The sequence below is a fragment of the Sphingobium sp. B11D3A genome, assembly GCF_025961695.1.
Classification (GTDB): domain Bacteria; phylum Pseudomonadota; class Alphaproteobacteria; order Sphingomonadales; family Sphingomonadaceae; genus Sphingobium.
Map to the genome: position 1 here is coordinate 3213940 of NZ_JAOQOE010000001.1, position 115343 is coordinate 3329282.

A 115343-nucleotide genomic window follows, 5' to 3' on the forward strand; every position below is an offset into this window, starting at 1 on the left:
CGGCGCCGATCCGGACCTGGAGGACGGGCATTTCGCCGTGCCCTTCGACCCCGAAATCCTCAAATTTGTGCTGGCTGAACTGGTGAAGGAAGCCGGCGTGCGTGTGCTGCCGCAGACCTGGGTTACCGATGCGATCGTCGAGGATGGCGCTGTGCGCGGCGTGGTCATCGAGAACAAGGCCGGGCGGCAGGCCGTGCTGGCCGACGTGGTGATTGACGCGACCGGCGATGCCGATGTCGCGGCCAGGGCCGGAGCGCCGATGCAAGAGTATAATCACCCGCAGCCGATGGTCATGCTCTTCCAGATCGGCGGGGTGGATTATCGCCACAGTCAGGATCGCAAGGGTCGCACCGAAATGGTGAAGGCAGCCAAGGCTGCAGGCGTTCTGCTGGACGACGTCTATCTCGACAACTTCTCCAACTTCGGCATCGCGCCTTCCACACGGGCTGGGCAGATGGGATATATCTACGGCGTCCGTGTGCTGCATCGCGACCCTTATGATGCCGACGAGCTGACCGATGCGGAGGTCCGGGCCCGGCAGGGCGTGCGCGCGTTCATGCCGTTCCTGCGCACTGTGCCGGGATTCGAGGAGGCCTATCTCATCAAGGCAGCGCCGATGATCGGGGTGCGCGATTCCCGGCGTATCTTGGGCGATTACACGCTCACGCGCGACGACATATTGGAAGGCCTCTTCCACGCGGACGACATCTTCAAGCGCTACCACCGTCTGCCGGACACGCTCGGCTTCGTGCGCCACCCCTCGGACGGCAGCGAAACGACGGCAGCCTTCCGCGAGCGACTGGCCAACGCCAAGATGGTCACATCGGTGTTCGGCGTGCCCTTCGGTTGCCTGATGCCGCAGGGCATCGAGAATCTTCTGGTTGCCGGCAAGACCGTATCGATGAGCTATGAGGCCCATTCGCGCTGCCGGCAGATTCCCGATTGCATGGCCTTCGGTCAGGCGGCGGGCACGGCGGCGGCGCTGGCTTGCCGGGACGGGGTGACGCTGCGCGAGGTCGTCATCGACGAATTGCAGGGGCTGCTGATCGCGCAGGGCCAGAACCTGGCCGATGGCGCGATCGACATCAGCAAGGCCAAGATCCACAATATGGTGCGGGATTAAGCGGATGAGCACGACGATCATGGAACGCACAGCGGGTGCGACGCGCGGCGAGATCATGCTGCCGGGCCGTCGAACCCCGGTCTATCGGGCGGTCGACGTGCTTGTGTGCGGCGGCGGATTGTCCGGCGTGGCGGCGGCTATGGCGGCGGCGAGGGGCGGAGCGCGCACGCTCCTCGTGGAGCGCAACGTCGTACTGGGCGGCAATGGCCCCTTGTCCTTCGATATCGCGCTTACGCCCGCAGAACAGGGCATCGCGGCCGAGTTGGTCAGTCGGCTGGAGCGAAACGGCGATGCCGGGCCGGACCTTCTCGGCGATGGTCTGGTTCATGATGCCGAGGCGCTCAAATATGCGCTGCTCGATCTCGCGCAGGAGGCGGGGGTGCAACTGCTGCTCTCCAGCTGGGCGGCCGACCCAATCGTGGAGAACGGCGTCGTGCGTGGCGCGATGGTCGAGAACAAGTCCGGCCGCTTTGCCGTGCCGGCCGCCATGGTCATCGACGCCACCGGCGATGGCGAACTGGCGATGCGGGCGGGCACCGCCATGCGCGGGCTGGACGAGCCCGCCAGTATCGCCATGAATTACCGGATTGGCGGCGTCGCGTTCGATGCGGTGCTGGCCGGCCAAGCGACATGGCCTGCCCGCCTCGCCGACGCGAAGGCCTCTGGCGTGCTATCGCCCGATCAGCCGGATCGACTGGTGCTCTATGGGGTGACGCCAGCGGGGCGGGATAGGGGCGTCGCCTATGTGCGCGGGCCTTCCATGCGGGTCGATGGGGCGGCCAGCGTCGCGCAATTGGGCGCGCAGGAGGCGCGAGCGCGGACGTTGATCCGTGAGATTCTGCCCTTCCTGCGGACCCTGCCTGGACTGGAAGCGAGCTTCCTGATCGACGTTGCAGGCGCCATGCAGTCCGCGCGCCTTCGCCATGTCGTGGGCGCGCATGTGCTGGGCGCTGAGGATGCGCCACTGAAGAGCGATAGTGCGCTCATCGACGCGGCACTGCGCCCCCGCGAGTTGAGCGGGCTGTTCGTCACCGGGCGGGCTGTCTCTGCCGATCCGCGCGCCTGGGCCGCGCTGGGCACGGGCGGATCGTTACAGCTCGGCGAGCGAGCAGGCGCGCTTGCGCTCGCGCATCTGGCAGCGCGGTCTGCTGCCTGATCGCGGCAGAACTCGGCAATGGCGTCAGCGCTGAAGATTTCGTAGAAGACGCTCCCCCGGCAGCGCGGGGTTTGGGGCGGAGCGTCTTCTTTTTCATGGATTCATCGACCAACACCGATCGCGGGTCTGGCGCCCGCATGATTGCGCTGCTCAAACTGATCGGCGAAAGCGACGGGGATTGCGCGCTCAAGGATCTTGCCGCGGGCACGGGAATGCCGGCCAGCAGCGTGCATCGGCTGTTGCAGATGCTGATCCGCGGCGGGTTGGTAGAGCGGGGCGACGGCACATCCTATCGGGCCGGGCGTGAACTGTTCAGGCTGTCCGCCAACATCTTGAGCCGCAGCCATTATGTCGCGGCGGTGCGCCCCTTCCTCCGCACTCTGTGGGCGGGTTGGCAGGAGACGGCGGTGTTCTGCACCTACGATGCCCCCCATCACCGCGCCATCGTCTCAGAGCGAATCCTCACGCCGCACACGCTGCGTCATGTGCTGGAGCCCTATACTGATCTTTCGCTGACCTGGGGCTCGCTGGGCCGTGCCATTCTCGCCCATCTGGAGGCGGAGGATCTGGCGGCGGCGCTGGCGCAGAGCCCGGTGGGGCCTTTGACCGGCGCCCCGACGCCGCCGCCCGAAGTGCTGGTGGAGGAACTGGCCGCCATTCGTGAGCGGGGCTGCGCAATCTTCTACAGTCAGGAAGCCGATGTCGCGGGCATCGCGGCGGCTGTCTTCCGCAGCGGGAATGCGGTGATTGGGTCGATCGGCCTCACGATGCCGGCCAAGCGCTTCGGCACGATGGACCGCGAGCGCATGGCGAGCGACGTCATGGCGGCAGCGCGCACGCTCAGCGCTACCTTCGGCCACGCCTCCGCCGAGGCCTGACGCCCGCCCTGGCGGGCCAGGGCGGGTCGTCAGGGTTAGGCGGGATCAGGCTGGCGGGAGGTGGAAGACCTGCGCGGCATTGCGATGGCAGACCGCCTCGCGTTCTTCTCCGTCAAGCGGGGCGTGGTTGATGAAGGTGACGGAGGGCTCCATCTCCTCATAGGGATAGTCGATCGCCCAAAGCACGCGGTCTACACCCAGTACGTCGATCGCGTAGCGCAAGGCCGGGCCATGCTCCACGCCGCTGGTAGTGATGTACACGTTGCGCTTCATGACTTCGGAGGGCTTGAGCTTGCTGCCATAGGCATCGCGCCGGCGCTCGAACCAATGGTCTGTGCGCCACAGGTGGAACGGGATGTTTTCACCCATATGGCCAATCACGATCTTGAGGTTGGGCAGCTTGTCGAACACACCGCTGAGGATCAGCCGCATGGCATGGGTGCCGGTTTCGGCAGCATAGCCCCAGATCGCCGATTGCAGGCGATGATCGCGGAACGGCTCAGCCATGCCGTCTGACGGGCAGCGGGGATGGATGTAGATTGGCCGGTCGAGCGCGGCGGCGGCCTCCAGGATCGGCATGAACTTGGGGTCGTCCAGATACTCGTTATTGGTGTGCGAGTTCACAATGAAGCCGCTGAAACCGAGCTTATTGACGGCGCGCTCCATTTCCTTGGCAGCCCGGCCCGGGTCTTGCGGCGCGAAGGACGCAAGGCCGGCGAAGCGCTTCGGGTGGGCGCGGACCACTTCGGCTAGGCGATCATTGGCAAGCTCGGCCATAGCGACGGCCTGATCGGCGCGGAACATCTGCACACCCGGCGAGGTGAGCGAGAGAATCTGCATGTCGACACCTAGGCGGTCCATTTCCGCGAGCCGCTCCGTCACGTCGCGCAGGCGGCGAGTGAGGCGGTCCGGTCCGCGAGAACCAAGCGTGTTAATCAGCTGCGCGTCCAGATTGGGCCATGTTCCGGTGGCAAGGGCGGCCAGCGCGTCCTGATGCTCGGCAATCGTCCAGGCTTCCTCGACGGCGATTCGTCGCGCGGGTGCCGCGGCCGGGGGCGGTCGCATCGTGCGCGCGGTTGCGGTGCCGGTCATTGCGCTCATGGCACCGCCAGCGGCGAGTCCGCCTGCCAAAAGCTGCCTTCGATCGAACTCTGCCATTCATCCCTCCTCATTTTTCTTAGACGGAAGCTACGGCGGCGCGGCGACAAGTCAAGGCTATAATTCCAATATACGGAACAAGATTTCTGCAATATGGAATAAATTTGACATGCGCGCCGAGCGTCGCCATGGTCCCGCCCGATAACAGCCCGACGCACGGGCGTTCTGACATTGGAGGAGAGCGATGATGAAGAAGGCAGATCTTTTGTTGCAGGCCGCGAGCGCCTTGACGCTGGGCGCCGCAACCCTGGCGACACCCGCCATGGCGCAGGATGCCCCCGCTCCCCAACAAAGCGCTGCACAGCAGGCCGATGCCGATGACATCGTGGTGACCGCGCAGTTCCGCTCGCAGCGTCTGCAGGATGCGCCGCTGGCCATCACCGCCGTCTCCGGCGACATGCTGGAAGCGCGCAGCCAGACGAGCATCGCTCAGGTCGCCGCACAGGCGCCCAACGTCAATCTCGCCGAAGCGCCGGCCACCTACGGCCCATCGATCCAGGCGTTCATTCGCGGCGTCGGCCAGTCGGATTCGACGTTCGCACTGGAGCCGGGCGTCGGCCTCTATGTCGATGACGTCTATTACTCGACGCTGCAGGGCTCGATGCTCGATCTGCTGGACCTCGACCGGGTGGAAATTCTGCGCGGGCCGCAGGGTACGCTTGCGGGGCAGAACTCGATCGGCGGCGCGATCAAGCTCTATTCCAAGAAGCCGGATGGCTCGGGCGGCGGCTATGTCCAGGCAACCTACGGTAGCTTCAACCGCACCGAGGTGCGCGGCGGCCTGAACCTGACGGTCGTGCCCGATCAGCTTTTCCTGCGCGTCTCCGGCGCTGGCGTGAAGAAGGACGGCTACGTCACGCGCTACGATTACCGCTGCACCCACCCGACTTCGCCGGTGCGGACCTTCGCGATTTCCGACAATTGCAAGCTCGGCACCGAGGGCGGCAAATCCTATGTCGCCGGCCGCGGTACGTTGCGCTGGACGCCCAATGACGCGGTCGACATTTCGATCATCGGCGACATCACCCGCGACGACAGCGAGTCTGCGCCCTCCACCCTCCTCTATGTCGGCACGCTGACGGGGCCGGGGTCGAGCGCGACCGCACCTTATGTCATCGACGGCGTCCGCTATGGTACGGCCACCGGCTCGCCCTTCATCAGCTATTCGCCCTATGGCAATTTCGCGCAGGATACGTTCACGACCAGCCCGTTCGTGAGCTATGAGAATTATCTCAACTATGCCCCGCGCGATGGCACGGCGCCTTATGCAGCGCCAGCCCGTAACTCGCTCGATACCTGGGGCCTCTCCGGCAACATCACCATTGATGTCGGCGATCTGAGCATCACCTCGATCACGGCCTATCGCAGCTACAATTCGGTGTTCACATCGGCCGAGTCCTCGCCGATCAACATCGCGCTGACGGCCAATGACGTGAACCACAATCAGTTCAGCCAGGAACTGCGCGCCAGCGGTGCGATCGGTACGCTGCTGAACTATACGGTGGGCGGTTATTATTTCGAGGGCACCAGCGACGGCGGCTCGCGTGTCCAGCTTCCCACGCTGGAATTCCGCCAGAACGACCATGTCGAATCCCAGACCATCGCGGCCTTCGCCAATGCCGAACTGCATCTGACGGAGAAGCTGACGCTGATCGGCGGCCTGCGCTATACGGACATTACCAAGAGCTTCCAATATGCGCGCAAGGGCAATCCGGGGAACATCTACGGCGGCAATGCGCCGCCGTCGCTCGCCCCGCTCGATGGGCTGGTGCGGACGTTCAAGGGCGATCGTCTCGATTATCGCGGTGTCATCCAGTATCGCTGGACGCCCGACTTCATGACCTATGCGCAGATCGCGACGGGCTTCAAGAGTGGCGGCGCCAACCCGCGGCCGTTCTTCCCGGCGCAGGCGCTGACGCATGATCCCGAGACGCTGACCGCCTATGAAGTCGGTTTCAAGAGCGACCTGTTCGACCGGCTGCTGCGCCTGAACGTCTCCGGCTTCCTCAACAAGTATAACGATATTCTGGTCAGCGTTTCGACCTGTCCGACGGTGCCGGCCGCGCCCTGCGCATTGCCGCTCAACGCCGGCAAGGCGGATGTGAAGGGCTTCGAGGTCGAGGCGACGCTGCGCCCGGTTCGCGGCCTGCTGATCGATGCCTCGCTCGGCTATCTGGACTTCGACTACAAGTCGATTTCCGCCATCGGCCAGAGCGCCGGCATCACGCTCGATATGGACGCGCCTTTCGTGCAGGAATGGCGCTGGAGCGTCGGCGGCCAGTACAAGATCGAGCTAGGCGACGCCGGGTCATTGACCCCGCGCATCGACGTGAACTCGCAGAGCCCCTATTTCTCGACGGCGATCAACCGCGCGCCGTTTAACCAGGTGGAAGGGCGCACGATCGTCAATGCGCGCCTCACGTATCGCGATGTCGCCGAGGATTGGCAGCTGTCGCTGGAAGTCACCAACCTGACCGATCGGCTCTACTATGACGGCCTGTTCGACAATCGCGGATCGACCCAGTCCATCCAGGGGCGCCCGGCGCGTCCGCGGGAATGGGCTGTCACCATCAAGCGCAATTTCTGATAGATGATGGCCCCGGCCGGTCTTGCGCCGGGGTCTTGGAAGAGGAGCTTCGAGATGAACATCCAAGTGTCTCACAAGGGGCAGGCCGCCGATCAGGCGACCGGCACGATCGTGGCGGGTTTGCCCATGCCCGAGTTCAAGCGGATCACCGTCGAGCCGATCTCCGGCGCGTGCGGCTGCGAGATCAGCGGTGTGGACCTGCGGGAGCCACTGGATGACGAGACGCTCGCAGAAGTGATGAAGGCGTTCGAGCATTTTCTGGTCATCGTGTTCCGCGACCAGAATCTGACGCCCGAGCAGCACAAGGCGTTCACGCGCTACTTCGGTCCGATCACCGAGCTGCCGCAGGCGCCAACCTACGGCGAGCATCAGGACATGCAGGAAGTGCGCCGCGAAGCGCATGAGCCGGAGAACGTCGTTCCTTCCTTCGAGCACTTCCACACGGACAGCCCGTTTCTGCTGCAGCCGCCGCTCTGCGTGGTTATGCGCGCGCTGGAAGTGCCCAAATTCGGTGGCGATACCGCCTTCTCGAACGGCTACCTCGTCTATGAGCATCTCTCCGATGCCATGAAGGAACTGCTCGACGGGCTCGAGGTCGTTTACTCAGGCAAGGAAATCTGGGCGCGCAACGAGAAGCTGCCGCCGGAAAAGCGCCTGCGTCTGCGTGAATCGCACGGGTTCAGCGAAGACGAGCTGGAGAATATCCACCCGGCGGTGCGCGTTCACCCGGTCACCGGCCGTAAGGCCCTGTTCGCGACGACCGCTTATTTCAAGCGCTTCGTCGGCTGGACCGAGGCCGAGAGCCAGGCCCTGCTCGGCTATCTCCAGAGCCTTGCCCAGCACCTGCATTATCATTGCCGCGTGAAATGGAAGAAGGACACATTGATTGTCTGGGACAATCGTTTCTTGCTTCATCGTGGCGTCCATGATTTCAAGTACGAACGTCGGCATCTCATCCGCACGACGGTCATGGGCGAGAGGCCGATCGGCCCGAAAGGCCCCAGGAAGGATTGAAATTACCCCATGAAAGTCAGTGCTGCCATCGCCAACATCCTCAAGCGTGAGGGTGTAGACGTCATTTTCGGTTATCCGCGCAACGCCGTGCTGGAGGATGCCGCCGCAATCGGCATCCGCCCGGTCATCGTCCGCCAGGAGCGGACGGGCGTCCACATGGCCGATGCGCTGTCCCGCCTGACGCGGGGCAAGCGCATGGGCGTGTTCGCCATGCAACATGGGCCGGGGACCGAAAATGCCTATGGCGGGGTGGCACAGGCTTACTCCGAATCCGTGCCCGTGCTGGTGCTGCCGCAGGGCTATGCCCGCCGCATCGCCTTCGTGCCGGACAATTTCAATGCCAGCGTCTCGATGCGGGATGTGACCAAGCATGCCGAGCCGATCACGGTTGCGGCAGAAACGCAGAACATCATGCGCCGTGCCTTCACGCAGCTGCGCAATGGCCGTCTGCGCCCGGTACTGGTCGAGATGCCCTGGGACGTGTTGGGCGAAGAAATTGACGCGCCCGAGAGCTATCAGCCGGTTGTCACCACCCGCTATGCGCCCGAGCCAGACGCGGTGAAGCGCGCGGCCGAGGCGCTGGTCGCCGCCAAGCGTCCGGTCATCTACGCCGGGCAGGGCGTTCACTGGGCCGAGGCCTATGAAGAACTGAAGGCGCTGGCCGAACTGCTGGCTATCCCGGTTTCCACCAGCCTTGAGGGCAAGAGCGCGTTCGACGAGACGCACCCGCTGGCGCTCGGTTCGGGCGGTGCGGCTATTTCGGGCCAATTACGGCATTTCCTCGATGAGGCGGACCTCATCTTCGGCATCGGCTGCAGCTTCAGCGAGACGGCGTTCGGCGTGAAGATGCCGCAGGGCAAGCGGGTGATCCATTCGACGCTCGATCCGGCTGATTTCAACAAGAACGTGCCCTGCGAGATGGCGCTGGCCGGCGACGCCAAGCTGACGCTGGGGATGCTGCTCGAGGCGTGCCGCGCGCTGGTGTCAGCGCCACGCGACGCCGGGGCGGTCGCCGCGGAAATCGCCAAGGTCGAGAAGGAGTGGTTGGCGAACTGGCTGCCGCTGCTCGAGAGCGACGATGCGCCGATCAGCCCCTACCGCGTGCTCTGGGATCTCCAGAAGACCGTGGACGTTGCCAACACCATCATCACCCATGATGCCGGCAGCCCGCGCGATCAGCTGACGCCCTACTGGAAGTCGATCACGCCGCTCAGCTATATCGGCTGGGGCAAGTCCACGCAGCTTGGCTATGGTCTTGGCCTCGCCATGGGCGCCAAGCTCGCCTGCCCGGACAAGCTGTGCATCAATGTGTGGGGTGATGCCGCCATCGGCTTTACCGGCATGGACTTCGAGACGGCGGTGCGCGAGCGCCTGCCCATCCTGTCAATCCTGCTCAACAATGAGGCCATGGCCATCGAGCTGCCGGTGATGCCGGTGGCAACCGAGCGCTATCGCGCCACGGATATCTCCGGCCATTACGCCGATTTCGCCAAGGCGCTTGGCGGCCATGGCGAGCGCGTCACGCGCCCGGAAGAGATTGTCCCGGCCATTCACCGCGCGCTGGCCGCGATCGAGGCGGGGCAACCTGCGCTGATCGAATTCATAACCGCGAAGGAAACGCGCGCGTCCCGGCTGTAAAACCGGGCGACGATAAAACTGGGCGACGATAAACTGGGAGAGATGCGATGGCCGAAACGACGGCGCCCCCGACCGGGCCTGGCTCTGGCCCTGAGGGGGGCGTGAAGGATTGGAACTTCAGCGCCGTCTACGGCCTCGGATTCCTCACACTGGTTTCGGCCTTCAACTATCTCGACCGCTCCCTGCTGGGGCTGGCACTGCCCTCCATCAAGTCGGAGATGCACGTCTCGGACACCGCCCTCGGGCTGGTGTCCGGCCTGGCCTTCCTCCTGTTCTACTCCATCCTCGGCGTGCCCATCGCCTGGGCGGCGGATCGCTACAACCGGCGCAATATCATTGCTGTCGGCTTCGCCTTCTGGAGCCTGATGACGATGGTGACCGGCTGGGTGGCCAACATCTGGCAGCTCGCCATCGCACGCTTCCTCATGGGTGCGGGCGAGGCGTGCGGCATTGCCCCGTCCAATTCGATCATCTCCGACCTGTTCCGGGCAGAGCGCCGCCCGCTGGCCTTCTCGATCTTCGGCACGGCGGTCTCGATCTCGTCCATCCTCTTCTTCCCCATCGTCGGCTGGGTGGGCCATGAACATGGCTGGCGCGCGATGTTCGTCGTGGCTGGCATGCCGGGCGTATTCCTGGCGTTGCTGTTCTTCCTCACCGTCAAGGAGCCCGAGCGCGGGGCGTCCGAAGCCAAGCGCATCGAGCGTGCAGCGCGGGAAAGCTTCAAGGCGAGCATGGGCTTTCTCGCCAAGCAGCGTGCCTATGTCTTTTTGGTCATCGGCGCCACGCTGATGGGGCTGAATGTCTTTGCCGCAAGCGTGTGGACGCCGACATTCCTGACGCGCGTCCATGGGCTGACATTGGTGGAAGTGGCTGCGACCATCGGTCCGATCCGGGGTGTGTTCGGGGTGGCCGGCGTGGTTCTGGGCGGTCTGCTGATCGACCGGTTGAGCCGCAAGGCCAGCCACTGGCGCATGACCTTGCCGGCGATCACCTGTCTGCTTGCCGCGCCTGCTGAGCTGATCTTCCTGCTCGCCGAGGATACGGCGGTTTGGCTCGCGGCTTATGCGGCCTCGGCTTTCCTCCTGCTGATCCATCAGGGCCCGGTGTTCGCGGCGGTCATGAGCGTGGCGAAGCTGAGGATGCGCGCTGTCGCAACGTCCATCCTGCTGTTCAGCGCTGCGCTGATCGGGCAGGCGCTCGGCCCGCTGGTCGTGGGCTATCTGAATGACGTGCTGCATCCCACGCTGGGTGATGTGGCCGTGCGTTATTCGATGCTGGTCATCGTCGTGACCGCGCTGTTGGCGGGGGTGATGTTCCTGCTCGCTGGGCGGTCGCTGGAGGCAGACGCGAAGCGGGCCTTGGCGGACGCGTAAGAGGGAAGAAGGGCAGACGCTCGCCCCTCGCTAGATTAGACTGCAAATCCAACGGACGGGAGTTGGTGGCCGGGGTCAGACCCAGGCTCCCAACTCCCGCGTCGTTTCTGATCACAGACCAGTCGCCACTCGGCCCAGCTGCGGACCAAGCGCGCGTAAGGACTGTCGATTCAGCGCACGCAAGGGAAGTCGCGGTCACCCACGTTGCAGAACCCAAAAGTTATAAATCGCAACGCTGATCGCAAATCATGTGTTGCAAATCACTCGCAATATCCTAATTGGTGCGACCGACTCGCAATAGCGATCGATGACACCAACTGGGGAACGCCGCATGAGTAAATCCGCCAATCTCACTTCCTTTCTCGCGCTTGGCTGCGTCAGCGCCGTCGCGTTTGCAGCGCCGGCTGTCGCGCAGGATGGCGAGCAGGGGCGCCGTCTGGGCGGGATGACCGTGACCGACACGGCCATCGATGAGTCCGAGATCAAGGTCGAGCGGGCAGAGTCGCCCAAATATACGCGCCCGCTGCTGGATACGCCGCAGACTGTGACGGTAATCGGCGCCAAGACGCTGCAGCAGCAGAACCTGCTCACGCTGCGCGAAGTGCTGAGCACCGTGCCCGGCATCACCTTTGGCGCCGGCGAGGGCGGCTTCGGCTATGGCGACCGCATCAACCTGCGCGGCTATTCTGCCAACAATGATATCTCGGTCGATGGCGTGCGCAGCGGCGCAATCATGAACCGCAACGAGACCTATAATATCGAGCAGGTCGAGGTCGCCAATGGCGCGAACTCGGTGTTCAACGGCGCGGGCTCGGTTGGCGGGTCGATCAATCTGGTGACCAAGAAGCCGCTGGCGGACGATAAGATGTCGGTTCAGGCCGGCGTCGGCACGGACAATTATTATCGCGGCACCGTCGATCTCAACAAGCGCGTGAGCGACATGATCGCGGTGCGACTGAACGCGGTCTACCACAAGAACGACGTGCCCGGCCGGGACGTGGAGTTCTACGAGCGCTGGGGCGTGGCGCCGGCTGTCACCATCGGTATCGATGGCCCGACCAGCCTGACGCTGCAATATGAGCATCTCGACGACAAGGGCATGCCGCAATACGGCCTGCGCTATTATGCGGCTCAGGGCGGCTATCTGCCCGACTTCAACCAAAGCGCTTATTACGGCTTTGCCAATGTCGACACGCAACAGTCTGTGACGGACTCGGTGCAGGCGATTTTCTCGCACGAACTGAGCGACACGGTGAAGGTGCGTAATCTCACTCGCTATGAGAATGTCAGCCAGTACACCATTACCAGCCAGCCCACGGGCACCTTCTGTCTCGCGAACGGTCTGCAGCCGGATGGCAGCGCCTGCACCGTCGCGATCGGCAGCAGCACGCTGGTCGTCCCGGCAGGCTATTATCTGCCGACTGGGGGCCGCGGCACGGCGCGCCACATCCGCAACGAAACCGCCTATAACCAGCTCGACCTGAGCGCTGAGTTCGCGACGGGCGGCATCGAGCACACGCTCGTTCTCGGCGGATCGCTGCTGTGGGAGCGTTATACGCTGAACAATGGCAGCATCCTGCGCGCTGCCGACGGCAGCAATCCCTATGCCGCCCCGAATTATTATCCGCTCACCAACATTGCCAACCCCGGCGCCATTATCACGGGACCGGTCGCACCAGCAGGAACGCTGGCGCGCGTCTACGGTAGCAACATCTACACCGGCCCCCAGAACTACATTCAGACCGGCTACAACGTCGGCGAGCAGACGAGCTATGCGGTCTATCTGTTCGATACGATGAAGCTTTCGGACATGTTCGAGATCAACGGCGGCGTGCGCTATGAGCGGTTCGAGGGATCGACCCAGACGCGCAACGTGACCACCGGCGTGGTGACCGGCCCGTTCGAGGCGAAGGACAATCTCTTCTCCTGGCGTGTCGGCGCGGTGTTCAAGCCGCTGCCAAACGTCAGCGCCTATGCGGCGGTCGGCAATTCGCGCACACCGTCCAAGGGTTCGGTTGATGGCAGCTGCGCGATCGACACCTGCAATGTCGAACCGGAATCGGCGAAGAATTACGAGATTGGCGTGAAGGCCGATCTGTTCGACGCCAAGCTGCAACTCGCAGCGGCGGTGTTCCGCAACGAGCGTGACAAGTATCGCGTTGCTTCCGGCGAGCCCGGGATCGATCAGGTGCTCGACGGCCGATCGCGGGTGAACGGCATTTCGCTGAGCGCCTCAGGCAACATCACGGAATCCTGGTCGATTTTCGCCAACTACATGTATCTGGACAGCAAGCTGATCCAGGGCGTGTCGGATTTCTGCCTGGCTAATCCGGGCAAGAATAATTGCACCAACACCACGGCCAATCCCGATCCAACGGCGGGCACGTTGCTTTCGGCGACACCCAAGCATTCCGGTAGCCTGTTCACCACCTACAAGTTCCCGTTTGGGCTCGAACTGGGTTATGGCCTGACCTATCAGGGCCGCCACTCGATGAACCCGACCGCGACGCCGGTTTATTATGTGCCGGCTTACACACTGCACCGGATCATGGTGGCCTATCCGGTGACCGAGCGCCTGCTGGCGCAGGTGAATGTGCAGAACGTGGCGGACGAGGACTATGTCACCACCGTGCGGACCAATGTGAACAACAGCTGGGCGCAGCCGGGGGTGGGGCGGTCCGCGGTATTCAGCCTGACCTACAGCTACTGAGTGTGGGGGGGCAGGGGCGAACCGACCCAAAGCGGTTCGCCCCTGATCCACATCAATGATCCGGCGCACGTCCGGTAATATTGATTCGCATTATTGACGGAATGGGCCTGTTCGTCGATAGCGGCAGGCGAAAAGGGGTGTCCGACGTGAACGTTCCACACTCGGCAAGTCAGGGGCGCTACGGGCAGGGCCGGCGGTTCAATCCGCTGGTCGTGTTGCTCGTCATCCTGATCCATGCCGGGTTGTTCGCGCTTGTCACCCGCCTCGGCCCCAGTTTCAAGGTGGGTGAGGCGCCCAAGGTCTTCACGGTCAATCTGATCTCTTCGCCGCCGCCTCCGCCGCCCGTCGCTGCGCCGCCACCGCCGCCCCGTGCGCCCGAGGTGGTGGTGCCGCGGCCACAGATCGACATTCCCCGGATTGATCCGCCGATGGTGGCCGCAAGGCCGGATATTCCGGTCGTCCCGGTCATGGCGCCGGGGCCGCCGACGCCGCCCCGTCCGGCCGCCGCACCGGTCTCAGTGCCCTCGGTCACCGACGGCGGCGACCTGGGCACGCAAATGGTGGCCGGCAAGGCGCCGCGTTACCCCATTGAGAGCCGCCGCAAGCGGGAGCAGGGCGTGGTCCTGCTGGCCTTGACCGTGGGCCTCGATGGCTGCGTGGAAGATATCAGGATCGCGCGCAGCAGCGGTTTCACTCGGCTCGACAAGGCCGCGCTCGATGCCGTCAAGCGCTGGCGCTGGCGGCCCACCTTGCGTGATGGCCAGCCGGTTTTCGTGAAAGGCGTGGTGGAAATCCCCTTCGTCATTCAACCCCAAGACAACGCATAAGGCGCTTCATGCTGATCCCCATTCCAGAGGTGCTCGACGGGCCGACGCTCGCCAAGGTGCGTGATCTCATCGATTCCGCCGCTTGGGTGGATGGCAACGTCACCTCGGGCCATCAGTCGGCACTCGCCAAGAACAACCTTCAGTTGCCAGAGGAAGCGCCGCAGGCCCAACAGGCCGGCGAGATCATCCGCGACGCACTGGGCCGCAATCCTTTGTTCATTGCCGCAGCGCTGCCGCTCAAGATCTTTCCGCCCCTGTTCAACAGCTATGCGGGTGGCCAGTCCTTTGGCGTGCATGTCGATAATGCCGTGCGGATCCAGGCCGGCACCGGCTTTCGCGTCCGCTCGGACCTGTCCATGACCATCTTCCTCGAGCCGCCCGAGGCTTATGATGGCGGGGAATTGACGGTCGAGACGCAATTCGGCGTGCAGCAGGTCAAGCTGCCGGCCGGCCATGCCGTGCTTTACCCCTCATCCTCCCTGCATCGGGTGGAGCCGGTGACGCGCGGCCGCCGGGTGGCGAGCTTCTTCTGGCTGCAATCGATGATCCGCGACGACGGTGAGCGGCAGATCCTGTTCGATCTCGACAGCAGCATCCAGCAACTGGCCGCCACGCTGGGGCAGGGCCATGCCGAAGTGATCCGCATGACTGGGGTCTATCATAATCTGCTGCGCCGCTGGGCGGACGCCTAGAGCCAGCGACCGCCCTCAGGCTCGCTCAGCCTTTCGGCGTCAGCTTGAGCATCCGGCCCTTGGGGCTGTCCTCGAGCAGCCAAAGCGCGCCGTCCGGCCCGACCCTCACATTGCGCAGCCTCATTCCCATGCGCCAATGATCGGCCTTGGTCGCCGTTTCGCCATCGAGCGAAATCCGCACCAGCGCCTGACCGGACAGGCCGGTGATGAACAGCGAGTTCTTCCAGCCCGCGAACAGGTCGGCATTGTAGTAAGCCAACGAGGACGGCGCGAGCGAGGGGTTCCAGTAGAGCTTGGGCTTCTCGAACCCGTCATCGGCGCTGTGGTCCGGGATGGGGCGCTTGTCATAATGGTCGCCATAGGAGCGGGTTGGCCAGCCATAATTCCCGCCGGCCTTGACGAGGTTCAGCTCGTCGCCGCCCAGCGGGCCCATTTCGACCTGCCATAAACGATCATTCGCATCGAAGGCGAGGCCGGTCAGATTGCGCTGGCCATAGGTCCAGATGGCGGGATGGAAGCCCTTGGCCGCCAGCGGATTGCCGGCGGCGGGTGTCCCGTCGAGATTGAGATGCAGCACCTTGCCGAGGGTGGACTTGGGGTCCTGCGCCGGGTCGAACTTGGCGCGCTCGCCATTGGTGAAGAACAGGCTGCGCTGGTCCGGCGCGATGGCGATGCGGCCGGAATAATGGGCACCGCTCGCCATATTGGGCGTGGCGCGGAAGATGACCTTGAGGTCCTTGAGCGCGCCGCCGGCTTCATCGAGCGTGGCGGTCGCCAGCGCGGTGCCGGTTTCCTTGCCTTCGCCAGGCTCGGAAAAGCTGAAATAGATCTGGCGACTGGCGGCGAAGTCCGGCGCGAGCACCACGTCCATCAACGCGGCCTGCCCTTCGCTGACGACGGTCGGCGTGCCCAGCAGCACCTTTTTGTCACCCGTGCGCGGATCGAAGAGGATCATCGCGCCACGCTTCTGGGTCACGAGCTGCTTGCCGTCCGGCAAGAAGGCCATCGACCAGGGATAATCGAAGGTTGCGACCTCGGTGATCGTGAAAGGCAATTGGGAAAGATCGACCTTGGCCGGGGCGGGGGCGGTAGGCGGTATCGCAGGGGTGGTCTGGGCGAGCGCGGGCGATGCGACGCCCAGGGCCAAAGCCGCCCCCAGGGTGATGCGGTGCGGACGGAATGACATAGGCGCTCTTCTCCAGTCGGTCTTTTGTTGAGCCGGGCCATAAGCGGTGGGCCGGCCCGGAGCAATGACCGAGGCCGCGCGCGCCTTGACCGAGCGCGAAGCGGCGCGCGGCTGGATCAGGCTGCGGGCGTCAGCTTGAGGAGGCGGCCATTTTCTCCATCCTCCAGCAGCCAGATCGCGCCGTCCGGCCCGGAGCGCACGGCACGGATGCGTGTGCCCATGTCCCAGTGATCGGCCTTGGTCGCGGTTTCGCCATCGAGCGCGATGCGGTCGAGCGACTTACCGGAGAGGCCGGTGATGAACAGCGAGTTCTTCCACTGCGGGAAGAGGTCGGCATTGTAATAATCCAGCCCGCCGGGCGAAATGGCCGGCACCCAAAAGACCTTCGGCGCTTCATAGCCGTCGCCCGGCTGATGGTCCGGGATGGCCTTACCGTCATAATGATTGCCCATGGAGGCATTGGGCCAGCCATAGTTGAGGCCGGGCTTGATGAGGTTGATCTCATCGCCATGGCGCGGCCCCATTTCCATTTCCCACAGGCGCCCATCGGCATCGAAGACAATGCCGAGCAGATTGCGGTGGCCATAGGACCAAACGGCCGGGTGGAAGCCCTTCGCCGCGAGCGGATTGCCGGCTGCCGGGCTGCCATCAAGGTTGAGGCGCAGGACCTTGCCGAGCGTCGCGCCCGGCTCCTGCGCCGGCGTCATCAACTGGCGGTCGCCAGCGGTGAAGAAGAGACGGGTCTTGTCCGGCGAGAAGGCGATTCGGCCGGAATAATGGCCACCCTTGTCGGAGCGATCGTCGCCCCGGAAGATCACCCGCACGTCGCTCAGTGTCGCTGCTGTCGGGTCCAGCTTTGCGGTCGCCAGAGCGACGCGGCTTTTCTTGCCCTCGGCGGCTTCCGAAAAGCTGAAATAGATCGTCTTGCTGGTCGCATAATCTGGCGCGAGCCGCACATCCATGAGCGCCCCCTGATCGTCGCTCTTCACGCTGGGCGTGCCGCTCACCGTCTGCTTGCGGCCGCTTTGCGGGTCGATCAGGATCAGCGCGCCTTCCTTCTGCGTGACCAGCATGTGCCCGTCCGGCAGGAATTCCATGGCCCATGGGGAAGCGAACTGCGCGACTTCCGTGGTCTGGAATGGTGCGCCGCTTGCCGCCTTGACCTCATCGGGCGCGGACGCGCTGCCGCAGGCGACAATGGCGAGGCTGACGGCACAGGTCAGGCCGAGCTTGCGGACATTCATGGGCGGATCTCCGGCGAAGGGTGGGATATCCGACCATAGCGACAAGAGCGGCTTGGCGGTAGACCGTTCCATAACAAGAGCTTGGGGCGCGCCGCTGGCCAAGACGGCGCGTAGAGGCAGGACCGCCAGCGCGGAGATGCTGACAAAAAAGGGGAGCCGAAGCTCCCCTTCCTCACATCGACTTTTCCTGAGCGATCAGGCGAAGCTGATGGTTGCGTTGGTCTTGCGACGACGCATGGCGTAGCCGGTGACGGCCAGACCGCAGATCATCATGCCCCAGGTGGCCGGCTCAGGAACCGGTGCGGACGTCTGCGTGACGGCGTAGGTCAGGCCATTGACCTTGAAGCTGTCGTTGCTGCCGGAGTTGGAGAAGGCTGCAGCCACATAGAACAGGTTGCCCGACAGATTGTTCGGGTTGATGTCACGGTTCTGGTCCTGACCATTGCCGTTCGACAGGATCGTGGGGCCGAACAGCGAATTGAAGGTCGAATAGTTCGCGATCGTGAACGTGCTGTTGAAGGCCACATTGGTGCTGCCGACGGCATAATTGATGTCCGTGTCGCCGAAGCTCACGAGGCCGATCTTGTCGATGGTGACGATCTTGTCGAACTGGAAGACCAGAATGTCGACATAGCCATTATTGTCCACAGTGTGCGAGTCATCGCCACCCTGGCCCCACCAGTTGGGGAAGCTGTTCATGACGCCGAGACCAGGCGAATAGGCGCCCACCGCACCGGCGGCCAGGGTCGTACCGTTGAGGCTGTAAGCCGTAACTTCCAGCTTGGTGCCGTCCGAGCCCGTGTAGGTGCGCACGTTACCGATGGAGCCATCGCTATTGTTGCCGCCGCTGAGCACGAAAGTAGAGGCCGAGGCGGAAGCCGGCAGCATCGCCGTCGCGGCAATGGTGGCAGCCGACAGCAGTACGGCTTTCCTGAAAGACTTGTGAAACATGATCTATAACTCCCACAGATATTAACTTTCAGGTTTTGCCCCGGAAATGCGTGTGCCCACGACGGGAGGCCGGTAATCCGGCTCCATCTGGCGCTTTGCATCTGTCAAAGGTCACCCCACCTGAGGTCTTGGAGATATCTTTTCCGTTTCAGTCCTGTCAAAGATGTTGATGATCGGTTAACCATCAATTGTGACCCGAAATTGAACAGTTCCACCTGAATGGAGCGGGCTGGTGGGGCCGTGCGGCCAACCTAAATCGTTCGATTTGCTGGATTCTGTTGTTTACAGTCGCGAAGACCCTTTTTCTTCTAAAGACGTCGGGCGCGGATTTTTTCTGCCGAAGGCCAGAACAGGCACGGTTTTCGATAGCGTAGAGACTGATGAGGGAAAGCGTCTCATCTGAGTGCTGAGCAGATCCATGCAGCTTGCCTTCAACTGCGACTCCGCCTATATGGCCCTTGCTTTCCTGACATCGTTGCGAAGTTGGGGTCGGCGCCGAGAGGGGCCGGCGGCGAAACCCTGTCGCGTGTCCATGTCCGGACGAGGCGCAGGCATAGGGAGTGCGAATGAGCGATATTGCGCGGATCGAGACGGTTGTGGCGTCGGAGGCGAAGGCTCTGGGGCTCGATCTCGTGCGCGTGCTGCTCTTCGGCCAGGGCGATGACCGGACGCTGCAGATCATGGCTGAACGGCCCGATACGCGCCAGCTCAACATCGATGATTGCGCCAGCCTCTCGCGCCGCATCTCGGACAAGTTCGATGCGCTGGAAGAAGCGGGCGATGTGCTCATCGAGGACGCCTATCGTCTGGAGGTCAGCTCGCCGGGTATCGACCGGCCGCTCACCCGCCTCAAGGACTACAGCGACTGGGCCGGGCATGAGGCACGCGTTCATTTCGTGACGCCCATGGAGGATGGCCGCAAGCAGGTGCGCGGCATTCTTGCGGGCATCGAGGGCGAGCAGGTGCTGGTCGATGATCCCAAGGCCGGCCGCATCGTCGTGGACTTTGCCAATATCGACAGCGCCAAGCTGATGCTGACCGATGCGCTGATTTCTGCTACTGTCCCGCTCTCCACCGAGGGCGCGGACGAAATCGTCACCCAGGAACAGGAAGACTGACTCTCATGGCCAACGCCATTTCCGCCAACAAGGCCGAGCTGATTGCCATTGCCAATTCGGTGGCAAGCGAGAAGATGATCGACAAGGCCATCGTCATCGAGGCGATGGAAGACGCGATCCAGCGGTCCGCGCGGGCGCGCTACGGCGCCGAGAACGACATTCGCGCCAAGCTCGATCCCGAGACTGGCGACCTGCGCCTGTGGCGCGTCGTCGAAGTGGTCGAGGCGGTTGAGGACTATTTCAAGCAGGTCGACCTCAAGGCCGCGCAGAAGCTCCAGAAGGACGCCGTGATCGGCGACTTCATCGTCGATCCGCTGCCGCCCGTCGACCTCGGTCGCATCGACGCACAGAGCGCCAAGCAGGTGATCTTCCAGAAGGTGCGCGATGCCGAGCGTGAGCGCCAGTTCGAGGAATTCAAGGATCGCGTCGGTGAGATCATCACCGGCGTCGTCAAGTCGGTCGAGTTCGGCCATGTGGTCGTGAACCTTGGCCGTGCCGAGGGTGTGATCCGCCGCGACCAGCAGATCCCGCGCGAAGTCGTGCGCGTCGGCGATCGCGTCCGTGCGCTGATCCTCAATGTGCGCCGCGAGAACCGTGGCCCGCAGATTTTCCTTTCCCGTGCGCACCCCGACTTCATGAAGAAGCTGTTCGCGCAGGAAGTGCCGGAAATCTACGATGGCATCATCACCATCATGGCCGCCGCCCGCGATCCGGGTTCGCGCGCCAAGATCGGCGTGATCAGTCGCGATAGCAGCATCGATCCGGTCGGCGCCTGCGTCGGCATGAAGGGCAGCCGCGTGCAGGCCGTCGTGCAGGAAATGCAGGGCGAGAAGATCGACATCATTCCCTGGAGCGAGGACACGGCAACCTTCGTCGTCAACGCCCTCCAGCCCGCTCAGGTCGCCCGCGTGGTGATCGATGAGGAGGAAGAGCGCATCGAGGTCGTCGTGCCTGACGATCAGCTCAGCCTCGCCATCGGTCGTCGCGGTCAGAACGTCCGGCTTGCCAGCCAACTCACCGGCAAGGCCATCGACATCATGACCGAGGCGGACGCGAGCGAGAAGCGTCAGCGCGAGTTCGTGCAGCGCTCCGAGATGTTCCAGAACGAGCTGGATGTGGACGAGACGCTCTCGCAGCTGCTGGTGGCCGAAGGCTTCACCGAGCTGGAGGAAGTCGCTTATGTCGGCATCGACGAGCTGGCTTCCATCGAGGGCTTCGACGACGAGCTGGCGCAGGAGCTGCAGAGCCGCGCGCAGGAAGCGCTGGACCGCCGCGAGGCCGCTGCGCGCGAAGAGCGCCGTGGGCTTGGCGTTGACGATGCGTTGGCCGAGATGCCCCACCTCACCGAGGCCATGCTGGTCACGCTGGGCAAGGCCGGCATCAAGACGCTGGACGATCTCGCCGATCTCGCCACCGACGAGCTGGTGGCCAAGAAGCGCAACGACCCGCGTCGCCGCCGCGAAGTCTCCGAGGACAAGGGCGGCATTCTCGCCGAATATGGCCTGAGCGAAGAGCAGGGCAACGAGATCATCATGGCGGCCCGCGCGCACTGGTTCGAAGACGAGCCCGCTGCAGAGGGCGCCGCTGAGGATGAAGTGGAAGGCAACGCCTGATGCCCTATGTGAAGATCGAGGTGATTGAAGGCGTGACGCGCGAACAGAAGGCGGCTCTGGTCGCCGATGTTACGCGTTCGCTGGTCGATCGTCTCGGCAAGCGGCCCGAGCAGGTGTTCGTCGTCATCGATGAGGTGTCGGCGGACAACTGGGGCGCTGCGGGCATCCTCGTTTCCGAGCGGGAAGCCGCGCAAAGGGAGGTCGCCGATGCTGCGAATTCCTCCCAATGAGGGGCTGAGGCTTCCAATCATCGCTGCGCGCCCGGCTGCTCCTGCGGAAGCGGGGGGCTGGGCTACGCTAAACGAGAAAATGCTCATCCATCCCGTTCGTGTCGAGCGAAGTCGAGACACGCGAGCGCAGTCCTATCGTGGCTCGACTTCGCTCGACACGAACGGAAGTTTGGAGGCGATGGTCTTAGACGTGCAACTCACAGGAGGTGCCCATGTCTGAGCGTCGCTGCATTCTCTCCAGCACCCACGCCGATCCCGCGGCGCTGATCCGCCTGGCCATTTCGCCCGATGGCGATGTGTTACCGGATGTCCGCGCGCGGGCGCCGGGGCGCGGCGCCTGGCTGGGTGTCGATCGCGCGACGCTGGAGGAGGCCATGGGCAAGGGCCGGCTGCGCGGCGCATTGGCGCGGGCGTTTAAGGGTGAGCCGCTTACCGTGCCGGACGATTTGGCCGAGCGGATCGCGGTTGCGTTGCGCGATGATTTCATGGCGCGGCTGGGGCTGGAGGCCAAGGCTTCCAATCTCGCCACCGGTTTCGACAAGATCGATGTCGCGGCCCGGCGCGGACAGGTCCGTATGCTGCTCCACGCGGCGGATGCCGGCGATGACGGGGTGCGCAAGCTGGATCAGGCGTGGCGGGTTGGCGAGGAACGGGAAGGCGAGGAATTTGCCGGCACACGCTTGCCGGTGGACCGCGACGCCCTATCTATGGCATTGGGCAGGAACAATGTCGTCCATATCGCGGTGACAAACGCTGCTGCGGCAGGCCGCCTCTCCGGTCTGCTCGGTCGCTGGCAAAACTATCTGGGATGCGCTAACGCGGCGCCGAGCTCCGGTTCGGCAGTCGTCAGGCATATGGACGATGATCCCGCGCCTCTGGCGTGAGGACGAACGACTCGGGTCACCTCTGCGGGGGTGCGCCGGATGGAAGATGAAGGGTTAGATTGCGTCGATGAGTGACAATAGGGAAGACAAGCCGACTTTGGGCCGTAAACCGCTTGGTCTCAAGCGGACGGTCGAGGCCGGCCAGGTGCAGCAGAGCTTCAGCCACGGCCGGAAGAATACGGTCGTCGTTGAGGTGAAGCGCCGTCGCGTCATCGGCAAACCCGGTGAGGCAGAGACGGCGCGCGCCGTGCCCGAGCAGGCTGCGCCCGTCGCGCCGCCGGCACCGCCGCCGCCCGCCGCCCGTCCCGCGCCGACACCGGCGCCGGCGCCGGCACCGCGCGCCTCCTCGACGGATAGCCTGATGAGCCGGCAGGAACTGCAGGCCAAGCTGCTGCGCGAGGCCGAGGAAGCCCGCATGGCCGCGCTGGAAGATGCGCGCCGCCGTGAAGAGGCCGCTCGCCTGGCCGCGACCGAGGAAGAGAAGCGCCGCGCTGAGGACAATCGCCGCGCAGAGGAAGAAGCCGAGCGCCAGCGCCAGGAAGCCGAAGCGAAAGCTACCCAGGCGCCGGCGCAAGAGGCTGCTCCGGCGGCACCTGCGGCTGCAGAAGCCGCGGCACCTGCCGAAGAGGCTCCCAAGGCTGCGACTGGCGCGACGCCCGAGCGTCCCGCGCCCCGTCGTTTCACGCCTGTGGCCGCGCCGGTCATCAAGCGTCCGGAACCGGCAAAGGTCGAGCGCAAGAAGGGTGGCGACGATCGTCGTCAGGCTGGCAAGCTCACCGTCAACCGTGCGCTCGCCGATGATGACAGCGCCCGCGCGCGCAGCCTCGCCGCGCTGCGCCGTGCCCGCGAGAAGGAGCGTCGTTCGCACTTCTCCGGCTCGTCACAGCCGCGCGAGAAGCAGTCCCGCGATGTCATCGTGCCGGAGGCGATCACCGTTCAGGAACTCGCCAACCGCATGGCCGAGAAGGGCGCGGACCTGGTCAAGTCGCTCTTCAAGCTGGGCATGGCGGTCACCGTCAACCAGACGATCGACCAGGATACGGCTGAGCTGCTGGTCGAGGAATTCGGCCACCGCATCCAGCGCGTCTCCGATTCCGATATCGAGATCGATACCGCGAGCGATGTCGATGCAGCGGAATCGCTGGTCACCCGTCCCCCGGTCGTCACGATCATGGGCCATGTCGATCACGGCAAGACCTCGCTGCTCGATGCCCTGCGCGGCACCGATGTGGTGGCGGGCGAGGCCGGGGGCATCACCCAGCATATCGGCGCCTATCAGGTGAAGACCAAGGGCGGTGAGATCATCACCTTCCTCGATACGCCGGGCCACGAAGCGTTCACCGAGATGCGCGCACGCGGTGCCAACGTCACCGACATCGTGATCCTGGTGGTCGCGGCGGACGACGGGCTGATGCCGCAGACCATCGAGGCGATCAACCACACCAAGGCCGCCGGCGTGCCGATGATCGTAGCGATCAACAAGGTCGACAAGCCGGACGCCAATCCGCAGCGGGTGCGCGAGCGTCTGCTCGAGCATGAAGTCATCGTCGAGGATATGGGCGGCGACACGCAGGACGTGGAAGTCTCCGCGCTCAAGCGCACCGGCCTCGATGACCTGATCGACAAGATCCTGCTGCAGGCCGAACTGCTCGAGCTGAAGGCCAATCCCGAGCGCGCCGCTGAAGGCACGGTCGTGGAAGCGCAGCTCGACAAGGGCCGTGGTCCGGTCGCGACGATCCTCGTGGGTCGTGGCACGCTCAAGGTCGGCGATATCTTCGTCGTCGGCGAGCATTCGGGCAAGGTCCGCGCCATGGTCAACGACAAGGGCCAGCAGGTGAAGGAGGCAGGGCCTTCGGTTCCAGTCGAGGTGCTTGGCCTCGCCGGCGTGCCGATGGCGGGCGACCAGCTCAGCGTGGTCGAGAGCGAGGCGCGGGCCCGCGAGGTCGCGGCCTATCGTCAGGAGCTGGCGACGCGCAAGCGCACCACGGCGGCCCCGACGAGCTTCGAGCATATGTTCTCGGCGCTCAACACGCAGGTCATCGAATATCCGGTCGTCATCAAGGGCGACGTGCAGGGCACGGTGGAAGCGATCATCGGATCGCTCACCCGCGCCTCCACGGATGAGATCAAGGTGCGTGTGCTCCACTCCGGTGTCGGCGCGATCACCGAGAGCGATGTGACGCTGGCCGCCGCCAGCCGTGCGCCGCTGATCGGCTTCAACGTGCGTCCCAATGCCAAGGCGCGTCAGCTTGCCGAGCGCGACAAGGTCTCGCTGCGTTATTATGACGTGATTTACGACCTCATCGAGGAAGTGAAGCGCGAAATGGCCGGCCAGCTTGCGCCGGAACGTATCGAAACGGTCATCGGTGCCGCGCAGGTCCTGCAGGTCTTCCCGGCCGGCAAGAAGGACAAGGCGGCCGGTCTGCTGGTGCAGGATGGTGTCATTCGCAAGGGCGTCAACGCACGCCTCACGCGCGACAACGTCATCGTCTCCGCCACCACCATCGCCTCGCTGCGGCGCTTCAAGGACGACGTGTCCGAAGTGCGGGCCGGCATGGAGTGCGGTGCGGTGCTCGAGAACACCAACGACATCAAGGTCGGCGATACGCTCGAGCTCTTCGAAGTCGAGGAACGCGCACGGACGCTCTGACGTCCGGCGCGCCGCGAAGGAGGTAAGTCATGAGCGGTTCGGGGGAACCTTCCGTTCGGTTGCTGCGGGTGGGGGAGCAGGTGCGCCATGTGCTGGCGGACGTGCTCCAGCGTGGCGACGTGCATGACGATGTGCTCGCCAGTCACGTCGTGACGGTGACGGAAGTGCGCATGTCGCCCGATCTGCGCCATGCGACAGTTTTCGTGAAGCCGTTGCTGGGGCGGGATGAAGAGGTGGTGCTCAAGGCACTGCGCACCAACACCGCCTATCTGCAGCGCGAGGTCGCCAAGCGCGTGAAGATGAAGTTCGCCGCCAAGCTCAAATTCCTCAGCGATGAGAGCTTCGAGGAAGGCAGCCACATCGATGCGATCCTGCGCTCACCCAAGGTCGCGCAGGACATCGTCGACGAAGAGGAGTGAGAGCCCGGCGTGATGATCCGTTGATCGTTCGCGCGCCGGGCTGATCCGGTTGATATTGTCGAGCGCCGCTTGCACGGGCATCATGCGTCCGTCCGGGGGCATTGCCATGACCATTACGATTACTGCGTTTGAGAGTTCGCCGGATCGCGGCCGTGGCCTAGCGCGCGACATGCCGGTCCGCTGGGCGCTGGAGGAAGTGGGGCAGCCCTACGCTGTGAGCCTCGTCTCCTTCGCGGCGATGAAGCAGCCGCCGCACCGCATGCGCCAGCCGTTCGGGCAAATCCCGACTTATGAGGAGGATGGGCTGGTTCTGTTCGAATCCGGCGCCATCGTCTTCCACATTGCCGAGCGGCATGTCGGTCTGTTGCCGACCGATATGGACGGACGGGCGCGCGCGATTGCGTGGATGTTTGCCGCGCTCAGCACGGTGGAGCCGCCGATCCTCGAGCGCGAGACGGCCGGGCATGTCGATCGCGACAAGGATTGGTATGACGCGCGCCTGCCGATGCTGGAAGGCTGTATCCGGGCGCGGCTGGATGACCTCTCCGCGCGGCTCGGCGAGGCCGCGTGGCTGGACGGTGCATTCAGCGCGGGCGATCTGATGATGATAACGGTGCTGCGGCGGCTCGGCAGCTCGGATCTGCTGAAGGGCTATCCGGCTCTCTCAGCCTATGTCGCACGCGGCGAGGCGCGGCCCGCCTTCCAGCGTGCCTTCGCGTCGCAGCGGGCGGTGTTCGAGAGGCAATCCACGGCTCGCTGAGCCGGGCGACGCCGTCACTTGGTGGCGTATTGCCCCGGCTCTGCCTTGAACGTGTCACGCGCGAAGGCGCGGGCTTGCGTGGCCGTCGTGAAGGTCTCGTCCTGCAGCGTGGAGGTAACCAGCGGATAGCCCTGCGAATTATAGCGCGTCTCGCGCACCGTCAGGCGGAAATTGCCGCCATCGTCCTTGGTGATGAGGAAGGGTTTGATCGTCTCGCGGCTCATTATCGGCTCCCGGCGGAAAGAGGGGGTGCGTGAAGTCTGCGCGGAGCGGAACCGCGCAGGCCCACATCTTATCGGTTCTTGCGCGCGAGGTAGCGCGCGTCGCGGGCGGCCTTGCGTTCGGCTTCGGTAAGTTCGGGCTTTTTCTTTGCCTCTTTGGCTGCCTTTGCAGCGGCGGCTTCCTCAGCCTTGGCCTGCTTGGCGGCCTTGCGCTCTTGCGCGGCCAGCCGGGCGAGGCGATGCTTTTCTTGCTGGGCGGCTTCCTGTGCCTGTGCGGCAGCGGCGCGGGCAGCAGCGACTTCCGGATCGACGGGCGCGCGCGTGCGCAATTTTGCCATCACCTCGTTGCGGGCATCGGCTGCGGCAGCAATGCGTGATTGAAAGTCCGGCTCTTTGTATTTTTTCATGCGTAGAATTCAGCTCCGTTTCGCCACTTCGGGCGAGGAGGCCGGGCGACGATGCCGCCCGGCCCTGTATCTTCAAACTGCCCGGTCGTCGGGCAGCCCTTTTCTTCAGACAGCCTGAAGGTTCACGGCCGAAGCCTTGCCGCGCTTGTCATTTTCCAGCTCGTAGGAAATGCGCTGATCCTTCTGCAGGGTGTGCATGCCGGCGCGCTCGACGGCCGAGATGTGCACGAAGGCGTCATTGCCGCCGTCTTCCGGCGCGATGAAACCATAGCCCTTGTCGGCATTGAAAAACTTGACTGTTCCGATGGTCATATTGGGTATCCTTGTTCCCAAATGGTAATCGGGCACGCGCGATGCATTCGCGCGTCCCGGCTTCGTGAGGCTAGATGGGGACAAAGGGGGACGCTGAAGCGGTCCGATATCCGTCAAAGGCGACGTTAAGCCCGCATGGTGTAGCACGATGGCGTTGGAATAGAAAGCGAAAGGGCCGGTCATGGCCGGGCGGGGCCTGCGCGGTGTCTCCCCGCTTGTCGAAAAGGCGCCGCGCAGGCAAAGCTGCGGCATGGCCAAACTCTATTTCTACTACGCCTCGATGAATGCGGGGAAGTCCACCAATCTGCTGCAGGCGGACTTCAATTATCGCGAGCGGGGCATGGCGACGATGCTCTGGACGGCGCGGGGGACGGCGCGGGAGGGTGATAATGAAGCAGTGGACAGCATAGGCAGTCGGATCGGCCTCCGGGCTGCCGCCAACAGCTTCGATGTGACGACCGATCTGCACGGGCGCATCCAGGCGGCGCATCTTGAAGGGCCGGTTGCCTGCGTGCTGGTGGACGAGGCGCAGTTCCTCTCGCCAGAGCAGGTCTGGCAGCTCGCCCGCGTGGCCGACGAGCTCGGCATTCCCGTCCTGTGCTACGGGCTGCGCACCGATTTTCAGGGCAAGCTCTTCCCTGGCTCGGCGGCGCTGCTCGGCATCGCCGATACGTTGGTCGAGCTCAAGGCGGTCTGCCATTGCGGACGCAAGGCAACGATGAACCTGCGGGTAGACGAGAGGGGCGAGGCGGTGCGGGAAGGCGCGCAGACGGAGATCGGCGGCAATGATCGTTATGTCGCGCTGTGCCGACGGCATTTCAGCGATGCGATGCGGCGATTCTAGAGTTGCGATGAAGCGATATCATGCAGCGCCGAACGGTTCATCGCCGCTTCACGCGCGTCATGCTATCGTAACGTGATGATCCGGACTCACATCATTATCGGAAGGATGCACGCCATGACCCATTTCAGAAAAGCGATGCTGGCAAGCGCGCTGCTGCTGGCTGGCGCGCCCGTCATTGCCCAGCCGGCCGCGCAGGGCGCCGCCGGCAAGGAAGCGTCGATCCCCTTTGTCGACCAGCGCGGCATTCGCGATTGGCAGGCAGTGAGCGACGATCAAATCTATGTGCAGGCCAGTGGCGGGCAATGGTATCTGGCGACGCTGATGACCGGCGCGCCGGACCTGCCCTTTGCCCAATCCATCGGCTTCGAGACCAAGGGCCTCGATCGGCTCGACCGGTTCGGCGCGATTGTCGTGGCTGGCACGCGCTACCCGCTCAAATCGCTTGTCGAGAGCGGGCCGCCGCCGAAGAAGAAGTAAGCCCGCTCGCCCGTGGCGGGCGGGATGCGGGAGCGGAGAGGGGCTGCCCCTCCGCTCCGCGCGAATGTTCAGGTTGCGTTTCAGGCGGCCGTCTGGTGGATGTATACCGCGCGCTCGTGGCTGAAGGCCTTGAAGCCGAAATAGCCATGATAGCTGCCCATGCCGCTGCCATTGACGCCGCCGAAGGGCAGGCGGTTCTCCAGATAATGCGAGAAGACGCCGTTCACGGTCACACCGCCTGACGAGGTGCGGTTGAGGATCTTCTGCACATTGGCTTCGTCATTGCTGTAGACATACAGAGCGAGCGGCTTGTCGCGCTCCTCAATGTAGCTGATCGCCTGATCGAGATTGTCATAGGTCATCACGGGCAGAATGGGCGCGAAAATCTCTTCCTGCAGGATTTTCATCTGCGGATTGACGTCGGTCAGCAGGGTCGGGTGGATGGTGCGGTCTTCCGCCTCCAGCACGCCGCCTGCGGCAACGGTGGCGCCCTGCGCCACGGCATCGTCGAAGAGGCCCTTCACGCGATTGAAGTTGGCCTGATTGACGACTTGGGCGATGCCTTCCTTCTTGATCTGGCCGTTCTCATAGAGATTCTTCTCGACATTCGCCTTGAAGCCCTCGACCAGCTTTGCCTTCTGGTCTTCCTTCACGAACACATAGTCCGGGCAGATGCAGGCTTGGCCGCCATTGAACTGCTTGGCGCCGGCGAGATCGGCCGCGATCTTCTCGACGTCCGCGCCCTCATCGATGATGACTGGCGACTTGCCGCCCAGCTCCAGCGTGACGCTGGCGAGATGCTTGGCGGCGGCGGTCATCACGATCTTGCCGACCCGCGTGCTGCCGGTGAAGAAGATGTGATTGAACGGCAGGTCGAGCAGTGCGGTGGCGACGCTGACATCGCCCTCGAACACGGCAACCTCATTCTCCTCGAAGACCGACTTCACGATCTTGGCGGCGACCTTCTCGGTGGCGGGGCACAGGTCGGTGAGCTTGAGGATGCAGCAATTGCCGGCCGCGACGGCAGCGGCAAGCGGGCCGAAGACGAGGCCGAGCGGAAAGTTCCATGGCCCGAGGATCAGGCAGACGCCGCGCGCTTCATAGATGATCTGGGCGCGGTCGGTCTCCACCTTGGAGGGCGTGACTTCGGTCGGCTTCATCCAGTCATCGAGATTGTCGAGAATGAGCTGGATGTTGCCGAGGATGTTCAGCACTTCCGTCACGCGGATTTCCGGATCGGGCTTGCGGGTATCTTCCAGCACCGCCGCGACGATATCGTCGGCGTGGGACGCGACCGCGTCCTTAAGCTTGGTCAGCTTCAGGCGACGCTCGGCAGCGGTGGTGGCTTTGACATTCCACTGGTTCGCCTTTTGCAGGGCAAAAACGCGGGCAATGTCATCGGAGATCTGGGAAGCAGTCTGCTGGGTGCCGGTCATGGATCACTCGCCTATATTGGATTGTGGAAGGAATGGCGCCTTGTAGAGGCTTCACGCGCTGCAAGACAAGGCGCTGGTGGCGTCCGCAAGATTTTTTGACAGAGTCATTTCCGGTCGATCACGGCCTGCCCGCGGCACCGGCAGGACGCTGCTCGTATGAGATTCGGATGCGCACCCATTGGCCGACCAGTACCTTGCCACCGACACGGGGCGGGCGCACGCGGAACTGCCATGCGGCGGCCAGAATCGCGCGGTTGATGTCCGATCCATTGGGATATTCTGCCACCGGCACGCAATCGGCCACCCGATAATCGGCAACCGTGCGGCAGGCAATCATGCCCCAGCCCTGGCTGCGCGCGGTCGAGAGATAGCCACGCAATTCCTCGGGATAGGGCTCGCGATACCAGCTGGCGGCGTAGAGCGGTTCGCCATTGGGGCCAGTGCCGTCGACCAGCGGTGTATCGGCTGGTTGTCCGGTGTTCGGTGGTCCCATGGGCGTTGCTGGGCGGGCGGGGGCCGGCGGAGCGGGGGCGGCCGGGCGGATCGCGCGAAGATCGACAGCCGCCATCTGGTCCGGCTTCATCTCGATGAAGGCGGGCTTGCGCGGCGCCGGCGGTGTGACGATCGGCTTTGGCTCGGGCTGCTTGGGCGGCTGCGGTGGGTCGGGGACCGGTTCGGGTTGTTGTTCTGGTTCGGGCTGGGCCTCTTCGGGAACGGGCTCGGGTTCAGCCTGCTCCGGCTCGGTCTGTTCAGGTTCGGGCGCAGGGTCGGGCGGGATCGCGACGTCGAATGTCAGGACATTTTTGTCGGGCGCTTCGCGGGCTTCGAAAGGGGAGGGAGCAAAGGCGATAAGCGCCAGCACGATCAGCCCCTCCACCGCTAATGCGAGGAGAAACGCCGTCGCGCGCTCGCCAAATCGGGTCCGGGCCCGTCCGGTCAGACGCTGGAAGCCGGAGCGGATGCTGTAAATCAACGGACCTCAACTGCATTGGCACCGGACTGGGCGTGGCGGGCGGGGGCGCAACCCACCCTTGCGCCTATAAGCATGCCTATGGCTACAATATGAACAGATCAAGGCACGCGCGGCGGCCCTTGCGGCCAGCGGGGCCTGACAGGCGCTATATGCCTCGCTATGGGCAGCCGATGAACGATCCCGACACTATGCCTGACACCGGGCCCAAGCCGCTGCATGGCTGGCTGATCCTCGACAAGCCGCTGGGCCTTGGCTCCACCCAGGCGGTGAGCGCCGTCAAGCGCGCGCTGCGCGAGGCTGGCCTGCCCAAGGCGAAGGTCGGCCATGGCGGCACGCTCGATCCGCTGGCGACAGGCGTGCTGCCCGTGGCGGTGGGGGAGGCGACCAAGCTGGCCGGGCGAATGCTGGACAGCGACAAGATCTACGACTTCACGATTTGCTTCGGCGCGCAGACCGACACGCTCGATCTGGAGGGCGCGGTAATCGCGACCTCCGACGTGCGGCCCACCCTCGCGCAGGTAGAAGCGGTGCTGGCCCAGTTTACCGGCCCGATCGAGCAGGCTCCGCCCGTCTACAGCGCGATCAAGGTGGACGGCCAGCGCGCTTATGATCGCGCGCGGGCGGGCGAAGAGGTGCAGATGAAACTGCGGGCGGTGATTGTTCACGCTCTCTCGGTCAACGCCGCCCCCTCCGTTCGTGTCGAGCGAAGTCGAGACACCGCTGCGTCGCTCGCGGGCATCTCGACTTCGCTCGATGCGAGCGGACGAGGAGAAATGGCGGACGAGGGCGAAACCCTTGAAGCCGTCACCCTCACTGCCCATGTTTCGAAAGGCACCTATATCCGCAGCCTGGCGCGGGACATCGCGCTGGCGCTCGGCACGGTCGGGCATGTGACGATGCTGCGCCGGGTAAAGGCCGGTCCGTTCACCCTGGATCGGGCTATTTCACTGGACATTCTGAGCGATGCTGGTAAAGGGCGCGCCATTGCGCAGCATATGCTGCCATTGACGGCAGGGCTGGACGACATCCCGGCTCTCCCCGTCACCTCGCAGCAGGCGATGGCCTTGAGACAAGGCCGGACACTGCCCGGGGACCCTCGCAAGCAAGGGCTCATGCTAGCAGCCGAGGGCGATACGCCTGTGGCGCTGGTGGAGGCTTTGGGCCCGGAAATCCGGGTCGTGCGGGGCTTCAATCTCTGATTTTGGAAAGGAATGACGATGTCGATTACGGCTGAACGCAAGGCGGAACTGATCAAGGACAATGCCCAGCAAGAGGGCGATACCGGTTCGCCGGAAGTGCAGGTTGCGATCCTCACGGAGCGCATTTCCAACCTCACCGAGCACTTCAAGGGCCACCACAAGGATAATCACAGCCGCCGCGGCCTGCTGATGATGGTCAACAAGCGTCGTTCGCTGCTCGACTATCTCAAGAAGAAGGATGCGGGGCGCTATACCGCTCTCATCGCGAAGCTCGGCCTTCGCAAGTGACCCAATCGTTCGGCCCGCTTCGGCGGGCCGTTTACGTATTGCGTCACCCCCGCGCATGCGGGGATCCAGCACGAGACAGGCGCGGGAGCGCCGTCCAAGGCTGAGATGACAGAACTGGACTCCTGCTTTGGCGGGAGTGACGAGGAGGGGATGGCACTTCGGCCAACCTCTTTGTGGGACGCAAGACTAGTCCCGAACCGCCGCGGGCCGGCTTAGCCCGCACTGCAGCCCCGCCGCGCAATAGGGCCGGTGGGTGGAAGGAAAACCAATGTTTGATGTGAAGACAGTAGAAATCGAGCTGGGCGGAAAGACCCTCAAGCTCGAAACGGGCCGTATTGCCCGTCAGGCCGACGGCGCGGTGCTCGCGACCTATGGCGAAACGGTTGTGCTGTGCGCTGTCACCGCCGCCAAGTCGGTGAAGGAAGGGCAGGACTTCTTCCCGCTCACCGTTCACTATCAGGAGAAATTCTCGGCTGCCGGGCGTATTCCGGGCGGCTTCTTCAAGCGCGAGCGCGGCGCGACGGAAAAGGAGACACTGGTCTCCCGCCTGATCGACCGCCCAGTGCGTCCGCTGTTCCCGGAAGGGTTCTACAACGAGATCAACGTGATCGCGCAGGTTCTCTCCTTCGATGGCGAGACCGAGCCCGATATTGTGGCGATGATCGCGGCTTCCGCTGCGCTCACCATTTCCGGCGTGCCTTTCATGGGCCCGATCGGCGCCGCGCGCGTCGGCTACAAGGATGGCGAGTATCAGCTCAACCCGAGCCTCGATGAGGTGAAGACCGGCGAGCTCGACCTCGTTGTCGCAGCCACCGACACCGCCGTGATGATGGTGGAATCGGAAGCCAAGGAGCTTTCCGAAGACGTCATGCTCGGTGCCGTCATGTTTGCTCACGATGCTTCGCGCAAGGTCGTCGACGCGATCATTCAGCTGGCCGAGAAGGCCGCCAAGGCTCCTTGGGAAATCGACCTCTCCGACAATACGGCGGACATGAAGGCCAAGCTCAAGAAGCTGATCGGCAAGGACATTGCCGCCGCCTACAAGCTGACCGACAAGTCGGCGCGCTCGGGTGCCTTGAACGAAGCCCGCGCCAAGGCGAAGGAAGCGTTCGCGGCTGAGGGCGCGCAGACCCAGATGGTCGCCAACAAGCTCATGAAGAAGCTGGAAGCGGAAATCGTGCGCGGCGCCATCCTCAAGGACGGGCAGCGTATCGACGGTCGCACGACCACGCAGATCCGCCCGATCGAAGCGATGGTGGGCTTCCTGCCCCGCACGCACGGCTCGGCGCTGTTCACGCGCGGCGAGACGCAGGCCATCTGCACGACCACGCTCGGCACCAAGGATTCCGAGCAGATGATCGACGGTCTGACCGGTCTCTCCTACGAGAACTTCATGCTGCACTATAACTTCCCGCCCTATTCGGTCGGTGAAGTGGGCCGCTTCGGCGCGCCCGGTCGTCGTGAAGTCGGCCACGGCAAGCTCGCCTGGCGCGCGCTGCACCCGGTGCTGCCGAGCAAGGATGAATTCCCCTACACGATCCGCGTGCTCTCGGACATCACCGAGTCCAACGGTTCCTCCTCGATGGCGACCGTCTGCGGCGGTTCGCTCTCGATGATGGATGCCGGCGTGCCCCTGAAGCGTCCGGTCTCCGGCATCGCCATGGGCCTCATCCTGGAAGGCAAGGACTTTGCGGTCCTCAGCGACATTCTGGGTGACGAGGATCACCTTGGCGACATGGACTTCAAGGTCGCCGGTACCTCCGAAGGCATCACCACGATGCAGATGGACATCAAGGTCGCCGGTATCACGCAGGAGATCTTCGAGGTCGCGCTGCGTCAGGCCAAGGACGGTCGCGCCCACATTCTGGGCGAGATGAGCAAGGCGCTGGGCGAAGTCCGCACCGAACTCTCGGCTCATGCCCCGCGCATCGAGACGCTGCAGATCGACAAGAGCAAGATCCGTGAAGTCATCGGCACGGGCGGCAAGGTCATTCGCGAGATCGTCGCGGAGACGGGCGCCAAGGTCGACATCGACGACGAAGGCCTGATCAAGATCAGCTCGTCCGACGTGAACCAGATCGAGGCGGCCAAGGCCTGGATCCTCGGCATCGTCGAGGAAGCGGAAGTCGGCAAGGTCTATAACGGCAAGGTCGTCAATCTGGTCGACTTCGGCGCGTTCGTGAACTTCATGGGCGGCAAGGACGGCCTCGTCCACGTCTCGGAAATCCGCAACGAGCGGGTCGAGAAGGTGGCGGACGTCCTCAAGGAAGGCCAGGAAGTCAAGGTCAAGGTCCTCGAGATCGATCCGCGTGGCAAGGTGCGCCTCTCCATGCGCGTTGTCGATCAGGAAACCGGCGAGGAGCTGGAGGACACCCGTCCTGCCCGCGAACCGCGCGGTGACCGTGGCGACCGGGGTGATCGCGGCGACCGTGGTCCGCGTCGTGACGGCGGCGGCCGTGGCGACCGTGGTCCCCGCCGGGATCGCGGTGGTGACCGTGGCGGCGAGCGTGGTGAACGCGGCCCCCGCCGCGAGCGCAGCGATGATGACGGCCCGGCGCCCGAGTTCGCGCCTGCCTTCCTGAAGCGCGACGACGACTGATCGCCTTCAAAGCGAGATTGAGAGAAGCCCCGCAGCGATGCGGGGCTTTTTTCATGCCCACGGTCCGAGCGGGCGTTGCAGCTCTGCAAAGACTCCGAGCCGTTCGAGACAAGCGGGCGCCGTCGGCCTGCGCACAGTGGCTTTTTGCGCACCGGTGCAGCGGATCGAACAGGGCGGTTAGTGGACAATTTCGTAGACTATGCGCTGCAGCGGGCCGCGCAGGGGCGGGGCCTGCTGGGGACTTGGGTCAAGCTGCCGTCGCTGGAGACGCTGGAGCTGATCGGCCATGCCGGCTTCGATGTCGTAGTGATCGACATGGAGCACGCCCCGCACACTCTCGAGCGTGCCTACACGCTGATCGCAACTGCGCAGACGATGGGCATGGCGGCGCTGGTTCGGCTGCCCGATCATAGCGGATCGCCGATCCAGCCCCTGCTGGACGCTGGCGCGGACGGCCTGCTGGTGCCGCGCATTACCAATCCTGCCGATGCCCATGCGGTGTGCCGCAAGATGGTGTTCAGCCCGGCCGGGGAGCGGGGCCTCGGCCTCACCTCGCGTGCCGGTCGCTGGGGTCTGGCGCCGATTCCGGAGTATGTCGCGCGGGGCGACGGGCAGTGCCTGCGCATGATCCAGCTTGAGGACTGGGCCAGTCTGGAGCGGACTGCGGAATTTGCGGCGGTCGAGCATGTGGGCGGCATTTTCATCGGCCATGGCGACCTGTTTCTCTCCAGCGGCAAATCGGCCGCGCATCCCGATGTTGAGGCGCTCACCGCCGCCATGCTCGCCGCGACCAAGCAGGCGGGCCTGCTGTCTGGCGTGGCCGTCGGCACCGCGCAGGAAGCCGCGCCGTATCTGGCGATGGGCTTCTCGCTGGTGATGGTGAGCAATGATGCGATGATGTTCGCGCACGCCGCGGCGCAGACGGTGCAGGCGGTGCGGGGAGGGCTGGATTGAGGCGAGCGAGGCGCAGCCCAGCCTGCGCTATTTGTCCTCGACGGAAGCCAGTTTTTCCTCGCGCGGCATCAACGCGCATTTGAATTGCGGCCCGCCAGCGTGGGCGCCTAGCGTGAATGAATAGGGCCGGGCCAACAGGTTGCGGTGTTGAGGAGGGATGACGGTGCGCACAATCAGGAACAGTCTCGCAATGGCGGCCATGCTCGCGGCCGGCGCGCTCCTTCCCGCGAGTGCCACAGCCAGGGATGAGGGGAAGCCGGGGCCGATTGCCGTGTACGGCAATATCCAAACTTTCGAGATCGCACCCGTGCTCCTGGCGGCCAAGACTTTCTATCCCGATGCTGCCACGGTGAAGATGGGCGGCATTCCCAATCTGGTTGGAGAGCCGATCATTGCCGGCTTCGGCGAGGAAGGCGTGGCGGATGTCGCCACGCATGCCGAAACGCAGGCGCTGCGCTACTCGGTCAAGCATCCCAATCTGCGCATCATCCTGCAGGTGACCGAGGGGCATTATCGCATCGTTGCGCGGAAATCGGCGGGGATCGCGAGCGTCGCGGACCTCAAGGGCAAGCGCGTCGCGTCGATCCCGCAGACGTCCTCGGGCTATTTCTTTCACAAAATGCTGGCCCAGGCTGGCCTGTCCTATGACGATATCGAGGTCGTCCGTACGCCGGGCCCGCTCAGCGAGATGACCAAGGCGCTCGCCGAACGGCGCGTCGATGCCGTGATCATCTGGGAGCCGGAGAGCGAGAACAGCGCGCGCGCCTTGGGTAACGACCTGATCGAGTTCAGCGGCGATGGCGTTTATGCCGAGCAGTTCAACCTCAACAGCACGGCGGAAAATCTCGCCGATCCGGTCAAGCGCAAGCAGATCGTCCGCTTCGTCCGTGCCGTGATCGATGCGGCGGCGGCGCTCCGCAAGGACCCTGCAGCGGCGCAGGCCCTCGTGGTGGAGCGGGGCGGCCATTCGGTGGAGGAAGTGCAGACGGCGTGGAAGCACCACGCCTTCAACGCTGATTATCCTGCCGACCTGCTCGATATCATGACTGAGGAAGAACAGTGGCTGGCAGAGCGTGACAAGCGGCCGGCAAGGTCGCGCGCGCAGCTTGCGACGCTGATCGACCGCAGCGTGTACGAAGAGGCGCTGGCGCTGGAGCCGACGACGTGAGCGAGCCGGGGCGCATGATCCTCTCACGACGCGCGATCCTGCTCGGGAGTGCGGCGACGCTGCTAGCGGGCTGCGCAACGTCACGGATGGCGTCTGCGGGGGCGGGCAGTGACGCTGCGGACCTGACTGCGCGCCTCGCGGATGTCCGCGCGATCCGCGAGATCAAACGCCTCCAGCATGTCTGGGCGCATTATGCGCAAGCCGGCCAGTGGGCCGACATGGCGCGTCTGTTCGCCGCTGACGGCCTATGGACCGACGGCACGCAATCCGTGACAGGCCGCACACCCATCGAGGCGCATCTGCGCAGCACGATGGGCGGCGACAGTCGTGGACTGCCGGCAGGGCATCTCAATCTGCGCCTGTTCCTCAGCCCGGTCATCACCCTCGCGCCCGACGGCCAGTCCGCGCGCGGACGCTGGCATGAGGTGGCGATGACGGGCGTGAACGGCCAGTCGGCTGGCTGGGCCGGCGGCATTCACGTGATCGATTATGTCCGGGTCTCCGGCGATGCCGGCGGCATGGGTGGCTGGGCGATTGCGCGGATGCACTATCACCCGCAATTTGCCGGCCCTTATGACAAGGGCTGGACGCATGTTGCGCCCAGCGTGCCGATGGTGCCGTTCCACTATACGCCAGATCAGGCCGGTAATCCGTGGGGCGCCAAGCGTCCCGCACCGAGCCCGCTGCCGGTCCGCGAGATCGCAGGGCAGGCCGATCTGCTGGTCTCGCAGGGGCTGGTGCAGAATCTTCAGGCCGCGTTCGGCTTCTATCTCGATCGCAAGATGGACGACGACATTGTCGATCTGTTCACCGAAGATGCGCTGGTCGACATTGCCGGCACCGGGCAGTTTGTGGGCCATGCCGGCGTCCGCCGTGCGCTCGCGCTGTTCGGCGAGGCCGGTCTGAAGACCGGCGAATTGAACGACCGTCCCCAGCTCATGCCGGTCGTGACGATGGATGCGGGCGGACGTAGCGCCACGGTGCGCAATATCGAGATCGGGATGACCGGTCAGCATGGCGGTGAGACCTACTGGTCTGCGACGATCCAGGATTTCACCTGCGCGCGCGGAGAAGGTGGCCGCTGGCGTATCACGGCGCTGCGCCGCGTGCCGGTGATGCGCGCGGCTTATGCAAAAGGCTGGCAGGCGCCGCTTGCGGCCGGTTTGCCCGGCGTGGCTGCGGCGCGACCGGACCGGCCCTCGCAACTGGCCGAACCGTCCTATCCCGGCCATCGACCAGCACCGGCGCGCTTCGCCGATGCGCTCGCGCCCGCGCCATCCTTTGCCGGCACCGGAGATGCAGCAACACTGCTCGCCCGCGCGGCCGCCTTCGATGGCGCGGAAAACATCGCCGATGCCTATGGCTATTATATCGACGAGTTCCGCTGGGACGACACGGCCGATCTCTTCGCCACCGACGGCTGGAAAGAGCTCTCCTATATCGGCACCTATGTCGGGCGGGAGCGTGTGCGGGGGTCGCTGTTCGGGCGCTATGGCAATGCCGGGCGCTCGGCGGCGTTCATGGCCATCCACCAGAAGACGCAGCCCTATGTGACCGTTTCGGAAGACGGGATGCGCGCCAATATCCGCCTGCGCCTGTTCCAGTTCAACAGCGCCGCCAAGGGGCAGGGGTCGTGGATTTCGGGCATCTACGAGAATCAGGCGGTGCTCGAAAACGGCGTCTGGCGCATTCACGGCATGGATCTCGATTATGTCTGGCTCGCCGATTACGCCGGCGGTTGGGCCGCGATCGTGCCGGGCGCCAGCGAGCGCTATCGCCCCAAGCCCGAGGATGTTGCCAAGAACCCGCCGGATGGCCCGCTGCGCGGCGTCACCTTCGCGCCTTATCCCGCCATCGCCCCGATGGGCTTCCATTTCGCCAATCCGGTGAGCGGCCGCGCTCCCGAGACCTTCCTGCACTGGTCGGACGGCCGCCGCGCCGCCGCCACGGAGTAATTCATGTACGAATCCGACGATCCCCGTTCCCGCCTCTCGACTGCCGCAGCCGGGGGAGCCGCGCCTGCCAGCGCCTTCGGGGCCTCCACTTACGCCCGCTTCTATGAAGAGGCCCCACAGGAGACGGCGCCCGGCCTCAAGACTTGGCTCACGCGTGGGCAGAATTTCGTCGTCGCTTACTCGCAGGCGGAAGAAGGCGTGGTGTTCGACCGATCCGGCCAAGTCGACGAATATGTCCTGCTGCTGCCGGATGCGCAGAGCGCGGTGACCATCGAGATCGACGGCGTGCCGCACGAGATCGCTGGCAACAGCATCAACTTCGTGCCGCCGGGCGATAGCCGCATCACGGTCCGCTCGGCTGGCCAGATCGTCCGGCTGTTTTCGCTGGAGGCGCAAGATCTGCTTGCGCGGGTCGTCAATCCGCAGGCCTATGCTGGGCCGCATCCGCAGATTCCGCCGTTCCAGCCGTGGCCTGATCCGGTCGATGGGTTCAAGCTGCGCAGTTACAGCCTGGATGTGCCGGACGAGCCGGGGCGTTTCGGCAAGATCTGGCGATGCACCACCTTCATGGTCAACGTCTTCCCGCCGCAGGGGCCGCGCGATGTGACCAAGCTCTCGCCGCATCATCACGATGATTTCGAGCAGTGCTCCCTGGCGCTGGAGGGCGACTATATGCACCATCTGCGCTGGCCATGGACGGCCAACCAGCATGACTGGCGCGACGACGAGCATGAGCGCTGCGGCGCGCCGTCGGTGTGCGTCATTCCGCCCCGCGTCATCCACACCTCCGCGCCGTCCGCGCCCGGTCGTAACGTGCTGGTCGATATCTTCTCGCCCCCGCGTGCCGATTTCTCGGACATGCCCGGCTGGGTGCTGAACGCGGATGAGTATCCGCGCGCGCAATGATGCAGTCGAGGAGGGGGACGAGATGACATCCTTGACCGATGACGCGGTGCGCAATCCTATCATCGATTGCCATGCCCACATCTTTTCGGCGGACATGCCCGTCACCAGCGGCGCGTGGATCACGCCGGACTATGCCTTTACGGCGGATGACCTGCTCGCGCGGATGGATGCGCATGGCATCCATTTCGCGGTGATCTCCGCGCTCAGCATTTCGGGCAGCTACAATGACTATCTGATTTCCGAACTGCGCCGGCATAAAAGGCTGCGCGGTACCGCGATCGTTCCCCCGGGCACGGATTTCTACGTGCTGGAGCGGATGCGCGACGATGGCATCATCGGCATCCGGCTGCAGCTCGCCCGCGCCGAATATCATGCCGATTATCGCAGCGACGAATATCGGCTGCTGTTTCGCCGCGCCCGCGATCTTGGCTGGCATGTCCATGTCGCCATCGAGGGACAGAACCTGCCGCCGGTGCTCGATGCGCTGGTGGAAAGCGGGGTCGACATCGTGATCGACCATTTCGGCCATCCCGATCCGCAGGCGCCGCTCGATTGCGTCGGCTTCCGCGCGATGCTCGATGCGGTCGACAAGGGACATACCTGGGTCAAGCTCTCGGGCGGCTTCCGCCTGCCGGGGCCGGAAGCCTGGCGCGACGATCCCGATGGCGACCTCGAAAGCCTCGCCCAGCATGTCGCGGAACATCTGGTGGCGCGCGTCGGCACCGATCGCCTGCTGTGGGGCAGTGACGCGCCCTTCGTCGGCTACGAACGCCGCATCGGCTACGAGCAGGTGCTGGCCAGCTACCGCCGCTGGGTGCCCGATCCCGCTCAGCGCGCCCAGATTTGCCGGACTGCACTCAAGCTCTATTTTTCCTGATTGGAGACCATGATGCCCAACACCCAGCTTTCCCGTCGCGGTTTCATCGGTGCGAGCGGCGGCGCCATCGTCGGCGCGGCCATGGTGCCCACCGCCCTTCAGGCAGCCGAAGTGCCGGTGCTCCATGCCGATGGCATCCATGATGATACCGATGCGCTGGAGGCGCTGTTCGCCGGTCGGCAGGTGCGGGTCGCGCAGAAGGACGTCGTGGCGCGCTACGAAAACGGCACGGTTCGGCTGATCAACGGCCGTTACCTCATGAGCCGGCCCGTGCGCGCGCATGGCGATGCCGCGGTCTATACCGGTCACTGCACCTTCCGCATCGGCGAGGGACCGGCGCTGCCTTATCCGGAACTGCAGCAGTTCGCGTGATGAACGCGGGTTCGTAAACGGCATATGCCGGGCAAGGCGTCGTTCAGTGCCGCATTCGGCAAGATTGGATGATGGAGCCCCTCTAGTGCTCCCCCCGAGGCCAGACATGGCTGCACCAATTCGGGAGGGGATGAGATGAAGAGGACTTTCGGTAAGGTTTCAGCGTCCGCGCTGGCGCTGTGTATAGCGCAGACCGGCCATGCGCAGGTCACTGAGGCGGACGGCGTTTCCGAGCGTGGAACCGGGATCGCGGACATCGTCGTTACGGCGACCCGTCGCGCGACCAACCTGCAGGATACGCCGATTGCGATCTCGGCGCTGCCGGCAGACGCGCTGATGGAGCAGGGGCTGACCAACGTCGCCGAAATGTCGCGCGTCGTTCCCAACGTCTCCTTCGAGAAGTCGCAGGCGGCATTCGGCCCCGGCATGAGCGCCTTCATCCGTGGCATCGGCTCGAGCGAGACCAATTTGTCGGGTGAAGCGGGCGTCGCCTTCTATATCGACGATGTCTATTATCCGCTTGTCTTCGGCTCCATGTTCGATCTGCTTGATCTGGAGCGGGTCGAGGTGCTGCGGGGCCCGCAAGGCACGCTGTTCGGCCGCAACTCGCTGGCCGGCGCCGTCAACCTCACTACCCGCCGCCCGGTGCTGGGCGAAGCTTCGGGCTATGGCGAGTTCACAGTCGGCAGCTATGACCGCCGCGAGATGCGCGTCGGTATCAACCTGCCGCTCGGATCGACCATGTCGCTCTCTGTCTCCGGTCTGGTCAAGAAGATGACTGGCTACCAGCGGCAGCTCGATTTCCGCTGCGAAATGATCCGCCGGGGCACGCCTCAGCTGGCCGGTCTGTTCCCGACTGCGGATGCCGGCCTGCTCAACAATTCCGACATCAATCCGCCCAAGGATTGCACCATCGGCCATCTGGGTGGTGAGGATGTGCAGGCCATCCGTGGCCAGATCTACTGGGAGCCCACGCCGCGCCTCAAAATCACCGCCGCGCTGGATTATCTCCAGGACAATTCGGAGGCGGCCATGGATAGCGTCGTCGCCATTAACCCGGCCGTCGCAGCCGGCCGCTCCGCGGTCTCGACGCTGTTCAACCGCTGGACGGCACCGGGCGGCCCGACCTTTGCTTATGATAGCCGCTTCATCACCGGCGACCCTTACACGACCTTCGCGACCTTTGCCGATCCGATCGCGGCTGGCACAGCCATTCCCGGCAACACATTCTACAATGGCTCGCCCTTCCGCGGCGGTATCACGCACCCCAGCAACGTTCCGCAGACGAACTGGGGCGGCAATGCGCGGATTGAATATGAGATCAGCGACAGCATCGATGTCGTCGGCATCGTCGGCTATCGCCGCTATGATGGCGTGTTCGGGTTCGATGTCGATGGTTCGCCCGTCGCCATGGAAAACAATCGCAATGATGTGTTCCAGGATGACTGGACCGGCGAAATCCGCCTGATCGGCAAGACCGGCTGGGCCGATTGGGTCGTCGGCGCCTTCTATTATTGGGCGGATGGCGAACAGCGCTTCTCCGGCACGTCGCCGTTCAACAACACGCAGCGTTACCTGTGGAGCCGTTACACGCCGGAGAGCAAGGCGGTCTTCGCCAACGCCACGCTGCGGCCCTTCGGCGATCGCTTTGGCCTGACGCTTGGCGGGCGCTTCTCCAAGGACAAGAAGGGCGTTGATTATCGCAGCGTGCTGGATGGCACGACGGCCGCCTCGACGCAGTTCACCATCTCGCCCACCGGCCAGACCGTCTTCAACTTCGACATCAAGGACGAGCGGTTCGACTGGAAGGTCGGTGCTGACTACAAGCTGAGCGAGCGCACGATGATCTATGCGTCCGTCTCCACCGGCGCGCGGCTGCCGGGCTTCAATGCCCGTCCGCTCCAGCCGAGCCAGGTTGCGCAATATCCGGGCGATGAAACCCAGTCCTACGAACTGGGCGTCAAGACCGATCTGTTCGACCGGATGCTGCGGATCAACGCTGCGGCCTTCTACACGGACTATAAGACCCGTCCGACGAGCGTCTCGGGTCAGGAATATCAGTTGGGTGCCAATGGGCAGCCAGCCCCAGGGGGTTTCCTCGAAATTCCCAATCCAGTGAATCCCGCGTTCACGACCTGCCGTCCGCTGACGGCGGCTGAGATCACCGCCGGGACGCCGGGCTTTGCTTGCATCGGCCGCACCTTCTACCAGAACACGCCGGGCAAGGTGAAAGGCTTCGAGCTGGAGCTGGATTTCCGTCCGGTCGAGGGCTTGGCGGTCGGCGGCTCAATCGGCTACCACAAATTCTCGTCGGCCGATCTTGATGCCCGCCCGGCCGGCCAGAACCGGCGCCCGGTGGCGATCCCCGAGCTCAAGGCCAATGCCGGCATCCAGTATGAGTTCGATGCGCCGGCTCTGCAGGGCACGGTCACGCCACGTGTCGACTGGTTCTACACCGGCAGCCAGGTCTACAGCCCGGACCGTGTAGAGTATAATCAGGACGGCTATTCGCTCGTCAACGCCCGCCTGACTTACGCGAACAAGGAGTATGATTTCTCCATCGCAGCGGGCGTCACCAACGTCTTCAAGCAGTTCTACTGGCGCAATTACTTCATCTACCAGGCTATCGGCTATCCGCAGATCAACGGCCAGCCGGGCGCCCCGCGTGAGTGGTATCTCACCCTGAACAAGCGGTTCTGATCGGAAGGCGGGCGCTGGCCCGTCACCGACCATCAAGCATAGGCGAGAGGAACAAGGTATATGCAGATCATCGACGGTCAGATCCACGAACCCCATATCGGCGGCGGTATGCGCGCCGCCAAGCCCGAAGGCGAGACGATCACGCCGCAGCTTGAAGAGTTCATCAATGTCGAACTGGCGCGCGAGGCGATCGATTGCGTCGGCGTCGACAAGGCGATTATCTATGCGGGCCGGGCCTTTAACGAAGCGGCGGTGCGCTACTATCCGGACCGGTTCGGGGCGGTCGAAGTGTTCGACCATGCGGCGCCGGACCTCGAGCAGCAGATGTCGGCTTTCAAGAAGAAGCCGGGGATGCTCGCCACGCGCGTGCTGTTCACCAATTACGGGCAGGTCTGGCGCAAGCCGGGCGCGCAGATCGCGGTCAGTCCGCTGGTCAGGCAGGGCGCGTTCGACCGCTATTTCGCTTATGGCGCCAAGTATAAGATCCCGATGTTCGTCGGTGCCCATGAGTTCGGTCACGAGGCCGCGATCTATGCCGAGCGGCACCCGGACATGACGATCATCATCGATCACTACGGGGTCACCCAGTCGATGATCGCGCCGCCCAAGGACCGCTGGGCGAACCTTCCCAAGCTGCTCGACATGGCGCGCTATCCCAATGTCTATGTGAAGCTGTGCGGGATGCCGATCATCTCCAAGGAGGCCTATCCCTATCACGACATCTGGCCATACGTTCACAAGATCCTGCACGCCTTCGGCCCGGAACGGTGCCTGTGGGCGAGCGACATGACCCGGCAGCGCTGGGGCACGGAAACGCCGCCGGGTCCCAATGGCTTCCCGCTCCGCAAGGACTGGAAGCCCTATGCGGACGCGCTCTACAGCCTGCTCCACACCAATGAGATTTCGCAGAGTGACAAGGAGTGGATTTTGGGCGGCACGATTAAGCGCGCGCTCAACTGGGCGTAAGAGCACCGCAGCACACCGATGACATCGGAGCCGGGCGATGCCGTCGTCCGGCTCTGTTTGTGCCGAATTCGGCATAAGCTGGATCACTTGGAGATAAGAAGCGGCCCGTTGCGCAATGCGATGGTCCGCATGAGATCGCGCCCGGCAAAGGTCGTGCGCGCAAAATATACATAATGGGGAGGCCGTACGAATGACTTTGAAAGTGAAAGGACGCGGGGGCGCGTCGCATCTGCTGCGGGCGGCACTGCCGGCGGCGGCGTTGCTGTCAATGCCGGTTCAGGCGCAGGACAGCAGCGGGGCGGAGAGCGCGAGCGAGCAATCCATCGTCGTCACGGGCACGCGGATCCGCAACAACGCCTTTAACGAGCCGACGCCCGCCACGGTGTTCGGCATCGAGCAGACTGAGAAGCTGGGCATCGTGAATGCCGGCGATATCGTCGAGCTGATCCCGCAGAACACGGCCTTCCAGTCAGACGCGACGGCTGGCATCACCGCGGGCGCGAATGTCGGCGCCTCTTATGCGAACCTGCGCGGCCTTAATCCGGATTCCGGCACGCGCACGCTCACGCTGGTCAATTCCCGCCGCTTCGTTCCGACATCGGACGGCGGTGCGGTTGACCTCAACCTCATTCCCACCGCGATGATCAAGCGCGTGGAGACGGTGACGGGCGGCGCATCGGCGGCTTATGGGTCGGATGCCATTGCCGGTGTTGTCAACCTCATCCTCGATACCGAGCTCGAGGGGCTGCGCGGGCAGGTCGATTATGGCCAGACCTTCCGGGGTGATGGGAAAGGCCATCATGGCTCGCTCGTCTATGGCACGCGCGTCGGCAGCCGCGGCCATATCGTCATCGGCGGCGAATATGAGAAGAGGGACGGCATCGGCGATTGCTCGCTCTCACGCGACTGGTGTGCGGAAAGCTACGACGTCTTCGTGAATGCCAATAATGTGCTGGCCAACGGCTCGCTCTCGGGCTTCGATCGTCCGGGCACGCCGGGCTATGGTCTACCCAACTTCATCATCGGCCCCAATTCCAAGCAGGCGTTCAACGATGCGCGCGGCGTGGTTCGCAACCGAGCGCCTGCCGCGCCGGCGGCGCGCAACATCCGCTTCAATGACGACGGCACCGGCATTGTGCAGTTCGATCCCGGCACGTACGTCCAATCGTCGCAGACCGGCCCGCGGCAGGGCGGCGACGGCGAATCTACCTATGCGGATTCCGACATCCAGACGCCGGTCGAGCGCTTCGTCGGCTATCTCTCCGGCAAATACGACCTGTCGGACACGGTCGAGGCCTATACCGAAGTCACCTACGCGCATCGCTCCGCCTCCAACAGCGGCGTGACAGCCGGCCCACGCTCGACCTATTTCGTGCAGCCGGACAATGCCTTCCTGCCAGCTTCGCTCAAGACGCTGCTAGCGGGCACCCAGTTCAGCCTAGGCAAGGATGTTGATGCGCAGATCCCGGCGCTCAACTCGGTCACCGCAGATGTCTGGCGCGCGGTGTTGGGCGTCACCGGCGAGATCGGTGGCGATTGGAACTGGGACGTCTATTATCAATATGGCCGCAACAAGCGGCATCAGTCGGCCCGCTATTCGCGCGTGAACACCGAGTTCCAATACGGGCTGGACGCCGTGGTCAATCCGGCGACCAACCAGATCGTCTGCCGGGAACTGCTCAAGGCCAATCCCAATCCGCGCGCGCAGGGCTGCGTACCGATGAACCTGTTTGGTCTCGATAATCTCAGCCAGGCGGCCATCGACTACGCCTACCGCCCGGTGGTGGAGGACTTCCTCTATACCCAGCATGTCGCTGCCGCCTCGATCAGCGGCTCGCTGTTCGACGGCTTTGGCGCCGGGCCGGTCGGCGCTGCCACGGGTGTGGAGTACCGCAAGGAAAAGGGCGATGTGACCCATGGCGATATTCCGAATTACACTGACTATGCCTTCACCTTTGGCCTGGATTATGGCGGCACCATCGAGGTGCTCGAAACCTTCGGGGAAGTGAGCGTGCCGCTGTTGGCGAACCGGCCGTTCTTCGAGACGCTGGAGCTCAACGGCGCCGTCCGCTGGACGCGCAACAAGGCGTCGGATGCGTTCACCAGCGAGGAGAAGACGACCGAGGCGGTGAGCTACAAGCTCAGCGGCATCTGGGAAATCGGCGGCGGTGTACGCCTGCGCGGCTCGCGCTCGCGCGATATCCGCGCTGGCGGCTTCCGCGAGCTTTTCCAGCGTCAGGTGGCGACCGAGGAAGGCTCCTCGCAGGGCATCGTCGACAACCCGAATATCCCGGGCGTTGGCAATGACGATCCGACCCCGATCCTCAATGGCGGCAGCTTCGCGCTGACGCCGGAAAAGGCCGATACGACGACGGCGGGCATCGTGTTCCGCCCAAGCTTCATCCCGGGCCTGCGCATGTCGGTCGACTGGTATCAGATCGCCATCGAGGATGCCGTCAGCCGGCTCGGCGGCCAGCAGATCGTCGATTTCTGCGATCAGTTCGACATCTTCTGTGACCGGATCACCTTCGTCTCGCCGACCAACATCTCGTACATCGATGCCCGCCAGGTGAACCTCGGCAGCATGACTGTGCGCGGCCTCGATTTCGAGTTCGACTATACGCTGCGCCTGTCCGACCTTTCGGCCGATTGGGGCGGGGCGCTCAACCTGCGCGTGCTGGCCAACCACCAATATGACTTCAAGGTGCAGGCCGATCCGACCACGCCGGTGATCGATTATGCCGGGCAGACCGGGCCGGTCAGCAGCGGCGGCAACTTCAACCCCGCGCCCTCGTGGATCGTCAACGCGTTCCTGAGCTATGACAGCGGGCCGTTCAACGCCACGGTGAGCATGCGCCGGATCAGCTCGGGCATCTACAATGTCGAGCGGGTTGGGCCGGAAGATGAAGGCTACGACCCAAGGCTGCGCAACAGCATCAACACCAACCGCGTGAAGGGAGCGAGCTATTTCGGCCTCGCCATGTCCTATGCGATCCCGGTCGGAAATGGTGGGAACAGCATCGAGGTGTTCGGTGCGATCGACAATATCTTCGACAAGAAGCCGCCGATTGCGCCGGGTGGTGGTGGCCTGGGTGGCTCCAACTATCCAACCAACCCGGTCTATTTCGACACCTTCGGTGCGCGGTTCCGGACCGGCGTACGGGTCAAATTCTGATCTGACGCCAGCGCTGCAGATGCCAGCCGGGCTTCCGAAAGGAGGCCCGGCTTTCTGTTGCAGAAATGCCCGCCCGGCCATTCAGGCCGGGCGGGCACCCAAAAGCGATGGACGTTGAAGGGAGGCCGAAGCTCTGGCTCAGAAGCCGACGGCGTCGCCGCCCTTGAGGCCGAGCAACGCGCGGGCTTCGGCAGGCGTCGCAATCTCGCGGCCCAGGGCTTCGATCACGAGGCGGATACGCTCCACCTGCTGCGCGTTGGAGGTGGCGAGTTCGCCCTTGCCGATGAACAGGCTGTCTTCCAGCCCGACGCGGACATTGCCCCCGAGCAGCGCGCTCTGGGTGCAGAAGCCGAGCTGATGGCGGCCCGCCGCGAAGGCCGAGAACACATAATCCTCGCCAAACAGACTATCGGCCATGGTCACCATATGGGCGAGATTGCGCGGATCGGCGCCGATGCCGCCCAAGATGCCGAACACGCCCTGGATGAGGAATGGCGGATCGATCAGCCCCCGGTCCGCGAAATGCGCGAGCGTGTACAGATGGCCGATATCGTAACACTCAAACTCGAAGCGCGTGCCGAATTCCCGACCGACTTCCAGCATGATGCGCTCGATATAGGCATTGTCATTGTACATGATCCGCCCGCGCGCGCCTTCGACATAGGGCTGCTCCCAGCCGTGCTGCCACTGCGTGACCCGCTTGGCCGCGCCGGAGAAATCGAAGATCAGCGGTCCCATGTTGAGAGAGCACAGCTCGGGCCGGGCCTGCTTGGCGCCTTCCAGCCGGTCATCAAGCGACATGGTGGCGCTGCCGCCAGTGGAGATGTTGACCACCGCGTCCGTCGCCTGCCGGATGCGCGGCAGAAAGGCCATGAAATCGGCCGCGCGGGGGCTTGGGCTACCGTCCGCCGGATTACGGGCATGCAGGTGCAAGATCGCCGCGCCGGCCTGCGCTGCGCCAATGGCGGCCTCCGCAATCTCGTCCGCGCTCACCGGCAGATGCGGCGACATGGAGGGCGTGTGGATCGAGCCGGTCGGCGCGCATGTGATGATGACCTTGGCGTGTTTGCGCATAAGCGGGTCTAAAGTCCTGCGTGACAGAGATATTTGAGGTTTTGATATTCGGCGAGGCCGTGGTGCGAGCCCTCGCGCCCGAGGCCCGACTGCTTGACGCCGCCAAAGGGCGCATAAGGCGTCGAGATGAGGCCGGTGTTGATGCCGACGATGCCGCTCTCCAGATCCCGGCCCACGCGGGCAATCGTCGCCGGATCGCTGGAGCAGAGATAGGCGGCGAGGCCAAATGGCGTATCGTTCGCCAGCCGCACGCCGTCCTCCACGCTGGCAAAGCCGATGACGCCGGCCAGCGGCCCGAAGGTCTCTTCGCGGGTCAGCAGCGCATCCGATGCAACGTCGCCAATCAGCGTCGGCACCGCGATGCGCCCGCCCGGCGATGCGCCCCCGGCAATCAGACGTCCGCCATGGCGCAGCGCATCCTCGCGATGCTCGTCGATCTTGGCAATGGCGCGATCGTCGATCATCGGGCCGACATCGATGCCGTCTTCAAAGCCGTCGCCGGCCTTCATCGTCGCGACCTTGCTACCAAACGCGTCGAGAAAGCGGTCGCGGATGCCATTCTGCACATAGATGCGGTTCGCCGCGACGCAGCTCTGGCCGCCATTACGGAACTTGGCGACCATCGCCGTTTCGACTGCGGTGTCGAGGTCGGCATCATCGAAGATCAGCAGCGGCGCATTGCCGCCCAGTTCGAGGCCGAGCCGCTTGATCGTCGGGGCGCAGGCTTCCGCCAGCATCGCGCCCACCGGGGTCGAGCCGGTGAAGGAGAGTTTGCGGACGATCGGCGATCCGGTCATCACCGGGCCAATTGTCTTGGAATTGCCGGTGACCACGCTGAACACGCCCGCTGGCACGCCTGCTTCTTCACCCAGCTTGGCAAAGGCCAGTGCCGTGAGCGGCGTCAGCTCGGCCGGCTTGGCGACGATGGTGCAGCCGGCCGCCAGCGCCGGCCCGACCTTGCGCGTGAGCATGGCGAGCGGGAAGTTCCATGGCGTGATCGCCACGCACACGCCGATCGGCTCGCGCTCGACCATCAGGCGGCGGCCGGTCACCGGGGCGGGGATGATCTCGCCCACCGAGCGGGCCGCCTCATCGGCGTAGAATTCGAGGAAGCCGGCGCCATAGTCGACCTCGGCGCGCGATTCCTTGAGCGCCTTGCCGTTCTCCAACGTGATGAGCCGGGCGAAGTCCTCCTTGTGCTGGATGACCAGCTCATACCAGCGCCGCAGGATCGCGCCGCGCTCCTTGGCGGGCCGCCGCGCCCATAGCGGGAAGGCGCGGTTCGCGGCGTCGATGGCCTCAGACACTTGCGCTTCGCTGACGCGCGGCACCTGTCCCACGGTCTCGAGCGTATAGGGATCGTCGACAGCGATGGGGTCGCCACTGCCATCCACCCATTTGCCGGCCACATAGGCCTTGGAAAGCAGAAGATCCTTCTCGTCGAGTTCGCCGCGCTGTCTGCTCATGGGCCTGCTCACTTTGCTTCTTGATCGTCCAGGTTCGGATTTGTGATCGGGGTATCACTTTCGAACAAATGCTCGAACCGGCGATAGGTGCACAGCCAGCGCCCGCCGGCGCCGCGAACATAACGGTCGGTCGCCAGCGAGATCGTCACCGGCGGATGGGTGGGGAGGGGACGCACGCCATCGGCGGCATAGAGGAACAGGTAATTGGTCGCTTCCGCGCTGTCCGGACCGGTGAACCAGGCGCGGAAGTTGGTGAAGGCATGGACTGCGAGCCGCTCGCCACGTTCGGCCCGCCAATCGTAAAATTGCTGGATTTTCGCGCGGCCGTTATAGGAGGCGAACTGGCCGTGGAAGACGGCATCCTCGGTATAATAATCCGAGGCCTTGCGCCCCTTGTTGGTATCGATCTCGTGCCAATATTCGGTCAGCTGCAGCGACAATATCTGGTTCAGATCAAGCACTTCCCTGGCAACCATTGCGTCTTCCGTCCTCCATGTCTCGCCTGTCGGCGTGGAGACCGGGCTGACATAGAGGTTGCGCCGCCGCTTGCCCGGGCGGGCAGGATGACTTGCTCAGGAAGGCGCCGGTCGGCTGGTCAGTTCGAGCCGGCCCGCCGGTAATCGCGCGGCGCCATGCCGAAATGCTCGTGGAAGGTGCGGGTGAAATGCGCCGCGCTGTTGAATCCCCAGGCAAAGGCGATCTCGGTCAGCGTATGGCCGGCCCAGGCGGGATTGCGCAGTTGCTTGCCGCATTCTTCCAGCCGCCGCCGGACAATGTAGCTGGACGCCTTCTCCCCGCGCGAGGCGAAGAGCGTGCGCAGGTAGCGCGGCGAGATACGCAGCCCCTCGGCGACACGCGCGGGCGTCAGTTCCGGGTCACGCAGATTGTCCTCGATATAGCGAATGACTTCGCTCTGTCGGCCCAGCATCACCGCCGAGCCTTCCGGCTGCTCGTCAAAGCCCATCGCATAGGCCGTGGAGAGCATTTCCAGCACGTGGCGAGCAAAGCGGCCATCATGATCGGAATGGAAGCCGCTCTGCACCTGCGTGTTGAGGTTCTCCAGCATGGCGGACATGACCGCCGTCAGCCCCACCTCATGATCGAGCTTGAGGCCGCAGAAGCGCTCGGGCGTCGGCAGGTGCTTCTTGATGAGGCCGGCATCAACGCGCAGCATGATAATCATCGAATTGTCGCCGAGCGTGAAGCTGTGCGGTGCCGCGCTGTCGCACAGCACGAAATCGCCCTGATCGAGCTGGGCCTGATGCCCGCAATGGTCGAGCACGCTGTTGCCGCGCGCCTGCATCAGGAAAGAATAAAGACGCGGCGCGCCGGGGCGGATATGGTTGCGCGTCCGCTCGATATGGCTGCGATTGGCCGCGATGCTGGCGAGCTGGATCGGCCCGAAATGGCTGAGGCTGAGCCGCGCGGCAAACTCATGCCGGTCCGCGGGCGTGAAGTTCACGCGATTGAGCTGCTGTGAATAGAGCTTTGTCCATGCCGCCGCGCGCGTCGATATGGGGAAGGCTTCAGTGCTGTAGGATTCCATGCTTATCCTCTCCGCGTGCCCTCTGTCCTTCTATCGAGGCGTCCCGGCCGCTTTCCTTCAGGGTCAACCATTTCAAGGCGCTTTGCAAGTTTCCCATAGTCACACGCCGCCGGAGACGGCGAGGTTCGCGCCATTCACAAAAGAGGCCTCGGACGAGAGCAGATAGCGGACCGCCTGCGCGATCTCATCCGCCTGTGCAGCGCGCTGCATCGGCACGCGGGCAGCGCCGGCGGCCAGCCGCTCGGCGCTCAGCATGTCCGTGGCGACCGGGCCGGGGGAGACGCAGTTGACGCGAATGCCATCACCGCCGACTTCCCGCGCCAGTCCGGTCATCAGGCTATCGAGGCCGCCTTTGGATGCGGCATACCAGACATATTCCCCGGCCGAGCCATAAGCGGTCGCCCGCGACGAAATGAAGACGATACCGCCGCCCGCGCCGCCACGCGAGAGGGCCATGCGCCGCACGGCTTCACGCGCCGCCAGCATCGCGCCGGTGAGATTGACCGCCATCACGCGCTTGAGGGTTTCCGCCGAGACCTCCGCCAGGGGAGAGGCCTGGCCGGTGATCCCGGCGGAATAGACGAGCGCGCCGATCGGCCCCAGCGCCTGCGCTTCGTCGAACAGGGCGATCAGATCGGCCTCGCGCGCGCTGTCCGCCTGCACCGCGTGAGCCTGACCGCCGGCAGTGGCGACGCTCGCTGCGACGGCCTGCGCCGCCGCTGCGTCACGCGCATAGCTGAACACGACATGGTAGCCGGACGCCGCGAGCAGCTGGACGATGGCGGCGCCGATGCCGCGGCTGCCGCCGATGACGACCGCGATGGGCTGCTGGCTCATGGAGCGGTTGCCTTTGCCTCAATGGGTTGGGGGGCTTCGTCCCGACCGAAGTCATCCAGTGACTGCAGCGCGCGGCCGGCGGTCTCGGGCAGCATCAGCGTTGCGATGAGGGCGCACAGGATGCCCCCCATGCCGACGATGGCCATCGCCGCGCCCAGCGGGATGATGGCGGCCACCAAGGGTACGGTCATGATGAACAGAGCGCTCGCGGCACGGCCGAAATTATAAGCAAAGGCCTGTCCGGTGCCGCGCAGTTCGGTCGGGAACAGTTCGGTGAAATAGGGGCCGAAGCTTGCATAGATGCCGAACTGGAAGAAGCCGTAGACGATGCCGAACGGCACGAGGAACCAGACATTCCCGCCCCATGGCCCGAACAGATAGATGGCGGCGGAGATCACGAAGCCGAGGCCGAACAGCCGGAAGGCATTGCGGCGCCCGACAAAGTCGCTGATCGCGGCGTTGAACAGAAAACCGAAGAAGCCGCCGACGCTGTTGAACATCACGCACAGCCCGGCCATCGCGATGCCGATGCCGCGCTCATTGGCAAGGAACACCGTCAGGTAGCTGCTCACCGCATAGCCCGCGCCCTGCGCGCCGACGGCCAGCAGCGATGCCAAGATGGTGATGCGGACGACCTTGGGCCGGAAGATGCTGGTGAGGCTGGTGCGCTGTCCGGTCTCCTGCGCACGCTGCTGAGCCTGCTTGAACAGATCAGAATCGTCGGACCCACGCCGGATGAAGAAGATCAAGGCGGCCGGAATGATGCCGACGAAGAAGGCGAGGCGCCAGCCGATCTCGGGATCGAAGGCGGAGGCGAATGGCCCGGCGATCAACGCGGCCAGACCGGAGCCGACTGCCGCGCCGCTGTGCAGCGTGCCCAGCGCCTTGCCGCGATGCTTGGGTGAGACGATTTCGCCGAGCAGCACCGCGCCCACCGCCCATTCCGCCCCGAAGCCGATGCCCTGCAACACGCGCAGCACGAGCAGTTGCTCGAAATTCTGGGCAAAGCCGGAGGCGAAGGAGAAGAAGGAGAACCACAGGATAGTGAGCTGCAGGATGCGGGCGCGGCCATAGCGGTCGCACAACCAGCCGCCGATCCAGCCGCCGATCGCCGCCGCGAAATAATTGGCGCTGGCGATGGTCCCGGCCTCGGTCAGCGAGATGCCAAGGCCGACGATGAGCAGCGGGATGAGATACTGATAGACCAGCCCATCCGCGCTATCCATCGCCCAGCCGGCGCTGCACGTCCAGAACACGCGGCGGGTTTTGCGGTCCGCGCCGCGATACCAGGAGAAGAGGTCGGCTTTCATGGGGTGTCGGTCCTATAGCGCAGCTTCGTAGATGGTGCGCGCATCGGATTCGGTGACCTCGCGCGGATTTCTGATGAGCAGCCGTTGCACGGTCATGGCGGCGGCAGCCATCTTGGGCACCGCGTTGGCGCCGATGCCGAAGGCGGACAAGTGCCGCTCGATGCCGATGGCAGCGGAAAGGCGCTCGATCTGCGCGATGCCGGCCAGCGCATCCGCCTCGTCATCGCCGGTCCGCGCCACGCCAAGGGCGGCAGCGACCTGAGCGTAGCGAGCGGGGGCCGCAGGCAGGGTGAAGCGCAGCACATGCGGCAGCAGCAGCGAGTTGGCGACGCCGTGGGGGATGTGGAATTCGCCGCCGAGCGGATAGGCCAAGGCGTGGACTGCCGCGGTGTTCACTGGGCCAAGGCACATGCCGCCCAGATGCGCCGCGCGCAGCATGGCATCGCGCGCCTCCAGGTCTGTGCCGTCCGTGCAGGCGCGTTCGAGATGGCCGGCGATCAGGCGGATGCCTTCGAGCGCCCAGGCGTCGACGACGGGATGGGCAAAGCGGTTGGCATAGGCCTCGATGCAATGCGTAAGCGCATCCAGCCCGGTCGCGGCGGTGACGGCGCGGGGCATTGAGACGGTGAGTTCGGCATCCAGATAGGCGAAATCCGGCACCAGATGATCGCTGACCACGCCCTTCTTCAGTTCCGCCGCCACGTCTTCCAGAATGGCGATGGGGGTGACTTCGCTACCGGTGCCGGCGGTGGTCGGGATGCAGGCGAGCGGAATGGCGCGGCCTTGGAGGAGGCCTGTGCCGATGACGTCATCGATGCCCTGCGCGCCATCCATCAGCGCGGCGACCAGCTTGGCGACATCCATCGCACTGCCGCCGCCCAGTCCGATGATGAAGCCGGCTTGGCTCTCGCGCGCCGTCGCCATGGCGGCCTCAAAATCGGCGAAGGTCGGCTCGCCGGCAATGGCGTCGAAAATCGTGGCGGCGCAGCCGGCTTTGGCCAGTTCGGAGGCGAGTGCTTCGCTGAGCGCACGCAGGGGGCTGCCGGAGACGATCAGCGCGCTTTCGGCGCCGGACGCGACGACATCGGCGGCACAGGCCGGCAGAAGACCGGCACCGATGCGCACCGTGCGGACATTGCGCAGGCTCAAAAGCTGTTCAGATTGCAAGGCTCACCTCTCCATCCCATCCCGTCTCTCTCTCGGTAGCGCGCGGCGTGCTGTCTTGATCTAGGCGGCAATATGCTTTGCCGCGCTCGTATCGGCACTTGGTGGCGGAGCCAAAGGGCGAAAGGGGCAGGGCTCCGCGCGAGCCGCGGGCTGACGAAGCGCGCCCGGCAGCGGTGCTAACCTCGCCGCGCCTTTTCGACTCCGAAATGGAGGCAATTGATGGAATGCCGGGGGCGGACTGGGTTAGCGTCTCCCGCTTGATCGACAGGAAGGAACCCATGCCACGCTCCGGCACCTTGCAGGGCATAAGACCGGTGCCGCACCGCGCCATTGCAAGCCGCCCAATGACGTGTCCCCGTTGACCGTGGAGGGGTGGGGTGACGGAGCCAGATCGATCCGGCCAAGCGCGCCGTCATCGTGCGGCCCGGCTGATTCAAGAAGCTGCAGACCGCATCGAGGCCGCGCGCCATCTGCTTGAGATTGAGCAGGAGGTTGCGGAAGGGGCCGGTGCGAGGCCCTTTGCCGACGGAGCGTTGCCGGTTGGGCTGCTCAGTCACGCGAACGAGCCGATGGCAGTTGCCCATCTGAATGCGGCCCTGGCACTGCGGGGCCATATCTGTGCGCGCCTGCTCCTGCGCCTGATTGCCGAGCCTGACCGGCTGATCCCGCTCGATGAACTTGCGTTGCTCCTGGATCGCGGTGCGATGTCGCGTGCGGCGATCAAGGTTCACATCTCAACGCTGCGGGCTGCGCTCAACGAAAAAGGCCTCGCCGGATCGGCGATCGAGACAGGCCGCCGTAGCTATGCCTTTCGCGCGGCAATGCTGCCGGCGCTGTCCAACATCCTCGAAGCGTGCCGTTTTGGTGCTGATTCCGGCAGGAACGAATCAAAACGGGACAGATGAGGTGGGACCCCATCGCATCGCTCCATCGGTCCGTCCTTTAGCGGTTGACTTCCCGTGATCACGGCGCACAAAGTGAAGCTCGCATAACATAATGTTACCTTAGAAAGCCAAAAAGGCTTCTAAAATTGCAGGGTCGCACCAGATGACAATCGACTTCAAGACATGACGGACCGCCGCTGACTGCCACGCGTTTGAGAATGATGTTGAGGCAGGGATAGGCGAGGAGACACGGGTTCAGTGTGAACCCCGCGAATATCCCAGGGACGGATCGTGATGTTCGATACAGCCAATAAGCCGCGCCCACCGGGCGTGGACGACGATGCGCGCGCTTGTCTGCCGGATGACCCGGTGATCGAGCGGGCGCGGCGTTTGCAGGCCCTCATGGGCCAGCGCAGTGCCCTCTTTCCAGAGCCGGTGATGGCCGATGACGCCATGGCGGCCATGCTGACGCTGTTCCTTGCCCAGAGCGAGGGGCGGACGGTCTCCCGGGCATCGTTGAACGGCGCGCAGGATCTGCGCAGCGATCCGCAAGACGAGGTGGTTGCAGCGCTAATCAAGGCAGGTCTGGTCCGCGCCGGGTCGGCGGGAGAGGGCGGGCCTGCTGTCGGCGAAGGCGATGCGATCACCCTGACCCCGATGGGATCGGCGCGAATGCGCAATTATCTCGGCGACCATCGCGGTATTGGACAATGAGTGGTCAACCCGACCACCTCACGGGTCTTATTCCCGCCGCTCGGCCCGGTCTTCCCGGTCAGTGAGCGCGGCTGGTGACGATAGGCTCCTCACTGTCTGGTGGTTACGGGACATGCGCCGGCAGAGACGGTGGTCTATCCGCCGCCTCTTCTCACAGCGGCGGCGCATCTTTCGCGCGCGGGGTGTTTCCCGCGCGGCGAGGGTAGTCCGATGCCGAATCGAAAGTTTTTTGACGTGCCCAATATCGTGCAACGCGACGCCGCAGCCCGGTCGGACGCGCCGGCTGATCCTCGCTCCGCGGAAGCTTCGAGCGTTCTGCGGGCCAAGGCCGGCCGCATGCACATGCTCGGCCGTCTGCGCAGCAAGCATTTCTACACGCCCGTCATGGCCGATCGCGCCATGGACGTGATGCTCTCTCTTTTCGTCGGTGAACTGCAGTCCAGTCCGGTGAGCGACACGGCCCTGGCCGTGGGCAACATGCTCAGCCCGGCTGAGGCCGCTGCAGTGATCGATAAACTGGTCCAAGCGGGGCTGGCCGTCGTTGCGGGTGAAGAACCCGAGCGGCGGACGGTCGGGCTAACGCCCCTCGGGTCCGCGAGGATGCGGAGTTATGTCAGCGACCACCCGGACGTCTGACAGCTTCGCAGGTCGACGACCGGCCTGAACCGTGTGCCGCCATCCCCCACGCTGGCGTGCGCATTCCCCGGTTCGGGTCGGGCGTCGACCGTTTTCTGCTCCGCAAGGTGCAGGCCGCGTCGCCGCTTCCCACCTCCCACACAGAGAGCGGCGGCGCGGTTTGCGGGCAGTGCGCTCGCATGGGAAAAGAGGGGCAGGCGCCCATTCAGCCGCTCTCGTTCAGCGCCGGTTCAACGGGCCGGTCCTTGTTTCGCGCGCCATGCATCATCTGTCTTCTGCCCGTGGCGCAAAGCGCTCATCATTCGCTTGGCGCGGTCCGGTTGCTCGGTTAAGAGGCTGCGCATGACCGTTACACCGCTGCGTCGTGGCCGGCTGATTGCCGCCAGCCTGATCTCACTCGCCTTGCTGGCCGGCTGCGCGCGCAGTTCGAACCGCGTTGATACGCGCTATGTCGCGCGCGACGTCAGCACGCTGTATCTGGCGGGCCAGCAGCGGCTCGACAATGGTCGCTTTGCCGAGGCTGCCGTGCTGTTCGATGAGGTTGAGCGCCAGCATCCTTATTCGCCCTGGGCCCGCCGCGCGCAGCTGATGAGCTCGTTCAGCTATTATGCCGCGCGCAATTATCGCCAGTCGATCCAGTCGGCCCAGCGCTTCCTTTCGATCCATCCGGGCAACCGCGACGCGGCCTATGCCTATTATCTGATCGCCTTATGCTATTATGAGCAGATTAGCGATGTGACGCGCGACCAGAAGCTGACGCTTCAGGCCCGCGATGCGCTGAACGAGCTGGTCCGCCGCTACCCCGATTCGCGCTACGCGTCGGACGCCCGGCTCAAGCTCGATCTGGTGAACGACCATCTCGCCGGCAAGGAAATGGAAGTCGGCCGCTTCTACCAGCGCCGCCGCGAGTGGATCGCCGCCGCGATGCGCTTCCGGCAGGTCGTCGACAATTACCAGCAAACCAGCCACACGGCAGAGGCGCTGCACCGTCTGGTCGAGAGCTATCTGGCGCTCGGCATGCCGGAAGAAGCCAAGCGCGCCGCTGCGGTGCTGCAGACCAACTATCCCGATTCGGACTGGTATCAGCGCTCCTACCGCCTGATGACGCAGCACGCTCCGAGCGCCTGATATCTTTCCGGCGCGTTGCGCTGGCGAAGGCGGGTGACAGCATGAGGGCAATGGATTAGCTCTGCACCGCATATGCTGACCGGCCTCTCGATCCGTAACATCGTGCTCATCGAGGCGCTCGATCTCGTGTTCGAGCGAGGGCTGACCGTGCTCACCGGCGAAACCGGCGCGGGCAAGTCGATCCTGCTCGATGCGCTGGGCTTGGCGCTGGGGATGCGGGCCGATAGCGGCCTCGTGCGCGCCGGTGCCGATCAGGCCAGCGTGACCGCGACATTCGATCCGCCGGCGCCCGGTTCGGCCCTGGCCATCCTGCTGGCCGAAAGCGACGTTGCTCAGGAACCGGGCGAGCCGCTGCTGATCCGCCGCACGCTCAAGGCCGATGGCGGCAGCCGCGCCTTCATCAACGATCAGCCCTGCTCGGCGGCGCTGCTGCGCGATGTCGGCGGCTATCTTGTCGAGATTCACGGCCAGCATGACGAGCGCGGCCTCATCAACCCGCGCGGGCATATGGACCTGCTCGATGCCTTTGGCGGACTGGATGCCGTAGCGGTACGCACCGCACACGGCGTCTGGCAGGCTGCGCAGGCGCGGCTCACCGAGGCCCGCGAGACGCTGGAGAGCGCCGCTCGTGAACGCGATTATCTCGCCCATGCTGTGGCCGAACTGACAGCCTTCGCGCCCGAACCGGGTGAAGAGGAGACGCTCGCCACCGAACGCGCTGACATGCAGAAGGGCGCGCGCCTCACCGAAGACATGGCCGCGCTCGACGATTTGCTCGGCGGATCGGACGGCGCCCTCGCCAAGCTTCGACAGGCAGCGCGACGGCTGGACCGGATCGGCGAGGAGCATGAGTTGCTGACGCAGGCGCTCGCCGCCTTCGATCGCGCCGTGATCGAGGCCAGCGAAGCGGAGGAGCATCTCGCGCGGGCTGGCGAGGCGCTGTCCGTCGATCCCGCACGGCTGGACGCGATCGAGACCCGCCTGTTCGATCTGCGGGCCTTGGCGCGCAAGCATCAGGTCGCGGCCGACGATTTGGCCGATCTGGCGGCGCGGATGAGCGATCAGCTCGCGCGGATCGATGCGGGCGAGGCGGGGTTGGCCGATCTTGAACGGGATGTCGCGGCCGCGCGGCAGGCATATGAAGCCGCGGCGCAGGCGCTCAGCGATGGCCGCCGGGAGGCCGCTGCCCGACTGGACGCGGCGGTCGCCGGCGAACTGGCCCCGCTCAAGCTGGATGCCGCGCGCTTCCGCACCGATGTCGAGCCGCTGCCGGAAGGGCAGTGGCGCGCGTCCGGCAAGGATCGGGTCGAGTTCATGATTTCCACCAACCCCGGTGCGCCCTTCGCCCCGCTCACCAAGATCGCCTCGGGCGGCGAATTGTCGCGCTTCATCCTGTCCCTCAAGGTCGCGCTCGCCGCGCAGGGCAGTGCCGGCACGATGATCTTCGACGAGATCGACCGGGGCGTCGGCGGTGCCGTGGCCGGCGCCATCGGCGAGCGGCTGGCACGGCTCTCCGGTGGCGGGCAGGTGATCGTCGTTACTCACTCCCCGCAGGTGGCCGCACGCGGCGCAGCGCATCTGCTCATCGCCAAATCCTCGCAAGGCACCATCACCCGCACCGGCGTCCATCCGCTCGACGATGCCGAACGCCGCGAGGAAATCGCCCGCATGCTCTCCGGCGCCGAGATCACCAACGAAGCGCGCGCACAGGCCGAGCGGCTGCTGGAGGGGGTGTGATGGGCTTTCAGAAATTAAACAGGGTGGTGCTGTTTGATCTGGGGCTCATGTTCTTCGGCAGCGTGATGTTTCTCGTGTCGCTGCTCGGAATGCTGGCTTTGCTACTCCTCATGCATATCGGTATTGTAGAGGCAGAAGGCCTGCACTGGTTGCCAGGCGCCGTTCTGATCGGCATGCTAAGCATAAGCATTTGGAACTTGAAGGCTTCTATTAGTCTTATCAATCAGCCGCTGCTTGGAACTGCCCAATGGATCGTTGCTCGTTCGATTCTCGCCTGCTCGCCGTTACTAGTTCTACTTCTTAAATGACCGACCCCCACACACTCACCGAAGCTGAGGCCGCGAACCGCCTCATGCGGCTCGCGAAGGAGATCGCGCGGCATAACGGGCTCTATCACGCCAATGACGCGCCCGAGATCAGCGATGCCGCTTTCGACGCGCTGGTGCGCGAGAATAACGCGTTGGAGGCGGCCTTCCCGCAGCTGATCCGGGCGGACAGCCCCAATCGGCAGGTGGGCGCTTCGGTGGCGACGTCTGCGCTCGCCAAAGTGCGCCACGAGAAGCGCATGATGAGCCTCGACAATGCCTTTGCGGACGAGGATGTGGCGGAATTCGTTGCGCGCGTGCGGCGGTATCTGGCGCTCGGTGAGGACGAGCCGGTCTTGATGACGGCGGAGGACAAGATCGACGGCCTGTCGCTCTCCATCCGCTATGAGGACCGCAAGCTCGTCCGTGCGGCGACGCGCGGCGATGGCGAGGTGGGCGAGGATGTCACGCCCAATGTTGCGCATATCGGCGATATCCCTCAGACCCTGCCCGCTGAGGCACCGGCCATCCTCGAGGTGCGCGGCGAGGTCTATATGGAAAAGTCCGCCTTCACCGCGCTCAATGCGCGGCTGATGGACGAGGCGCGCGCGACGGCCGAGGCGCGGGGCGAGGCATTCGACCCCGAGGGCGTGCGGCAGTTCGCCAATCCGCGCAATGCCGCTGCCGGATCGCTGCGCCAGAAGGATGCCAGCGTCACCGCCAGCCGCCCGCTGCGGTTTCTCGCGCATGGCTGGGGCGTGGTGAGCGATGACGGCCTGCCGGCGGATACGCAATATGGCGTGATGAAAGCGCTGGAAGGCTGTGGCATTCCGGTGTCCCGGCATCTGGTGCTGTGCGATGGCAGCGCGGCGATGCTGGCGCATTATCGCGCCATCCAGCAACAGCGCGCGGACCTGAATTACGATATTGACGGCGTGGTCTACAAGGTGGATCGGCTGGATTGGCAGGCGCGGCTCGGCTTCGTTGCCAAGGCGCCGCGCTGGGCGATTGCGCATAAATTCCCCGCCGAACAGGCCGAGACAACGCTGGAAGCCATCGACATTCAGGTCGGCCGCACCGGTAAGCTGACGCCGGTGGGGCGGCTCAAGCCGGTGACGGTCGGCGGGGTGGTGGTCCAGAACGTCACGCTGCACAATCGCGACGAGATCGCGCGGCTGGGCGTGCGGCCCGGCGACCGGATTCTCGTCCAGCGCGCTGGCGATGTGATCCCGCAGGTCGTCGACAATCTGACCCGTGACGCGGAGCGGGCGCCGTACATCTTCCCCGATCATTGCCCGGAATGCGGCAGCGAGGCGGTGGCGGAGGAAGGCGAGGTCGATGTGCGCTGCACGGCGGGCCTCATCTGCCCGGCCCAACGCATCGAGCGGCTCAACCACTTCGTCAGTCGCGGTGCGATGGATATCGATGGCTTGGGCGACAAGACCATTCGCGAGTTCTTCGCGCTCGGCTGGCTGGAGCATGGCCCGGCGGACATCTTCCGGCTCAGGCAGCATCGCGCCGATCTGCTGGGCCGCGAGGGCTGGAAGGAGAAGTCGGTCGACAATCTCCTCAAGGCCATCGAGGACCGGCGCGCGCCCGATGCCGCGCGGCTTCTGTTCGGCCTCGGCATTCGCCATGTCGGCGCGGTAACAGCGCGCGATCTGATGAAGGCATTCGCGACCTTGCCGGCACTGCAAGCGTGGTCGATGCTTGCCAATGCCGACCGGCTTCCGTTCGCATCGAGCGAAGTCGAGATGCTGATGCGCGAACGGGTCTCGACGTCGCTCGACCCGAACGGGGACGTTGTCCAACAGGCCAAGGCCACGCTCACCGCGATCGAAGGCATCGGCGGCGCCGTTGTTGAGGCGCTGGGCGACTTCTTCCATGAGGAACATAATGTCGCGGCGTGGGACGACCTGCTCTCGCAGGTTTCGCCGCCTCCTTATGTGGTGGATGTGAAGGCCAGCGCCGTCTCGGGCAAGACCATCGTCTTCACCGGCAAGCTGGAGACGATGAGCCGCGATGAAGCCAAGGCGCAGGCCGAGGCGCTGGGCGCCCGATCGGCCGGATCGGTCAGCGCGTCGACCGATCTGGTGGTGGCCGGGCCGGGCGCCGGCTCCAAGCTCAAGAAAGCCGCCGACCTCGGGATCGAGGTGATCGACGAGGCCGCCTGGGCCGAGATCGTGCGGAGCGCCGGCTAGGGCGCCTCCGCGTCAGGCCAGCGCCGTGCGGTACATGGCGAGCAACGCCGCCCAGGCCTTTTCCGCCGCGTCATGGTTATAGGCCTGGCTGCCGGGCACGCACCAGCCATGGTCGGCGGGGTAGACCTCGACCGTGGCGGTCTTGCCCGCCGCATCGAACGCCTTGCGCAGGATCGTCTTGGATTCCGGCTCCTTGGCATCGTCATTCTGCGCCACCGCGACGAGATAGGCGGCATCGGTCTTGGGGATGAGCAGATGCGGACTGCTCGGCTGGTCGGTGGTGAGGCCTCCGCCATGGAAGCTGCCGACCGCGCCGATCCGTGCCGAAGCCACAGCGGCGGTGCGGAAGGAGAGCGGCCCGCCCATGCAATAGCCCTGCACGCCCGCCTTGCGGCCCTTGTCGACCTGCGGCTGCGCGTCGAGGAAGCCGAGATAGGCCGCCGCGTCATGATCGACCGCGGCATCGCTCATCGCGGCGCGATAGCCGAACAGGATCTTGCGCGACTCAGGGTTGCTGAAGTCGAACGTCCCGTCGATCACCGGCGCGACGGCATTGCGGTAGAAGGGGTTGGGCACGAGCACGACATAACCCTCGGCCGCCAGGCGCCGTCCCATCTCGCGGAACACCGGGCGCAGGCCCATGATGTCCGGCCACATCAGCACGGCGGGCCAGGGGCCTGTGCCGGCGGGGTGGAAGAGGGCGGCATCGGCAGAACCGTCGGGCGTTTTGATGGTCACATTCTTCTCAGTGACGTTGGCGACGGCCTGCGCGGTCGCCGCCCCGGCCAGACCGACGGCCGCACCGGTGGCCATGAACATGCGCCGGGTGACGCTCCAATCCTCGACCAGGCCCTGATGGATGTCATTGTCGCACATGCCGAATCTCTCCCTCGCAGCGTCAGGCGGGGATGGTCGGTCGGCGCGGGCGCCCTGTCAATGCGCAGCCGGTGTTACCAGCTGCCGAAGCCGGGCGCGGCGCCATGATCGCCCGTGCGCCAGCGCGTCGGGCGGCGCCAGCCGAAGCGATGGCGCTTGCGCAGCACGAGCGTGGGCCAATCGCCATGATCGAACCGCCAGATCAGCACCATGCCCTGCGCGCGATAGGCCGCCTGCACGCGGCCGGCCTGGCTGCCCAGCAGGCCTGCCAGCATCAGCGTGCCGCCCTCGGCGACCTGTGCTGAGAGGCTTGGCGCCAACTCGATCAACGGCCCGGCGAGAATATTGGCGATGAGCAGATCATAAGGCGCAAGGCCTTGAATGAGCGGATGCTCGACCCCCGGCGCGGCGACCAACCGCAGCGCCCCCGCGCCGGCCCCGAGCGGAACGCCGTTCAAATCGGCATTTTCGGCCGAAACGTCCACCGCGACTGGGTCGATGTCCGAGGCCAGCACATGAGCGCGGGGCCACAAGCGGTTGGCGGCGAATGCAAGCAGGCCGGTGCCGGTGCCGATGTCCGCAATATTGCCATAGCGCATACCCCGCGCCTTGAGGTCGGCCAGCGCCAGCAGGCAGCCGCGTGTCGTCTCATGCTGGCCGGTGCCGAAGGCGCGGCTGGCGGGGATGAGAAAATCGATGCGGTCGGCGCGCGGGTTCTCCGCACTGTCGTGGCGGACATGGAACGGCCCGGCGGTCATCGGCTCCAGCCCGGCCTGGCTCTGCGTCACCCAGTCGGTGTCCGGCAATTGCGCGAGCGTGTAGGGGGTGGCCGCACCCTCGGGCATCAGCGCCGCAATGGCATCGATGGTGGCACGCGTCGGCTTGGTTTCGAAGATGATGTCGAGCTGCCAGGCATCGGGCTGGCTTTCGTCCGGCTCGCTGGCCAGAATCGCGGGCGGCGAGGGCCAGTCGATGAACAGCGGCTCGGCCTCAAGCTCGAACCGCTCGGCGACCGCGCGCGTGCAGGAAAAGGTCATCTGCCAGGGCGTCGCGGGCGCGGCGCTGGACGTGGAGGAACGCTGTGTCATGCCCTCTCTCTAGCCGATTTGGAGGGCAAAGGGAGAGAGAATGGACCGGGTCGCCCCGACCGAAGCGGATTTGTCAGACGGCGCGGCGGATTGGTGGATAAGCGGGCTGCGGCTCTGCCTGGGCGTCGGTCGCCGGTGCCATGGAGACCACGAAATTGGCCGAGCGCGTGCGCAGGGCGCCGAGCAGGTTGCGGACTTCGGTGAAGCCGCTTTCCAGCTCGTCGATCTCGGATGCGACGATCTCCGTATCCTGCCGGATCGCCGAAATGTTCGATGACATGGAGTCGGCGGCAAGGGCCGTTTCGTCCACAGCGGCGGTAATCATGGTCACGGTCTGCGATTGCGCGTCCATCGCGGTGCGGATGCGCATGCCCATGGTCTGCACGTTCAGCACGGTCTCGCGGATGCGCTCGTTGGTTTCGACCGTATGCCGCGTTGCGTTCTGGATGGCGGCGATCTTCTGCGCGATGTCGTCGGTGGCGTGGGCGGTCTGGCTTGCGAGCGACTTCACTTCCTGCGCGACGACGGCAAAGCCGCGTCCCGCATCGCCGGCGCGCGCGGCCTCGATGGTCGCGTTGAGGGCAAGGAGATTGGTCTGCCCGGCAATATCACGGATCAGGCCAAGGATCGATTCGATGGACTGGGCGTGATCGCTCAGCGCCGTCGAGACGTTCACGGCCTCGCCGGCCTGCTCGGAGGCCAGGGCGGCGACTTCCGCCGCCTGGTCAACTTCGGTGCGGGCTTCCTCGATGGCGCGGATCAGGCCGGAGCTGGTGTGCGCGGCCTCGCGCATGGCGATGGCCGATTGTTCGGCGGCGGCAGCGACTTCGGAGGCCTTGTCGAGCATCCCGCGCGTGGCGTTCGAGGATTCGCGGGCCTGTTCGCGCAGGCGCTCGCCCAGTTGCGCGGCCAGATCGATCTGCGTGTTCAGCAATTCGGAGAATTTGTCGCGCTGGCGCTGGCGCTCGATCCGGTCCTGCTCGCGGATCGTGTCGGCGTAAAAGGCGCAGCACACTTCCGCTTGCACCAGCGAGATGAACCGCATGGCGGCCAACAGTTCCGAGCGCTCGTCGCGATCGGCCACGAGCTCCGTCAGGATATCACGGACCTTGTCGACCACGCGGTTGATGATGACGATCTGGGTACGGATGGAGACATCGCGCGCCAGCATCTTCATCACGCCGGTGCGCGCCATCTCCGTCCATTCTTCCCCGGCGAAATCGCTGAGCAATGTCCGATGGAAGGTTCTTGCGCCCTGCCGCGTGGCTTCCAGCTCAGCCGGGCCGACCGCCGCAAGGTCGATGCATGGGAGGTACACCGCCATGGCGGTGTCGCCCAGTTCGTCGATGCGGTCTCCGAGATAAGCCAGGATTTGACGCGCCCGCCCCGGCAATGTCGCTTGGGGGTCGAACTCCTGCAGCCGTTCAGCCATTGAAATCGTGTCGCTTTTTCCTGCGATCATGGCCTCGGTGCCCCTTTTGTCCTGCCATTTGCCGGGTCGTATGGGGTGGCGTGATATCGGCCTTTCGTTAATCGAGGGCTAACATCCTCTGTTTTCCATGTTCACCGGAACCTCAGTCTGCACATTGGTGACATGGCGCCAGCGAGCGTTTGCAGTGCAGCAGCTTTGCGCTAAAGGGGCGCATTCTTTCACGAACAGGACTGCTCGATCATGGCGCAATCCGGGCGAAGGCCGCTTTCCCCGCACCTCACCATCTGGAAGTGGGGCCCGCATATGCTTCTTTCCATCCTCCACCGCGTGACGGGGGATGGCATGGCGATTCTGGGCGGCCTCGGCCTGACCTGGTGGCTGTATGCAGCGGCGAGCGGACCGGCGGCCTATGCGAACTTCCAATATTATGTCTGGCAAGCGGATGCGGGCGATCTGGCTGGCCTGATCGCCAATGTGATCGCGCGCATCGTGCTGATCAGCCTGACTTGGGCGTTCTTCCAGCACATGCTCTCGGGCCTGCGCCATCTGGTGATGGACATGGGTGCGGGCTTTGAGCTGACGGCGAACAAGCGGTGGTCGAAGGTCATTCTCGCCGCCTCGGCGCTGGCGACTGTGGCCTTCTGGGCGTGGATCTTCGTGGGGAGGGCATTCTGATGGGCAGCGGAACCAGACTGGGCCGCGTGCGTGGCCTCGGCTCGGCACGGAGCGGCACGCATCACTGGATCGCCCAGCGCTTCACGGCAATCGGCAATCTGCTGCTGGTGAGCTGGCTGCTGGCCAGCCTGGCGCTGCTGCCGGCGCATGACCATGCGGCCATCACCGGCTGGCTGACCCAGCCCATCGTCGCGGTGCCGATGATGCTGATGATTGTCAGCGTTTTCTATCACATCCGCCTCGGTCTTCAGGTGCTCATCGAGGATTATGTGCATGATGAGGGGCTGAAGTTCGCCACGCTCATCCTGCTGCACTTCTTCGTCATCGGCTGTGCCGCGGTCAGCCTGTTCTCTGTCGCGAAAATCGCCTTGGCCGGAGGGGCGCTCTAATCATGACGCAAGCCTACAAGATCATCGATCACACCTATGATGCGGTCGTCGTCGGCGCCGGCGGCTCGGGCCTGCGCGCCACCATGGGCATTGCCGAGAGCGGCCTCAAGACCGCCTGCATCACCAAGGTGTTCCCGACGCGCAGCCACACTGTCGCAGCGCAAGGCGGCATCGCGGCGAGCCTGGGCAATATGGGGCCGGATCACTGGACCTGGCACATGTACGATACCGTCAAGGGCTCGGACTGGCTCGGCGATCAGGACGCGATCGAATATATGGTGCGCGAGGCGCCGGCGGCGGTTTACGAGCTGGAACATGCCGGCGTGCCGTTCAGCCGCACGCAGGAAGGCAAGATCTATCAGCGCCCGTTCGGCGGCATGATGCAGAATATGGGCGAAGGCCCGCCGGCCCAGCGCACCTGCGCGGCGGCGGATCGTACCGGCCATGCCATGCTGCACGCGCTGTACCAGCAGAGCCTGAAGTACGACGCGGACTTCTTCATCGAATATTTCGCACTCGACCTCATCATGGAAGACACGCCGGACGGCCCCGTCTGCCGTGGTGTCATCGCGCTCTGCATGGACGATGGCACGATCCATCGCTTCCGCGCCCATTGCGTGGTGCTCGCCACCGGCGGCTACGGCCGCGCCTATTTCTCGGCGACCAGCGCCCACACCTGCACGGGGGACGGCGGCGCCATGGTGCTGCGCGCCGGCCTGCCCCTGCAGGATCTGGAGTTCGTCCAGTTCCACCCGACCGGCATTTACGGCGCGGGCGTGCTCATCACCGAGGGCGCGCGCGGCGAGGGCGGCTACCTCACCAACTCGGAAGGCGAGCGCTTCATGGAGCGCTATGCCCCCTCCGCCAAGGATCTCGCGAGCCGTGACGTCGTGTCGCGCTCGATGGCGATGGAAATCCGCGAGGGCCGCGGCGTCGGCGCCAACAAGGATCACATCCACCTGCACCTCGATCATATCGATCCCAAGGTGCTGGCCGAGCGCCTGCCGGGCATTACCGAGAGCGGCAAGATTTTCGCAGGCGTGGACCTGACCCGTCAGCCGCTCCCTGTGGTGCCGACCGTCCACTATAATATGGGCGGCATCCCGACCAATTATCATGGCGAGGTCGTCACCCGGAAGGGCGACAATCCCGATCATGTCGTGCCCGGCCTGTTCGCGGTGGGCGAGGCGGCTTGCGTCTCGGTGCACGGCGCCAATCGCCTGGGCTCAAACAGCCTGATCGACCTCGTGGTGTTCGGCCGGGCGACCGGCAAGCGCATTGCCGAGATCGTGAAGCCCGATACGCCGCACAAGCCGCTGCCCAAGAGCGGTGACGAGCTGGCGCTGGGTCGCCTCGATCATTTCCGCAATGCCAAGGGCGGCACGCCCACGGCGCAGATCCGCCTCGACATGCAGCGCACGATGCAGGCTCACGCCGCCGTGTTCCGCACCGAGGAGCTGATGGCGGAAGGTGTCGAAAAGCTCGGCAAGATCTACGAGGGGATGACGGACATCGGGGTCACCGATCGCTCGCTCATCTGGAACAGCGATCTCGTCGAGACGCTGGAGCTGGACAACCTCATTTCGCAAGCCAGCGTCACCATCCACGGCGCGATTGCGCGCAAGGAAAGCCGTGGCGCCCATGCGCGCGAGGATTATGCCGATCGCGACGATGCCAACTGGATGAAGCACACCCTCGGCTGGTTCGACGGCTGGGGTGGCAAGGGCGGCAGCGTGAAGCTCGATAGCCGTCCGGTGCACGACTATACGCTGACCGACGACATCGACTATATCGCGCCGAAGAAGCGCGTTTACTGATCGGGCTCCATCGCGATGGGGCGCCAACAGAGCGTCCCGCGCGATGTGGCTTCGGCAGGCGTTTTCAGCTTGGTCGTTGGGGATCGTCAGTCGTCTGACGATAGCCGGGCTGGCCAGAGCAGGGGCGGCCAGCGCCCCTACCTGGCTGTCATAGCCCTGGCGCTCAGGTCGCTGCGGAAGCGAGTGCCTGTTTGATGCGCAACTTCTCTTTCTTGAGGGTGGCGAGCCGGTAACTGTCCGGCGCAGGACGGGTAATCTCGTCCTTGATCCGGGCCTCCAGCCCGGCATGCTTGGCGTGCAGTGCGGAAACGTGGCTTGTGTCCATCATGTCCTCCTTGGCCATTGCTTCAATGGAGGTTCAGTAAATCACCAATCGCACCCGCTGTCTCTGGCAATTGCGCGAAGCTGCGATAAATCGAGACCCGTCATGCGGTGTCACGTTATTTCGTTAAACATTCTTTCTGTGGGCAGACAGAAGCTTGCGGGCGCACGAAAGAAAAGTCGCTAACCACCTTCTTTTGTTGCGCAGTTGCGCATTGCCGCGCCAAGGGTGCCCTGCCATGTAGGCGTGCCGTTCAGAACTGGGGGCGAATCGGTGTTATCGATCGAGGAAATCGAGCAGCGGCTGGAAGCCTTGCGTGTCGAGCATCGCGATCTCGACTGCGCGATTGCGGCTTTGGGTCAGCTTTCCTTGCCCGACCAGCTTCAGCTCGCCCGCCTCAAGAAGCGCAAGCTTCGCCTGCGCGACGAGATCACCATGCTGGAAAACAGCCTGATTCCCGACATTATCGCCTAACCGCCCACGGGTATAAGCGGCCGCCGGATCGACGGGAACACCCATCCAGATGGTATATTGAAGGTTAATCGACCTGACGTTCCGCCCGGCTTGTGGCAGCACAGGCTCATGAACGACTCGATGCCCCCGCACGTGCTTGACCGTCAGCTTGTCGACGCCCTGTATGTCGATGCCATGGTGCTGGCTGATGAGGCGCGCTCCTATTTCGATGATCGCGCCGAGGAGCATCGTCAGGCGCTGGGTCACATCGGCTGGGTCGATTTCTCCTGCGAATCGATCAAGGTGACGACGCGGCTGATGCACGTCATCGCGTGGCTGCTCACGCAGCGCGCGATCTTCAATGGCGAGATGCGCGAATCTGTGCGGGAGGAGGAGCGCTATCGGCTTGGCCCGGCCGCCCTCACGCCGCTCGATGTCTCGTGCCAGTTCAACGAAGAGATGCGCGCGCTCATCGCCAGCTCCGAGGAGCTCTATGCGCGAGTGGCCCGCCTCGAGCGCCAGTTCCTGGCCCGCAGGTCCCGCTTGTCGGCGATGCCGATCAATCCGGCGCATGTTCTGCTGACGCGGCTTGAACGGGCCTTCTGAGCCGTCCGGCCGGACAGCCCGCCGCAAAACGGTGCGTCACGCGCGAATGCTGCTTGCAGTCCTGCGACAAGCTCATAGACAGGCCTGATGCTGCGGCGATCGCGTTTGGGCAGGTGTTCCCGTGCAGGTGGGACTTTCATGGCGATCCTGCTGGCGGCGCAGGGCGCGCTGACGTGCGACCGCGCGCTGGCGCAAACGTCGCCCGGTCAAGCCACCCCAGCGCCCGACGCCGCGCAGGACGCGCTCGATCTCGATGACATGCCCGACATCGGCCTCGACTGGCCTGACCTCGACCAGCCGGGGGAAACTCTGGCAGTGGAGGGCAGTGACGCCGGAGGAGAGGCCGAGCCCGCGCTGGCTGCCGGGCAGGGAACGGCAACGCCCGCACCGCAAGCGCCCGCCGGCACTGAGCCTGACCCCCTAGGCGGCACGGCGGGCGAAGCGGCAGCCCTTGCTGCGCTCGATCCCACGCAGCCGCTGCGTTATCAGCTCAATCTTGAAGGGCTGGGCGATGCCGCCGACACCATGTTCTACAGTCGGTTCGATGCGCTCTCTGCGCTGCGGGCGGGGGAAGGCGACCGTGCGAGCATCGCGCAGATCCGGCGTCGGGCGCAGACCGATGAGGAACTGCTCGAAGATCTGCTGCGCACCCGGGGCTATTATGAGGGCCGGAGCCGTGCGCGCTTTGGCGTCAGTGGAGCAAGCGACCCCTATGTCCGCGTCGCGCTGCGCGCCGTCCCCGGCCAGCGCTTCGCCCTGAACGCGGTGGAGGTGTTCGGGCTGGACGGGACGATGGCGGACGGCAAGCCGTTGCGCTCGCTCTTTCCTGTGAAGGTAGGAGACCCTGCCGACACCGATACCATATTGGCCGCGACAAGCGCGCTGCGTGTCAGCCTTGAGGAAGGTGGTTATCCGTTTGCGCAGGTGCGCGAACCGGTGCTCACTGTCGACCATCAGCAGCGTCAGGCCCTGCTCAGCCTCAACGCCGATACCGGTGACTTTCTTCGCTTCGGCTCGATCCGTGTAAACGACGGCGCGCCGTTCGATGCGCGGCACGTGGCCGTCATCAGCCGCTTTTCTCCGGGCGACCCGTTCAAGCAAAGTGAACTCACCGATCTCAACCGGGCCATCGTCGCGACCGGGCTGGTCTCCCAGCTTACCATCACGCCCGAAGCGCGGCCTGACCGCGAGGCGGTGGACATCGTCGTGAACATGACACGCGCGCCGCCACGGACAATCGCCGGGGAAATCGGCTATGGCACGGGCGAAGGCGCGCGCGTGGAAGTGCGCTGGCAGCACCGCAATCTGGTCCCGCCGGAAGGGGCGGTGACGCTACGCGGCGTGATCGGTACGCAGGAACAGAGCGCGTCCGCGATCTTCCGGCGCAACAATCTGTGGCAGCGCGATCAGGCTCTCAATGGCGAGCTCAGCATCGCCAATGTCGATCAGCCGGCTTATGACGCGCTGACCGCCGGCATCGCCGCGAGCCTGGAAAAGCACACCAACCTGATTTTCCAGAAGGAATGGACCTGGTCCGCCGGCCTTGAGCTGCGTGTCAGCGACGAGCGGCGCCTATATGAGGGGTCGCCCGATCCGGTGCGGCGCCGCTATCTCATTCTCGCCCTGCCCACCAGCCTGACTCATGATGGCAGCGACGATCTGCTCGATCCGCGCAAGGGCTTCCGCCTCGGCGGGCGCCTGTCTCCCGAACTGTCCCTGCAGGATGGCGCCTTCGGCTATGTCCGCGCGCAGATTGATGGCAGCACCTATATTCCGGTCGGCGAGCGACTGACCATCGCCGGGCGCGCGCGTCTGGGCACCATCGTCGGCGCGTCGGCCGACCGCATTGCGCCGACGCGGCGCTTTTATGCCGGCGGCGGCGCCTCGGTGCGTGGCTATGCCTATCAGGCCATCGGCCCGCGCGACCTCAATAACGATCCGGTGGGCGGGCGCAGCCTCGGCGAAATCTCGCTGGAAGCGCGCTATCGTTTCGGCAGTCTCAACCAGTTCGGCATCGTGCCGTTCATAGATGCCGGCACGATCTCGCCCGATCCCCTACCGACCATCCGCGAGATGCGCGTCGGCGCGGGCCTCGGCTTTCGCTATTACAGCAACTTCGGGCCGATCCGGATCGATGTCGGCACCCCGCTCAATCCGCAACCGGGTGACTCGCGCATCGGCGTCTATGTGTCGCTGGGACAGGCCTTCTGATGGCCGCGCAAGACGAGCCCCTGCCGGAGGGTGCGTCGGAGCAGGCGCCGCCGCCGCCCCGCCGCAAGCGCTCGCTGCTGCGCTCGGGGTTCAGCCTCTCGGTCATTTTGCTCATCGTGGCGCTGGTGGTGGCGCTCTGGGGTGGGGTGCGCTGGCTGGATAGCGAAGGCGGCCATCGCTTCATCATCCGCAAGATCGCGCAGTGGGAGGCGACCTCCGGCCTGCGCATCACCGTGGGCGCCATTGAGGGGCGCGTCTTCAACGACATGGTGCTGCGCGATGTGCGCTTTTTCGATACGCAAGGGCAGTTCGCCAGGGTCGATCGCGCCGATGTGAGCTGGTATCCGCTCGGCTGGCTCTCCAACCGGCTCGATCTTGATCGGCTGCATATCCATTCGGCCGACCTTTCCCGCCGGCCCGCGCTCAAGCCCTCGACCTCGCCCAAGCAGCCGCTGCTGCCGGGGTTCGACATTCGGCTGGCGGACCTGCGGGTGGACAGGCTGGGCATCGGCCCGGCGGTGTTGGGCGAGGCGCACGTGGTCCGCGCAATTGGCAATGCCGACGTGCGCTCCGGTCGCGCGGTCATCGACCTGCTGGCCACCGCGCCGCGCACGGGCGATGTGCTGCGTGTGGCGCTGGACAGCCGGCCCGATGATGGCCGGTTCGATCTTGACGCGATTGTGGTCGGGCCACAGGGCGGCGTGATCGCGGGCACGCTGGATGCGCAGCAACCGGTGTCGCTTCGCGTCCATGGCGATGGCGACTGGCGCCGTTGGAAGGGCCGGCTGACGGCGCTGACCGCCAACCGCCTCACCGCGAACGTCGCACTGACCGCAGTGGAGGGCCGCTATCAGGCGAAGGGGCCGCTGGCGTTGCTTGGCCCACTCGAACCGCTGACCGTGCTGGGAAGCCAGCAGGCGCAGATCGAGACGGACGTGCGGTTCGACAACCGGCTGCTCTCCGGCACCGCCTCACTTGCGATGCCGGCCGCAAAGCTGGCCGCCAATGGCGGCGTGGATTTCGGCCGCAATCGATTTGATGAGCTGCGCGTTTCGGCGGTGGTCGCACGGCCCGGCCAATTGGCGAAGGGCGTCGCGGGCCAGTCCGTCAATCTGCGCGCCCGGCTGTCCGGTGCATTCGATGCCATGGAGGTGGGGTATCTGCTGACCTCTGCCGAGCTGCGGCAGGGCGGGTTGGCGCTTCGCAATATCCGTCTGGAAGGCGAGGGCCGGCTGAACGGCCCGCGCGGACGCTTCCCCATCCGGCTGACGGCGCAGGCACTGACTGTCGGCCAGCGCGCTGTGGACGAGCGGCTGCGCAATCTCGTCGTTCAGAGCGTGCTACTGAAGAATGGCGATGATCTGCGCATGGATCGCTCGGACGTGCGGGCGAGCGGTTTTCGCGGGCAGATCGAGGGGCAAGGCAATCTCGGCTCTGGGAGCTACCTCGCGAGTTTTCGCGGCGGTCTGAATGGACTGGAGATTGCCGGCCTGGGTCGGCTCGATCTCGATGCCGTGCTGCGGCTGGCCCGACCGCCGCAAGGGCAGAGCAGCTTTTCCGGCACCGTCCGCGCGACGATGCGGCGGCTCGACAATGGCTTCCTGCGTGGCCTTGGGGACGGGTTGCCGGTCATCACCAGCCAAGTCGGGCTGGCGCCGGGCGGCGGCATCGCGTTGCGCGATCTGCGGCTGGTGGCGCCCGCGCTCACCCTTGTCGGCCAAGGGCGGATCGACGGCGCTGGCCAGCTCGATCTGCGCGGGCAGGGCGAGCATCGCAATTATGGTCCCCTGCAACTGGCGCTCGCCGGCAAGCCGGATCGCCCCCGGGTGGACATCACCCTCGCGCGCCCGCTGCCGGCAGTCGGCCTCGCCAATGTCCACGCGCTGCTGACCCCTGACGATCAGGGCTATGCCGTGACGGTCGAGGGCGGCTCGATGTTTGGCACCTTCGCCGCGACCGGCGCCATCCTGCTGCCGCGCGGTGGCGCCGCGACCATCTCGGTGGCGGATCTGGGCGTGAGCGGCGTCACGGTGCGGGGCGATCTCGTGCCCGTCGATGGCGGCTTGCAGGGCGCCCTGTCGCTTTCCGGTCCCGCCGAGGGCGCGGTGACGCTGGGGATGGTCGATGGCGTGCAGCGCATCGGCTTCGATGTCGATCTGAGCGGGGCCAACTTCACAGGCTCGCCGGGCATCGTCATCAATCGTGGCTCGCTGGAGGGCGAAGCGCTGCTCCGTCCTGGCGCGGTGACGATCAACGCCAATGCGCAGGGTCGCGGCGTACGCGTCGGCGGCGTGCGGATCGGGCGGTTCGCCGGCGCGCTGAAGCTCGTCAATGGCGAGGGAACGGCCACCGTCTCCATGAATGCGCGGACGGGGCGCAGCTTCGATCTGCAGGCGCGGGCCGGCATCGCGCCGAACCGGATCAGCATCGATCTGGATGGCTCGCTGGATGAATCGGCGATCCGGCTCGACCGAACGGCAGTGCTCAGCCGGGAAGAGGATGGCTGGCGTCTGGCGCCGGCGACCGTGCGAATGCAACGCGGCGCCCTGCGCCTGTCCGGCTTTATCGGCGGGACGCGCACCGAGATGGACGCCAAAATGCAGGCCGTGCCGCTGCTGCTGCTCGATCTCGCCAATGACGATCTGGGATTGGGTGGCACCATGGACGGCACGGCGCATTATGTCGCGCCGGTCGACGGGCCGCCGACCGGCAAGCTCAATTTGCGCGTCAAGGGTCTCACCCGCTCCGGCCTGGCGCTCAGCTCAGCGCCCATCGATATGGGGCTTAATGCCGAGCTGGATACACGCCGGCTGGCAGCTCGTGCGGTGGTGGCGCGTGGCGGCAAGGTGGTCGGTCGCGCGCAGGCACTGGTGACGCCGCTTGGCAGCGGGTCGCTGAGTCAGCGTTTGTTCCGGTCGCCCTTGCAGGCCCAGTTCCGCTATGCCGGCGATGCCGACACGCTCTGGCGGCTCACCAATGTCGAGATCGTTTCGCTGGGTGGCGATCTTCGCCTGTCCGCCAGTGCCGGCGGCACCTTGTCCGATCCGCGCATTGAAGGGACGCTCTCCACGCGCAATGGCCGCATCACCAGCCCGGTGACCGGCATGGTGATCCGCGATGTGCAGGCGAGCGGTCGGTTCAACGGATCCCAACTGTCGATTCCAGACCTTCAGGGCCGGGCCGGCAGCGGCAAGGTTACCGGTACGGCCGTGTTCGATCTCTCCGCCGAGCGCGGCATCGGCATGGATATCGCGCTGCAGGCAGATCGCGCAGTGCTGATGGACCGAGACGATGTCGGCGCGACGGTGACCGGCCCCGTACGCATCGTCTCCTCCGGCAGCGGGGGCACGATTTCGGGCAATCTGGAGGCCGTCTCCAGCCGGTTTACGCTCGGGCGCGCCAGTTCGTCGACGGAAATTCCGCGTCTGCGTCTGGTGGAGATCAACCGCTCGGGCGATCAGGTGGAGCGGTCGCGGGCGGACGCGCCCTGGCGGCTCGACATCACCGCCAAGGCGCCGCGCGGGCTCATCGTTGAGGGGCTGGGGATGCAGAGCGAATGGTCGGCCGATCTCAAGATCGGCGGGCTGGCGACCGCGCCCGCCTTCTCCGGCGTGGCGACGCTCACGCGCGGAACCTATGATTTCGCGGGGCGCCGGTTCGACCTGCAGGAGGGGCGCCTGACCTTTACCGGCAGCACGCCGGTCAATCCGCGCCTCGATATCCGCGCGGTCGCGGACGTGCAGGATCTGAGCGCGACGATCAACGTCACCGGCACCAGCATGCGGCCGATCATCGCCTTCTCCAGCATTCCGGCGATGGCGCAGGATGAACTGCTCTCCCGCCTGCTGTTCGGCACCTCGATCGCCAACCTCTCGGCGCCTGAGGCGCTGCAGCTTGCCTCGGCCGTGGCGGCATTCCAGGGCGGGGGTGGCGGTCTTGACCCGATCAACGCCGTCCGCCGCGCGACCGGCCTCTCGCGGCTGCGCGTGCTGGCGGCCGATACCACCACGGGACGGCAAACCTCGATCGCGGCCGGCAAGAATATCGGCGAGCATCTCTATGTCGAGCTGATTACGGACGGGCAGGGCTATAGCGCCACCAGCATCGAATATCAGATCACCCGCTGGCTGGCCTTGATCTCCACCGTGTCGACCATCGGCCGGCAGAGCGCGGCGGCGCGAATTTCCAAGGATTATTGAGCCGGGGTCGGCGGCGTCAGTCGGCGGCGCCAGCTTCCGTGGCGGAACCAGTAGAGGCAGAGCAAGGCAGCCGCGACATTGGCGATCGGATAGCTCCACCACACGCCCGCAATGCCCCAGGGGGTGGCATAGGCGATCAGATAGGCGGCCGGCATCTGGAACCCCCATTGCATGATGATCGAGATGATCATGGAGTGGCTCGGGCTGCCCGCGCCCCGGAACGCGCCGAGCAAGGCTTGCGGCACGGTCAACACGCCGAGGAAGGGGAAGTAGACATAGGCGAAGGTCGAGGCGAGGGCGATCACATCCGGTTCGCCCGGCGCCAGTGTCGCCATGATCGCCGGCACGAACGGCAGGTTCATGAGGCCGATCAGCGTCATCCCGCAAAAGCCGAGCCAGGCCGAGAGGCGCGCAGCCTGCTCCGCGCGGTCGGTGAGACCGGCGCCGATATTCTGGCCGACCACGGCGGCGGTCGCGATGGAGAGGCCGAGCATCGGCGTGAACCAGAAGAATAGCGGCCGCGTCCCCACGCCATAAGCAGCGAGGCCGAGCGTGCCGAAGCTGGCGGCCAGCGCCATGAGCAGCACCGAGCTGAAGGTGCGGATCGCCTGCTCGATGGAGGCAGGCAGGCCAAGGCCAAGCGCCAGGCGGATATGCGACCAGTCTGGCCGGAAATGGCGAGTTCGCACATGCAGGACGGATCGGCCCGAGAGCATGTGGTGGAGCAACACCAGAAGCGCGCCGATCTGCACGATCACCGTCGCCAGCGCGGCCCCGGCAATACCCAGCGCAGGAAACGGCCCGATGCCGAAAATCAGCAGCGGATCGATCAGTGCATTGGCGATGACGCTGCCGATCTGCACGCGCATGGCAAAGCGCACCTCGCCGGCGGCCTGCAACATGGCCTGCATGGCCATGAAGCCGAACATCGGCACCATGCCGATGAAGCGGATGTGCAGATAATCTGTCGCCCGCGCATGGATTGCCGGCTCCACGCCAATGAGGGTGAGCACGGCTGACGCCGAGAAGGCGCCCGCGAGCGTGAAGGCCAGCGCGACGATGCCGACCATCAGCAGGGTCTGCGCCGCGACATGATCGAGCGCTTCCATCCGCCGCGCGCCCATATTCTGCGCGATCAGCACCGCCCCGGCAGTCGACAGGCCGGAACCCAGGCCGATCAGCACGAAGAACAGCGGCCCGCTGGCGGTCACAGCGGCAATCGCGGCCTCGCCGAGCCGGCCGACCCAGAAGGCGTTGACGATATCGAAGCTGGCCTGGGCGAGATTGGTGACGGTGATCGGCCAGGCCACGCGCAGCAGCACCGTGAGCAGCCGCCCTTCCGTCATCGAGACGCTTCTGCCGCCCATTGTCGCGCGATCCTCCCCCAGCTTCGCTCAGGCCTAGAGAGCGGCCCTGCGGATGACAAGCGACGATGATTGGCGCGCCCTATGCGTGAAGTCGGCGTGGGTCATCGGCATTCACCCACAACAAAAGGCCCGGGATCTTTCGATCCCGGGCCTTCCGTTTCGCTTAATCCTGAAGATCAGGAGCTGTAGTACATGTCGAACTCGACCGGGCTGGGCGCCATTTCCCAGCGGTACACTTCCGGCCACTTCAGTTCGATATAGGCGTCGATCTGGTCCTTGGAGAACACGTCGCCCTTGAGCAGGAAGTCATGGTCGGCTTCCAGGCTGTTCAGCGCTTCACGCAGCGAGGCGCAAACCGTGGGAACCTGGCTCAGCTCTTCGGGCGGCAGATCGTAAAGGTTCTTGTCCATCGCCTCGCCGGGGTGGATCTTGTTCTCGATGCCGTCGAGGCCGGCCATCAGCAGCGCGGCGTAGCACAGATAGGGGTTGGCCATCGCGTCCGGGAAGCGGAACTCGACGCGCTTCGCCTTTGCGCCCGAACCGTAAGGAATACGGCAGGAAGCCGAGCGGTTGCGGGCCGAATAGGCCAGCAGCACGGGCGCCTCGAAACCGGGGACCAGACGCTTGTAGCTGTTGGTCGTCGGGTTGGTGAAGGCGTTAAGGGCCTTGGCGTGCTTGATGACGCCGCCGATGAAGTAGAGGCACATGTCGGACAGGCCGGCATAGCCGTTACCAGCGAACAGCGGATTGCCCTTGTCCCAGATCGAGATGTGGGTGTGCATGCCCGAGCCGTTGTCCTGCGCGATCGGCTTGGGCATGAACGTGGCGCTCTTGCCATAGGCCTGGGCGACCATCATCACGACATACTTGTAGATCTGCATGCGGTCAGCGGTGGTGACCAGCGTGCCGAAGGTGAGGCCCAGCTCGTGCTGCGCAGCGGCCACCTCATGGTGGTGCTTGTCGCAGGGGAGGCCCATTTCGAGCATGGTCGTGACCATCTCGGCGCGGATGTCCGTGCAGGGATCGACCGGCGCGACGGGGAAGTAGCCGCCCTTGGCGCGCGGACGGTGACCGAGGTTGCCGGCTTCATATTCGCGGCCGGTATTGGTCGGCAGCTCGATGTCGTCGATCTTGTAGAAGGACTCGTTGTAGTCCGTGTTGAAGCGGACGTCGTCGAACATGAAGAACTCGGCTTCTGGCCCCACATACACGGTGTCGCCGAAACCGGCGGCCTTCACATAGGCCTCGGCGCGCACGGCGGTCGAGCGCGGATCGCGACCGTAGAGTTCGCCGCTCGAGGGCTCGACGATGTTGCAGAACAGGATCATCATCGGCGTCGCGCTGAACGGATCGACATAGACCGCGTCCAGATCGGGCTTCAGGATCATGTCGGACTCGTTGATCGCCTTCCAGCCCTCGATGGAGCTGCCGTCGAACATGAGGCCTTCCTCAAGCTCGTCCTCGCCCAGCACACCGGCGCACATGGTCAGGTGCTGCCACTTGCCCTTGGGATCGGTAAAGCGCAGATCGACCCATTCGATCTCCTTTTCCTCGATCATCTTGAGGATATCTTTGGGCGTATTGGCCATGAGGATGTTACCTTCTCTTTGGTCTGAGTTGTTGCGAGTCTTCGGTCAGCGAACGGAAACGGTCAGATGGCAGCTTCGTCGAGCTCGCCGGTGCGGATGCGCACGGCCTTTTCGACGGGGATGACGAAGATCTTGCCGTCACCGATGCGGCCCGTCTGTGCGGCGCTGGAGATGGCATCGACCACGCGATCGACGATCTCGTCCGCCACCACCACTTCGAGCTTCACCTTCGGCAGGAAGTCCACGACATATTCGGCGCCGCGATAAAGCTCGGTGTGACCCTTCTGTCGCCCGAAGCCCTTCGCCTCCGTGACGGTGATTCCGGATACGCCGACTTCGTGCAGCGCTTCCTTCACATCATCCAGCTTGAACGGCTTGATGATTGCTTCCACCTTCTTCATGTCAAACGCACCCCTTTGTTTCGCGGTTTGATTGCGGACCGCGACATGCTGCCCGGACGATTTCGACCCAGGCGACATGCGCGACCGCGCAGGAAATCGGACGCTACAGCGCCCGTTCGCGAATCACCAGCGAAGCATTGGACACTTTGCGGTGACTTGTCGATATTGCCCGGATTTCGGGCATTTTGGACAGCAGTTGCCCAAATAATAGGCACCGATCTGCGCCTGTCGAAACACGAGCTCCGGATAGCGGCCAGCGTCAATAAGGCGGGCGGTGCAAACCCTTGGGGCTGAGCGTGAAAATCTCGCAGCCATCCTCGGTAATGCCGATCGAATGCTCGAACTGCGCCGAGAGCGATCGGTCGCGCGTGACCGCCGTCCAGCCATCCTCGAGTATCTTCACGGTCGGCTTGCCGGCATTGATCATCGGCTCGATGGTGAAGATCATGCCCGGCCGCAATTCGGGGCCGGTGCCGGGCCGTCCGACATGGATCACCTCGGGCGCGTCATGGAACACCCGGCCGAGGCCGTGGCCGCAGAAATCCCTCACCACGCCGTAGCGATGCCGTTCGGCATAGCTCTGGATTGCATGACCGATGTCGCCGAGATGATTGCCCGGCTTGGCCTGCTCGATGCCCAGCATCAGGCAGTCATAAGTCACGTCGACCAGGCGCCGCGCCTTCACCGGCACATCGCCGACCAGGTACATGCGGCTGGTGTCGCCGTGCCAGCCCTCGACCAGCGGGGTGACGTCGATGTTGACGATGTCGCCGTCCTTGAGCGGCTTGTCGCCCGGCATCCCGTGGCAGATCACATTGTTGAGGCTGATGCAGCAGCTATAGGCATAGCCGTGATAGCCCAGTGTCGCGGGGACGGCGCCGGCATCCAGCATCATCTGGCGGATGAAATCATCGATGTCGGAGGTCTTCGCGCCCGGCACGACCAGTGGTACGATCGCATCGAGAATCTCGGCGGCCAGCCGGCCCGCCTTGCGCATTCCGGCAAAGCCCTCCGGGCCATGCAGCTTGATGGCGGAGGTGCGGACGTTCTGGGTTTCGGCGGTCGGCGTGAGATAGGTCGTCATCCGCTCCATATAGGGGGAGGCGTGCGGAAAGGCGATAGGCTTGCCAGGGGAAGGGGGGACGCAATGCAGGACGCTGCCGAAATAGCCGGAGGGGACCTCAGCGGAGGCTGCGCGTGCGGCGCGGCGCGCTATCGCGTTTCGCGCGCGCCGATCTTCGTGAACAACTGCCACTGCCGGCGCTGCCAGGTGCAGACGGGGTCGACGTCGGTCGTCAACATGTTCGTGGAGGCCGAAAGCGTGGACCTCTTGAGCGGAACGCTCAGCGAGCATGTCGTAAAGGCGGGCAGTGGCGGCGACCATATCATCTGCCGTTGCAGTGCATGCGGCACGGCGCTCTGGAGCTATTATCCCCGACTGGGCAGGCTCGGCGCGGGGGTGCGGGTCGGTACGCTGGACGACCCCGCGCGGGTGAAGCTGGACGCAGTGATCTTCACCGCCAGCAAAATGCCATGGACGGCGCTGCCCGAGGATATCCCGTGCTTTGAGGCTACCTACAATCCGGCGGAACTCCTCCCGCCCGACCGTTTCTCGCGCCTTGAGGCGCTCATCGTCCAGCGCGCGGCTGGCGGCGGATGACAGCGCAGGGCAGAAATTTTCCGGTCTCGCTTGGCGCGATGCGGCGCCGGGTCTAAAGCCGGGCGATGAGCGAACGCATCTGGACTGCCGCCCTTCTCGTGATCGGCGACGAGATTCTTTCTGGTCGCACGCAGGACCGCAATGTGGCGCAGATCGGCACCTGGCTGAACGTGCAGGGCATCCGCCTGCGGGAAGTGCGCGTGGTGGGCGATGATGCGGCGGCGATTGGCGAGGCGGTGAATATTCTGCGCGCCCGCAACGATTATCTCTTCACAACCGGCGGCATCGGCCCGACGCATGACGATATCACGGTCGATTCCATCGCGGCTGCCTTGGGCGTGCCCGTGGTCGTCCATCCCGAAGCGCGTGCAATCCTGGAAGCCTATTACGCCTCGCGGGGCGGCATCAACGAGGCGCGGTTGCGCATGGCGCGCGTGCCGGAGGGCGCCGCGCTGATCCCGAATCATTATTCCGGCGCCCCGGGCATTCAGGTCGGCAACATCTTCATCATGGCCGGTGTGCCGCACATCACGGCAGGCATGCTCGCGGAACTGACGGGCAAGCTCGAGGGCGGCGCGCCGCTGCTCTCGCGCACCATTGGCTGCAATGTGGCCGAAAGCGAGATTGCCGATCAGCTCGCCCAGATCGAGCGGCAGCACGAGGGGTGCCAGATCGGCAGCTATCCCTTCTTCCGCGAAGGCAAGGTCGGGGCCAATTTCGTAGTCCGCGCCACCGATCAGGCGCGGCTCGATGCCTGCGTGGACGATCTCAACGCGGCGCTGGTCGCGGCGGGTTTTCAGCCGGTCGACGGCGGTATCTGACGCACAGAGGGCGGCCCGCGCCTGGCGGTGATGCGGGGGCGTGCTCTATCCCGCATACTCCGTCGCGCGAACGAACATCCGCACGAGGCGCCGGCGAAGCGCCTGCCGCTGGTCGAAATTGTCGACGGTAGCGGCGCGCGCGAGATCCCCGCATCGCCCCGAGAACTGCACTGCCCCGGCATCCTCGGCGCAGCGCGCGAGCCAACCGGCCGATGTGGCGACGGCGCGGTCATGGATCGTCAGCGCGCGGGTGCAGAGTGCTGGCATGTCGTCGGTGCAGCCCATCGCGAAGGCCAGATAAGCGATATAGTCCGGCGCCCACACATCGTCAGAGACGCCCAACGCATCAGCGTCTGGAATGTCATCCGCGAGGATTTCGCAGCCATTTCCGTCGATGAACGGGCTGTCATTGTGGAGGAAGCAGGCGCGGGACAGGATGTTGAAGGCCCTGTCCAACTGTGGTTGGCCGGCGAGGCCCCTGCGGTAGATGATCCCCAGATATTTGCAGGCATAGGGGCCGATCCCGATGTCGGATGAATCGCAGACGCGCGCCATTTTCTCCTTCGCGGCGCCATAGTCCCGCAGCGTGCTGTTCAGAAAATAGATCTTCCCGGCCTCATAGCAGCCGCCCACTTGAAAACCCGCGTCGCAGGATGCTTCATAGGCGGCGAGGGCGGCGCGTGCATCGCCCCGCCGTTCCGCCGCGACGCCAGCCTGCCAGCAACTGTCGACGTTCGAGTCTTTCACGCAGGCAGCGGAAGACGGCTCGCCCCCGGAGGAGGCCTGCGCCGGCTGGGCAGTCGCTGCGCTCGAGAGAAACATCGCGCCGATCATCATGACGAGGGCTGCCAGCGCTGATCGCATTCTTTGTCTCCCGAGCCGACGAATGGGCCGCATCAGTCAGGAAGCGGCCATCACGCGCTGAATCTGCCGACCTCCGCTGCGTGGATCAAGCGCAGTGGAGCGGCCACCCTCAAATGCACCGTGCGAGCGGGAAAATTCAACCGGTTCGGCGGCTTAATGCTGGTAGGAATTTCTGGAAATTGGAGCGGGTGAGGGGAATCGAACCCCCGTCGTCAGCTTGGGAAGCTGCTGCTCTACCATTGAGCTACACCCGCTAATCAGGCGTTTCGCGCTGATCAGGCCGTCCCTGTTGCATCGTTTTGGCAACCGCGGCGGCGGCGACGCCTATGGCATAGGCTCATCACAGCGTCAATTTGCGAACGACGCGGGTCGGCGCCTGACACTGCGGCTCGTGAAACGCATGAGCAGCCAAGTTGCAGTCGCGAAAGGTCGGGCTTGAACGGTATCAACTTCGCTGAGAATCGACCGGCTGCTTGCCGGCTGCTCTGTTAGCAATACCGAAACATCCGAAGTCGACCTCAGCCAAGTTGCTTTCCCGTTTGATCAAGACGAGCGCTCTGTGCACCGCGACCATCTTGCGACGTCCCTCGACGAGATTTGATAGAGCGGCAGACATATCATCCAACAGCTTTTGAAAGCGCGCCGGCTCAATCACCGTGGTACGTTTGGTTTCGAGGATACTTGTCGTCAGCCGCGCCAGATCGAGCAGGGCCAGGTCAGTACTGTTGAAGGCGGTTTCGATGTCGGCCGCAATGGTGCGACCGCCGGCCTCAGAAATGTCCATAAATCCTCCGAGATGCAGATGCACGGGGTGACGACGCCAGTGTTAGCCTGCGGACCTTTCTCGCAAGTGTGCTGCCAGTTCCAGCGGGCGGGAACCCTCATGGATTGGCGGCGTTGGTTCAATTGGTCTGGCATGTGGCGGCGGGGATGCTGCTCATCTCCTCCTGGGACCTTTTCGGGGAAGTATAATCGTCACGAATATCCCTTATTGTGGCGCACCACCGGATCCGAGCCGGCTTCTACTCAGCTGGAACTTCGACCCCTGGTTGTTGGCCGCCATGCTGGGCGGGACGATCCTGCTGCTCGCGACCGTCGGGCGACAGCGGCCCGGTCTCGTCGCCGCCGGTTGCGGCATTCTGCTGGTCGCGTTTGTATCGCCGCTCTGTGCCCTCGCTAGCGCATTGTTCTCCGCGAGAACCGTGCACCACATTCTGCTGGTCGCCTGCGCGGCGCCGGTCTTCGCGCTTCTTTTGCCACGCGGGCGCTCCGGCAGCGCGGCGCTGCCCCTCGCCGCATCCACGGGCACGCTCTGGCTTTGGCACATTCCCGCTTTCTACACGGCGGCGCTCAATGATCATGCCCTGTACTGGCTGATGCAGATTTCCCTGCTCGGCACCGCCATCTGGTTCTGGCACGCGATACTCTCGGCGCGCGCGGCATGGCCGGCGGCGATGGTCACGCTTGCCGCTGGCGTGGGGCAGATGGGCCTGCTGGGCGCGCTGATCACCTTCGCGCCGCGCGTGCTTTATCCCCATCACCGCATTGCGCCCCTCACTTATGGGATCGATCCCTTGCACGATCAGCAGCTTGCCGGGTTGATCATGTGGGTGCCGGCGATGCTGCCTTATGCCGTGATCGCCGGATTGATCGCGCGGCGCGCTTGGAGCGACGGCTGGCGGTGGACGCCCGCGTGACAGCGTGGATTCCGCTCATCAAGGGATTGCACATCGCCGCGATCCTGTTGTGGGCTGCCGGCCTGATCGCCTTGCCGCTGCTGTTGGCGCAGCATGAGCGCGGGCAGGGTCAGCAGGCGTATCAGCGCATCCGCCGCTTCACCCATTATGGCTATACTCATTTGCTGACCCCGGCTGCGGTGATCGCGGTTGCGGCCGGCACGGCGCTGCTGTTTCTGCGCGAAGTGTTCGTGCCCTGGATGTTCGGCAAGCTGCTGTTCGTGGGGCTGCTGGTCGGGCTGCACGCTTGGATCGGCAATCTCGTCGTGCGGATGGGCGAGCATGGCAATCAGCGTCAGCCCTCACCGATCCTGCCGCTCGTGCTGCTCGCCCTCCTTCTGTGCGCGGCGATCTTTGCGATCGTGCTGAGCAAGCCCTCCATCGACTTGACCATGCCGGACTGGCTGACGACGCCGCGCGGCCGTCAATTGCCGGTCGACGAGGTGCCGATTTGATAGTCAAACACCAGCTTGCCGCCATGCCACCCGGCAAAGGCCACGAAAATGGCCGACAGCACGGAGAGCAGCAGGCCATAAGGGAGCACGGCGGATTCATAGCCGGACAGCCGATAGCCCCAATTGGCGCCGAGGACGGACAGCAAGGTGATCGCGACGATGAAGTGCGTCCAGCTTGCCGCACGAGCGCGAATACCCGGCACGCTAAGCAGCTCGACCGTTCCGGAAAGGCCGGCGAGCAGGCCCATCAGAAAGGCCATGCCGGTGCTCCACAGCGCCGCGCGCGCCCAGAAGCCGTCTCCGGTCCACCAGTAGAAGAGATCGGCGCCGAGCGCGCAGGCCGCAAGGCCGATCGGGAACGAGACGAGCATGGCGTGAACGGGGTGGCCGGACACGGCGATTTTCGATTCCGCGTCATCGAACGAGGGGTTCGCGCTGATCGGGTCGGTCAGCGCATCCTCGCGCTGTTCGGTGCTGGGCATGGCCGTCCTTTACGCTGTCTGCGCTCTCGGATCATAATGCCCGGCGCGGCGTTTTTCTCCAGCGGCTGTGCCGGCCGCTACTCGACGCTAGAGCCCGCAGGGCCGGCGGCGGATGCTATCGCGTCCTTGTGGTGGGTCATGCTGGCCGGGGCGGTGGCGATCCTTGTGCTGGTCTGCGCGCTGCTCGCGCTCGCCTTTCGACGCGGCTCACTGGAGCGCCCGACCTCGGCCAAGCGGTGGATCATCGGCGGCGGGCTCATCTTCCCGTCCGTCGTTCTCGTCGCGCTGCTAGCTTATGGTCTGGTCATTGGCGAGCGGCTGCTGCCGCGCAACGATGCGCAGACCCTGCGCGTCGTTGCCGAAGCGAGCCGGTGGCAGTGGACCTTCACGCAGCCCGGCCGCACCGGCGGTGTCGTCACGCAGGATGTGCTCAACATTCCCGCCGGCCAGCCGGTCGATGTCGAACTGCGGACGCTCGACGTCATTCACGCTTTCTGGGTGCCGCGCCTCGCGGGCAAGATGGATGCCATTCCCGGCCATCGCAATGTCCTGCGCATCGAGGCCAGCGTGCCGGGCGTCTATCATGGCCTGTGCGCCGAGTTTTGCGGCCCGGGGCACACGGGTCACGCCTTCCGCGTCGTCGCGCATGATCCAGCGGGTTGGGCGCGCTTTGTTGCGGGGGAGGGGCAGTGAAGGCGCTCCAGCTTCACCGTGCCCTAGAGCGCATCTGGGGAACGCCGCGCGGCTGGCGGGGCACCATCTCGACGGTCAATCATAGCGTGATCGGCGTGCGGTTGATGGTAACCGCCTTCATCTTCTTCCTGATCGGCGGCCTGCTGGCGATGCTGATCCGCGCCCAGCTGGCGACGCCGGGCAGCGCCTTTGTCGGGCCGGATATCTACAACCAGCTGTTCACGATGCATGGCAGCATCATGATGTTCCTGTTCGCGATCCCGATGTTCGAAGGGTTCGCGATGTACATGCTCCCCAAGATGCTGGGCGCGCGTGATCTCGCCTTCCCGCGTATCACGGCCTATGGCTGGTGGTGCTATCTGTTCGGCGGCACGATGCTGATCGTGGCGATGCTGCTGGGCATCGCGCCCGATGCCGGCTGGTTCATGTACACGCCGCTCTCCTCCAAACCCTATTCGCCGGGGATCAATTCCGATTTCTGGCTGCTCGGCATCACCTTTGTGGAGATTTCCGCAATGGTGACGGCGGTCGACATCGTCGTCTCGATCCTCAAATTGCGGGCGCCGGGCATGTCGTTGGATCGGATGCCGCTATTCGCCTGGTACATGCTGGTGACCGCGCTGATGATGCTGATCGGCTTCCCGCCGCTCATCCTCGGCTCCATCCTGCTCGAACTGGAACGCGCGTTTGGCTGGCCGTTCTTCGATGCGGCGCGGGGCGGGGACTCCCTGCTGTGGCAGCACCTCTTCTGGCTGTTCGGCCACCCGGAGGTCTACATCATCTTCCTGCCCGCCGCCGGCGCGATCTCGACGATCCTGCCGGTCATGGCGCGGACCCGCATCCTTGGATATGGCTGGATCGTGGCGGCGATCCTCGCGCTCGGCTTCCTGAGTTTCGGGCTGTGGGTGCATCACATGTTCACCGTCGGCATCCCGCATATGGCGCTGGCCTTTTTCTCGGCCGCCTCGACGCTGGTGGCGGTGCCGACCGGGGTGCAGATCTTTGCCTGGTTGGGCACGCTATGGGCCGGCCGGCCGCAGATGAAGCTACCGATGCTCTACCTGATCGGCTTCTTTGTCACCTTCGTGATGGGCGGGCTGACCGGCGTGATGGTCGCCATGGTGCCGTTCAACTGGCAGGCGCATGACAGCGCCTTCGTCACCGCGCATCTCCATTATGTGCTGATCGGCGGCTTCGTCTTCCCGATGCTGGCGGCGGCCTATTACTGGCTCGGGCATTTTACGGGGCGGCAGTATAGGTACACGCTCGGCAAGGCAGCCTTCTGGCTGATCTTCACCGGCTTTCACCTGACCTTTTTCCTGATGCATCTGGTCGGCCTGCTCGGCCAGCCCCGCCGCATCGACAGCTATCCCGAGGGGCTCGGCTGGACGGGCTATAATCTGCTCTCGTCGGTCGGCGGCTTTGTGATGGCGACCGGCGTGGCCCTGTTCGTCATCGATATCGCGCTGCAGATTTTCCACGCGCCGCGCACCCGCCGCAATCCGTGGAATGCGGGCACGCTGGAATGGGCGATGATGCTGCCGCCGCCATCCTACAACATCGCGAGCCTGCCCCATGTCGATGACCGCGAGCCGCTCGAAAAGGCGCCCGACCTTGCGCTTTCGCTGGCGCGCGGGGAGGGCTATCTCGCCGAGCCGCGCCATGGCTGGCGCGAGACGCTGGCCGTCGACACGGCAAGCGGGCGGGTGGAGCACATCGTCGTCCTGCCGGGCAACACGACGCTGCCTTTGTGGACGGCGATGGTTACCGGCAGCTTCTTCCTGCTGATGCTGTTCAAGCTCTACATCTTGACGCCGGTGCCGCTCATCCTGCTGGCGGCGCTTGGCTGGCGCTGGGCGTGGCTCCTTGGCGACAAGCAGGTTCGCGGCGCGCTGCCCATCGGACATGGGGTCGAGGCGCCGCCCCATGCCGAGAGAGGCGGATCGCCCGGCTGGTGGGGCAGCGTGTTCCTGCTGTTCGCCAACGGTACTTTCTTCGGCGCGCTCCTGTTCGGCCATGCCTTTCTCTGGATCATCGCCCCGAACTGGCCCCCGCCGGCGCTCGTCCTGCCTTCCCTCCCGATTTTGCTGGCGGGGCTCGCGGGGGCGGGGGTGACCACGCTGTTCGGCCGCCGCTTGCGCCATGTTGCCATTGCCGGGAGTGGGCTGGCGACGTTGCTGGCTGCGTTGATCGTGACGGCCTGGCTGCTGGCCCCCGCGCCCACGCTGCATGCTTATGGGGCGGTGGTGGCCGCGCTGCTCGGCTACGCCATGTTGCATGCGGCACTCGCTCTGTTGATCGGCCTGTTCGTCTGGCAACGGCGTCGGGCAGGATTTGTGGCCGCTACCCATGGTGCCGAGCCCAGGATCGCGCGGCTCTGGGCGGATTATGCCATTGCCGTCTGCGCCATCACGCTCATGTGCACCCATCTTCCCGGACTGCTGGCATGACTGCGCTGTTCAGAGCGATGGCAGGGCTGATCGCCTGGGCGGCGGCATTCGCGCTGCTATATGCCGTGCAGGGCCTCGCCTGCGCCTGGGGCTGGGACGATGCCGGCCTCGCCAGCGTGAGCGCCGCGCGGGTGGTGCTGGTCGTCATCTACCTGGTTTCGGTTGGTGCGGCGGCATGGCTATGCTGGGTCTTTCGGCCCCGCTCCGGTCGTATGGACCTGCTGGCCTGGCTGGCCTTTGCCAGCGCCGCCACCGGTCTGGTCAGCATCTTGTATACCGGCATACCGGTCCTCACCGCGACCATCTGCACGTGAGGGCTCGCCCTGACGGGAGAAGGCGTCGCCCGACGCCCTCTCGACGCCGGCCCCTCAGGGCGACCTTGATCGAGCCGGACATTCGCCGGGCTGATCTGGAAATCCGTGACTTTTCCGACCTTCAGCGCGTGACAAGCGCGCGAAACGCCCCTTATGGTGGCCCCGCTCCGTAACAAGCGATCAGTGCAGGCATCGCTGGGCGGAAGGCGACAGGAGGGGAAATTTGTGAGCAACAGGGTTCACCGCTGGCACACGCGGCTGATGGTCGCGGCAGGCGCCGCGCTTCTGGCAACGACGGCGACACCAGCCATGGCGCAGGCCTTTGGCGAGCGCAGTGCGGTCAATATTCCGACGTGCAACCGCGACTGTCTGATCGGCTATGCGCGCGATTACATGGCGGCGCTGGCGAAGAAGGACCCTTCGTCCCTCAAGCTCGCGGCAGACGTGCAGTTTACCGAGAACAATGTCGTCATCCCGATCGGCAAGGGTCTGTGGCGCTCGATCAGCAAGGTCGCGCCGACGGGCCTCGAAGCCGCCGATCCGCTCACCGGGCAGGTCGCCTGGTTCGGCGTGGTGTGGGAGCATGGCGAGCCCGCATATTATGCGATGCGGATGCGCGTGCAAGACGACAAGATCGACCAGATCGAGACGGTCGTGCATCGCCGCACGGGTCTGCCGGCGCCCTTTGGCGATCCGGACAAGGTCGCGCATCACCCTGCCTTCAACGAGGTTCTGCCGCCCGATCAGCGCGTCTCGCGGGCGCGGCTGATTGCGGTGGCGCAGAGCTATTTCAACACCGTCGAGCGAAATGACGGAACGGTGTTCGCGCCGTTCACGGGCGATTGCGGGCGGCTGGAGAATGGCATCAGCACGACCGCGCCGGGCAAGGGCGTTTCCGCCGAGCCGGGCGCGAATGGCAATGCGGCTTCGCTGGCCTCGGGCTGCCTCGAACAGTTCAAGCTCGGCATCTACTACATCAACAAGCGCATCCGCGAGAGGCGCTTCCCTCTCGTCGACGAGGAGCGCGGCGTCGTCATTGCCTCCGGCTTCTTCGATCATGACAATGAGGTGGACCGCTACAAGCTGACCGACGGGCGCGAGATGAAGACCGCGCTCAAATGGCCGAACTCGATCACGCTCTTGGAAGCCTTCCGCGTGAGAGACGGCGCGATTCAGGAGATCGAGGCCGTGTTCACCTATGTGCCCTATTTCATGCACAATCCCTGGGCGACCGGCCGCGAGCATGGGGAGCAGGGCGAATGAGGCGCGCGTTTCTCACCGCAGCCGCGCTCTGCGCGCTCGTCACCGCGCCGGCCATGGCGCAGACCACGGCACAATCTTCTGCGCCTTGCGACTCCGCCTGCCTCAGCCAGCTCGCGGGCAGCTTTATGAGCGCGATAGCCAAGGCCGATCCGGTCGGCGTGGCATGGGCCGACCCGGTGCTCTACGCCGAGAACAGCGTGCCGGTGCGCATCGGCGAAAACTCCTGGGTCACCATCAAGGCGGTCGATGATGCGCCGCTGGTGGTGACGGACAGCCAGACGGGCCGCGTGGTCTGGTTCGGTTCTGTCGAGGATCATGGCCAGCCCGGCTTCTACGCCATGGACATGGCGACGGAGGGCGGCAGGATTGCCGCCGTGCAATCCGTCATCCGGCGCAAGCAGGGGCGCCAGCCCTTCGGTGATCCGGTTACCTACGCGCCGGCCAAGAGCCTGACGAGCAGCCTCAGCCCGAAGGCACGTCTGCCGCGCGGTCAGATGAAGGCTTTGGTCGATGCTTATTTCTCCTCGGTCGCCGCGAATGGGGAAGGACCGGCGGTCAGCTTCGACAAGGGCTGCACGACCATCGAGAATGGCGTGCCGGTGACCGGTTTGCTGGCCGCCAAAAGTGCAAAGGATGCCGGCTGTGCGGCGCCTTTGACGCGCGGCCTGTTCGGTGAGGTCGAGGCTCTGCGCCATGAGGTCGTGGCCATCGATGAGGCACGCGGGCTGGTCGCTGCGATCGGCTATCGCGACCTCTCCGGGGCGCAGATGCAGTTCACCGGGCGGGACGGCCAGAGCTACCCGGCCGAGGCGCATTATGCGCGCACCGTCGGTTTCGTGAGCATCTTCAAGATCGCCAATGGCCGCATCGCGCGGATCGAGACGATCTCCAACGAAGTGCCCTATCTCATGCCCGCGCCGTTCGCCAAGCCGCTGCCGAAGGACATCATCGTCGCGGACAAGGGCGTGTTCCCCGAGAATGCCGACGTCGATTCCAAGGGCAATTTCTACATCAGCAGCTTCAAGGGCAACATCTACCGCGCCGTGCCGGGCAGTACGCAGGCCGTCGCCTGGATCCGTCCGGACGAGAAGAACAAGCTGGCGGCGGTGCTGGGCGTGCTCGTCGACGAGCGGACCAACACACTTTGGGCCTGCTCGGTGCCGATGGGGCAGGCAGGGGCGGTGTCCGCGCTCGTCGCCTTCGACCTCGCATCGGGCGATCTCAAGAAGCGCTATGAGATGCCGGCGCCGGCCAGCGCCTGCAACGACATCGCGCTCGCCAAAGACGGCACGGCCTATATCGCCGAGACCACCAATGGGCGCATCTTCACGCTTGCACCGGGTGCAGAGGCGGTGTCGCTGCTGGTCGAGGACAAGGCCCTGCTCGGCGGTGTCGATGGCATCGCCTTCAGCGAGGATGGCACGCTCTACGTCAACAATGTCCGGCAGAACACGATGCTGCGGGTCAATCGGCGAGGGGATGGCAGCTTTGCCGGCCTGACGAAGCTCAATGTCTCGCAGCCGCTCAACGGCCCGGATGGCCTGCGGCCCATCGGGGGCAATCGCTTCCTGCAGGCCGAAGGGCCGGCAGGGCGGATCAGCCTGCTCACCATCGAAGGGGATGACGTGACCGTGAAACTGCTCAAGGATGGCATGGACGGCGTGCCCGGCGTCACCCACTTCCGTGGCTTTGCCTATGCGGTAGAGAGCAAGGGCCGCTTCCTCTTCGATCCCGCCCTCAAGGGGCAGGACCCAGGCGCCTTCGCCTTGCGGGCCGTGCCGATGGGAGAACTGCGATGAGCCGCGCGGCATGGCTGGCGCTGGGGTTGGGCGCGCTGCTCGTCGCGGCCGGGCCGGTACAGGCCCAGAGCGCTATCGATCGCGAGATAGACACGCTCACCACGCGCGTCGAGAAACTGGAGGGCGCCCGCGCCGTGATGAAGCTGCAGCGCGCCTTCGGCTATTATCTCGACCGGGGCCTGTGGCAGGACGCCGCCGACCTGTTCGCGGACAAGGGCAGCATCGAGATCGGCGCCGATGGTGTCTATATCGGCAAGGACCGCATCCGCGATTATCTGAAGGCCCTGCATGGCGGGCAGGATGGGCTGATCTATGGCCAGCTCAATGAGTGGGTGACGCTCCAGCCGGTCGTGGATGTCGCGCCCGATGGCCGCAGCGCCAAGGCGCGCTGGCGCGACCTCGGGATGCTCGGCCAGCACAAGCAGCACGCCGAGTGGCGCGACGGCATTTACGAGAACGACTATGTGAAGGAGGACGGCGTGTGGAAGATCGCGCGGTTGCACCTCTACATCAATTTCGTGGCGCCTTATGAAAAGGGCTGGGCACGCCTCAAGCCCGGTGAGGGGCTGACACGCAGCGCGGCCAGCAAGGCCATGCCGCCGGATCGCCCGTCGACCAGCACGCGCGCCTTCCCGGATCGCACGCTCCCGCCATTCCACGCGCCCAATCCCGTGACTGGCCAGCCCGTGTCGGAGACCGTGCAATGAGCGCTCGCACCAGCATCATGGCCGCATTGATTGGCGGCCTTGTCATCACGGCGCCTGCGCCCGCCGCCGCCCAGAGTGACGCGGCGCTGCGGGGCAAGGTCGCCGCCTATCAGAAGCGGGTGCAAGCGCTGGAGGACCAGCTTGCCATCGAGAACCTCACCGCCACCTTCGGCTATTATTTCGACAAGGGCCTGTGGAACGAGGCGGCAGACCTGTTCGCCGCGCGCGGCCAGTTCGAATATGGGCAGCGCGGGGTCTATATCGGCCCGGCCCGCATCCGTCAGGCGATGCTGCTCTTCGGTCCGCAGGGGCTGAGCGCGGGCAGCCTCAACAATCATATGATGTTGCAGCCCATCGTCGTCGTCGCGCCCGATGGCCGCACGGCGACCGGGCGCTGGCAGGGCATGGTCATGCTCGGGCGCACCGGCGAGAACGGCAAATGGGGCGTCGGTCTCTATGAAAACCGCTATGTGAAGGAAGGCGGCGTCTGGAAGTTCGACAAACTACACTTCTACGTCACGGCCATGACCGATTACGACCTCGGTTTCGCCAAATATGCGATCCAGATGGAGGGGCCGAGCGCGCTCTTCCCGCCGGATCAGCCGCCCACGGAGGTCTATCGTTCCTTCCCGAACGCTTACCTCCCGGCCTTCAGCTACAGTCACCCGGTCACCGGCGCGCCGCTCAAGAACCTGCCGATGGACGGGGACGATATCGTCGGCCGGCCCGAACGGGGCATGGAGACCGGCAAGCGGGAAGAAAGCAGCGCAGCCAAGGGGATGAGGCAGCCATGATGAACCGGACACGCATCGTCGCGGCCTTCCTTGCCGCCTCCGCTTTGTTCTCCACCACGCCAGTCGCCGCCCAGACAGCGGCGGAGCGGCTGGCCGGGCTCGACGAGCGAATTACCCGGCTGGAGGATATGAACGCCATCGAGAAGCTGCAGCGCAGCTACGGCTACTTCGTTGACAAAAGCCAATGGCATCCGCTGTCCGAATTGTTCACCGAGGATGCCACGCTGGAGATCGGCGGCAAGGGCATCTTCCTCGGCAAGGCGCGGGTGCTCGAATATATGCAGAAGGCCTTCGGGCCGGACGGCACCAAGAAGGGTGCACTCGCCAACCACATGCAGTTCCAGCCGATCCCGGACATTTCCGCAGACGGCAAGACCGGCTGGGTGCGGGCGCGCGCCTTCGTGATGAGCAATGGCGGCTGGGGCCTGCCGCTCTACGAGAATGAATATCGTAAGGAGAATGGCGTCTGGAAGATCAGCCGCCTGACCGGTCCCTTCACCATGTACACAAGCTGGGAAGGCTGGGGCAAATGGGCGATGAACAACACCTGGCCGGACAAGTTCGATCCGCCGCCGGATCTGCCGCCCTCGGTCGTCTACCTGACCTATCCTGCTTATTACATCGTGCCATTCCATTATCCCAATCCGGTCTCCGGCAAGGTGTTCACACCGGATCGGGATGAAGTCGGCGCCTATCACCGCCCGCCGGGCACGAAGGAGCAGATGGACTCGCTCAAGGTCGGTCGCTGGGTCGATGGATCGCAGCCGATTGGCCAGCCGCCGAAGGACTGAACGCGATGATGGCGATGTGGAGACGGCCCGCCGGTGCGGTGGGGATAGCCGTGCTGGTTCTAGGCGCGCTGATGGTTGCGTTCATGGCGCAGTTGCAGGCGAGCGGCCGGGCCGAGGTCGACAGCGCGCGGATGGCGGCGCAGGCGACCGACGGCACGGAGTGGCTGCATGACGGGCGTACTTACAGCGCCCAGCGCTACAGCCCGCTCGACCAGATCAACGCGCAGAATGTCAGCCAGCTCGGCATCGCCTGGTATGACGATCTCGATACCTTCCGGGGTGTCGAGGCCACGCCGCTTTATGCTGATGGCGTGCTTTACAACACGCTGCCGTGGAACATCACGATTGCCTATGATGCCCGCACCGGCAAGCGCCTGTGGACTTATGATCCGCAGGTGCAGCGCGAGTTCGGCCGCTATGCCTGCTGCGAGCCGGTGGCGCGGGGCCTGGCGCTGTGGAAGGGCAAGGTCATCATCGCGACGCTGGACGGGCGGGTGATTGCGCTCAATGCGGCGGACGGCAAGCCGGTCTGGTCGGTGCAGAGCACGCCCAAGGACATGCCCTATACCATCACCGGCGCGCCGCGCGTGTTCGACGGCAAGGTGGTGGTCGGCAATAGCGGCGGCGACATGGGCATCCGCGGCTTCGTCGCGGCTTACGATGCCGACACCGGCAAGGAAGCCTGGAAATTCTACCTGACCCCCGGCGATCCCGCCAAGGGGCCGGATGGCGCAGCGTCCGACAATGTCATGGAGATGATCCGCAAGACGTGGTCCGGCGACTATTGGAAGCTGGGCGGCGGTGCCAATGCGTGGGACAGCATCGGCTATGATCCTGCGCTCAAGCTGGTCTATATCGGCACGGGCAACGGGTCGCCGCTCTCCTGGCATTATCGCAGCAACGGCAAGGGCGACAATCTGTTCATCTGCTCCATCGTCGCGGTGAATGTCGAGACCGGCAAATATGCCTGGCACTACCAGATGGTGCCCGAGGAGGACTGGGACTACACCTGCACGCAATCCATCGTCACTGCGGACCTGAAGATCGGCGGACGGGACCGCAAGGTGCTGATGCAGGCGCCCAAGAACGGCTATTTCTACGTGCTGGACCGCGCGACGGGCGAGTTTATCTCCGCCGGTCAGATTGCGCCGGCGAACTGGACGCTCGGCATCGATCCCAAGACCGGCCGCCCGAAGATGAACCCGGATGCGCATTATGGCCAGGATCCGTTTCTGGTGAAGCCGGGGCCGGGCGGCGCGCATAACTGGTTCCCCATGGCCTATAGTCCGCGCACCAAGCTGGCTTATTTCCCGCTCTACGAATCCGGCATGGTGCTGGCGCTCGATCCCGATTTCCAGCCCAAGCCGTTCCGCTCCAATGCAGGCTGGGGTGGATATACCGGCGAGGCGGCGAAGAAGCGTGGCGAGTTGATGAAAGGGGCCGTGGCCATGGACAAGGCCTATCTCCTGGCCTGGGATCCGGTGAAGCAGAAGGCTGCCTGGAAGATTCCGTTGCCGCGCCACGGCAATGGCGGCGTGATGGTCACGGGCAGCGACCTCGTTTTCGAGGGCACGACGCGCCAGACCTTCGCGGCCTTCGATGCCCGCAACGGCAAGCTGCTCTGGGAAATGCCGGTGCAGAGCGCGCCGGTGGCCGGGCCGATCACCTACACGCTGGATGGCGTGCAATATGTCGCCGTCAACGCTGGTTGGGGCGGGGGCGCCGCCATGGTCGAGCGCGGGCAGGGCATCGAGATGCCACGTGCGCCGGCCCGGCTGATCGTGTTCAAGCTGGGCGGCACGGCGCAGTTGCCGGCACTCCAGCCGGCCGCGAAAGCGCCGGAGCCGCCACCGCTCCGCGCCAGCGAGGCGCAGGTCGCACGCGGGGCGCAGCTCTTCGCCGAGACCTGCGCGGTGTGTCACGGCCAGCAGGCGATCGGCGGCGTCAAGGATCTGCGGATGATGACGCGCGAGACGCACGCCAAGTTCAACGACATCGTGCTCAAGGGCCTTTATGCCGACAAGGGCATGGCGAGCTTTGCGGACCTCATCTCGGCCGAGGATGCCGAGGCGATCCATGGCTATCTGATCGCGCGGGCCAATGAGGATTGGGGCGGCGTGTCGGACGGGAAGGGGCCGCACTAAGCGCCCTGAACGCCCTCAGCCGTAAACAGCAACGCCGGGGTTTTACCCCGGCGTTTGCGTGTGTGCCGCTATCGGAGAAGAGCTCAGCTCTCCTCTTGGGCCCCATCATCCTGCGAGCCGATGATGGTCGCGGTCACTAAGATGCCGGCGACGGTCAGCACCGGATTGCGGACCGCAAAGCGGAGGCCGTAGTTGATGAGGCGCGGCGTCACCGCTGCGACCACCATCTTGGCGAGCGTGCGGTTATCCTCATGCTTGATCGATTTGACGATCGGTTGCGCCAGACGCACGCTGGTCTTGCCAAGGGCGCGGCCGGTCTTGACCGCCTTGTCGGCAATGACCTGCGTCGTGCTTTTCTCATGCTCCACTACCACGGGCAGCTGACGCGGGTTCACGGCCTTGGTCCTCGCGCGGCGCGGGGTTGCCGATTTCGGCTTATCGGTTTTCGCTTGTCTCGTCATGATCTCGTCCCACGCCTGTTGTCTCTCATGGTCTAACGTCGGCGCGGGGTGCCCGTTCCCGTGCCCTTACCAGTCTTCCTGAGCACGGGTGATGAGATAGCCGTGGATGTCTTCGGCCTGCGCCTTGGTCAGCACCCCGCTGAAATTGGGCATGCCCTTGTGGAGCAGGGTTCCGTTCAGCACAATGTCGAGAAAGCCGTCATGCGCGTCCTTGCTCATCCGCCGCAGATCCTTGATGCCGCCGACGGCATTGTCGCCATGGCAGCGGTTGCAGGTCTCGCCATAGAGAGCCGCACCACGCGCGGCGACCTCGGCAGGGATGCGCTGGCGGGGCAGATAGGCGGTCTCTTCCTGCGTCTTCATCGGCGGCAGTGTCACGCCCTTGACGTCCAGCTTGAACACCAGCAGCTTGGCGGTGGCGAAGCGGAAGGGGCCATCCTTGGCGAGATTATAGACCGGCGAGCCGCCCCAGCCGACATTGAGCGCGATATATTGCTCGCCGTCGATCATATAGGTCATCGCGCCCGCGACGCCGGCCTGATCGACGTTCATTTCCCAGAGCTTTCGGCCGTTGTCCGCCCGGTAGATGGCGACGGTCTTGTTGATGGTCGGCTGCACGAGGATGTTACCCGCCGTGGTCAGCACGCCGCCTGAGCCGGGATGCGGATAGGGCACGCGCCAGGCCTCGCTCTGCGTCGCCGGGTTCCAGGCGAGCAGATAGCCTTTCTCGCTCGCCATGATCTCGTTCATCAGCTGCTTGCGTAGCTCCGGCTGGTTGGCATGATCGAAGCCGGTGTTGTTGCGCCCGCGCACATATTGGTACGCACCGTCCGGCTGGTTGGCGTAGATCGACCCCTGCTCCTGCGCCGAGAGATAGACCAGCCCGGTCTTGGGGCTGTAGCTCATCGGGTGCCAGGTGTGCGCGGCCATCCAGCTCGGGCTCATGATGTGCGGCGTGGTCGTGTTATGCGCGGTGGGCAGCACCACCGGGCGCCCCGTCTTCATGTCGACATGGCTGGCCCATGTGTTGACCGACACATAGCTCTTGGCGGAGATCAGCGCGCCGGTCGCGCGGTCCAGCACGTAGAAGAAGCCGTTCTTCGGCGCCTGCATGGCCACCTTGCGCAGCTTGCCGTCGATCTTGAGGTCGGCGAGCACGATGGGCTGGGTGCAGGTATAATCCCAGTCCTCCTCGGGCACCATCTGGTAGTGCCATTTATAGGCGCCCGTGGTCGCATCCACCGCCACCATGGAGCAGAGGAACAGATTGTCGCCCTTGCTGTCGCTGCGGTGATGCCAGCTTTGCGGGCTGCCATTGCCGGTGCCGATGTAGACGAGGTTCAGTTCGGGATCGTAGGCGAAGCTGTCCCACGCATTGCCGCCGCCGCCGGTCTCCCAGAATTTGCCGTGCCAGGTCGGCGCGGCGATCTTCATCGCGCTGTCGGAGGCTTCGCCGTCCGGGCCGTTGGCGGGGTTGCCGGGGACGATGTAGAATTTCCACAGCCGCTTGCCGGTCTCGGCATCATAGGCGGCCACGAAGCCGCGCGAGCCATAGTCCGCGCCGCCATTGCCGATGATCACCTTGCCGTCATAGACGCGCGGCGCGCCGGTGATCGAATATTGCTCCTTGCGATCGAAGGTCTGCGCGGACCAGAGCTCGGCCCCGGTCTTGCGATCGATGGCGATCAGCCGCCCATCCAGCGCGCCGATGATGATCTTGTTGCCCCAGGCGGCAAGGCCGCGCGAGGAGGGGCCGCAGCAGGCGAGGCCGGCCCATTCCTTGCCGACCTTGGGGTCGTACACCCACAATTTCTCGCCGGTCTTGGCATTATAGGCCGTGACGACGTTGAAGATATTTTCGTTGAAGAGCACGCCATCGATCACCAGAGGCGTCGCCTGCACCCCGCGATAGGTGTCGAGATCGTCGAACCAGGCGAGGCCGAGGCGATGGGCATTGCTGTCCTTGATCTGGTCGAGCGGGCTGTAGCGCTGTTCGTCCCAAGTGCGGCTGTAGGATGCCCATTGGCCGGGCTGATCATCTGCCTTTACCATCTGCCCGTGGCCGATGCCGGCTTCCGTCGCCACCGAAGTGGTGGAGGTCGTCATCTGGCAAGCGCTGGCGCCCAGCAGCGCCGTTGCGGCCAGAATAGCAAGCCCGTGCGTCTTCATATCCTCTCCCGACGTTCTGCCGCCTGCGCGCGATGAGCAAGGCGGTGCCACGCCTTCAGGCTATGCCGCACCCGATGCGTGAATCCAACGCCGCTGGCTTGACCCGCGCGTCACACTTGTTGACCCATGTGGCTACCGGGTGGGGATTGAGATCAGAGTGCTGATCAGGCGACGCGGCGGGTGATTGTCTCGACAGCCTCATATTGGGAAATTTCGCCGCCCTGTTTGCTGGTGTAGAGCGCCTTGTCGGCAAGGGCGAGCAGGTCTTCGAGCGCTTCGTCCCGGCCGCGCGACACCACGAAGCCGTGGCCGGTCGAGATCTTGAGGGTCAGCGCGCCGATACTGAATGGCTGGGTGATCGCCTCCCGGATGCGGGCAGCGAGCTGGGCGGCATCGTCGGCGTTCACGATGTCATATTGGATGACCGCAAATTCGTCCCCCCCGAGCCGCGCGACGATGTCGCTGTCCCTTATCGTCCGGGCGATGCGCTTGCCGGCAGCGGCGAGCAGGGCGTCGCCAACCGGATGACCATGGCGATCGTTGACTGGCTTGAAGTCGTTGAGGTCGAGATAATGGACCGCGACCAGCTTGTTCTCCGCCCCGGACGCAACGACCTGTTCCCACCACTCGCGCAGCGCGATGCGGTTGGGGAGGGCGGTCAGCGCATCCTTGCGGGCGAGGTGCGAGAAGGCGATGCGCAGCGCAATGTCGTCCGCCGAGCGGTTCTGCTTGCCGCGCAAGCTCTGGATGCCGCTGAGCAGGATCGCCGCCATCACGGCGCCGCTGAGCTTATAGAGAAAGTCGGGTTGCAGTAGCATCGCGGCGATCACCGGCCCGAGCGCCAGCATCATGCTCGGCACCGCGATCCACATCCGCGATCCCATACCGACAGCGACGCCGGCGCAATAGCTGAGCGACAGGGCCGCAGCCACCATATGGGCGTCTGCCGAGGGGAGCTGGAGCAGGCGAAAGCCGAAGAGGCCAAGCACAAGGGAAAAACAGAGATAGGGAATCGCAAAGAGCCGCTCGAGATATCTCGCCTGCTCGATCGTCACCCCTTCGGCATGGATGATCGGTGCGATCAGATGCGCGGACACGAGGCGGGCCACGGACGCAACTGCGCCCAGGATCAGCAGGACGAGCAGGATGCTGTCCCCGGTGCGGTTCAGGATGACCAACCCCGCCGACAGAAAGCTGATCGTCATGACCAGCGCCGGCGCGAAGGCATGAAAGAGGCCGCGAATCAGATCGATTTCAACTGCTTCGGGGTGATGACGCAGGGGGCTGCCTCGGCCTTTGATGTTACCCACCGTCACATCTCACATCTTATTTCGGTCAATCACGGAGGGCTCGTCTCATCAAGCCGCGCAGCTCGCCGTGAGCACTTCATCTAGAGGGTGAAATGTCTCCAAATCTTTAAAGTTGTTATTATTTCCGGCGACCCGTTGTGCCGCGCCTCATCGGCACAGAGCACTGTAGCAGTGCTTAACGCCCGGTCCATTCCGGCCGGCGCTTTTCCACAAAGGCTGCCATGCCCTCCGCCTTGTCTTCGGTGGATGCGAGAAGCTGGAAGATGCGCCGCTCGCTGACCAGACCCTGGGTGAGTGTGGTTTCGAACGCGAGGTTGACCAGCTCCTTGTTGGCCATGACGGCCAACGGCGGCATGGCGGCGACCGCCTCGGCCGCCTTCAGCGCTTCGTCGAGCAGATCGTCGGCCGGCACGATGCGCGCGACGAGGCCAGCCCGCTCGGCTTCCTCTGCATCCATGCGGCGGCCGGTCAGACACAGGTCCATCGCCTTGGCCTTGCCGACCGCGCGGGTGAGCCGCTGCGATCCGCCCATGCCCGGCGCCACACCCAATGTGATTTCAGGCTGACCGAACTTGGCCGTGTCTGCCGCAATGATGAAGTCCGCCATCATCGCCAGTTCGCACCCGCCGCCGAGTGCAAAGCCGGCAACCGCCGCGATCCACGGCTTGCGCGTCGCGGCGATGCGGCTTGTCCACTGCGCGAACATCTCCGCGCGGTACATGTCGGCGCCGGTCTTATCGGCCATCTCCTTGATGTCCGCGCCGGCGGCGAAGGCTTTCTCGCTGCCAGTGAGGACGAGGCAGCGCTGCGCGTCGTCCGCATCGTAGCCCTCGAATACCGCGATCAGATCGGCCAGCACCTGGCTGTTGAGGGCGTTGAGCGCCTGGGGACGATTGAGCATGACCAGCGTGACGGCGCCGCGCTGCTCGACCAGCACTGTCTCATAGCTCATGCGCAATCGCTCCCTTAACGCCTCCGGTTCAGAGGATATATTTGCTCAGGTCCGTGTTCTTGGCGATACCCGAAAGCTGGCGTTCGACATAGCCGGCATCGATGGTGATTGTCTCGCCCGCGCGGGTGTCAGCCTCGAAGCTCACATCCTCCAGCAGCTTTTCCATCACGGTCTGCAGTCGGCGGGCGCCGATATTCTCGACCTGCTCGTTCACGTCGGCGGCGATCTTTGCGATCGCGCGGATACCGTCCGGCGCGAGCTGGATGGTGACGCCTTCGGTCGCCAGAAGCGCGGCATATTGCTCGGGCAGCGAGGCCTTGGTGTCGGAGAGGATCGCGACGAAATCCTCCTCGGTCAGGCCCTTCAATTCCACGCGGATCGGCAGGCGGCCCTGCAGTTCCGGCAGCAAGTCGCTCGGCTTGGCGACATGGAAGGCGCCCGAGGCGATGAACAGGATATGGTCGGTCTTGAGCGGGCCGTATTTTGTGGCGACCGTCGTGCCCTCGATCAGCGGCAGCAGATCGCGCTGGACGCCCTCGCGGCTCACCGATCCGCCGCGCACGTCGCTCACCGCGATTTTGTCGATCTCGTCGAGGAACACGATGCCGTTCTGCTCGGCCGAGGCAATGGCGACGCGGGCGACATCGTCCTGATCGAGCCGCTTGTCCTGCTCTTCCTCGACCAGCTTGTCCCAGGCATCGGCAACCCGCATCTTGCGACGCTTCTTCTGCTGCTGGCCGAGCGCCTTGGACATCATGTCCGACAGGTTGATCATGCCGATATTGCCACCCATGCCGGGGATTTCCATCGGCGCGGCCGGGGCATCGGTCACCTCGACCTCCACCTCGACATCGTTCATCTGGTCGCTCTCGATCCGCTGGCGGAAGGAGAGGCGCGTGGCCTCGCTGGCTTCCTTGCCGGTGAGGGCATCGAGCAGCCGGCCCATGGCCGCCTCGCTGGCCGCGTCGCGCACAGCCTCGCGCCGACGCTCGCGTTCGAGGCGCACGGCTTCCTCAACCAGATCGCGCACGATCTGCTCCACGTCGCGGCCGACATAGCCGACTTCGGTGAACTTGGTCGCTTCCACCTTGATGAACGGCGCATCGGCCAGCTTGGCGAGGCGCCGGCTGATCTCGGTCTTGCCGCAGCCCGTGGGGCCGATCATCAGGATGTTCTTGGGCGTCACCTCGTCGCGCAGCTCGGGCGAGAGCTTCTGGCGCCGCCAGCGATTGCGCAGGGCAACGGCGACAGCGCGCTTGGCCTCGGCTTGACCGATGATGTGCGCATCCAGCGCGGTGACGATGGCTTTGGGGGTGAGATTGTCGTTCATAAGGGTGCTTTGAAATCCGTTCGTGTCGAGCGAAGTCGAGACACGTTGAGGCCGGTCTGTCCGTCTCTCGACTTCGCTCGAGACGAACGGGGTGAGGCGGGATGATGTGTCAGGTGGCGCTGTCCAGCGTCTCGATGGTCAGGCTGTCATTGGTGTAGACGCAGATTTCCGCCGCGATCTTCATGGCCTTGCGGGCGAGCGTCTCGGCGTCCTTCTCATAATCCTGCAGCGCCCGCGCGGCGGAGAGCGCGTAATTGCCGCCCGATCCGATCGCGGCGATGCCTTCCAGCGGCTCCAGCACATCGCCATTGCCGGTGAGGATCAGCGTCGTATCCTTGTCCGCCACGATCATCATGGCCTCAAGATTGCGCAGATATTTGTCCGTGCGCCAGTCCTTCGCCAGCTCGACGGCGGCGCGCATGAGCTGCCCGTTATGCCGCTCCAGCTTGCTCTCCAGCCGCTCGAAGAGGGTGAAGGCGTCCGCCGTGGCGCCGGCAAAGCCGCCGATCACGCTGCCATCATGCAGGCGGCGCACCTTGCGGGCATTGGGTTTCATGACCGTCTGCCCCATCGAGACCTGGCCATCGCCGATGACGACGACCTTTCCTGAAGCGCGGACGGAGAGGATGGTGGTGCCGTGCCAGACCGGCATGGCGCTGTGCTGGGTGTCTGCCATGCGCCGCGATATGGGTGAGGGGAACCGGCCATGCAAGCGGGCAGCCGTCGGTCGAGCGCGCGCAGCGTGCGATGATCACCCGGCGGCCACCAGAATCGGGGATGACAGGGCTTGGGCGGGCGATTATCTGGCGCCGCCATGACACCTGCCGATCCCAACGCTCCGCTCCGTCCGCTGCCGCTGCTGATCTTCGGGTCACGCTGGCTGCAGCTCCCGCTGTATCTGGGCCTCATCGTCGCGCAGTGCGTCTATGTGTTCCTGTTTATCAAGGAGCTGATCCACCTCGTCCTCCACGCCTATGAGTTTACCGAGCAGCAGATCATGCTGATGGTGCTCGGGCTGATCGACGTGGTGATGATCTCCAACCTGCTGATCATGGTCATCGTTGGCGGCTATGAGACCTTCGTGTCCCGGCTCGGCCTACAGGGCCATCGCGACCAGCCGGAGTGGCTCAGCCATGTGAATGCCGGCGTGCTCAAGGTGAAGCTGGCAATGGCGATCATCGGCATTTCCTCGATCCACCTGCTGCGCACCTTCATTGAGGCCGGCGCCATGGGCACGCCTGCGGCTCGCGTGACGAGCGAGGGGGTGATGTGGCAGTCGATCATCCACGGCCTGTTCATCATATCCGCCATCGGCATCGCGTATGTCGACCGGATGACGCAGACCAAGCACTGAAGCGAACCGCAGCGTCGCGCTGGTAGCCCGAAGGAATCGCACGGAAGGCCGACACAGCGGCTTGACATGCCGCCCCTCAATCGCCAAAGCGCTCGCCTCCGCGATTGGATCGCCGGGCGCGTAGCTCAGTGGTAGAGCACACCCTTCACACGGGTGGGGTCGCAAGTTCAATCCTTGCCGCGCCCACCATTAAATGCCCTGATTTCAAGGGCGTTTAATGCCGCATTCCGAGTGAATGAAAGACCGCTTTTCCGGGACAGACCCAAAACAAAGGTCTTTTCCGTGGGCTGATCAGTACAGCATTTCACGCCGGTTTGCGGGCTCTGAGCCAAATACATGCGGCGCCGATCTTCGCGCCTACATCGACGACGATCAGCACTTTGCCCCTGGCCAAGGATAGCTTGGGAGTGATTTTCGATGGCACTTGTCACATGCTCGGGGGGCAGGCCGTCGCCTCTATCCGGCCAGACTAAGCGCAGGGTTTGAAATCGCTGTCACGGCGCGCGCCCTCAAGGCCCGTCCCGCTGATGGCAGCTTCGACGCTCCGAGGTTCGGCTCGACAATATAGCTTCATCAGCGATGCCCGATGAGCGAACACGGCTTCGTCGTTCATGTGCGCACCATCCTGAGCCGCCCGGCCGATCAACTCCGCAAGGGCAGCCCGATCACGCCCCAGCCGGACCAATTCATGCGCTAAAGCCTGAGGATCCATGGGGGTGAGGACGCCGCCACCGTGGCCGGAAATCAAATCCTGAGGATATGCTGACTCATAACCGACTATGGGTGTTCCAGACGCCAGCGCCTCGATCAGGTTCCGCGGAGATTCAGGCGTCAGGTGACAAAACGGCATCAGATGCGCCGCGCGCAACTTATCCAGCAACTCCGATCGATCGACGAGGAGGCCGGGGAATTCGATTTGTTCCTCAAGCCCTTGCGCCAGCACTTTTGCGCGCGCCTCCTCCCGCTGCGGGCCATCGCCATACCACTGGGCACGAAACGCTACCCCCGCCTCTTTGACGAGACGGAGCGTTTCTATCCAGTCCATGACACCTTTATCGGGGTGAAACCGCCCAATGTAGATCAGACGCAGAGGGCCGTGCTCGACGTCGCGTATTTTGCGGATCAGGCTCTCGTCCGAGATTTTGTCGTGCGGCTTCAAATGGATGTCGTGCACAAGAAACGAATTGGCATTGAACCCACGATAAGTCTGGTAGCAATCATTGCCATGGAACAGGCCAAGCGCTGCCGACCCAATCGCGCGACGCTCCAGGCGTTGCGCGAGGCCCGCATTCATAAGCCTGACAAAGCGCCGGACGCCCGATGCTCTGAGGGCGTCGATGCGCATGACTTCCGACTCGACCCTGTCCGTCCACACGGCGACCTTCCGCCCCCTGCGAGCGGCCATCAGCGCCGCAACGGCGGCCCAGTCGCCCCACGCCCCGCCAAGGGCACAATGGAGGAACGCGTGGCTGTCGATCAGGCGTGACAATTTGGCACGCATCTCTGGATAGGCCTTGGCAAAGGAAAGCGGCGTCCACGCTCGCGGCATCAGCTCAACGGCAAGATTTGGTCCCAAGCCAAGCCCTGCGATCGAAACGCTGTCCGCAGGAGGGGGAGCGTTCACGACCTTCACGCACAATGTCATCTGGCCGAAATGGCGAATCCACTGGTGCAGGCCATTCGCCGCCTGCTGCTCAATGAAGACATCGCCTTCATACTGATGAACGAGAAGGGGCAGGATAAGGAGCAAGCCGCCCAACGGTTTGCTTGCCACGTCTTCCATCAACCGACCCCACCACATTTCTCCGCCCAGCCGCCCCATAAAGCGGGCGCGCGCGGCAGCAAGTCTCTAACCCGGCAAGTATTAAATCCGTTCTAATATCGGAGATCGTTTCGCTATCAGACGGGGCGCACGTTCAGTCCGTGCCTGCGCCCACTATCGCAGGGCCGTCATGCCCATTTCCCCATCATATGCCTGGACAGGCCGAGCCCAGCTTAGTGGCCGCTATGGTCTTCCATGCCGGCCATCTCACCAGCCGCGCCCGGCTGTTGCACGATGGCGTCGGCGAGAATGCGCTGGCCGTTGGAGAAGATGAAGGTAAACGTCATCTTCTTGTCCTCAAGCGCCTGCGGGTTGATCGACCACAGCATGAGGTGCTTGCCGCCCGGTTCGAACTTCACTGTCGCGCCGGCGGGCACGTCCACGGTCTTCACTGGGCGCATGGAGGCGACGCCGTCCTTGGTGCTGCTCTCGTGAATTTCCACACGCACGGCTTCGTCGGTCAGCACGTCGCGCAGCACGACATCATCGGCGCCGCCGTGGATCGTGAAATAGGCCGCAGAGGGGGCATTGGGATTGGGGTTAAGGCGCAGGAAGCCGCCATCGACATCCAGCGGCGGCGGGTCGCTGCACGCGCCGAGCGTCGCCAGCATCGCGGCTGCGACGAGGAGCGAGGAGGGCTTGTGCATGTGCGGTCTCCGGGAGGTTTGTTATCTCGCCGGGCTTTAGACCCGGCGATCTACGCCGCCAAGCAAAACAGGCCGCCTTGCTTGGGCGCGCATCGGCGTGCGTGTCCTGACCTGCCCCGGTCGGGCCTGCGATGCGCGCTTGGGTCAGCTAAATCATCTCGGGACTTGTTGCGCGAAAACACCCTCCTATATCGGCGCGGTCAACGGGGTGGTTTCGGCCTGAGTGCGGAGCCGCCCCGGCAGCGGCCCAATTCCGGGCGCTCAACTACACATGGGGTACAAGAGGGCAAATATGGCTAAGGTTATCGGTATTGATCTCGGCACCACGAACAGCTGCGTCGCCGTGATGGACGGCGGCAAGCCGAAAGTGATCGAGAATGCGGAAGGCGCGCGCACCACGCCCTCCATCGTGGCATTCGCCAAGGATGGCGAGCGGCTCATTGGCCAGCCGGCCAAGCGTCAGGCCGTGACCAATCCGGACAACACCGTGTATGCCGTCAAGCGCCTGATCGGTCGCCGGTTCGACGATCCGCTGACCAAGAAGGACATGGAGCTGGTCCCCTACAACATTTCCAAGGGTCCCAATGGCGACGCCTGGGTGAATGCTGGCGGGCAGGACTACAGCCCCTCGCAGATTTCCGCCTTCATCCTGCAGAAGATGAAGGAAACCGCCGAGAGCTATCTCGGTGAGACCGTGACGCAGGCCGTCATCACCGTGCCGGCCTATTTCAACGACGCGCAGCGCCAGGCGACCAAGGACGCCGGCCAGATTGCGGGCCTTGAAGTGCTGCGCATCATCAACGAGCCGACCGCGGCCGCGCTCGCTTACGGGCTTGAGAAGAGCGAAGGCAAGACCATCGCGGTCTACGACCTTGGCGGCGGTACCTTCGACATCTCGATCCTCGAGATCGGCGACGGCGTGTTCGAGGTGAAGTCGACCAACGGCGATACCTTCCTTGGCGGTGAAGATTTCGACTCCAAGATCGTCGAATATCTCGCTGATGGCTTCAAGAAGGACGAAGGCATCGACCTGCGCGGCGACAAGCTGGCGCTGCAGCGCCTGAAGGAAGCCGCCGAGAAGGCCAAGATCGAGCTCTCCAGCGCGCAGACGACGGAAGTGAACCTGCCGTTCATCACCGCCGATGCGACTGGTCCCAAGCACCTGGTCAAGACCATCACCCGTGCCGACCTTGAGCGGCTGGTCGAGGCGCTCATCAAGCGCACGCTCGAGCCCTGCAAGAAGGCGATCGCGGACGCCGGCGTTTCCTCCAGCGAGATCAGCGACGTCGTGCTCGTCGGCGGCATGACCCGCATGCCCCGCGTGCGCGAAGTGGTGAAGGAGTTCTTCGGCAAGGAGCCGCACACCGGCGTGAACCCGGACGAAGTGGTCGCCATGGGCGCTGCCATTCAGGCCGGCGTGCTGCAGGGCGACGTCAAGGACGTGCTGCTGCTCGACGTGACGCCGCTGTCGCTGGGCATCGAGACGCTGGGTGGCGTGTTCACCCGCATGATCGACCGTAACACCACGATCCCGGCCAAGAAGAGCCAGGTCTACTCGACGGCTGATGACAATCAGCAGGCAGTGACCATCCGCGTCTTCCAGGGCGAGCGTGAAATGGCGGCGGACAACAAGCTGCTCGGCCAGTTCGATCTGGTCGGCATTCCGCCGGCACCGCGCGGCGTGCCGCAGATCGAGGTCACGTTCGACATCGACGCCAACGGCATCGTGAACGTCTCGGCCAAGGACAAGGGCACCGGCAAGGAGCAGCAGATCAAGATCCAGGCGTCTGGCGGTCTGAGCGATTCCGACATCGACCAGATGGTCAAGGATGCCGAGCGCTTTGCCGAGGAAGACAAGAAGCGTCGTGAGGGCGCCGAGGCGAAGAACAACGCCGAGAGCCTGATCCACACCACGGAGCGCCAGCTCGCCGAGCATGGCGACAAGGTGGACGAGGCGCTCAAGGGCGAGATCGAGGCGGCTGTCACCGCGGCCAAGAGCGCGGTCGAGGGCGGCGATGTCGAGGCGATGAAGACCAAGACCCAGGAACTGGCACAGGTTTCCATGAAACTCGGTCAGGCGATCTACGAGAAGGAGCAGGCTGCGGCCGCGTCTCCGGGCGCCGAAGGTACGGCCCAGAAGGCTGATGATGACGTCGTCGACGCCGAGTTCTCGGAAGTCGACGAAGACAACAAAGCCTGATTGAACGGAAATGACGCCCGGCCGGCCCGTGAACTGGCCGGCTGGGCGATTGCTTGGGACTGCTGCGGGGCATGAGTAGCAAAATCGATTATTACGAGCTGCTCGAAGTCGAGCGGACGGCGGATGGCGCGACGATCAAGTCCGCCTATCGCAAGCTGGCCATGCAGTGTCATCCGGATCGCAATCCGGGCTGCAAGGAGAGCGAAGCCAAGTTCAAGGCGATCAACGAAGCTTATGACTGCCTGAAGGACGAGCAGAAGCGAGCGGCTTATGATCGCTTCGGCCACGCCGCTTTCGAGCAGGGCGGCATGGGCGGCGGACGGGGCGGTCAGGCCGGTTTCTCCGATTTCTCCGATATTTTCGAGACGATCTTCGGCGATGGGTTTGGCGGCGGTGGCCGTCAACAGACGCGGCGCGGCGCGGACCTGCGCTACGACATGGAAATCTCGCTGGAAGATGCCTTCCATGGCCGCGACACGACCATCGAGATCGATGTCTCCACGCAATGCGACGCCTGCGACGGTAGCGGCGCTGAGCCTGGTACCAGCGTGGAAAGCTGCCCGACCTGCGGTGGCCACGGCAAGGTGCGGGCGCAGCAGGGCTTCTTCGTCATCGAGCGGACCTGCCCGAGCTGCCATGGCGCCGGCCAGCGGATCAAATCACCCTGCCGTGCCTGTCGCGGCGAAGGGCGGGTGGACAAGCGTCGTTCGCTGGACGTGAAGGTGCCGGCTGGCGTGGACGAAGGCACGCGCATTCGCCTCACCGGGCAAGGCGAGGCCGGACCGCGCGGCGCCCCGGCGGGCGATCTCTACATCTTCCTGCATGTGAAGCGGCACCAGATTTTCGAGCGGGACGGCACCAACCTGTTCTGCCGCGTGCCGATCAGCTTCACGCTCGCGGCCTTGGGCGGCACCATCGAGGTGCCCGGCCTGGACGGCGAGGATCATGAAATCCGCATTCCCGCCGGCATCCAGTCCGGCAAGCAGTTGCGCCAGCGCGGCGCCGGGATGCCGGTGCTGAATGCGCGCGGGCGGGGCGATCTCGTCATCCAGATCGAGGTGGAAACGCCCACCAAGCTCTCCGCCCGGCAGAAGGAACTGCTGGAAGAGTTTCGCGCCACCGAGACGGGCGAGGAATGTCCGCAGTCGAGCGGGTTTTTCAGCAAGATCAAGAATGTGTGGAGCGATTTGACGGAGTGATCTGAGCGGGTGGCGGGATTGTCGGAGCGCTTATCAAAGCGCTGGTCAATCCGCCGTCGTGGAGCTCTGCTGCCCTAGGCTCCTGCCTGCGCAGGAGCACAGCTTGGGCTTAACGGCTCACTTGTACGCCCAATCAAACGGCCACGCGGTGATGCTCCACGCCACCTCGTGCTCCTGCGCAGGCAGGAGCCCAGGCCGCAAAAGCACTGCCCCAAATCGTTGATCGAGTAAGCCCGGCCCTAAACGCCGGCCGCCACTCTTACCGCGGCAGATCGACCCGCGTGCCGTCGGCCGCCTCGCTGACCACCAGATCGGCGATCGCACGGCCGACCACGTCCGGTGTCTTGAGCGTTGCCGGGTCTTCGCCGGGATAGGCGCGGGCGCGCATGGTGGTGCGGGTGGGGCCGGGGTTGACGATGTGGGTGCGGACCTTGGAAATCTTGGTGACTTCCTGCCCATAGGCGCTCACCAGCACGTCCTGCGCCGCCTTGGATGCGCCATAGGCGCCCCAATAAGCGCGGGGCGCCGTGGCGACGCCGGTGGAGAGGGCTACGACGCGTGCGTCGCTGCTCTTGCGAAGCATGGGATCGAAGGCCGCGATCAACGCCTGGGTCGAGGCGATGTTGAGCGTGAGCTGCCGGGCGAATTCCTTGGTGTCGATGGCGGTCACGGCGGCAAGCGTGCCCAGCGTGGCAGCATTGAGCACCAGCACGTCGAGCGCTTCCCAGCGCCCGCTGATTGCTGTGGCCAGGCGCCCGATGCTCTCCCCGTCGGTCAGGTCGAGCGGGGCGATGGTGGCGCTGCCGCCGCCGGCGTGGATCTGTTCTTCCACCGCTTCAAGATCCGGCACGGACCGCGCGACCAGAACCACATGCGCGCCATCGCGCGCGAGTTCGATGGCGGTGGCCGCGCCGATGCCCCGGCTGGCGCCGGTGACGAGGGCAAGGCGCCCGGCCAGGGGCCGGTTGTCGGTCGTGTCAGTCATGCTGTCTCCGCTCCGGCTCAGACCACGCGTTCGCGCAGCAGTTCGAGCTGGTTCACTTCGGCCTGATCGTCGAAGTCGGTGAGGGTGGTGGGATAATCGCCGGTGAAGCAGGCATCGCAATATTGCGGCAGCTCATCATTGCGGCGCGCCTCGCCGATCGCCCGGTAAAGGCCTTCGATCGACACGAAGGCGAGGCTGTCGGCATGAATGAACGAGCACATCTGCGAGACGTCCATGCGATGCGCGAGCAGCTTGGCGCGCTCGGGCGTATCGACGCCGTAGAAGCAGCTATGCCGGGTCGGCGGGCTGGCGATGCGCATGTGCACATCCTTGGCGCCGGCCTCGCGCATCATCTGCACGATCTTGAGGCTGGTGGTGCCGCGCACGATCGAATCGTCGATCAGCACGATGCGCTTGCCGGCGATCAGCGCCCGATTGGCGTTGTGCTTGAGCTTCACGCCCAGATGGCGAACCTTGTCGCCCGGCTGGATGAAGGTGCGGCCAACATAATGCGAGCGGATGATGCCCAGCTCGAACGGAATGCCCGATTGCTGCGCATAGCCGATGGCGGCAGGCACGCCGCTATCCGGCACGGGAATCACGAGATCGGCATCGACAGGGCTCTCGATGGCCAGCTGCGCGCCAATGCCCTTGCGGACCGAATAGACGCTGCTGCCGTCCACGATGGAGTCCGGCCGCGAGAAATAGACATGCTCGAAGATGCAGGGGCGGGCCTGCGCCGTCTCGCCAAAGGGGCGGTGCGAGCGGATTTCGCCGCCCTGCGTCACCACGATCAGCTCGCCGGGCTCGACCTGCCGGATATATTCCGCGCCGACCACATCGAACGCCACCGTCTCGGAGGCGAAGATGATCGCATCGCCCAGCCGGCCCATGACGAGCGGACGGATGCCGAGCGGATCGCGGCAGGCGATCAGGCCCTCACGCGTCAGGCAGATGAGCGAATAGGCGCCTTCGACCTGCTTGAGCGCATCGATGAAGCGATCCAGCAGGGTCCGGTAACGCGATTTGGCGACGAGGTGGATGATCACCTCGGTATCGCTGGTCGACTGGAAGATCGCGCCATCGCGCACCAGCCGCTTGCGCAGGTTCATCGCGTTGGAGATGTTGCCATTGTGAGCGATGGCGAAGCCGCCCGAGGACAGCTCGGCATAGAGCGGCTGGACGTTGCGCAGCGCTGTCTCGCCGGTCGTCGAATAGCGCACATGGCCGCAGGCGACATGGCCGGCGAGCTGGCGGATCACATCGTCCTTGTCGAAGTTGCCCGCGACATGGCCCATGGCCCGGTGGGTGTGGAACTCCTCACCGTCCCAGCTGGTGATGCCGGCGGCTTCCTGCCCGCGATGCTGCAGGGCGTGAAGGCCCAGCGCCACCATGGCGGAGGCTGTGTCGGCGCCATATACGCCAAAAACGCCGCACTCTTCGCGCAGCTTGTCGTCATCAAATGGGTGCGTGGTCAGCATGGCTCTACTCATAGCCGACGGGGTGCGATTCCCGCCGCGTCGCGATCCTCGTTGCCGGCCATATAGGAGCGTCAAACTGCTTTGTCGCCCCATTGTCGCAAGAAAGGTGGTGAATGCCCCGAGTCGGGCACGGGTGAGGCCTCCATAAGCGCGTGAAGCTGCCAAAATCGGCGAGGGGCATAAAGTTCGGAACCATGCCGCCCGGGGGCTGTTTCCCTTGCAAAAGGAGATCGCCATGCCGGTTGATTGGACGTCCCGCGCGCGTGCTCGCTCCCTCTTCGCAACCATTGTCGGCGCGATTATCGCGCTGGTCGGCCTTGTGCTGGCTATCGGCGGCGCGTGGCTCGCGGTGCTGGGTGGCAGCCTCTATTACCTCATTGCCGGGGTGCTCCTCGGTCTGGCGGGCTTTCTTCTCATCCGACAGCGGGTGCTGGGCGTCTGGGTCTATCTAGCGGCCTATGGACTTTCGATCATCTGGGGGCTGGCTGAGGCCGGGCTCGATGGGTGGGCGCTGATTCCCTTCACCGTCGGCCCGACGGTGCTCCTGATCCTTGTGCTGTTGACCTTGCCGGTGCTCCAGCCCGAGCGCTGGCAATGGCGCTTGCCGATTATGGCGAGCGTGGCAGCCGTGCTTGTGCTGGCCGTGGGTGGCGTGGTGATCTCCCGCCTCAACCTTCCTGACGTCGGCACGATGCCGGCGCGGCTTGCCTCGACGGTGGCCGATCCCTCGCTATTGCGGCCCGGGACGGACTGGCCGGCGTATGGCGGCAGCTACGCGGCGCAGCGTTATTCTCCGCTGGGCCAGATCACGCCCGCCAACGTCGGAAAATTGCAGCGCGCCTGGGTGTTCCACACCGGCGATCTGCCCGAGGACATGGCCGACAACAAATATGGCGCCGAAACGACGCCGCTGAAGGTCGGCAATACGCTCTATCTGTGCTCGGCCACTAATATTCTCATCGCGCTCGATCCGGCGACCGGTCAGCAGCGCTGGCGCTACGATCCCAAGGTCGATCATGCGTGGATTCCCTACACGGCCGCGTGCCGGGGCGTCGCTTATTATGCCGTGCCGCAAGCCACGGAAGGGCAGGCCTGCGCGACGCGGATCATCGAGGGTACGCTGGATGGCCGCCTGATCGCCGTGGATGCACAGACCGGGCGGCCATGCGCCGACTTCGGCGAGAACGGCGCGGTCGATATCAAGCGCGGCATGGGCAAGGTGGTGCCGGGCATGGTCTCGATCACATCGCCGCCCACGATCGTGCAAGGCGTGATCGTGACCGGGCACCAAGTGCTGGATGGGCAAAAGCGCGATGCGCCGTCCGGCGTCGTCCAGGGATATGATGCCGTCACCGGCGAGAAGCGCTGGGCTTGGGACATGCTCAACCCGGATTGGGCGGGCGATCCGCCGGCCGGGCAGGAATATGCGCGCGGCACGCCCAATATGTGGACCATCGCCAGCGGCGATGAGTCGCTGGGCCTCGTGTATCTGCCGATGGGCAATTCCGCGGTGGATTACTGGAGCGGGAGCCGCAGCCCGCAGGAGGACAATTTTTCTTCCTCGCTGGTTGCGCTGGACGTGACGACCGGCAAGCCCCGCTGGCGCTTCCAGACCGTGCATCGGGACGTGTGGGACTATGATCTCGGCGCACAGGCCACGCTGGTCGATTTCCCCAATGGCGCTGGCACCGTGCCGGCGCTGATCCTGCCGAGCAAGCAGGGCGAAATCTACGTGCTGGATCGTCGCACCGGCCAGCCGATCTTCCCGGTGCAGGAGCGGGCCGTGCCGCGCACCGGCGTGGAGCCGCAGCGGCGCAGCCCCACCCAGCCTTATTCCACCTACCACACGCTCGCCTTCCCCGACCTCAAGGAAAGCGACATGTGGGGCATGTCCCCCATCGACCAGATGGTCTGCCGCATCCAATATCGGCAGGCGGAATATCGCGGGCGGTACACGCCTCCCACGGCGGACAAGCACTTCGTCGAATAT

The 115343-nt window shown here is 64.7% G+C and carries 101 protein-coding genes and 2 tRNA genes (2 of these 103 only partly in view); 64 read left to right on the forward strand and 39 right to left on the reverse strand.

Features of this window, described 5'->3' with window-relative positions; translation table 11 throughout:
• The 3 genes from M2332_RS14975 to M2332_RS14985 all read left to right on the forward strand — a co-directional run.
• On the forward strand, positions 1-1123 hold the 3' portion of the coding sequence (locus tag M2332_RS14975; RefSeq protein WP_264574676.1) for an FAD-dependent oxidoreductase. Its footprint begins 269 nt before the window's first position; 1123 of the gene's 1392 nt are visible here — the last part of the coding sequence; its start codon lies beyond the left edge, outside the window; it ends in the stop codon at positions 1121-1123.
• 4 nt (positions 1124-1127) lie between these two features.
• A complete protein-coding gene (locus M2332_RS14980; RefSeq protein WP_264574677.1) occupies positions 1128-2279 on the forward strand; it encodes an FAD-dependent oxidoreductase in 1152 nt (383 codons plus the stop codon).
• Between the two features lie 95 nt (positions 2280-2374).
• Positions 2375-3157, forward strand: coding sequence for an IclR family transcriptional regulator (locus M2332_RS14985; protein ID WP_264574678.1), 783 nt, complete (start codon positions 2375-2377; stop codon positions 3155-3157).
• A 45-nt stretch (positions 3158-3202) separates the two neighbouring features.
• Here the strand turns inward: M2332_RS14985 and M2332_RS14990 are convergent, their stop codons facing one another.
• A complete protein-coding gene (locus tag M2332_RS14990; protein ID WP_264574679.1) occupies positions 3203-4315 on the reverse strand; it encodes an amidohydrolase family protein in 1113 nt (370 codons plus the stop codon).
• Between the two features lie 184 nt (positions 4316-4499).
• Here M2332_RS14990 and M2332_RS14995 point away from each other — a divergent pair, with 184 nt between their 5' ends.
• From M2332_RS14995 to M2332_RS15025, 7 genes are all read left to right on the forward strand, one after another.
• Complete coding sequence (locus tag M2332_RS14995; RefSeq protein WP_264574680.1) at positions 4500-6902, forward strand: TonB-dependent receptor; 2403 nt, start codon at positions 4500-4502, stop codon at positions 6900-6902.
• 54 nt (positions 6903-6956) lie between these two features.
• Complete coding sequence (locus M2332_RS15000; RefSeq protein ID WP_264574681.1) at positions 6957-7916, forward strand: TauD/TfdA dioxygenase family protein; 960 nt, start codon at positions 6957-6959, stop codon at positions 7914-7916.
• A 9-nt stretch (positions 7917-7925) separates the two neighbouring features.
• On the forward strand, positions 7926-9554 hold the full coding sequence (locus tag M2332_RS15005; protein WP_264574682.1) for a thiamine pyrophosphate-requiring protein: 1629 nt from the start codon (positions 7926-7928) through the stop codon (positions 9552-9554).
• Between the two features lie 47 nt (positions 9555-9601).
• Positions 9602-10927 carry a spinster family MFS transporter gene (locus M2332_RS15010; RefSeq protein ID WP_264574683.1) on the forward strand — a complete coding sequence of 442 codons (1326 nt, stop codon included), beginning with the start codon at positions 9602-9604 and terminating at the stop codon, positions 10925-10927.
• Positions 10928-11258: 331 nt separating this feature from the next.
• A complete protein-coding gene (locus M2332_RS15015; protein WP_264574684.1) occupies positions 11259-13637 on the forward strand; it encodes a TonB-dependent receptor in 2379 nt (792 codons plus the stop codon).
• A 101-nt stretch (positions 13638-13738) separates the two neighbouring features.
• Positions 13739-14464: an energy transducer TonB gene (locus M2332_RS15020; RefSeq protein ID WP_264574685.1), complete on the forward strand. Its 726-nt coding sequence runs from the start codon at positions 13739-13741 to the stop codon at positions 14462-14464.
• A gap of 8 nt (positions 14465-14472) precedes the next feature.
• Entirely contained in the window at positions 14473-15156 is a 684-nt protein-coding gene (locus tag M2332_RS15025) for a Fe2+-dependent dioxygenase (protein ID WP_181558981.1), read from the forward strand.
• Positions 15157-15181: 25 nt separating this feature from the next.
• Here the strand turns inward: M2332_RS15025 and M2332_RS15030 are convergent, their stop codons facing one another.
• The 3 genes from M2332_RS15030 to M2332_RS15040 form a co-directional block, all read right to left on the reverse strand.
• The gene (locus M2332_RS15030; protein ID WP_264574686.1) at positions 15182-16342 is read right to left on the reverse strand and encodes a PQQ-dependent sugar dehydrogenase; all 1161 of its coding nucleotides are present in this window, start codon (positions 16340-16342) and stop codon (positions 15182-15184) included.
• A gap of 116 nt (positions 16343-16458) precedes the next feature.
• Complete coding sequence (locus M2332_RS15035) at positions 16459-17586, reverse strand: PQQ-dependent sugar dehydrogenase (RefSeq protein WP_264574687.1); 1128 nt, start codon at positions 17584-17586, stop codon at positions 16459-16461.
• Between the two features lie 195 nt (positions 17587-17781).
• Entirely contained in the window at positions 17782-18537 is a 756-nt protein-coding gene (locus tag M2332_RS15040; RefSeq protein ID WP_264574688.1) for a PEPxxWA-CTERM sorting domain-containing protein, read from the reverse strand.
• Between the two features lie 566 nt (positions 18538-19103).
• Here M2332_RS15040 and rimP point away from each other — a divergent pair.
• The 7 genes from rimP (at position 19104) to M2332_RS15075 (ending at position 26211) form a co-directional block, all read left to right on the forward strand.
• On the forward strand, positions 19104-19655 hold the full coding sequence (gene rimP / locus M2332_RS15045) for a ribosome maturation protein RimP (RefSeq protein ID WP_181558985.1): 552 nt from the start codon (positions 19104-19106) through the stop codon (positions 19653-19655).
• A gap of 5 nt (positions 19656-19660) precedes the next feature.
• Positions 19661-21268 (forward strand): transcription termination factor NusA, encoded by a 1608-nt coding sequence (gene nusA, locus M2332_RS15050; protein ID WP_264574689.1) that lies wholly within the window; start codon positions 19661-19663, stop codon positions 21266-21268.
• Positions 21268-21498: a tautomerase family protein gene (locus M2332_RS15055; protein ID WP_181558987.1), complete on the forward strand. Its 231-nt coding sequence runs from the start codon at positions 21268-21270 to the stop codon at positions 21496-21498. Before nusA ends, M2332_RS15055 begins: the two co-directional genes overlap by 1 nt.
• A gap of 212 nt (positions 21499-21710) precedes the next feature.
• Positions 21711-22382: a DUF448 domain-containing protein gene (locus M2332_RS15060; RefSeq protein WP_264574690.1), complete on the forward strand. Its 672-nt coding sequence runs from the start codon at positions 21711-21713 to the stop codon at positions 22380-22382.
• A 67-nt stretch (positions 22383-22449) separates the two neighbouring features.
• The gene (gene infB, locus M2332_RS15065) at positions 22450-25032 is read left to right on the forward strand and encodes a translation initiation factor IF-2 (protein ID WP_264574691.1); all 2583 of its coding nucleotides are present in this window, start codon (positions 22450-22452) and stop codon (positions 25030-25032) included.
• Between the two features lie 29 nt (positions 25033-25061).
• The gene (rbfA, locus tag M2332_RS15070) at positions 25062-25451 is read left to right on the forward strand and encodes a 30S ribosome-binding factor RbfA (protein WP_264574692.1); all 390 of its coding nucleotides are present in this window, start codon (positions 25062-25064) and stop codon (positions 25449-25451) included.
• Between the two features lie 106 nt (positions 25452-25557).
• Positions 25558-26211, forward strand: a complete 654-nt coding sequence (locus M2332_RS15075; protein WP_264574693.1) for a glutathione S-transferase family protein — start codon at positions 25558-25560, stop codon at positions 26209-26211.
• A gap of 14 nt (positions 26212-26225) precedes the next feature.
• Here the strand turns inward: M2332_RS15075 and M2332_RS15080 are convergent, their stop codons facing one another.
• The 3 genes from M2332_RS15080 to M2332_RS15090 form a co-directional block, all read right to left on the reverse strand.
• The gene (locus M2332_RS15080) at positions 26226-26435 is read right to left on the reverse strand and encodes a hypothetical protein (RefSeq protein WP_181558992.1); all 210 of its coding nucleotides are present in this window, start codon (positions 26433-26435) and stop codon (positions 26226-26228) included.
• A 68-nt stretch (positions 26436-26503) separates the two neighbouring features.
• Positions 26504-26839 (reverse strand): DUF6481 family protein, encoded by a 336-nt coding sequence (locus M2332_RS15085; protein WP_181558993.1) that lies wholly within the window; start codon positions 26837-26839, stop codon positions 26504-26506.
• Between the two features lie 105 nt (positions 26840-26944).
• Positions 26945-27151 (reverse strand): cold-shock protein, encoded by a 207-nt coding sequence (locus tag M2332_RS15090; protein ID WP_181558994.1) that lies wholly within the window; start codon positions 27149-27151, stop codon positions 26945-26947.
• A 250-nt stretch (positions 27152-27401) separates the two neighbouring features.
• Here M2332_RS15090 and M2332_RS15095 point away from each other — a divergent pair, with 250 nt between their 5' ends.
• Positions 27402-27995 (forward strand): thymidine kinase, encoded by a 594-nt coding sequence (locus M2332_RS15095; protein WP_264574982.1) that lies wholly within the window; start codon positions 27402-27404, stop codon positions 27993-27995.
• Positions 27996-28109: 114 nt separating this feature from the next.
• Complete coding sequence (locus tag M2332_RS15100) at positions 28110-28472, forward strand: DUF6491 family protein (RefSeq protein WP_264574694.1); 363 nt, start codon at positions 28110-28112, stop codon at positions 28470-28472.
• A gap of 80 nt (positions 28473-28552) precedes the next feature.
• On the opposite strand, the gene M2332_RS15105 is transcribed toward M2332_RS15100, so the two are convergent.
• Both M2332_RS15105 and M2332_RS15110 read right to left on the reverse strand, forming a co-directional pair.
• Positions 28553-29908: an aldehyde dehydrogenase family protein gene (locus tag M2332_RS15105; protein ID WP_264574695.1), complete on the reverse strand. Its 1356-nt coding sequence runs from the start codon at positions 29906-29908 to the stop codon at positions 28553-28555.
• 118 nt (positions 29909-30026) lie between these two features.
• On the reverse strand, positions 30027-30881 hold the full coding sequence (locus M2332_RS15110; protein ID WP_264569724.1) for a hypothetical protein: 855 nt from the start codon (positions 30879-30881) through the stop codon (positions 30027-30029).
• 212 nt (positions 30882-31093) lie between these two features.
• On the opposite strand from M2332_RS15110, the gene truB reads away from it, so the two are divergent.
• The 4 genes from truB to M2332_RS15130 all read left to right on the forward strand — a co-directional run bounded on the left by truB (position 31094) and on the right by M2332_RS15130 (position 35921).
• Positions 31094-32080 carry a tRNA pseudouridine(55) synthase TruB gene (gene truB / locus M2332_RS15115; protein ID WP_264574983.1) on the forward strand — a complete coding sequence of 329 codons (987 nt, stop codon included), beginning with the start codon at positions 31094-31096 and terminating at the stop codon, positions 32078-32080.
• An 18-nt stretch (positions 32081-32098) separates the two neighbouring features.
• Positions 32099-32368 carry a 30S ribosomal protein S15 gene (gene rpsO / locus M2332_RS15120; protein ID WP_181558998.1) on the forward strand — a complete coding sequence of 90 codons (270 nt, stop codon included), beginning with the start codon at positions 32099-32101 and terminating at the stop codon, positions 32366-32368.
• Positions 32369-32636: 268 nt separating this feature from the next.
• Positions 32637-34967: a polyribonucleotide nucleotidyltransferase gene (gene pnp, locus M2332_RS15125; RefSeq protein WP_264574696.1), complete on the forward strand. Its 2331-nt coding sequence runs from the start codon at positions 32637-32639 to the stop codon at positions 34965-34967.
• Positions 34968-35147: 180 nt separating this feature from the next.
• The gene (locus tag M2332_RS15130; protein ID WP_264574697.1) at positions 35148-35921 is read left to right on the forward strand and encodes an HpcH/HpaI aldolase family protein; all 774 of its coding nucleotides are present in this window, start codon (positions 35148-35150) and stop codon (positions 35919-35921) included.
• 27 nt (positions 35922-35948) lie between these two features.
• Here M2332_RS15130 and M2332_RS15135 read toward each other — a convergent pair whose 3' ends face one another.
• Entirely contained in the window at positions 35949-36122 is a 174-nt protein-coding gene (locus M2332_RS15135) for a hypothetical protein (RefSeq protein WP_264574698.1), read from the reverse strand.
• On the opposite strand from M2332_RS15135, the gene M2332_RS15140 reads away from it, so the two are divergent.
• The 8 genes from M2332_RS15140 (at position 36112) to M2332_RS15175 (ending at position 48040) form a co-directional block, all read left to right on the forward strand.
• On the forward strand, positions 36112-37089 hold the full coding sequence (locus tag M2332_RS15140; protein ID WP_264574699.1) for an ABC transporter substrate-binding protein: 978 nt from the start codon (positions 36112-36114) through the stop codon (positions 37087-37089). The two genes, M2332_RS15135 and M2332_RS15140, sit on opposite strands and share 11 nt — an antisense overlap.
• Positions 37086-39044 carry a nuclear transport factor 2 family protein gene (locus M2332_RS15145; RefSeq protein ID WP_264574700.1) on the forward strand — a complete coding sequence of 653 codons (1959 nt, stop codon included), beginning with the start codon at positions 37086-37088 and terminating at the stop codon, positions 39042-39044. Before M2332_RS15140 ends, M2332_RS15145 begins: the two co-directional genes overlap by 4 nt.
• A 3-nt stretch (positions 39045-39047) precedes the next feature.
• Positions 39048-39950 carry a hypothetical protein gene (locus M2332_RS15150; RefSeq protein WP_264574701.1) on the forward strand — a complete coding sequence of 301 codons (903 nt, stop codon included), beginning with the start codon at positions 39048-39050 and terminating at the stop codon, positions 39948-39950.
• 22 nt (positions 39951-39972) lie between these two features.
• The gene (locus M2332_RS15155; RefSeq protein ID WP_264574702.1) at positions 39973-40827 is read left to right on the forward strand and encodes an amidohydrolase family protein; all 855 of its coding nucleotides are present in this window, start codon (positions 39973-39975) and stop codon (positions 40825-40827) included.
• Positions 40828-40836: 9 nt separating this feature from the next.
• On the forward strand, positions 40837-41199 hold the full coding sequence (locus M2332_RS15160; RefSeq protein WP_264574703.1) for a twin-arginine translocation signal domain-containing protein: 363 nt from the start codon (positions 40837-40839) through the stop codon (positions 41197-41199).
• A gap of 135 nt (positions 41200-41334) precedes the next feature.
• Positions 41335-43899 carry a TonB-dependent receptor gene (locus M2332_RS15165; protein WP_264574704.1) on the forward strand — a complete coding sequence of 855 codons (2565 nt, stop codon included), beginning with the start codon at positions 41335-41337 and terminating at the stop codon, positions 43897-43899.
• A gap of 60 nt (positions 43900-43959) precedes the next feature.
• Entirely contained in the window at positions 43960-44865 is a 906-nt protein-coding gene (locus M2332_RS15170) for an amidohydrolase family protein (protein WP_264574705.1), read from the forward strand.
• 190 nt (positions 44866-45055) lie between these two features.
• The gene (locus tag M2332_RS15175; RefSeq protein ID WP_264574706.1) at positions 45056-48040 is read left to right on the forward strand and encodes a TonB-dependent receptor plug domain-containing protein; all 2985 of its coding nucleotides are present in this window, start codon (positions 45056-45058) and stop codon (positions 48038-48040) included.
• 138 nt (positions 48041-48178) lie between these two features.
• On the opposite strand, the gene M2332_RS15180 is transcribed toward M2332_RS15175, so the two are convergent.
• From M2332_RS15180 to M2332_RS15210, 7 genes are all read right to left on the reverse strand, one after another.
• Positions 48179-49114 (reverse strand): 3-keto-5-aminohexanoate cleavage protein, encoded by a 936-nt coding sequence (locus tag M2332_RS15180; protein ID WP_264574707.1) that lies wholly within the window; start codon positions 49112-49114, stop codon positions 48179-48181.
• Positions 49115-49122: 8 nt separating this feature from the next.
• Positions 49123-50580: an NAD-dependent succinate-semialdehyde dehydrogenase gene (locus M2332_RS15185; protein WP_264574708.1), complete on the reverse strand. Its 1458-nt coding sequence runs from the start codon at positions 50578-50580 to the stop codon at positions 49123-49125.
• Positions 50581-50588: 8 nt separating this feature from the next.
• Positions 50589-51056, reverse strand: coding sequence for a nuclear transport factor 2 family protein (locus M2332_RS15190; RefSeq protein WP_264574709.1), 468 nt, complete (start codon positions 51054-51056; stop codon positions 50589-50591).
• Between the two features lie 119 nt (positions 51057-51175).
• Positions 51176-52126 (reverse strand): helix-turn-helix domain-containing protein, encoded by a 951-nt coding sequence (locus M2332_RS15195; RefSeq protein WP_181559011.1) that lies wholly within the window; start codon positions 52124-52126, stop codon positions 51176-51178.
• 99 nt (positions 52127-52225) lie between these two features.
• Positions 52226-52963 (reverse strand): SDR family NAD(P)-dependent oxidoreductase, encoded by a 738-nt coding sequence (locus M2332_RS15200; protein ID WP_264574710.1) that lies wholly within the window; start codon positions 52961-52963, stop codon positions 52226-52228.
• Positions 52960-54273, reverse strand: a complete 1314-nt coding sequence (locus tag M2332_RS15205) for an MFS transporter (RefSeq protein ID WP_264574711.1) — start codon at positions 54271-54273, stop codon at positions 52960-52962. The genes M2332_RS15200 and M2332_RS15205 overlap by 4 nt, the downstream gene beginning before the upstream one ends.
• A gap of 12 nt (positions 54274-54285) precedes the next feature.
• Positions 54286-55440, reverse strand: a complete 1155-nt coding sequence (locus tag M2332_RS15210; protein ID WP_264574712.1) for an iron-containing alcohol dehydrogenase — start codon at positions 55438-55440, stop codon at positions 54286-54288.
• Positions 55441-55817: 377 nt separating this feature from the next.
• On the opposite strand from M2332_RS15210, the gene M2332_RS15215 reads away from it, so the two are divergent.
• From M2332_RS15215 to ligA, 7 genes are all read left to right on the forward strand, one after another.
• Positions 55818-56345 carry a helix-turn-helix domain-containing protein gene (locus M2332_RS15215; protein ID WP_264574713.1) on the forward strand — a complete coding sequence of 176 codons (528 nt, stop codon included), beginning with the start codon at positions 55818-55820 and terminating at the stop codon, positions 56343-56345.
• 273 nt (positions 56346-56618) lie between these two features.
• On the forward strand, positions 56619-57038 hold the full coding sequence (locus tag M2332_RS15220; RefSeq protein ID WP_264574714.1) for a hypothetical protein: 420 nt from the start codon (positions 56619-56621) through the stop codon (positions 57036-57038).
• 336 nt (positions 57039-57374) lie between these two features.
• Positions 57375-57674, forward strand: a complete 300-nt coding sequence (locus M2332_RS15225; RefSeq protein WP_181561347.1) for a hypothetical protein — start codon at positions 57375-57377, stop codon at positions 57672-57674.
• 342 nt (positions 57675-58016) lie between these two features.
• Positions 58017-58802: an outer membrane protein assembly factor BamD gene (locus tag M2332_RS15230; protein ID WP_181559017.1), complete on the forward strand. Its 786-nt coding sequence runs from the start codon at positions 58017-58019 to the stop codon at positions 58800-58802.
• Positions 58803-58874: 72 nt separating this feature from the next.
• Positions 58875-60539, forward strand: coding sequence for a DNA repair protein RecN (recN, locus tag M2332_RS15235; RefSeq protein WP_264574715.1), 1665 nt, complete (start codon positions 58875-58877; stop codon positions 60537-60539).
• A complete protein-coding gene (locus M2332_RS15240; protein WP_264574716.1) occupies positions 60539-60847 on the forward strand; it encodes a hypothetical protein in 309 nt (102 codons plus the stop codon). The genes recN and M2332_RS15240 overlap by 1 nt, the downstream gene beginning before the upstream one ends.
• Positions 60844-63045, forward strand: coding sequence for an NAD-dependent DNA ligase LigA (ligA, locus tag M2332_RS15245; protein WP_264574717.1), 2202 nt, complete (start codon positions 60844-60846; stop codon positions 63043-63045). Before M2332_RS15240 ends, ligA begins: the two co-directional genes overlap by 4 nt.
• 12 nt (positions 63046-63057) lie before the next feature.
• On the opposite strand, the gene M2332_RS15250 is transcribed toward ligA, so the two are convergent.
• The 3 genes from M2332_RS15250 to M2332_RS15260 form a co-directional block, all read right to left on the reverse strand.
• Entirely contained in the window at positions 63058-63921 is an 864-nt protein-coding gene (locus M2332_RS15250; protein ID WP_264574718.1) for a dienelactone hydrolase family protein, read from the reverse strand.
• 74 nt (positions 63922-63995) lie between these two features.
• Positions 63996-65009, reverse strand: a complete 1014-nt coding sequence (locus M2332_RS15255) for a 50S ribosomal protein L11 methyltransferase (protein ID WP_264574719.1) — start codon at positions 65007-65009, stop codon at positions 63996-63998.
• 73 nt (positions 65010-65082) lie between these two features.
• Positions 65083-66441: a methyl-accepting chemotaxis protein gene (locus tag M2332_RS15260; protein ID WP_264574720.1), complete on the reverse strand. Its 1359-nt coding sequence runs from the start codon at positions 66439-66441 to the stop codon at positions 65083-65085.
• 240 nt (positions 66442-66681) lie between these two features.
• Between M2332_RS15260 and sdhC the strand changes: the two genes are divergently transcribed.
• Genes sdhC through sdhA form a run of 3 tightly spaced genes read left to right on the forward strand, consistent with a single transcriptional unit; the run spans position 66682 to position 69322 of the window.
• Positions 66682-67116, forward strand: coding sequence for a succinate dehydrogenase, cytochrome b556 subunit (sdhC, locus tag M2332_RS15265; RefSeq protein ID WP_264574721.1), 435 nt, complete (start codon positions 66682-66684; stop codon positions 67114-67116).
• A complete protein-coding gene (sdhD, locus tag M2332_RS15270; protein ID WP_181559024.1) occupies positions 67116-67505 on the forward strand; it encodes a succinate dehydrogenase, hydrophobic membrane anchor protein in 390 nt (129 codons plus the stop codon). The genes sdhC and sdhD overlap by 1 nt, the downstream gene beginning before the upstream one ends.
• Before the next feature lie 2 nt (positions 67506-67507).
• On the forward strand, positions 67508-69322 hold the full coding sequence (gene sdhA / locus M2332_RS15275; protein WP_181559025.1) for a succinate dehydrogenase flavoprotein subunit: 1815 nt from the start codon (positions 67508-67510) through the stop codon (positions 69320-69322).
• 163 nt (positions 69323-69485) lie between these two features.
• Here the strand turns inward: sdhA and M2332_RS15280 are convergent, their stop codons facing one another.
• A complete protein-coding gene (locus M2332_RS15280) occupies positions 69486-69647 on the reverse strand; it encodes a YdcH family protein (protein WP_181561349.1) in 162 nt (53 codons plus the stop codon).
• A 225-nt stretch (positions 69648-69872) separates the two neighbouring features.
• Here M2332_RS15280 and M2332_RS15285 point away from each other — a divergent pair, with 225 nt between their 5' ends.
• The 4 genes from M2332_RS15285 (at position 69873) to M2332_RS15300 (ending at position 77113) form a co-directional block, all read left to right on the forward strand.
• A complete protein-coding gene (locus tag M2332_RS15285; RefSeq protein WP_264574722.1) occupies positions 69873-70118 on the forward strand; it encodes a YdcH family protein in 246 nt (81 codons plus the stop codon).
• Positions 70119-70238: 120 nt separating this feature from the next.
• Positions 70239-70703: a DUF1465 family protein gene (locus tag M2332_RS15290; protein ID WP_264574723.1), complete on the forward strand. Its 465-nt coding sequence runs from the start codon at positions 70239-70241 to the stop codon at positions 70701-70703.
• Positions 70704-70841: 138 nt separating this feature from the next.
• On the forward strand, positions 70842-72914 hold the full coding sequence (locus tag M2332_RS15295) for an autotransporter assembly complex protein TamA (protein ID WP_264574724.1): 2073 nt from the start codon (positions 70842-70844) through the stop codon (positions 72912-72914).
• Positions 72914-77113, forward strand: a complete 4200-nt coding sequence (locus M2332_RS15300; RefSeq protein WP_264574725.1) for a translocation/assembly module TamB domain-containing protein — start codon at positions 72914-72916, stop codon at positions 77111-77113. The genes M2332_RS15295 and M2332_RS15300 overlap by 1 nt, the downstream gene beginning before the upstream one ends.
• Here M2332_RS15300 and M2332_RS15305 read toward each other — a convergent pair.
• From M2332_RS15305 to map, 4 genes are all read right to left on the reverse strand, one after another.
• Entirely contained in the window at positions 77107-78480 is a 1374-nt protein-coding gene (locus tag M2332_RS15305; protein ID WP_264574726.1) for an MATE family efflux transporter, read from the reverse strand. The two genes, M2332_RS15300 and M2332_RS15305, sit on opposite strands and share 7 nt — an antisense overlap.
• A gap of 176 nt (positions 78481-78656) precedes the next feature.
• Complete coding sequence (gene glnA / locus M2332_RS15310) at positions 78657-80069, reverse strand: type I glutamate--ammonia ligase (RefSeq protein ID WP_181559031.1); 1413 nt, start codon at positions 80067-80069, stop codon at positions 78657-78659.
• Between the two features lie 62 nt (positions 80070-80131).
• Complete coding sequence (locus M2332_RS15315; protein ID WP_181559032.1) at positions 80132-80470, reverse strand: P-II family nitrogen regulator; 339 nt, start codon at positions 80468-80470, stop codon at positions 80132-80134.
• Positions 80471-80729: 259 nt separating this feature from the next.
• Entirely contained in the window at positions 80730-81554 is an 825-nt protein-coding gene (map, locus tag M2332_RS15320; protein ID WP_264574727.1) for a type I methionyl aminopeptidase, read from the reverse strand.
• A gap of 63 nt (positions 81555-81617) precedes the next feature.
• On the opposite strand from map, the gene M2332_RS15325 reads away from it, so the two are divergent.
• Both M2332_RS15325 and M2332_RS15330 read left to right on the forward strand, forming a co-directional pair.
• Positions 81618-82130, forward strand: a complete 513-nt coding sequence (locus tag M2332_RS15325; protein ID WP_264574728.1) for a GFA family protein — start codon at positions 81618-81620, stop codon at positions 82128-82130.
• 65 nt (positions 82131-82195) lie between these two features.
• Positions 82196-82951, forward strand: a complete 756-nt coding sequence (locus tag M2332_RS15330) for a competence/damage-inducible protein A (RefSeq protein ID WP_264574729.1) — start codon at positions 82196-82198, stop codon at positions 82949-82951.
• A gap of 45 nt (positions 82952-82996) precedes the next feature.
• Here M2332_RS15330 and M2332_RS15335 read toward each other — a convergent pair whose 3' ends face one another.
• The 3 genes from M2332_RS15335 to M2332_RS15345 form a co-directional block, all read right to left on the reverse strand.
• On the reverse strand, positions 82997-83815 hold the full coding sequence (locus M2332_RS15335) for a hypothetical protein (RefSeq protein WP_264574730.1): 819 nt from the start codon (positions 83813-83815) through the stop codon (positions 82997-82999).
• Between the two features lie 180 nt (positions 83816-83995).
• Positions 83996-84069: transfer RNA gene (locus M2332_RS15340), tRNA-Gly, on the reverse strand.
• 191 nt (positions 84070-84260) lie between these two features.
• On the reverse strand, positions 84261-84599 hold the full coding sequence (locus tag M2332_RS15345) for a hypothetical protein (RefSeq protein ID WP_264574731.1): 339 nt from the start codon (positions 84597-84599) through the stop codon (positions 84261-84263).
• A 277-nt stretch (positions 84600-84876) separates the two neighbouring features.
• Between M2332_RS15345 and M2332_RS15350 the strand changes: the two genes are divergently transcribed.
• Together M2332_RS15350 and M2332_RS15355 are read left to right on the forward strand one after the other, a co-directional pair.
• A complete protein-coding gene (locus tag M2332_RS15350) occupies positions 84877-85512 on the forward strand; it encodes a cytochrome c oxidase assembly protein (protein WP_264574984.1) in 636 nt (211 codons plus the stop codon).
• Entirely contained in the window at positions 85497-86006 is a 510-nt protein-coding gene (locus M2332_RS15355; RefSeq protein ID WP_264574732.1) for a CopD family protein, read from the forward strand. The genes M2332_RS15350 and M2332_RS15355 overlap by 16 nt, the downstream gene beginning before the upstream one ends.
• Here M2332_RS15355 and M2332_RS15360 read toward each other — a convergent pair.
• Positions 85976-86488 carry a DUF2231 domain-containing protein gene (locus M2332_RS15360; RefSeq protein WP_220128507.1) on the reverse strand — a complete coding sequence of 171 codons (513 nt, stop codon included), beginning with the start codon at positions 86486-86488 and terminating at the stop codon, positions 85976-85978. The genes M2332_RS15355 and M2332_RS15360 overlap by 31 nt on opposite strands.
• A 36-nt stretch (positions 86489-86524) precedes the next feature.
• Between M2332_RS15360 and coxB the strand changes: the two genes are divergently transcribed.
• From coxB to M2332_RS15405, 9 genes are all read left to right on the forward strand, one after another.
• A complete protein-coding gene (gene coxB, locus M2332_RS15365) occupies positions 86525-87181 on the forward strand; it encodes a cytochrome c oxidase subunit II (protein ID WP_264574733.1) in 657 nt (218 codons plus the stop codon).
• Positions 87178-89631 carry a cytochrome c oxidase subunit I gene (ctaD, locus tag M2332_RS15370; protein WP_264574734.1) on the forward strand — a complete coding sequence of 818 codons (2454 nt, stop codon included), beginning with the start codon at positions 87178-87180 and terminating at the stop codon, positions 89629-89631. The genes coxB and ctaD overlap by 4 nt, the downstream gene beginning before the upstream one ends.
• Entirely contained in the window at positions 89628-89945 is a 318-nt protein-coding gene (locus M2332_RS15375) for a hypothetical protein (RefSeq protein WP_264574735.1), read from the forward strand. The genes ctaD and M2332_RS15375 overlap by 4 nt, the downstream gene beginning before the upstream one ends.
• Before the next feature lie 225 nt (positions 89946-90170).
• Positions 90171-91208, forward strand: coding sequence for a hypothetical protein (locus M2332_RS15380; protein ID WP_264574736.1), 1038 nt, complete (start codon positions 90171-90173; stop codon positions 91206-91208).
• The gene (locus M2332_RS15385) at positions 91205-93007 is read left to right on the forward strand and encodes an SMP-30/gluconolactonase/LRE family protein (RefSeq protein ID WP_264574737.1); all 1803 of its coding nucleotides are present in this window, start codon (positions 91205-91207) and stop codon (positions 93005-93007) included. The genes M2332_RS15380 and M2332_RS15385 overlap by 4 nt, the downstream gene beginning before the upstream one ends.
• The gene (locus M2332_RS15390) at positions 93004-93714 is read left to right on the forward strand and encodes a nuclear transport factor 2 family protein (protein WP_264574738.1); all 711 of its coding nucleotides are present in this window, start codon (positions 93004-93006) and stop codon (positions 93712-93714) included. The genes M2332_RS15385 and M2332_RS15390 overlap by 4 nt, the downstream gene beginning before the upstream one ends.
• A complete protein-coding gene (locus M2332_RS15395; protein ID WP_264574739.1) occupies positions 93711-94508 on the forward strand; it encodes a nuclear transport factor 2 family protein in 798 nt (265 codons plus the stop codon). Before M2332_RS15390 ends, M2332_RS15395 begins: the two co-directional genes overlap by 4 nt.
• Complete coding sequence (locus tag M2332_RS15400; protein WP_264574740.1) at positions 94505-95299, forward strand: nuclear transport factor 2 family protein; 795 nt, start codon at positions 94505-94507, stop codon at positions 95297-95299. The genes M2332_RS15395 and M2332_RS15400 overlap by 4 nt, the downstream gene beginning before the upstream one ends.
• A gap of 5 nt (positions 95300-95304) precedes the next feature.
• On the forward strand, positions 95305-97443 hold the full coding sequence (locus M2332_RS15405) for a PQQ-dependent dehydrogenase, methanol/ethanol family (RefSeq protein WP_264574741.1): 2139 nt from the start codon (positions 95305-95307) through the stop codon (positions 97441-97443).
• A gap of 83 nt (positions 97444-97526) precedes the next feature.
• Here the strand turns inward: M2332_RS15405 and M2332_RS15410 are convergent, their stop codons facing one another.
• From M2332_RS15410 to M2332_RS15420, 3 genes are all read right to left on the reverse strand, one after another.
• Positions 97527-97838 carry a hypothetical protein gene (locus M2332_RS15410; protein WP_264574742.1) on the reverse strand — a complete coding sequence of 104 codons (312 nt, stop codon included), beginning with the start codon at positions 97836-97838 and terminating at the stop codon, positions 97527-97529.
• A 132-nt stretch (positions 97839-97970) separates the two neighbouring features.
• Positions 97971-100073 (reverse strand): PQQ-dependent dehydrogenase, methanol/ethanol family, encoded by a 2103-nt coding sequence (locus M2332_RS15415; RefSeq protein ID WP_264574743.1) that lies wholly within the window; start codon positions 100071-100073, stop codon positions 97971-97973.
• A gap of 164 nt (positions 100074-100237) precedes the next feature.
• Complete coding sequence (locus M2332_RS15420) at positions 100238-101278, reverse strand: GGDEF domain-containing protein (RefSeq protein WP_264574744.1); 1041 nt, start codon at positions 101276-101278, stop codon at positions 100238-100240.
• A 21-nt stretch (positions 101279-101299) separates the two neighbouring features.
• On the opposite strand from M2332_RS15420, the gene M2332_RS15425 reads away from it, so the two are divergent.
• Positions 101300-101467, forward strand: coding sequence for a hypothetical protein (locus tag M2332_RS15425; protein ID WP_264574745.1), 168 nt, complete (start codon positions 101300-101302; stop codon positions 101465-101467).
• A gap of 91 nt (positions 101468-101558) precedes the next feature.
• On the opposite strand, the gene M2332_RS15430 is transcribed toward M2332_RS15425, so the two are convergent.
• From M2332_RS15430 to hslV, 3 genes are all read right to left on the reverse strand, one after another.
• On the reverse strand, positions 101559-102335 hold the full coding sequence (locus M2332_RS15430) for an enoyl-CoA hydratase-related protein (protein ID WP_264574746.1): 777 nt from the start codon (positions 102333-102335) through the stop codon (positions 101559-101561).
• 28 nt (positions 102336-102363) lie between these two features.
• Positions 102364-103665: an ATP-dependent protease ATPase subunit HslU gene (gene hslU / locus M2332_RS15435; RefSeq protein ID WP_264574747.1), complete on the reverse strand. Its 1302-nt coding sequence runs from the start codon at positions 103663-103665 to the stop codon at positions 102364-102366.
• 109 nt (positions 103666-103774) lie between these two features.
• On the reverse strand, positions 103775-104317 hold the full coding sequence (gene hslV / locus M2332_RS15440; protein ID WP_264572210.1) for an ATP-dependent protease subunit HslV: 543 nt from the start codon (positions 104315-104317) through the stop codon (positions 103775-103777).
• Positions 104318-104479: 162 nt separating this feature from the next.
• On the opposite strand from hslV, the gene M2332_RS15445 reads away from it, so the two are divergent.
• Positions 104480-105019, forward strand: coding sequence for a TIGR00645 family protein (locus M2332_RS15445; RefSeq protein WP_264574748.1), 540 nt, complete (start codon positions 104480-104482; stop codon positions 105017-105019).
• A gap of 114 nt (positions 105020-105133) precedes the next feature.
• Positions 105134-105208: transfer RNA gene (locus tag M2332_RS15450), tRNA-Val, on the forward strand.
• A 280-nt stretch (positions 105209-105488) separates the two neighbouring features.
• On the opposite strand, the gene M2332_RS15455 is transcribed toward M2332_RS15450, so the two are convergent.
• Complete coding sequence (locus M2332_RS15455; RefSeq protein ID WP_264574749.1) at positions 105489-106802, reverse strand: glycosyltransferase; 1314 nt, start codon at positions 106800-106802, stop codon at positions 105489-105491.
• 212 nt (positions 106803-107014) lie between these two features.
• The gene (locus M2332_RS15460; RefSeq protein WP_264574750.1) at positions 107015-107488 is read right to left on the reverse strand and encodes a copper chaperone PCu(A)C; all 474 of its coding nucleotides are present in this window, start codon (positions 107486-107488) and stop codon (positions 107015-107017) included.
• A 292-nt stretch (positions 107489-107780) separates the two neighbouring features.
• On the opposite strand from M2332_RS15460, the gene dnaK reads away from it, so the two are divergent.
• Positions 107781-109688, forward strand: coding sequence for a molecular chaperone DnaK (gene dnaK, locus M2332_RS15465; protein WP_264574751.1), 1908 nt, complete (start codon positions 107781-107783; stop codon positions 109686-109688).
• Positions 109689-109759: 71 nt separating this feature from the next.
• Positions 109760-110887: a molecular chaperone DnaJ gene (dnaJ, locus tag M2332_RS15470; RefSeq protein ID WP_264574752.1), complete on the forward strand. Its 1128-nt coding sequence runs from the start codon at positions 109760-109762 to the stop codon at positions 110885-110887.
• A 259-nt stretch (positions 110888-111146) separates the two neighbouring features.
• On the opposite strand, the gene M2332_RS15475 is transcribed toward dnaJ, so the two are convergent.
• Positions 111147-111872: an SDR family NAD(P)-dependent oxidoreductase gene (locus M2332_RS15475; RefSeq protein WP_264574753.1), complete on the reverse strand. Its 726-nt coding sequence runs from the start codon at positions 111870-111872 to the stop codon at positions 111147-111149.
• Between the two features lie 17 nt (positions 111873-111889).
• The gene (purF, locus tag M2332_RS15480; protein ID WP_181559103.1) at positions 111890-113353 is read right to left on the reverse strand and encodes an amidophosphoribosyltransferase; all 1464 of its coding nucleotides are present in this window, start codon (positions 113351-113353) and stop codon (positions 111890-111892) included.
• Positions 113354-113588: 235 nt separating this feature from the next.
• On the opposite strand from purF, the gene M2332_RS15485 reads away from it, so the two are divergent.
• Positions 113589-115343 carry the 5' portion of a membrane-bound PQQ-dependent dehydrogenase, glucose/quinate/shikimate family gene (locus M2332_RS15485; protein WP_264574754.1) on the forward strand. 669 nt of this gene lie beyond the right edge of the window, so only the first 1755 of its 2424 coding nucleotides appear in the window; it begins with the start codon at positions 113589-113591; its stop codon lies beyond the right edge, outside the window.

Coding starts and splice junctions, on each gene's coding strand:
- M2332_RS15140 (WP_264574699.1), top strand. CDS start 36,112: ATGGCGGCCATGCTCGCGGCCGGCGCGCTCCTTCCCGCGAGTGCCACA.
- dnaK (WP_264574751.1), top strand. CDS start 107,781: ATGGCTAAGGTTATCGGTATTGATCTCGGCACCACGAACAGCTGCGTC.
- nusA (WP_264574689.1), top strand. CDS start 19,661: ATGGCCAACGCCATTTCCGCCAACAAGGCCGAGCTGATTGCCATTGCC.
- M2332_RS15280 (WP_181561349.1), bottom strand. CDS start 69,647: ATGGACACAAGCCACGTTTCCGCACTGCACGCCAAGCATGCCGGGCTG.
- M2332_RS15390 (WP_264574738.1), top strand. CDS start 93,004: ATGAGCCGCGCGGCATGGCTGGCGCTGGGGTTGGGCGCGCTGCTCGTC.
- M2332_RS15205 (WP_264574711.1), bottom strand. CDS start 54,273: ATGAAAGCCGACCTCTTCTCCTGGTATCGCGGCGCGGACCGCAAAACC.
- glnA (WP_181559031.1), bottom strand. CDS start 80,069: ATGGCCAATACGCCCAAAGATATCCTCAAGATGATCGAGGAAAAGGAG.
- M2332_RS15095 (WP_264574982.1), top strand. CDS start 27,402: ATGGCCAAACTCTATTTCTACTACGCCTCGATGAATGCGGGGAAGTCC.
- M2332_RS15425 (WP_264574745.1), top strand. CDS start 101,300: ATGAAAGAGGCCGCGAATCAGATCGATTTCAACTGCTTCGGGGTGATG.
- M2332_RS15330 (WP_264574729.1), top strand. CDS start 82,196: ATGAGCGAACGCATCTGGACTGCCGCCCTTCTCGTGATCGGCGACGAG.
- M2332_RS15295 (WP_264574724.1), top strand. CDS start 70,842: ATGGCGATCCTGCTGGCGGCGCAGGGCGCGCTGACGTGCGACCGCGCG.
- M2332_RS15200 (WP_264574710.1), bottom strand. CDS start 52,963: ATGAGCCAGCAGCCCATCGCGGTCGTCATCGGCGGCAGCCGCGGCATC.
- M2332_RS15030 (WP_264574686.1), bottom strand. CDS start 16,342: ATGTCATTCCGTCCGCACCGCATCACCCTGGGGGCGGCTTTGGCCCTG.
- rbfA (WP_264574692.1), top strand. CDS start 25,062: ATGAGCGGTTCGGGGGAACCTTCCGTTCGGTTGCTGCGGGTGGGGGAG.
- rpsO (WP_181558998.1), top strand. CDS start 32,099: ATGTCGATTACGGCTGAACGCAAGGCGGAACTGATCAAGGACAATGCC.
- M2332_RS15155 (WP_264574702.1), top strand. CDS start 39,973: ATGACATCCTTGACCGATGACGCGGTGCGCAATCCTATCATCGATTGC.
- M2332_RS15405 (WP_264574741.1), top strand. CDS start 95,305: ATGATGGCGATGTGGAGACGGCCCGCCGGTGCGGTGGGGATAGCCGTG.
- M2332_RS15290 (WP_264574723.1), top strand. CDS start 70,239: ATGCCCCCGCACGTGCTTGACCGTCAGCTTGTCGACGCCCTGTATGTC.
- hslU (WP_264574747.1), bottom strand. CDS start 103,665: ATGAACGACAATCTCACCCCCAAAGCCATCGTCACCGCGCTGGATGCG.
- M2332_RS15195 (WP_181559011.1), bottom strand. CDS start 52,126: ATGGAATCCTACAGCACTGAAGCCTTCCCCATATCGACGCGCGCGGCG.
- M2332_RS15135 (WP_264574698.1), bottom strand. CDS start 36,122: ATGGCCGCCATTGCGAGACTGTTCCTGATTGTGCGCACCGTCATCCCT.
- M2332_RS15300 (WP_264574725.1), top strand. CDS start 72,914: ATGGCCGCGCAAGACGAGCCCCTGCCGGAGGGTGCGTCGGAGCAGGCG.
- M2332_RS14990 (WP_264574679.1), bottom strand. CDS start 4,315: ATGGCAGAGTTCGATCGAAGGCAGCTTTTGGCAGGCGGACTCGCCGCT.
- sdhD (WP_181559024.1), top strand. CDS start 67,116: ATGGGCAGCGGAACCAGACTGGGCCGCGTGCGTGGCCTCGGCTCGGCA.
- recN (WP_264574715.1), top strand. CDS start 58,875: ATGCTGACCGGCCTCTCGATCCGTAACATCGTGCTCATCGAGGCGCTC.
- M2332_RS15225 (WP_181561347.1), top strand. CDS start 57,375: ATGCACATGCTCGGCCGTCTGCGCAGCAAGCATTTCTACACGCCCGTC.
- M2332_RS15255 (WP_264574719.1), bottom strand. CDS start 65,009: ATGACACAGCGTTCCTCCACGTCCAGCGCCGCGCCCGCGACGCCCTGG.
- M2332_RS15055 (WP_181558987.1), top strand. CDS start 21,268: ATGCCCTATGTGAAGATCGAGGTGATTGAAGGCGTGACGCGCGAACAG.
- M2332_RS14995 (WP_264574680.1), top strand. CDS start 4,500: ATGATGAAGAAGGCAGATCTTTTGTTGCAGGCCGCGAGCGCCTTGACG.
- M2332_RS15180 (WP_264574707.1), bottom strand. CDS start 49,114: ATGCGCAAACACGCCAAGGTCATCATCACATGCGCGCCGACCGGCTCG.
- M2332_RS15460 (WP_264574750.1), bottom strand. CDS start 107,488: ATGCACAAGCCCTCCTCGCTCCTCGTCGCAGCCGCGATGCTGGCGACG.
- M2332_RS15315 (WP_181559032.1), bottom strand. CDS start 80,470: ATGAAGAAGGTGGAAGCAATCATCAAGCCGTTCAAGCTGGATGATGTG.
- dnaJ (WP_264574752.1), top strand. CDS start 109,760: ATGAGTAGCAAAATCGATTATTACGAGCTGCTCGAAGTCGAGCGGACG.
- M2332_RS15170 (WP_264574705.1), top strand. CDS start 43,960: ATGCAGATCATCGACGGTCAGATCCACGAACCCCATATCGGCGGCGGT.
- M2332_RS15075 (WP_264574693.1), top strand. CDS start 25,558: ATGACCATTACGATTACTGCGTTTGAGAGTTCGCCGGATCGCGGCCGT.
- M2332_RS15105 (WP_264574695.1), bottom strand. CDS start 29,908: ATGACCGGCACCCAGCAGACTGCTTCCCAGATCTCCGATGACATTGCC.
- M2332_RS14985 (WP_264574678.1), top strand. CDS start 2,375: ATGGATTCATCGACCAACACCGATCGCGGGTCTGGCGCCCGCATGATT.
- M2332_RS15015 (WP_264574684.1), top strand. CDS start 11,259: ATGAGTAAATCCGCCAATCTCACTTCCTTTCTCGCGCTTGGCTGCGTC.
- purF (WP_181559103.1), bottom strand. CDS start 113,353: ATGCTGACCACGCACCCATTTGATGACGACAAGCTGCGCGAAGAGTGC.
- M2332_RS15040 (WP_264574688.1), bottom strand. CDS start 18,537: ATGTTTCACAAGTCTTTCAGGAAAGCCGTACTGCTGTCGGCTGCCACC.
- map (WP_264574727.1), bottom strand. CDS start 81,554: ATGACGACCTATCTCACGCCGACCGCCGAAACCCAGAACGTCCGCACC.
- M2332_RS15060 (WP_264574690.1), top strand. CDS start 21,711: ATGTCTGAGCGTCGCTGCATTCTCTCCAGCACCCACGCCGATCCCGCG.
- M2332_RS15375 (WP_264574735.1), top strand. CDS start 89,628: ATGACTGCGCTGTTCAGAGCGATGGCAGGGCTGATCGCCTGGGCGGCG.
- M2332_RS15185 (WP_264574708.1), bottom strand. CDS start 50,580: ATGAGCAGACAGCGCGGCGAACTCGACGAGAAGGATCTTCTGCTTTCC.
- coxB (WP_264574733.1), top strand. CDS start 86,525: ATGCCCGGCGCGGCGTTTTTCTCCAGCGGCTGTGCCGGCCGCTACTCG.
- hslV (WP_264572210.1), bottom strand. CDS start 104,317: ATGCCGGTCTGGCACGGCACCACCATCCTCTCCGTCCGCGCTTCAGGA.
- M2332_RS15250 (WP_264574718.1), bottom strand. CDS start 63,921: ATGTGCGACAATGACATCCATCAGGGCCTGGTCGAGGATTGGAGCGTC.
- M2332_RS15010 (WP_264574683.1), top strand. CDS start 9,602: ATGGCCGAAACGACGGCGCCCCCGACCGGGCCTGGCTCTGGCCCTGAG.
- M2332_RS15080 (WP_181558992.1), bottom strand. CDS start 26,435: ATGAGCCGCGAGACGATCAAACCCTTCCTCATCACCAAGGACGATGGC.
- M2332_RS15475 (WP_264574753.1), bottom strand. CDS start 111,872: ATGACTGACACGACCGACAACCGGCCCCTGGCCGGGCGCCTTGCCCTC.
- sdhA (WP_181559025.1), top strand. CDS start 67,508: ATGACGCAAGCCTACAAGATCATCGATCACACCTATGATGCGGTCGTC.
- M2332_RS15400 (WP_264574740.1), top strand. CDS start 94,505: ATGATGAACCGGACACGCATCGTCGCGGCCTTCCTTGCCGCCTCCGCT.
- rimP (WP_181558985.1), top strand. CDS start 19,104: ATGAGCGATATTGCGCGGATCGAGACGGTTGTGGCGTCGGAGGCGAAG.
- M2332_RS15150 (WP_264574701.1), top strand. CDS start 39,048: ATGTACGAATCCGACGATCCCCGTTCCCGCCTCTCGACTGCCGCAGCC.
- M2332_RS15345 (WP_264574731.1), bottom strand. CDS start 84,599: ATGGACATTTCTGAGGCCGGCGGTCGCACCATTGCGGCCGACATCGAA.
- M2332_RS15455 (WP_264574749.1), bottom strand. CDS start 106,802: ATGGAAGACGTGGCAAGCAAACCGTTGGGCGGCTTGCTCCTTATCCTG.
- M2332_RS15000 (WP_264574681.1), top strand. CDS start 6,957: ATGAACATCCAAGTGTCTCACAAGGGGCAGGCCGCCGATCAGGCGACC.
- M2332_RS15005 (WP_264574682.1), top strand. CDS start 7,926: ATGAAAGTCAGTGCTGCCATCGCCAACATCCTCAAGCGTGAGGGTGTA.
- M2332_RS15335 (WP_264574730.1), bottom strand. CDS start 83,815: ATGCGATCAGCGCTGGCAGCCCTCGTCATGATGATCGGCGCGATGTTT.
- M2332_RS15240 (WP_264574716.1), top strand. CDS start 60,539: ATGGGCTTTCAGAAATTAAACAGGGTGGTGCTGTTTGATCTGGGGCTC.
- M2332_RS15415 (WP_264574743.1), bottom strand. CDS start 100,073: ATGAAGACGCACGGGCTTGCTATTCTGGCCGCAACGGCGCTGCTGGGC.
- M2332_RS15305 (WP_264574726.1), bottom strand. CDS start 78,480: ATGGGCGGCAGAAGCGTCTCGATGACGGAAGGGCGGCTGCTCACGGTG.
- M2332_RS15035 (WP_264574687.1), bottom strand. CDS start 17,586: ATGAATGTCCGCAAGCTCGGCCTGACCTGTGCCGTCAGCCTCGCCATT.
- M2332_RS15395 (WP_264574739.1), top strand. CDS start 93,711: ATGAGCGCTCGCACCAGCATCATGGCCGCATTGATTGGCGGCCTTGTC.
- M2332_RS15325 (WP_264574728.1), top strand. CDS start 81,618: ATGCAGGACGCTGCCGAAATAGCCGGAGGGGACCTCAGCGGAGGCTGC.
- pnp (WP_264574696.1), top strand. CDS start 32,637: ATGTTTGATGTGAAGACAGTAGAAATCGAGCTGGGCGGAAAGACCCTC.
- M2332_RS15385 (WP_264574737.1), top strand. CDS start 91,205: ATGAGGCGCGCGTTTCTCACCGCAGCCGCGCTCTGCGCGCTCGTCACC.
- M2332_RS15085 (WP_181558993.1), bottom strand. CDS start 26,839: ATGAAAAAATACAAAGAGCCGGACTTTCAATCACGCATTGCTGCCGCA.
- M2332_RS15430 (WP_264574746.1), bottom strand. CDS start 102,335: ATGAGCTATGAGACAGTGCTGGTCGAGCAGCGCGGCGCCGTCACGCTG.
- M2332_RS15260 (WP_264574720.1), bottom strand. CDS start 66,441: ATGGCTGAACGGCTGCAGGAGTTCGACCCCCAAGCGACATTGCCGGGG.
- M2332_RS15190 (WP_264574709.1), bottom strand. CDS start 51,056: ATGGTTGCCAGGGAAGTGCTTGATCTGAACCAGATATTGTCGCTGCAG.
- M2332_RS15165 (WP_264574704.1), top strand. CDS start 41,335: ATGAAGAGGACTTTCGGTAAGGTTTCAGCGTCCGCGCTGGCGCTGTGT.
- sdhC (WP_264574721.1), top strand. CDS start 66,682: ATGGCGCAATCCGGGCGAAGGCCGCTTTCCCCGCACCTCACCATCTGG.
- M2332_RS15445 (WP_264574748.1), top strand. CDS start 104,480: ATGACACCTGCCGATCCCAACGCTCCGCTCCGTCCGCTGCCGCTGCTG.
- M2332_RS15100 (WP_264574694.1), top strand. CDS start 28,110: ATGACCCATTTCAGAAAAGCGATGCTGGCAAGCGCGCTGCTGCTGGCT.
- ligA (WP_264574717.1), top strand. CDS start 60,844: ATGACCGACCCCCACACACTCACCGAAGCTGAGGCCGCGAACCGCCTC.
- M2332_RS15350 (WP_264574984.1), top strand. CDS start 84,877: ATGCTGGGCGGGACGATCCTGCTGCTCGCGACCGTCGGGCGACAGCGG.
- M2332_RS15090 (WP_181558994.1), bottom strand. CDS start 27,151: ATGACCATCGGAACAGTCAAGTTTTTCAATGCCGACAAGGGCTATGGT.
- M2332_RS15025 (WP_181558981.1), top strand. CDS start 14,473: ATGCTGATCCCCATTCCAGAGGTGCTCGACGGGCCGACGCTCGCCAAG.
- M2332_RS15220 (WP_264574714.1), top strand. CDS start 56,619: ATGTTCGATACAGCCAATAAGCCGCGCCCACCGGGCGTGGACGACGAT.
- M2332_RS14980 (WP_264574677.1), top strand. CDS start 1,128: ATGAGCACGACGATCATGGAACGCACAGCGGGTGCGACGCGCGGCGAG.
- M2332_RS15420 (WP_264574744.1), bottom strand. CDS start 101,278: ATGACGATCAGCTTTCTGTCGGCGGGGTTGGTCATCCTGAACCGCACC.
- M2332_RS15020 (WP_264574685.1), top strand. CDS start 13,739: ATGGGCCTGTTCGTCGATAGCGGCAGGCGAAAAGGGGTGTCCGACGTG.
- M2332_RS15160 (WP_264574703.1), top strand. CDS start 40,837: ATGATGCCCAACACCCAGCTTTCCCGTCGCGGTTTCATCGGTGCGAGC.
- M2332_RS15175 (WP_264574706.1), top strand. CDS start 45,056: ATGACTTTGAAAGTGAAAGGACGCGGGGGCGCGTCGCATCTGCTGCGG.
- infB (WP_264574691.1), top strand. CDS start 22,450: ATGAGTGACAATAGGGAAGACAAGCCGACTTTGGGCCGTAAACCGCTT.
- M2332_RS15230 (WP_181559017.1), top strand. CDS start 58,017: ATGACCGTTACACCGCTGCGTCGTGGCCGGCTGATTGCCGCCAGCCTG.
- M2332_RS15360 (WP_220128507.1), bottom strand. CDS start 86,488: ATGCCCAGCACCGAACAGCGCGAGGATGCGCTGACCGACCCGATCAGC.